Source organism: Bacillus sp. FSL W7-1346 (assembly GCF_038593335.1).
GTDB lineage: Bacteria > Bacillota > Bacilli > Bacillales > Bacillaceae > Bacillus > Bacillus altitudinis.
This window is the reverse complement of the sequence record NZ_CP151988.1, coordinates 2,190,372-2,305,714: the sequence shown is the minus strand read 5'-3', so window position 1 is coordinate 2,305,714 and position 115,343 is coordinate 2,190,372. Positions and strand designations below refer to the sequence as shown.

The following is a 115,343-nucleotide window of genomic DNA, read 5'->3' as shown; positions in this document are numbered from 1 at the left end:
TCTTACGCTGAAGCTTATCTTGGCGAAGAAGTAACAAAAGCGGTTATTACAGTTCCTGCTTACTTCAACGACGCAGAGCGCCAAGCAACAAAAGATGCTGGTAAAATTGCTGGTCTTGAAGTAGAACGTATCATCAACGAACCAACAGCAGCTGCACTTGCTTATGGTTTAGATAAAACAGATGAAGATCAAACGATCCTTGTATATGACCTTGGCGGCGGTACATTTGACGTATCAGTCCTTGAGCTTGGAGACGGCGTCTTTGAAGTACGCTCAACTGCTGGGGACAACCGTCTAGGTGGAGACGATTTTGACCAAGTCATCATCGATCATCTAGTGGCTGAGTTCAAAAAAGAAAACGGCATTGATCTTTCTAAAGATAAAATGGCGCTTCAGCGTTTAAAAGATGCTGCTGAAAAAGCGAAAAAAGATCTTTCTGGTGTATCTTCTACACAAATCTCACTGCCATTTATCACAGCTGGAGATGCAGGTCCTCTTCACCTAGAATTAACGCTAACGCGTGCTAAATTCGAAGAGCTTTCTGCAGACCTTGTAGAGCGTACAATGACACCTGTACGTCAATCACTGAAAGATGCTGGTCTATCTGCTAGCGAGATTGATAAAGTCATCCTTGTTGGTGGTTCAACTCGTATTCCTGCAGTACAAGAAGCAATCAAAAAAGAAACAGGCAAAGAGCCTCATAAAGGCGTAAACCCTGATGAAGTAGTTGCACTTGGTGCGGCAATTCAAGGTGGAGTTATCACTGGAGATGTCAAAGACGTTGTTCTTCTTGACGTCACACCACTTTCTTTAGGAATTGAAACAATGGGCGGCGTATTCACAAAGCTGATTGAACGTAATACAACCATTCCAACAAGTAAATCTCAAGTATTCTCAACGGCTGCTGACAACCAAACTGCTGTAGACATTCACGTCTTACAAGGTGAGCGTCCAATGGCAGCAGACAACAAAACATTAGGTCGTTTCCAATTGACTGATATCCCGCCAGCACCACGCGGCGTACCACAAATCGAAGTATCTTTTGATATCGATAAAAACGGTATTGTCAACGTACGTGCGAAAGATATGGGTACAGGCAAAGAGCAAAACATCACAATCAAATCTTCTTCAGGTCTTTCTGATGATGAGATCGAAAAAATGGTCAAAGAAGCAGAAGAAAATGCTGAAGCAGATGCAAAGAAAAAAGAAGAAATCGAAGTGCGCAATGAAGCAGATCAATTAGTGTTTACAACAGAAAAAACATTAAACGATCTTGAAGGCAAAATCGATGAAGAGCAAGTGAAAAAAGCGAATGATGCAAAAGATGCGCTAAAAGCTGCGATCGAAAAAGGCGAGCTTGAAGACATCAAAGCGAAAAAAGATGAGCTACAAACAATCGTTCAAGAATTAACGACAAAGCTCTATGAAGAAGCTGCAAAACAAGCACAAGCTCAGCAAGAAGGCGCTGAAGGTGCTCAAAAAGCAGATGACAATGTAGTGGATGCAGAATACGAAGAAGTAAACGACGATCAAGAGAAAAAATAATCACCTTTACTTTTGAAAAAGACTGCTGAAACGTACTCGTCAGAAAGTCAAAGTCAGGATCTCTTGGCTTTGACTTTTTTCTTTTCAACGATGAAAAGGAATTGAAAAAGATCAATTTAAAATGATACAATCGTATTTATGTGAGAAAATCGGGAGTGTGAAGAGATGAGTAAGCGTGATTACTATGAAGTGCTTGGCGTGAGTAAGAGCGCCTCAAAGGACGAAATCAAAAAGGCATACCGCAAGCTTTCAAAAAAGTATCACCCTGATATTAATAAAGAAGCTGGCTCAGATGATAAATTCAAAGAAGTAAAAGAAGCCTATGAAACCCTTTCTGACGATCAAAAGCGTTCACATTATGACCAGTTCGGTCACACCGATCCAAACCAAGGATTTGGTGGCGGCGGATTTGGCGGTGGAGGAGACTTTGGCGGCTTCGGCGGCTTTGATGACATCTTCTCTAGTATTTTTGGCGGCGGAGCCAGAAGAAGAGATCCAAATGCACCGCGTCAAGGAGCGGACCTTCAATATACAATGACCCTTTCATTTGAAGAAGCGGCATTTGGGAAAGAAGCAACGATCGAGATTCCCCGCGAGGAATCATGTGAAACGTGTCATGGATCAGGTGCAAAACCTGGAACACAGGCGAAGACATGCTCACATTGCGGCGGATCAGGTCAACTAAATGTCGAGCAATCCACGCCATTTGGTAAAGTAGTCAACCGCAGAGTATGTAACTACTGTAGCGGAACTGGTAAACAAATTGAACATAAGTGTTCAACATGTGGTGGATCTGGTAAAGTGCGTAAGCGTAAGAAAATCAATGTGACGATCCCAGCAGGTGTGGACGATGGTCAGCAGCTTAGAGTATCTGGTCAAGGTGAACCAGGTGTAAATGGAGGACCTCCAGGCGATCTATTTGTTGTTTTCCATGTGAGGGCGCATGAATTCTTCGAACGAGATGGAGATGACATCTACTGCGAAATGCCGCTTACCTTTGCGCAGGCTGCACTAGGTGATGAAATTGAAGTGCCGACATTACATGGGAAAGTCAAATTAAAAGTTCCTGCGGGCACACAAACGGGTACGAAGTTTAGACTCAAAGGAAAAGGTGTAAAAAATGTACGCGGTTATGGTCAAGGCGATCAGCATATCGTTGTACGCGTCGTAACACCGACGAATTTAACTGAAAATCAAAAAGATATCATTAGAAAATTTGCTGAAGTGAGCGGAAATAAACCGGACGAACAAGAAATGAGCTTTTTCGATAAGGTGAAACGCGCATTTAAAGGCGAGTAAGACGGATAAGGAGTTGGTAGTATTGAAGTGGTCAGAAATTAGCGTCCATACAACAAATGAAGCGGTGGAACCGATCACCAATATTTTGCATGAAGCAGGTGCAAGTGGTGTCGTGATTGAGGACCCGCTTGATTTAGTCAAGGAACGTGAAAATGTATACGGTGAGATCTACCAGCTCGATCCGAATGATTATCCTGAGGAAGGGGTTATCGTCAAAGCCTACCTTCCGATGAATAGCTTTTTGATGGAAACGGTAGATGAGATCAAAGAAGCCATCAATAATCTTCTTCTATACGATATTGACCTTGGACGAAATACATTGTCAATTTGTGAAGTAAACGAAGAAGAATGGGCGACTGCATGGAAGAAATACTATCATCCTGTGAAAATCTCTGAGAAATTTACCATCGTCCCAACATGGGAAGAGTACACACCCGTTCATTCTGATGAATTGATCATCGAAATGGACCCTGGAATGGCATTTGGAACCGGTACACATCCAACAACGGTTCTTTGCATTCAGGCGCTTGAGCGCTATGTGAAGGAAAACGACACGGTGATTGACGTTGGAACAGGATCTGGCATTTTAAGTGTTGCTGCTGCAATGCTCGGTGCAAAAGACATTCATGCATTTGATCTCGACACCGTTGCAGTGGAAAGTGCAAAGCAGAACATCGAATTAAATGGTGTGAGCGAGCAAGTAACGGTAAAACAAAATAATTTACTTGATGGGATTTCAGGTGAACGCGATGTGATTGTGGCCAATATCCTTGCAGAGGTCATCATGCGCTTTACAGATCAAGCGTATGATCTATTGAAGAAAGACGGTTACTTTATTACATCAGGCATTATCGGACAAAAGAAATTACAAGTCAAAACGGCTTTAGAAGAAGCCGGTTTTGAGATTGTTGAAGTGCTGTCAATGGAAGATTGGGTCAGCATTATAGCGAAAAAATAAAGCGAGTAGGTGTCAGGACACGTATGCAACGATATTTTATCGACCTCACAAAAGAAGAAGTGACGGAAAAGGGACACATCGTCATAAAGGGTGAAGATGTTCATCACCTTGCAAACGTCATGCGGATGAAAGCAGGAGAAGACATCCTTTGCTTAACGACAGACGGCTTTGAAGCGCTCAGTAAAATTGATACAATAACAAAGGAAGAAGTGATTTGTCACTTGGAAGGCTGGACGAATCAGAATCGAGAACTTCCGATCAAGGTGACGATTGCAAGCGGTCTGCCAAAAGGGGATAAGCTTGAATGGATTATCCAAAAAGGCACCGAGCTTGGCGCAAGTGCTTTTATTCCGTTTCAAGCGGCTCGTTCGATTACAAAACTTGACCAAAAAAAGTCATTGAAAAAACGAGATCGCTGGGAAAAAATTGCGAAAGAAGCTGCCGAGCAGTCTTACCGGAATATCATTCCGCGCGTTCATCCAGTATCAACATTTAAAGAGCTGATTCAACTGGCCGGTGAATTCGATAAATGTGTCGTTGCATACGAAGAATCATCGAAAGAAGGCGAGCAAAGCCGGTTTCAAACGGTGCTCCAACAGATGAAGGGCGGACAAACCTTATTAGTGGTTTTTGGTCCAGAAGGCGGTTTAGCAGAAAAGGAAATTGAAGAACTTGAAGCGCATGGTGCAGTCATTTGCGGGCTTGGACCACGCATTTTAAGAACAGAAACAGCTCCTCTTTACGCGCTTTCTGCTATATCTTATCAAACAGAGTTATTAAGAGGTGAATCATGATGGGAACAGTAGCGTTCCATACACTTGGCTGTAAGGTCAATCACTACGAAACAGAAGCCATCTGGCAGCTGTTTAAAGAAGCTGGCTATGAAAGAAAAGATTATGAATCAAAAGCAGACGTATATGTCATCAATACATGTACCGTCACCAATACAGGCGATAAAAAAAGCCGCCAAGTCATTAGAAGAGCCATTCGTCATAATCCGGATGGTGTCATTTGTGTAACAGGCTGTTACGCACAAACATCTCCGGCAGAAATCATGGCGATTCCTGGCGTTGATATTGTGGTTGGCACACAAGACAGACATAAACTGCTTGGTTATATTGAAGAATACAGAAGAGAAAGACAGCCGATCAATGGAGTTGGCAATATCATGAAAGCACGGGTCTTTGAAGAACTAGATGTTCCTGCGTTTACTGACAGAACACGTGCTTCGTTAAAAATCCAAGAAGGCTGTAACAATTTCTGTACATTCTGCATTATCCCTTGGGCTCGCGGATTACTGCGTTCTCGCGATCCAGAAGAAGTCATCAATCAAGCGCAGCAGCTTGTCGATGCTGGCTACAAAGAAATTGTATTAACAGGTATTCATACAGGTGGATATGGTGAAGATTTAAAGGATTATAACTTTGCTAAGCTTCTGAAAGAATTAGATGAACGTGTGGCGGGATTAAAACGAATCCGCATTTCATCCATTGAAGCAAGTCAAATTACAGACGAAGTGATTGAAGTGCTCGATCAGTCAGATAAAATTGTGAGACACTTGCACATTCCGCTTCAATCTGGCTCTAATACTGTACTGAAAAGAATGCGCCGTAAATACACAATGGAATTCTTTGCAGAGCGTTTAACGAAGCTCAAAAAAGCATTGCCAGGTCTTGCTGTCACTTCAGATGTGATCGTTGGATTCCCAGGAGAAACAGAAGAAGAATTTATGGAAACATACAATTTTGTCAAAGACCATCAATTCTCTGAGCTCCATGTGTTCCCTTACAGCAAACGGACAGGTACGCCTGCTGCAAGAATGGAAGATCAAGTAGATGAGAATGTGAAAAACGAACGCGTTCACCGCCTCATTGCTCTTTCTGATCAGCTTGCGAAAGAATATGCATCGGCATATGAAGGCGATGTCTTAGAGATTATTCCAGAAGAATCCTTCAAAGAACAAGACGGAACGCACAATCTGTATGTAGGATATACTGATAACTACATGAAGGTCGTATTTGAAGGAACAGAGGACATGATCGGCCGTTTGGTGAAAGTGAAGATTACGAAAGCAGGTTATCCTTATAACGAAGGACAATTCGTCCGTATAAGTGATGGCGTGCAGACGGATCAAGTGAGAATGACCTCATAATGAATGAAAAACCGGCAGCCATTAGGCAAGCCGGTTTCTTTTATGTTGACCGATTCGGAAGAAGGAACAAAATCAAGGCGTGAAAAGGGCGGATGAACGGGAAAAAGAGGAGAGAACTTGCAACATTAAACAGCAGACTAAAGTGCGCAATCTGCTGGGCAGGAGAGCTTGCTAAAAGCGCAACAAACTCTGTGATAAAGGCGAGAAAAGGAAGACATAAAAGAACACCTAGAACATTAAACACGACGTGTGCATACGCGGTTTGGCGGGCTGCATAACCGCCAGAGATAGCAGCCATCACGGCAGTAATACATGTTCCGATATTGGATCCTAAAACAAAGCTGATGCCTTCTTTTAGAGCGACAGTCCCTTCATTCATAAATCCCATCAAAATACCGATACATACAGAGCTTGAATGAACAATCGCGGTGAGAACTGTACCAGAGAGAAGAGCTGTCCAATCGGAATGCTGCATCATTTCAAGGAAACGCAGCGTCTCTGGCTGACTGGTCATCATCCCTGCAATTTTTGAAAAACCTTGAATGCAAAAAAAGATCATGCCAAGCCCAAATAAACTTTTTCCTGCATATCGAAAAGACTTCCTGCCCAAAATGATACATAAAAGACCGGCTGCAATCAGAACCCACATAAACACGTCCATCTTAATGGCAATAAATTCTGTCGTAAATGTTGAGCCGATATTCGTTCCAAGAATCATGGGTATGGATTTTTTAAACGTGAGAATGCCTGTACTCACAAAGCCGATAACGATGACCATAAACGCCGAACTGCTTTGAAGAACCCCTGTAAACACAATACTGACCAAGAATGCTTTGACTGGATGATCTGTAAAGAGAAGAAGAGATTTCTCAATACGAGACGACGTGAGCGTCATTAATCCTTTCCTAAGCAAACCCATTGCCCATAAAAAAATGAAAATAAGTGCACAAAAATAAATGATCGCCATCATAGAAAAGTCCTCCTCTTACCAATGAATATATGGACTTGTCTACCTGCTCATGACGAAAATATATTTCCAAATCACTTAGTTGACCTCAACCTAGGCTTATATTATAATGTCTAGGTACATGTTTTGCATGTATATCTTTTTTTAATGCAGTCGATTGGTGTATTCGGAGGGAGGGAAAGAGAATGTCAAAAACGGTCGTTAGAAAAAACGAATCGCTTGAAGATGCTCTTCGTCGCTTTAAACGCAGTGTATCCAAAACTGGAACATTGCAAGAAGCAAGAAAGCGTGAATTTTATGAAAAGCCTAGCGTAAAGCGTAAGAAAAAGTCTGAAGCTGCTAGAAAACGTAAATTCTAAAGAGGGTGGATTTTATGAGTCTTCTTGAGCAATTAAATTCTGATATGAAGCTTTTTATGAAAAACCGAGAGAAAGACAAGCTTCTTGTCATTCGTATGGTAAAGGCTTCACTGCAAAATGAAGCAATAAAGCTTAAGAAAGACAGTTTGACCGGAGATGAGGAACTAACCGTCCTTTCCCGCGAGATTAAGCAACGTAAAGACTCCCTCCATGAATTTTCGAAAGCTAATCGCTTAGATTTAGTAGATAAAGTTCAAAAAGAGATTGACATTTTAGACGTTTATTTACCTGAACAGCTTTCTGAAGAAGAACTGCAGGCGGTTGTGAAAGAAACAATCGCCGAAACCGGTGCTTCATCGAAAGCTGATATGGGTAAAGTGATGAGCGCTATTATGCCAAAAGTAAAAGGTAAAGCTGATGGTGCTGTGATTAACAGACTTGTCAGCGAGCAACTGTCTCAATAAAAAAGTATCCTTCTCATGTTAGAAGGGTACTTTTTTTATGCCTCCATAAACCTGTCATATAAAAATGAAACCTATGATACATTTGTAACGTATGTAAAGGAACGGTAAAATGAAAGAAAGAGAGGGGGGATCACCAAATAGATGAAAAAAATGAAAATTTCTATTGCTCTCTTCAGTTGTTTTATAATATGCTTGTTATTAGGGGTTCAATTGACCGCGAAATCAGCAGATCAGAAAGTTCATGTTATCCCAATTGAAGATACAGTAGAAAAAGGACTTTCTAAATTCATTGAACGATCATTTGAGCAGGCAAAGTCGGAACGGGCGAAGCACATCATTCTCGACATCAATACACCAGGTGGTGCAGTCGATGCGGCGCTTGAAATAGCCGATACCATTCGTGCATCCGATATCCCAGTGACAGCGTTTGTGAATCATAGAGCGCTTTCAGCCGGGGCATTCATTGCCTTAAATGCCGATCAAATTTATATGACCCCAAACGGAAAGATGGGGGCTGCTGCGATTATTGATGGTGAAGGCAACGCTGCCGATCAAAAATCTGAATCTCTATGGCTTGCTGAAATGAGTGACGCTGCTGAAAAGCAGGGGCGTGATCCAAAATATGCTCTTGCGATGGCAGATGTAGATATAGACGCAAAAGAAGCTGGTGCACCAAAAGGAGAATTGCTGACCTTTAACACAGATCGGGCACTTCAGTTCGGTTATGCAGAAGGAGAAGCGAAAAATATGGATGACTTGCTTCAGAAGCTGAACTTAGCAGATGCTTCTGTTCAATACGATGAAGTGAGCTTTGCTGAAAAGGTTGCGCGTTTTCTCACGCATCCGATCGTCATTCCTATCCTTTTATCCATCGCGAGCTTAGGGTTAATTGTTGAATTATATTCTCCCGGCTTTGGGGTCCCAGGCACCATGGGAGTCACAGCGCTTCTTCTATTCTTTTATGGTCATCTCGTGGCAGGTTTTGCAGGATATGAGACATTGTTCCTGTTTTTGGCAGGGATTGTGTTGATCATTCTGGAATTATTTTTGCCAGGGGGAATCGTGGGTGTCATTGGACTAATCTGTGTCGTTGTCAGCTTATTTTTAGCAGCTGGAAGCTTTACAGAAATGGCGATTTCCATCTTGATTGCCACTGCTGTTTCAATCATAGCAGTTATTTTATTGACAAAGGTGTTGGGGAAACGTATGAAATTTTTTAAAAAGTTCATTTTAACCGATTCAACCAATAAAGAAAGTGGTTATGTCTCAAATGAAACAAGAGATGATCTTGTAGGACAAATCGCAGTGACAGCAACAGCACTTCGTCCATCTGGTACGATTGTATTCGGAGACGAGCGCATTGATGTTGTGTCAGAAGGTGCTTTTATCGATAAGGATGAACAAGTAAAAATTGTGAAAGCGGAAGGCTCACGCATTGTCGTGAGGAAAGTATAGATATACTGATTTTATAGGAGGAATAAAATGGATCCATCTACTTTACTATTATTTGTGATTATCGCAGCAGGTTTGATCGTTCTATCGATCTTCTTCACCTTTGTACCGGTGATGCTGTGGATTTCTGCCCTAGCGGCTGGCGTAAGAGTGAGCATTTTTACACTTGTAGGAATGAGGCTTCGCCGAGTGATTCCAAACCGAGTGGTCAACCCGCTCATCAAAGCGCATAAAGCAGGTCTTGATGCGACGATTAACCAATTAGAAAGCCACTATCTTGCAGGTGGTAACGTAGACCGAGTTGTCAACGCACTGATCGCAGCTCAGCGTGCGAATATCGAATTGAACTTTGCTCGCTGTGCGGCAATCGACCTAGCAGGCCGTGACGTACTTGAAGCTGTCCAAATGAGTGTAAACCCTAAAGTCATTGAAACACCATTTATCTCAGGTGTTGCGATGGACGGGATTGAAGTAAAAGCAAAAGCACGTATTACAGTTCGTGCAAACATTGACAGACTTGTCGGTGGTGCAGGGGAAGAAACGATCATTGCTCGTGTAGGTGAAGGGATTGTTTCGACAATCGGTTCATCAGATAATCATAAAAAGGTTCTTGAAAATCCTGATATGATTTCTCAAACGGTTCTTGGTAAAGGATTAGATTCAGGTACAGCATTTGAAATTCTCTCGATTGATATCGCAGATGTTGATATCGGTAAGAATATCGGGGCGATCCTGCAGACAGACCAAGCAGAAGCCGACAAAAACATTGCACAGGCGAAAGCAGAAGAACGCCGCGCGATGGCTGTTGCACAAGAACAAGAAATGCGTGCGAGAGTTGAAGAAATGCGCGCGAAAGTAGTAGAAGCAGAGGCTGAAGTACCACTTGCAATGGCCGAAGCACTACGTGAAGGTAATATTGGAGTTATGGACTACATGAACATTAAGAATATCGATGCTGATACGGATATGAGAGATTCATTTGGCAAAATGACAAAAGGTCCATCTGATAATGAAAACAAATAAGCATCCTCTCACGCTTTAAGGAGGGAGCCCATTGGACATTCTATTTGAAAATCCGTTACTAATAGCGATTATCATCGGTATTATCTCTGCGGTCTTTGGGAAAATCGGCAAACAAGAGGAGAAGGAACAAAATAACCGGCAGCAAAAGCCGGCTCCTCAAAAGAAGGCAGAACAAACACGACCAGCCCCGGTCAAAACAGACCAGTTGGACGATTTTGGCGATGTACATGATCATGGCGGGATGAAGAAACAAGGTTCACAGTCCTTACAGGATCGTTATACAGCTACACTTGCCGAAATGGAAGAAAGAAAAAGCGAGCTGAATAAAGAGTTTCAATCGCTTGAAAGAGAACTTACAAGGCCAAAGGCAGCATCTGCTGGAATGAAGCCGAAAATGATTGAGAAACTCAACCAAGATACGGTCGTTCAAGGGATGATCCTTGGTGAAGTATTTGGAGAGCCTCGTGCGAAAAAGCCACATCGAACGATGAAACGGCCATATAAAAGATAAAGAAGTAAGCCCCCTCATCCTTAAGGGGGTTTTTTTGTTGCGTAATGGAGATTTTTCTTAGTCAAAATGATGAAACGGTTGTTTTACGGGATTCATTAGCATGATATGAACCGCTGAGGAATAGGATGATATAGAGGCTTTCTCATCAGTCTCACCATCTTTCAGTTTGATCTCATACACATGAGGTGGGAAGGGGTTCTTATTGAATGGGAAAAAGAAAAAATCAACTTAAAGCATGGCTGACAAGAACACTTGAAATCCCTCCGGACGTGATGATGGATCTTCCCCGTATTACGATGGTTGGCAGACTCCATATTTACATAGAGAACCATAAAGGGCTTTTACTTTTCAGTGATCAAGAGGTAAGGCTGATGCTCAAGCAAGGACAGTGCATTATTTCAGGAAAAGACTTTGTGATTAAAACGATTTTGCCAGAAGAGATCTTATTAGAGGGGAAAATCGATGAGGTCCGTTATATTGATTCTTAACTGACGGAGGGGAGAAACGTGAAGAACAAATGGTTTTCCTATTTTATTGGCAGAGTGGAAGTGGAGATAAGAGGAAGCGGTATTGAGCGGCTAATCAATGAGTGCACGAGACAGGGGATCACAATTTTTCAAGTGAGCCGCCGTCAAGACAGCGTGCGCTTATTTATTCGCCTCTCAGATGTACATGCCTTTAGAAAAGTGCGCAGACATCATGAGGTGAAATGTTCGTTTCATCAAAAGAAAGGGTTCCCGTTTCTTCTTCTATGGTCGAGAAGAAATATTGGCTTCACCCTCGGGATGGCTTTTTTCCTAGTGACGATATTGGCTCTTTCAAATATGGTGTGGAAAATTGAGATTAAAGGTGCGAATCCAGAAACAGAACACCAAATGAGAAAGCATCTGGACGAAATAGGGGTACAAAAAGGGCGTTTTCAGTTTCTCATGGGGACACCTGAAAAAATACAAAAGTCATTGACGACCAATATTCAGAGCATTACATGGGTCGGAGTTGAACTGAACGGAACGACGTTTCAAATGAAAGTGGTCGAAAAAAATGAACCTGAAAAGGAGAAATATACAAGTCCTCAGCACATCGTTGCCAAGAAAAAGGCGGTTATCACGAGAATGTATGTAGAAAAGGGAGAACCGCTTGCCCAGGTCGATGAGCATGTGAAAAAAGGGCAGATGCTCGTCTCAGGTTTAATTGGGAGTGAAGATCAGAAAAAAACGGTCGGAGCTAAAGCGAAAATCTATGGTGAAACATGGTACCGATCTGAAGTTTCTGTCCCTCTTCGAACATCTTTTGATGTCTTTACGGGTAAAATGAAGACAAAGCACAAGCTCTCCTTGTTTGGAGGCTCCATCCCATTTTGGGGATTTTCCTTTAAAAAAGATGATTTTCAGCAGCCGAAAATAGAAACAGAAGTTCATCCGCTTCATTTTTTGAATATGCAATTGCCGTTCTCCTATGAAAAGGAAATCACACGAGAAAGTGAAAAAATAAATCGAGAATACACAAATAAAGAAGCGGTTCAAGCAGGGATTAAAATGGGTAAAAAAGAAATAGAAGAAAAGCTAGGTCAAACAGGTGAGGTGAAAAGTGAAAAAGTTTTGCACGAGACAACAGGGAATGGTAAAGTTAAGTTAATCATCCTTTACCAAGTAATAGAAGATATTGTTCAACCAACACCTATTGTTCAGGGAGACTAGAGAATGACAGAACATTTACTTGAGATTCAACAAAAATTGGATAGCCCAAACGAAGCCATTGCTTTATTTGGCAATCAAGATGCTTATCTGAAACTGATGGAAAACGAGCTGAATGTCTCCATTATCACACGTGGAGAGAAAGTGTATGTTTCTGGTCAGGAAGCATCAAGAGATACTGTGAGCCGTTTGATTACATCTCTCTTACATCTCATTCGTAAAGGAATTGAGATTTCTGAGCGGGATGTCGTCTATGCCATTAAAATGGCGCAAAAAGACAAGCTCAATTATTTTGAAAATATGTATGAAGATGAAATTACGAAAAATGCCAAAGGCAAGTCGATCAGAGTCAAAACGATCGGCCAGCGTGAATATGCTGCGGCAATGAAAAAAGATGATCTGGTCTTTGGGATTGGACCTGCTGGTACAGGTAAAACGTATTTAGCAGTGGTCAACGCCGTACATGCCCTGAAAAATGGACATGTCAAACGGATTATCCTGACAAGGCCAGCTGTTGAAGCAGGAGAAAGTCTTGGCTTTTTGCCAGGAGATTTAAAAGAAAAAGTCGATCCTTATTTAAGACCGCTATATGATGCTCTGCACGATGTGCTTGGTAGTGATCATACGGAACGTTTAATTGAGCGCGGAGTGATTGAAATTGCCCCTCTTGCCTATATGAGAGGGCGGACGCTTGATGATGCATTTGTGATTTTAGATGAAGCGCAGAATACAACGCCAGCTCAAATGAAAATGTTTTTGACGAGACTAGGCTTTGGTTCTAAAATGGTCATTACAGGAGATATTACACAAATTGATTTGCCTAAAGGTATGCAGTCAGGCCTTGCAGCTGCAAAGGACATGCTTGCTGAGATCAAGGGTATCTCATTCATTGAATTAGATCAGACAGATGTGGTCAGACACCCGCTTGTGGCGAAGATCATTGGAGCATACGAAAAGCAAAAATGAACTGAGTGACCCGATCGCCTTAATCGGGTCATTTTGTTTCGATCGTGGTTTAAAGTAAAAAAGGAGGTACTTTCCTTGAGAAAGAATCAGAAAGGCAGTAAGCGCAAAAGGCTGCTGTCTAAAAAAGAACCTCAGAAAATGGAGCGCTCACGCTATTTAAACGTACTGCTATACGCTGGTTTAGCGGCCATCCTGTTTGTGGTGCTCTTCTTCCATGTAAAGCCTGAATCGCTCGACCTAGATTTGTTTTCAGTGAGCGAACAGACCATCTATTCTCCGTCTACCGTTGATGACCAAGAAGCAACAGAAGAAAAGAAACAAGAAGCAACGGATCAAGTGGAAGACCAATATACACTCAAAAAAGCGTATTCTGATAATCGTGTTGACCTCATTTCATCCCTCTTTGAAGCCATTAAAGAAGAGAAGAAAGCAGCAGCTGATGACAAAGAGAACCCGCCAACAGATCAAGAGATGGTGAAGCGTGTAAAAGAGAAACTCACAACCGATATGCAGGAAGCTGTTTCGGATCAATCGATTAAAGCACTGCTCCAAGCAAGTGACGAAAACCTTTCTTTTACAAAGGACTCCATCATCACAGTGGTCAATTCGCTCATGGGTAAAGAAATCACAGCTTCTAAGCTGCAAGATGAAAAGAAACAAGTGAAAGCAGAGCTTGAAAACAATTCGATTCCGTCAAAATATTTAAATGCAGCGAAAGAAATTGGTGAATTTGCGATTATTCCAAACTATGTATTTGACCCGGTGGCAACAGAGAAGAAAAGACAAGAAGCAGCTGATAATATCCAGCCGGTTCAAATCAAGCAAGGGCAAATTTTAGTGGAAGAAGGAGAGCTCATTGACCGTGAAGTGTATCGTAAATTAGAACTGACCGGTCTTTTAAACAGTTCCAATTTGTTTAAGCCTGTAAGCGGTCTTATCATCTTAATCGGTCTTTTCTTAGCGGCGATTGTCCACTCACTTGAATCGAGGAAAAAGTCGCTCGTCCATAAGAATAAATCGTTACTGCTGTACTCGCTTATTTTCACCATTATTTTAATCATCATGGAAGTATTCAGTCTCTTCCAGGAAACCAAATATACAACTATCGGCTACGTCGTGCCTGTGGCACTTGGCACGATGCTGATTAAGCTGCTGATCAATGAGCGGCTGGCGATCTTCTCCGGCCTTGTATTTGCCCTTTGCGGCAGTATGATGTTTAATCAAGGAGTAACAGGCGTCTTTAACTATGTCATCTGTGCTTATTATCTAATAAGCGGGATGGCAGGGATTTTATTTTTGAGAAAACATAATGCGAGATCAAAAATTTTGCAGGCGGGGCTTTGGGTAGCTTTGGTGAATGTACTTGTTGTGCTGTCAATTACGCTGATTCAAAATTCTTCTCCATCAGGGCTTGAAATAGGTGTGAACCTCATCATGGCGATTGTGTCAGGGTTTGCATCGGCTATTTTGGTTATTGGGTTAATGCCAGTCTTTGAGAGCATGTTTGGTATTCTTTCGACCATGAAGCTTATTGAATTATCGAACCCGAATCATCCGCTGCTGAAAAAGATCTTAACAGAGACGCCAGGTACATATCATCATAGTGTCATGGTGGCGAATTTAGCGGATGCTGCATGTGAAGCAGTCGGTGCAAATGGATTGTTAGCAAGGGTTGGAGCTTATTATCATGACATTGGAAAAACGAAAAGACCACAATACTTTATTGAAAACCAAATGAACATTGATAATCCGCACGACAAGCTTTCTCCTCAGCTGAGCAAGAATATTATTATTGCCCATACGACAGATGGTGCTGAAATGCTGAGAGAAAAGAAGTTTCCAGAGGAACTTGTGGACATTGCAGAACAGCATCACGGAAAGTCCTTGCTGAAGTTCTTTTACTATAAGGCAAAAGAACGGGATGATCAGGTGACAGAAGAAGAATTTCGTTATCCTGGTCCAAAACCGCAATCGAAAGAAGCGGCCATTATTTCTGTAGCTGACAGCGTGGAGGCGGCGGTTCGTTCGATGCATAATCCAAACCCTGAGCGGATTGAAAAGCTTGTGAAGGGCATCATTTCAGATAAGATGCAGGATGGACAATTTAGTGAATGTGATCTGACATTTAAAGAATTAAATATTATTAGCCAAACAATTTGTACAACATTAAAGGGGATTTTCCATTCTCGGATTGAATATCCAGATGCCCCGAAGCAGAAGGTGAAGTAAATGACATTGTTAATCGATTTAATAGATGAAACAGGACAAGTATCGAAAGAGCAGCTTGAAGAAGTGGAAAAGCTTCTTCAATTTGCTGCGGATGCTCTTGAAGTAAAAGATCAAGCAGAAGTATCAGTATCGATCGTTTCAAATGAAGAAATTCATCAAATTAATAAAGAATACCGAGGAAAAGATGCACCAACAGATGTGATTTCATTTGCCCTTGAGGAAGAAGGCGAAGGGGAAATTGAAATCATTGGAGCTGATGACATTCCGCCTGTACTTGGTGACATTATCATTAGTGTTGATCGTACGAAAGAGCAAGCAGAGGAATATGGACATTCCTTCATGAGAGAGCTAGGGTTTTTAACGATTCATGGTTTTCTTCATTTGCTTGGTTATGATCATAATACAGAAGAAGATGAAAAAGAAATGTTCGCCAAACAGACAAAAATCTTGGATGATTATGGCCTTTCGAGATCATCGTAAGAAGCGAACGCCGCTTGTCCGTTTTTTTCGGAGTTTTTATTATGCATTTAGAGGAATATGGCGAACTTTCTTGAATGAACGGAATTTTCGGTTTCACACAGTCGCAGCCATCATCGTGGTGATTTGCGGCTTTTGGTTTCACATTCATCCGGTTGAATGGATGATCATTCTGCTTTTATGCGGCGGGATGTTTGCGTTAGAACTTGTGAATACAGCGATTGAACATACAGTAGATCTTTTCACAGAAGAGAAGCATCCTCTTGCTGAGAGAGCGAAGGACGCGGCAGCAGGCGCTGTTTGCGTTTACGCCGCCATTTCGGTTATGATTGGGTTGATGATCTTCTTACCGAAGATCATGCAATAGAACAATATTACTATTTATTAACATTTTTAGAAATGGGCGTGAAAATGTCACGTGAATTATGTAAAATATAAATGTGACAGTGGTACCATTTCTTCTGAAAGTGGGAACTAGAATGAACAAACAAGAGTTGATTTCAGAAGCAGTCAAAGCAAGAGATTTTGCATATGTACCCTATTCTAAATTCAAAGTCGGTGCAGCATTATTATCGCATGACGGAAAAGTGTATGGCGGCTGCAATATTGAAAATGCAGCATATGGTATGTGTAATTGTGCGGAAAGAACAGCACTTTTTAAAGCGTACTCAGAGGGCATCACATCTTTTCAAATGCTTGCAGTAGTGGCTGATACAGATCGGCCTGTTTCACCATGCGGCGCATGCAGACAGGTCATTTCAGAGCTATGTGCACCTGATATGCCAGTGATTCTAACGAACTTAAAAGGTCATATATACGAAACGACAGTAAACGAACTATTGCCAGGCGCATTTTCACCGGAGGATTTAAATGACTAACGAAAGCTTCAAATCAGGATTTGTATCAATTATTGGAAGACCAAATGTAGGGAAATCGACCTTTCTTAATCGTGTAATTGGACAAAAGATTGCGATTATGAGTGATAAGCCTCAAACGACTCGAAACAAAGTGCAAGGTGTTCTGACAACGAACACGTCACAAACGATTTTTATCGATACACCAGGAATTCATAAACCGAAGCACAAACTTGGCGATTTTATGATGAGGGTGGCTCAAAATACACTCAAGGAAGTCGACCTGATCTTGTTTATGATCAACGCACAGGAAGGCTATGGAAAAGGTGATGAATTCATCATTGAACGACTAAAGCAAACATCGACACCGGTGTTCCTTGTCGTCAATAAAATTGACCAAATTCATCCGGATGAACTGTTCCTTTTAATTGATGAATACCGTACACGTTACCCATTTAAGGAAATTGTGCCAATTTCAGCACTTGAAGGCAACAACATTGATACGCTTCTTCAGCAAATTGAAGGTTATCTTCCAGAAGGCCCTCAATTTTATCCGGCAGATCAAGTAACAGATCACCCAGAGCGATTTATTATTTCTGAATTAATTCGTGAAAAAGTGCTGCATTTAACGAGAGAAGAGATCCCTCACAGTATTGCGGTTGCGATTGAATCGATCAAGCCAGATGAAAACGGCAAGATTCATGTTGCAGCGACCATCGTCGTAGAACGTGATTCACAAAAAGGGATTGTGATTGGTAAGCGCGGCAGCTTATTAAAAGAAGTGGGACAAAAAGCGCGCAGAGACATTGAATCACTTTTAGGCTCAAAGGTGTATTTAGAGCTTTGGGTAAAAGTGCAGAAGGACTGGCGTAATAAATCCACACATCTTCGTGATTTCGGATTTAGAGAAGACGAATATTAAAAACCGATACAGTTGTTAGTAGATCTGACAATGGTGCGGTTCGATTAGTAAAAATTGTTTATCATGAAATGGAGGTAGCCTGGTCAAGATAAAATTAATATGTTGGATGTAGCGTTGCTGCTTCTAATAAAGAAAGGTGGGGTTTTTATGTTGAATTTTACATGGAACGTATTTTCACAAACAGGAAGCGTTGACACGTATCTGCTTTTCAAAGAGTTAGAAAAGGAGAACCTGGAAAGACCCGATGTACTTGAAGAAGAAATAGCACGACTTGATTTTCCAATCTTATAATTCTTGACCCCCTCCAATGCTCGGAGTGTAGACAAATGCTCATTAAAAGTGAAGGAATCGTCCTTAGAACAACAGATTATGGCGAAACAAACAAAATTGTCACGCTGCTCACTAGAGAACATGGGAAAATTGGTGTGATGGCAAGAGGCGCTAAGAAATCGAACAGCCGCCTGTCAGCCATAAGCCAGCCGTTTTTATACGGAACCTTCCTGATCCAATCATCAACAGGACTTGGAACGCTCCAGCAAGGTGAAATGATGGAAAGCATGCGAACCATTCGGGAAGATTTATTTCTGACCGCATATGCCGCATATATGACAGAATTACTTGATAAAGGAACAGAAGAAAAGAAGCCAAACCCTTACTTGTTTGAACTTCTTCTTCAATCTTTACGCCATCTCAATGAAGGCACAGATGCTGATATTATTTTATTTATCGTAGAGGTCAAAATGCTGTCAGTGATGGGGTTGAAGCCTGAACTGGACCAATGTGTACACTGCGGTCAAAAAGAAGGGCAGTTCCATTTCTCAATTAGAGATAACGGATTCATCTGTAGGCAATGCTTTTCTAAAGATCCATATAAACTGCCCTTATCCCCAGCAGCAGCAAGACTGCTCCGTTTGTTTCATTATTTTGATTTATCAAGGCTTGGTCAGGTTGACGTGAAACCACAAACGAAACAAGAAATTCGTCAAGTGCTCGATCATTATTATGAAGAGTATTCAGGTCTTTATTTAAAATCAAAAAAATTCATGAATCAAATGGAATCCATGAAAAAGCTAATGGACGGTGAAAACAAAAGTTGACATCTCTCGTGACTTTTTGTAAGATCATCTAAGATCAAATATGTTGCATTGACAGAAAGAAGTACTTACGTATCAGCCATAAAAGCGACCTTAGGACGGTGTGAGCTAAGGATGGACACGTAACGAAAGGCATTCTTGAGCAACGTAAAACAAAGCGGCTGGGTGCTACGACACCAGCAAATAGGGTGGAACCGCGGGAAAAACTCTCGTCCCTATGTTTGCAAGGAACCTTGTGAGCATAGAGACGGGAGTTTTTGTGTTTTGCAAAAAGGTTCTAGGCCCCACCGCCATACATAGCGGATGGTGTAAAAAAGATGGAGGTGCGATCATTGAATATTCAAGACATGATTTTGACACTGCAAAAGCATTGGTCAAATGAAGGCTGCGTATTAATGCAGGCATATGACACAGAAAAAGGTGCTGGAACGATGAGTCCATACACGTTCCTCAGAAGCATTGGGCCAGAGCCATGGAAGGTAGCTTATGTAGAACCTTCAAGACGCCCGGCTGACGGCAGATATGGAGAAAACCCAAACAGATTGTATCAACATCATCAATTTCAAGTGATCATTAAGCCATCACCTGACAATATTCAAGAACTGTATCTAGAATCATTGAAGGCGCTTGGCATTGACCCGCTGAAACATGATATCCGTTTTGTTGAAGATAACTGGGAAAACCCATCTCTTGGCTGCGCAGGACTTGGCTGGGAAGTTTGGCTAGATGGAATGGAAATTACGCAATTTACGTATTTCCAGCAAGTCGGCGGTTTAGAATGTAAGCCAGTTTCTGTTGAAATCACATACGGAATTGAGCGTCTTGCTTCGTACATTCAGGACAAAGAAAATGTGTTTGACCTTGAATGGACAGATGGCTTTACTGTAAGAGATTTATTCTTAATGGCTGAATACGAGCATTCTGTGTATACGTTTGAAACATCTAATACGGATATGCTGTTCGATTTATTTACAACATATGAAAAAGAAGCACATAGCCAAATGGACAAAGGGCTTGTTCACCCGGCATATGATTATGTACTCAAATGTTCTCACACCTTTAACCTGCTTGATGCCAAAGGCGCGATTTCTGTGACTGAGCGAACAGGTTATATCGGAAGAGTACGTCAGTTAGCGAGAAAAGTAGCCAAAACATATTACGAAGAACGAGAAAAACTAGGATTCCCTATGCTAAAAGAGGAGGCGGCTTCTCATGAATAAACAAGATGTATTACTTGAAATCGGCTTAGAAGAGATGCCGGCTCGTTTCATGCCAGAAAGCACAAAGCAGCTAGGTGACAAAGTAAAAGCTTGGTTCACAGCACAAAATATTTCATTCGAAGACGTTGCTTTATTTAATTCACCAAGACGTCTAGCTGTACTCGTCAAAGGTGTTGCAGAAAAACAAGAGGACATCAAAGAAGAAGCAAAAGGGCCGGCTAAAAAGATTGCGCAAGACGCGGACGGTAATTGGACGAAAGCGGCCGAAGGTTTTGCCCGCGGACAAGGCGCTTCAACAGATGATCTGTATTTCAAAGACATCAAAGGTGTGGATTATGTCCATGTCCAAAAGTTTCAAGAAGGAAAACAAGTCAAAGACCTTCTTCCAGCATTGGGGGACATTGCCGCTTCATTGAGTTTTCCAAAGAACATGAGATGGGGAAGCGAGGATTTACGCTATATCCGTCCAATTAAATGGATTGTTTGTTTATTTGGTCAAGAGATCATTCCTGTCGAAATTGCAGGAGTGAAAAGCGGACGGGAGACTAGAGGACATCGTTTCCTAGGGACAACAGCCAGCATTGACACACCAGCTTCTTATGAGCAAACATTAAGAGATCAATTTGTCATTGTAGATTCAGACAAAAGAAAACAATTAATTACTGAGCAATTACATGCCCTTTCTTCCGAAAAAGGCTGGGTCATTCCAGTTGATCCTGAGCTTCTAGAAGAAGTGAACGATCTCGTTGAATATCCAACCGTTCTATTTGGTTCTTTTGAAGAAGAATTTCTTGCGCTGCCGGAAGAAGTGCTTGTCACGACAATGAAAGAGCATCAGCGTTATTTCCCTGTGAAAAATGAACAAGGGGAATTACTGCCGCACTTTATTACGGTCAGAAATGGAAACAGTGAGGCACTTGAAAATGTGGCAAGAGGGAACGAAAAGGTCCTTCGTGCACGTTTATCAGATGCGGCATTTTTCTATAAAGAAGACGAAAAACTCGTCATTGAAGACAACATTCAAAAGCTTGATAAAGTCGTATTCCATGAGAAACTTGGCACGATTGGCGACAAGCTGAAAAGAGTAACAGACATTGCCGTTCGCCTTGCTAGTCATGTGGGTGCAGATGAAGAAACGTCTAAACGCGCTGCAAGAGCAGCCAGTATTTCTAAATTTGACCTTGTGACTCAGATGGTCTATGAATTCCCAGAACTGCAAGGAATCATGGGTGAAAAATATGCTAGAGCACTTGGCGAGCATGAAGAAGTGGCAAAGAGTATCAACGAGCACTATATGCCGCGTTTTGCTGGTGACGATGCGCCGTCAACACTTATTGGGGCGATTGTTGCAGTGGCGGATAAGCTAGATTCTATTTGTTCATTCTTCTCAATTGATGTCATTCCAACGGGCTCTCAAGATCCTTATGGATTAAGAAGACAAGCGAGCGGTATCGTTCAAATCCTGCTAGACCGCCAATGGAATCTTTCATTTAAAGAGCTTTTAGCACTAGCTCAAGTAGAGACTAAACATGAAGTGGCTCTCATTGAATTTTTAACACACCGTTTGAAATATGTTCTCCAAGCAGAACATATCCGTCATGACGTGGTGGAAGCAGTCCTTGATGTTGAAAATATTGAACCATATGCGGTTGTGAAAAAAGCGGCTGTTCTTGAAGAGAGCGTGAAACAGGAGAGTTTCAAAGAAACGGCTGAGGCACTAGGCCGCGTCATTTCAATCAGTAAAAAAGGGGAAGACGCACAGATTCAGCCTGAACTGTTTGAAAATGAACACGAACAAAAGCTATTTGAAGCGTATCAGCAAGCGGAAAAAGCCGTCAACGAGTATATGGCAAAAGGTCAGTACCAATCAGCACTTGAAGCGCTAGATACATTAAAAGCACCAATTGTTCATTATTTCGACCATACCATGGTTCATGCCGATGATGAAAAACTGAAACAAAATCGTTTGGCACAAATGGTCAAACTTGCAAAAGTCATTCAATCATTTGCGAATATGAACAATTTAATTGTAAAATAAATACCTAAGAACGGTTGCCTTTTTCGAAGGGCAATCGTTTTTTACTCATTTAATTCACGGTTTTTGAGTGGATTTTTGTTTCATTCGGACAAAGATGCGCTATAATATGATGAGTTATGAAATTGATATACATAAAGTAAGGATTCGCTCTCTCTATTTAAAGGTGGTGAGTACAATCGAGTTAAATAAACGGCAAGAGCAGATTTTACAGATTGTCAAAGAGAATGGTCCGATCACTGGAGAGCATATCGCCGATCGGCTGAACTTAACAAGGGCTACCCTCAGACCGGATTTAGCCATTTTAACGATGTCTGGCTTTTTAGAAGCAAGACCAAGGGTCGGCTACTTTTTTACAGGCAAAACAGGCACGCAGCTTCTGGCAGATAAGCTGAAAAAACTTCAAGTGAAAGATTTTCAGTCCATTCCGGTCGTGATACACGAGAATGTTTCGGTTTATGATGCGATTTGTACGATGTTTTTAGAGGATGTGGGCACATTATTCGTTGTGGACGATCACTCTATTTTAACAGGCGTGTTATCAAGAAAAGACCTCCTTCGAGCAAGTATTGGGAAACAAGAGCTTCCATCTATACCTGTCCATATTATTATGACAAGAATGCCGAACATTACCGTTTGCCGCAAAGAAGATTTTATTATGGATGTGGCCAAGCACTTGATTGAAAAGCAAATAGATGCACTTCCTGTTATAAAAGATACGGATAAAGGCTTTGAAGTGGTCGGCAGAATTACGAAAACAAACATGACGAAAATACTTGTTAGCTTATCAGAGAACGAAATTATCTAATTACAGAAGACTGCGAGGGGATGTTATGAGTAATCGCGTAATTTTTGTTGTATCAGATTCAGTAGGAGAAACGGCAGAGCTCGTGGTCAAAGCGGCACTTAGCCAATTTGATGGCGGCTCATCCGACCATTCGAATATTAGAAGAATCCCATATGTAGAGGATGTCGGTACGATTAAAGAAGTGATTTCATTGGCGAAAGCAGATAATGGGATCGTTTGCTTTACTCTTGTTGTGCCAGAAATGCGCCAATTCTTAATAGAAGAAGCAGAAGCGAATGGCGTCGTGTACTATGACATTATCGGTCCACTTATTGATAAAATGGAGACGGCATATGGAAATGAAGCGAAACATGAGCCAGGTCGTGTACGTCAATTAGATGAGGACTATTTTAAAAAGGTAGAAGCCATTGAGTTCGCTGTGAAATATGATGATGGCCGGGACCCAAGAGGTATTCTAAAGGCTGATATTGTGCTGATTGGTGTATCGCGTACGTCTAAGACACCACTTTCTCAATACTTAGCACATAAACGCTTGAAGGTAGCAAACGTTCCGATTGTTCCTGAAGTTGATCCGCCAGAGGAGTTATTCTCAGTTGATCCAAAAAAATGCATCGGCCTGAAAATTAGTCCAGATAAACTAAATCATATCCGTAAAGAACGTTTAAAATCACTCGGTTTAAATGACCGTGCCATTTATGCGAATATTGAGCGGATTAAAGAGGAACTAGAATATTTTGAAAAAGTGGTTGACCGCATTAACTGTCAAGTTGTTGATGTATCGAATAAAGCAGTTGAGGAGACAGCAAATGTCATTCATCAAATGCTGACTAAAAGAGGTTCCGAATAAACTCAGGATGCTCCTCCTGGGTTTTTCCTATGGTGGGAAACGGGTAAACAAAAACAATAGCATATTTGCTGCATTTGTATTATAATAAAAAATTGTGATAAAATGATTGATTTTAGGTTTAAGTTAAGTCAAGAACGAATAAACTAATATTGGCAGAAGTCAAGTGATTCTGAACATAACTTTTCGACAAAATGAGTTTTACTGTTGATTGCTTTATGGGGGAAAAGTATGGTCTTTTTGCTTCTCTAAAGCAGGAATAAGGTGGAGGGATGGAGAATTAGTCACCTGAATGAACGTAAAAAAGAAAGGACGATTTATGTCGATGCAGATGCTTGTCCTGTAAAAGACGAAATCCTTTCTGTCGCATCTCAATTTCAAGTACCTGTGACTTTCATTGCTTCATATGAGCATTTTCAAACCAAACGATCACCACTTGAAGATTGGCGGTTTGTTGATACACATAAGGAAGCAGCAGATTTAGTCATTGCGAACTTAGCTGTCAAGCACGATATTGTTGTTACCCAGGATATTGGTCTGGCCTCCTTACTGCTTCCAAGACAAGTCATTGTTCTGTCTGAAAGAGGACGAATGTACACAAACGAAACAATTGATTTTGATTTGGAACGCAGGCATGTTTCCAGTAAACAGCGAAGAAAAGGTGTATACGGAAAAGGTCCCAAAAAGCTTTTAGAAGAGGATAAAAAGCGATTTATTGCCCAACTACAAAAAATCCTGTCGAATCATGAAGGATTTTTGAATTAAAAGGCGAATAATGTACGACGGAGTGTTATTAGGATGAGCAAACGTATACCAGATGAACTTTTGGAGCAAATCCAAAAAAACGCAGACATTGTCGAAGTGATTGGAGAATACGTACAGCTTAGAAAACAAGGTCGGAATTACTTCGGTCTTTGTCCATTCCATGGTGAAAATACTCCTTCATTCTCTGTTTCAGCAGATAAGCAAATCTTCCATTGTTTTGGCTGTGGTGCAGGAGGCAATGTATTTTCGTTCCTCAGACAAATGGAAGGCTACTCATTTATTGAAGCCGTTTCACATGTTGCTGATAAGTACCATATTGATTTGCCGGATCATGTAGCGAATGCGCAGATCAGTTCCTCACAGCAAGAGGATACAGCAGATCATAAAATGATTGAGGCGCATGAGCTTCTTAAGAAATTTTACCACCATTTGCTGGTAAATACAAAGGAAGGTCAAAACGCACTCGATTATTTAAGGTCCAGGGGCTTTACGGATGAAACAATTGCCAAGTTTGAGATCGGGTATGCTCTCGACTCGTGGGATTTCGTGACCAAGTTTTTAGAAAAACGAGGGTTTGATCCTGCGATGATGGAGAAGGCTGGTCTTTTGATTCAACGAGAAAACGGCACAGGTTTTTTTGACCGCTTTAGAGATCGTGTCATGTTTCCAATTCATGATCATCACGGGACGGTCGTCGCTTTTTCTGGAAGATCACTTGGTGATCAGCAGCCAAAGTATATGAATAGTCCTGAAACGCCACTTTTTCATAAAAGTAAGCTGCTTTATCACTTTCATGACGCGCGTATGCATATTAGAAAACGCGAACGTGCAGTCCTTTTCGAAGGATTTGCTGACGTCATCTCGGCTGTCACAAGTGGTGTTGGCGAAAGTGTTGCAACAATGGGTACGTCTTTAACAGAAGAGCACGTAAAGCTTCTTAGGCGGAACGTTGAAGAGATCATTTTATGTTATGACTCTGACACGGCCGGGTATGAAGCGACCATGAAAGCATCAGATTTGCTTGGAAAAAGAGGATGTAAAGTTCGCGTTGCCATGATACCAGATGGACTTGATCCAGATGATTACATTCGTAAATATGGCGGCGAGAAATTTAGGAATGACATCATAGATGCAAGTGTGACATTAATGACATTTAAGATGAATTTTTTCCGAAGAGGAAAGAATTTGTCTGACGAAGGAGACCGCCTGACTTACATGAAGCAGGTTCTCCGAGAAATTAGCCGATTAAACGGTTCCTTGGAACAAGAGATTTACATGAAGCAGCTGGCTGGGGAGTTCTCCATTTCACTTGACTCATTAAAGGAGCAATTGGAGCTTTTTGAAAAGCAGCAGAGACAAGAGGCCAAGAGCTCGCAAGAAGAAAATGGGCTTGAAAAGCGGCGTGCACATCTGTCAACACAGGTAAGACGAAAACGTCTAAGGCCGGCATATGAAAACGCAGAGCGAATGCTCCTTGCACATATGTTGAAAAATGATGACGTGATCCGAAAAGTGCTTGATAGGATAGGGTTTGAATTTAATATAGATTCGCACAGAGCGCTGGCAACATACATTTATGCATTGTATGAAGAAGGCAAGGAGCCGACCCCACAGCATCTGATGAACCGTATAGAAGATGATGTGATCAATCAGCTCCTGACGGATATTTTCATGATTCAAGTTGGAGACGAACTAAGTGAAGCTGAATTAAGTGATTATGTAAAAAAAGTGTTGAATCATCGGAATTTGTCAATGATAAAGGAAAAAGAACTAGAACGTGCAGAGGCGGAGAGGCAAAAAGATTTCTTCAAAGCGGCAACACTTGCAAAAGAAATTATTCAGTTGAACCGTTCGCTGAAGTAATACGTCTACTATTTATGACAAGACTTACGGCTGGCAATGAATCCTTTAATGGGAGGAGCATAAGACCGCAAGCATCTTGCCTTCATCATTATTTATTTTATTCCTATTTGCTCATTCTGTTTGATAGAGAGAGAAAGGCAGAGCAGAAGCAAATCGCAAGTTACTTTAGAATTCGTTGCAAGCTTTGGAAGGAGGGATCCATAATGGCTGATAAACAAGCCCACGAAACTGAAACTGAATTAACCTTTGAACAGGTGAGAGATAAGCTCACTGAAACGGGTAAAAAACGGGGCGTTTTAACATACGAAGAAATTGCAGAGCGTATGTCTAGCTTTGAAATTGAATCAGACCAGATGGATGAATACTATGAATACTTAGGCGAACAGGGTGTAGAACTCATCAGTGAAAACGAAGAGACTGAAGACCCAAATGTTCAGCAGCTGGCTAAGGCAGAAGAGGAATTTGACCTGAATGATTTAAGCGTACCACCAGGTGTCAAAATTAATGATCCTGTTCGTATGTACTTAAAAGAGATCGGGCGCGTCAATTTGCTATCTGCGAAAGAAGAGATTACGTATGCTCAAAAGATTGAAGAAGGCGATGAGGAATCAAAAAGAAGATTAGCGGAAGCGAACCTTCGTCTCGTTGTCAGTATTGCGAAACGTTATGTTGGTCGTGGTATGCTGTTCCTTGACTTGATTCAAGAAGGAAACATGGGGCTCATGAAGGCGGTTGAGAAGTTTGATTACCGCAAAGGATACAAATTCTCAACATATGCGACTTGGTGGATTAGACAGGCGATCACACGTGCGATTGCCGATCAGGCGAGAACAATCCGGATCCCGGTTCATATGGTGGAAACCATTAATAAATTAATCCGTGTTCAAAGACAGCTTCTACAAGATCTAGGTAGAGAACCAACGCCAGAAGAAATTGCGGAAGACATGGATTTAACACCAGAGAAAGTAAGAGAAATTCTTAAAATTGCGCAAGAGCCAGTATCTTTAGAAACACCTATTGGTGAGGAAGATGACTCGCATCTTGGTGATTTTATCGAAGACCAAGAGGCGACTTCTCCATCAGACCATGCTGCCTATGAGCTCTTAAAAGAGCAGCTTGAAGATGTATTAGATACGCTAACGGACCGTGAAGAAAATGTGCTGAGACTGCGTTTCGGACTAGATGACGGAAGAACACGCACATTAGAAGAGGTAGGAAAGGTGTTTGGCGTAACAAGAGAGCGTATTCGCCAAATTGAAGCGAAAGCTCTTCGTAAATTAAGACACCCAAGCAGAAGTAAACGATTAAAAGACTTCTTAGAATAGAAACCGGACGGATCTTGAGAGAGATCCGTTCTTTCTTCATCAAAATGAAAACGCTTTTTTGATCTGATTATATTTTACTGAATAACAAATGAATTTGCAACGTTCTTAGAGAAAAGATGTATAAAAAATACATCTAAATGTGCTGAAGGCTTCTTTTCTCATTTTGAATCATTTTTGTCTAATCTGTGAACTTGACCAAAGTTTTGTATCATAATTCGTTTACTTTTTGTAAAATTAAAGTAGAATTAGAATTGTTTGCATAGTCTCAAAGGGGTTTTTCACAAAGGGGAGGATGAAAGTAATGAAACGGAATCCACTTATACCATTCTTATTGATTGCCATTTTAGGTATTGGACTCACTTTTTTCTTATCAATGAAGGGGCTGAAAGATGAAGACAAAATTGCCTCTGGGGGCAAAGAGCAAAAGCAAGAAGAGACCGCAAATGCAACGCCGGAAGAATTGTATAAGCAGAACTGTATTAGCTGTCATGGGGAAAACTACGAAGGTGGCGCTGGTCCTGCATTAAAAGGTGTTGGCGACAAGCTTGAAGTAGCAGACATCAAGAAGAAAATTCAAGAAGGCGGAAATGGGATGCCGGGCGGGCTAATCCCGAATGAAAAGCTCGATGAAATGTCAGAATGGGTATCCAAAATTAAATAATAAAGCGCAAAAAGCTCTTTTTCATCAGAAGAGCTTTTTTCATTTGAAAACGACTTTTAAAAAGTCCATAATTTATATAAGATAGACAAGTATGAACATTAAAGAAAAGTAGTGATATGGATGAATGAAATGAATTTGTCAAAACGATTAAAAAGAGTCGCAGACTTTTTACCAAAAGAGGCGGTCTTTGCTGATATTGGCTCAGATCATGCCTATTTGCCATGTTATGCGATATTACATCATAAAGCATTGAAAGCCATTGCTGGTGAAATTACTGATGGACCACTTCAATCTGCGAAGCAGCAAGTACATAGGCTTGAATTAGATGAGCAAATTTCAGTCAGAAAAGGAAATGGCCTTGAAGTGATTGAAAAAGGCGAGGTAAATGCTGTCACGATTGCAGGGATGGGCGGAGCACTTATTGCAAGCATTCTAAATGAAGGTAAACACAAGCTTACAGGGCAGGAGCGGCTTATTCTTCAGCCTAATATTCATGCCCATCATATTCGTTTATGGCTCTATCAAGAGGGGTATGAATTGATGGATGAAGTGATTTTAGAAGAGGATGGCAAAATATACGAAATCATCATTGCCGAAACTGGCGACAAAGATAAAGCCTATGAAGGCATGTCGATTGAAAAAGGCATGCTCGTTGGTCCGTTTCTTGCCAAAGAGCAAAATGATGTCTTCCGGCGCAAATGGATGAATGAGCTTCAGCACATGGAGCATATAGAAGGCCAGATTCAACAAGCAGCGCCGACGGAAGAGAACAAAGAACGTCTGAAAGAGCTGAATGCGAAAATAAAAATGCTAAAGGAGGTTTTGACTGTTGGCTAAAACAGTGAACGGGCATGAAATCATCCAATTATTTGAGCAATTCTCACCAAAGGCATATGCGGTGGAAGGTGATAAAATTGGGCTCCAGATTGGAACGCTGAATAAAAAAGTGACCAATGTCATGATCACCTTAGATGTATTAGAAAATGTGGTAGATGAGGCAATTGAGCGGAAGGTGGATCTCATTATTGCCCACCATCCGCCAATTTTCCGTCCATTAAAACATGTGGCGACAGATCAGCCGGCAGGACGGATCATTGAGAAATGCATCAAACATGATATTGCGGTGTATGTAGCACATACAAACCTGGATGTGGCTGATGGAGGAGTCAATGACTTGCTTGCAGAGGCTTTAGAGCTCGGGGAAACAAAAGTGCTAGTTCCAACATACGAAGATCCAATTAAGCAGCTAGCCTTGTATGTTCCAGTGGAATTTGAAGAGGCCATCAGGACGGCTTTAGGAAATGCGGGAGCTGGCCATATTGGCAACTACAGTCATTGCGCTTTTTCAAATGAAGGGACAGGCAGTTTTCTGCCATCAGAAGAAGCTGTGCCATTTATTGGTGAGACGGGTAAATTGGAATTTGTGAAAGAAGTACGAATCGAAACCATTTTCCCAGCAAGTATTGAAAAACAAGTGATTCGTGAAATGATCAAAGCACATCCTTATGAAGAAGTGGCTTACAGTGTTCATACGACAGATCTTCCTCCTATTCAAAAAGGCCTTGGCCGTATTGGAGAATTAAAAGAACCTATGACACTTAAAGACTTCACTCAATTTGTGAAAACGAAGTTAGATGTGAATGGAGCGCGTTTTGTAGGAGATCAGGAAGCGGTCGTGAAAAAAGTAGCTGTGCTTGGAGGAGACGGAAATAAATATATCCATCAAGCGAAAAGAATGGGGGCAGATGTGTATGTGACTGGCGACCTTTATTTCCATGTCGCTCACGATGCCATGATGCTCGGACTGAATGTAGTGGACCCGGGTCATTACGCAGAAAAGATCATGAAAGAGGGCGTAAAGACAAAGTTAGAATCGCTATGTACAGATAAAAAATATGATGTGCAGTTCTTTGTATCAGAATCAAACACAAACCCGTTTCAATTTGTGTAAGCAAAAACGTCAGAGCATAGCAGCTCTGACGTTTTTTTATTTCTTTGTTTTCACGCGAGGTAATATCTTAGAAAGAGGAACCGTCCGTTCAATTTTCCATGTCGATTCATCATCAGGTTCGTAGTTTTCTAAGAAACGAATGACTTCTTTTGTAATAGGTGTTGGTGTGGAAGCACCTGCAGTAACGGCAACTGTTTTTACCCCTTGGAGCCATTCAAGCTTTAACTCACTGAGATCACCAATTCGGTAAGCCTGCGTTCCTGCAATCTCCATTGACACTTGCGCCAGACGATTTGAGTTATTGCTTTTTGGGTCGCCGACCACAATGGTCAGATCGGCTTGGCCTGCTTGCTGTGACACAGCTTCCTGACGTACCTGTGTCGCAAGGCAGATTTCTTGATGGTACTCGACGTGAGGATATTTTTCTTTAATGAGCTCCATCAGATCATGAACATCCCACTGAGACATTGTTGTCTGATTGGTGATGAGTAGTTTATCTGACGTTAAATCGAGCGCTTTAATATCAGCTTCTGTTTCGACAAGGTGGACTTTGTCAGGTGCAACACCGACGGCTCCTTCTGGCTCAGGGTGACCCTTTTTCCCGATATAAATAATGTCATATCCATCAGCTGTTTTTTCTGAAATGAGTTCATGTGTTTTCGTGACATCTGGACAGGTCGCATCAATGGCGACAAGGCCTTTTTCTTCTGCAATTTGACGGACTTCAGGAGATACGCCGTGAGCGGTGAAAATCACTGTGCCACTTTCAACCTGTTTTAAAATATCCAGACGGTTTGGTCCGTCCAGTGTGTAAATTCCATCTTCTTCGAAGGCATCTGTGACATGTTTGTTGTGCACAATCATACCTAATATATAAATTGGGCGTGGCAAGTTTTTATCAAGTGCGGCATTTTTAGCAATGACCATTGCATCTACAACGCCATAGCAATAGCCACGCGGCGAAATTTTAATTACATTCATTTATTCGTCCTCCTGTAGGGAAGTGCTGCTAGAGAAGAACAATATAAAAAGCCGTGAAAAACGGCTTTTGATCATTCTCTTCCTTCATTATAGCCAAAGTAAGCGCATATATCAAAGATTGTTATACATGGGAAACACTTCGCCTTTAAAAGATCACTAGACATATAGTTTCGGAATGGAACTACCCGATCTTTTTTTCGGTTTTACTTCAGGAGCAGTTGATGTGTGTACAGTCCCTTTTTTGACAAGGATGTCCTCTGGTTCTTCTTCTTTTCCTTCTTCTATTTCATCATCAACCGGTGCTGTTTGTTCGTGCGGAACGTCTGTTTCTGCAGTGATTTCTTTTGGTTCTTCGTCTGCATCATTCGTATTTGTTTCATCATCATCCGCACTGCCAAGCTGGCTATAGAGTTTAATCATGGCAGGCAAATTTCTGACTAAAGGACCGTATTGCTGAATCATAGGCGTGAATTGCTGCGCCATTCCGAGTACTTTTTGAACATTTCCTAACATGCTTGAAAGGTTCGCAGGGTTTGCGAAGCTCTGGATTCCTTGTAATCCCGCACCACCTCCAGCTCCAGAGATCCCTGCTCCTCCAGCTCCAGGAAGAAATTTTGCCAGCATGCCCTTAATTCCGGCGCCGCCTAGTGCTCGGCTTTCGCCTCCAGGAATGCCACCCATCCCGCGTAGACCGCCGCCTTGTACAGACGGAGAGCGAGGCATCATTTGTTGAAATTGGTTGCCTTGCCCTTGAAAAGGCTGTTCGATCGGAGCCTGCTGTCTCCGTTGAAAAATCCCGGGCTGACCGCCATTTCCAAGGTGCCGGCGTGAGGGACGATGCGGCTGAAAATCGCCCATAGGCCTTTGCCCTAACATACTTGTACCTCCCTTACTGCATTCTCTTTCTCTTCATAGGTTATGCAGGGAAGTATCATTTGGTTTCCTGTGAGAAAAGCGGACATGGTTTTTTTGCTGAAAATCAGCTATAATGAGGAGATGAGCAAAAAGGCATTGCCTTAAGGAGTGAAAACATGAAAGAAACGAAATTTACGACATATGAATTAAAGTCTTTTATTATAGATGCTATTCATGAACTGGGCTTTTATGAGCCGACTGATATTCAAAAAAGAATTATCCCTGCTGTTTTAAAAGGTGAAAGCGTGATTGGACAGTCACAAACAGGGACAGGGAAAACCCATGCGTATTTATTGCCGCTTATTCATTCAATTGATCCAAGCAAAGAGCAAGTACAAGTGGTCATTACTGCACCAACACGAGAATTAGCGAATCAAATTTTTAAAGAAGCACAAACGATCTTAAAAAATACGCCTCCAGAAGAAGAAATCAAGGCAAAGCTTTACATTGGCGGAACGGACAAGCAGAAATCCATTCAAAAGCTAAAGAATCAGCCGCACTTAGTGGTCGGCACTCCTGGACGTATTGCTGATCTTATTCATGAGCAAGCGCTGAATGTGTACAAAGCAACATCTCTTGTCATTGATGAAGCAGACCTTATGCTAGATATGGGCTTTTTAGAAGATGTGGATCGTATTGGTTCACAAATGCCAGAACAGTTGCAAATGCTCGTGTTCTCAGCAACTATTCCAGAAAAATTAAAACCTTTCCTCAAAAAATATATGGATAATCCGAAATATGCACATGTTGAACCGAAACGAATTACGGCTGAAAACATTCAGCATATTTTAGTTCCATCTAAACAACGTGATAAATTAAAATTACTTCATGAAATGGTGACGAATGTACAGCCTTATTTAGGGATCATCTTTGCCAATACAAAATCAACTGTTGATGAAATTGCCTCATTCCTACAGGAAAAAGGAATGAAAATTGGGGTACTTCATGGCGGTTTAACGCCTCGTGAACGTAAAAAAGTGATGAAACAAATTGAAGATTTGGAGTTCACATATATTGTGGCATCTGATCTTGCTGCCCGCGGGATTGATATTAAGGGCGTCAGCCACGTGATTAACTATGAGCTCCCATCCGATCTTGATTTTTATGTTCACCGTGTGGGAAGAACGGCTCGCGCTGGTTCATCTGGCATTGCAATGACCATTTATGATCTCGCTGATGAGGATGCACTCGTTCAAATTGAAAAAATGGGTGTTGTGTTTGAAAACAAAACAATTGTTCATGGCGAATGGCGAGATGCAGATGATCGTTTGAAGCGTCAAAGACGTAAAAAAGCACCAAATGAAATTGAAGAAAAAGCAAAACGTCTTGTCAGAAAACCGAAAGCCGTCAAACCTGGATATAAAAAGAAAATGACACGTGAGATGGATAAAATCAAAAGACAAGAACGTAGAAAGTCAAAGCGTAACGGAAAGTAGGGGGACACATTGTTGAAGATTGGATCACATGTATCCATGAGCGGAAAACATATGCTACTTGCAGCGAGTGAGGAAGCTGCCTCTTATGGTTCAAATACTTTTATGATTTATACAGGTGCACCGCAAAATACGCGCCGCAAAAAAATTGAAGATCTCAATATTGAAGCTGGACAAGCGCATATGAAAGAGCATGGTATGACAGATATCGTCGTTCATGCACCGTATATTATCAATATTGGGAACACAGTGAATCCAGCGACATTTGAGCTTGGAGTGGACTTCCTTCGCTCTGAGATAGAGCGTACAGAAGCGCTAGGTGCAAGACAAATTGTTCTTCATCCGGGTGCGCATGTTGGAGCAGGTGCAGATGCTGGAATTCAAAAAATCATTGAAGGTCTCAATGAAGTCATTGTGAAGGGGCAGGAGGTTCAAATTGCGCTGGAAACAATGGCAGGAAAAGGATCAGAGTGCGGAAGAAGCTTTGAAGAGCTTGCCCAAATTATTGACGGTGTGACACATAACGAAGCACTTTCTGTTTGCTTTGATACGTGTCACACGCACGATGCAGGTTATCCCATTGTGAGTGATTTTGATGGAGTATTAGAAGAATTTGATCGAATTGTCGGGATCGACCGAATCAAAGTTCTTCATATTAATGACAGTAAAAATGTACAAGGCGCAAGAAAAGACCGACATGAAAATATCGGTTTTGGAGAAATTGGTTTTGATGCCCTGAGCTATATCGTTCATCATCCACAGCTTCAAGATGTGCCGAAGATTCTAGAAACGCCTTATGTAGGTGAAGATAAAAAGAACAAGAAACCACCTTACAAATTCGAAATTGCGATGCTGAAAGAAAAGCAATTTGATGAAGGTTTACTAGATAAGATTACGGGTCAATAAAAAGTGCATGCAATGTGATGAGGTGCCGCTAAATGCGGCCCTTTTTTGCCTAATTTGTGAATTGATTAAACAGATCATTGACGGTCTGTGCTGTCTGTTTAGACGTAATCGCTTCCACTTGCTTAAGCAGCCGGTTGCGCTCTGCATCATTAAAAATATTGATGTTTTTCCCATTCATGAGTTTGGCGACCTCAGCAGCCTGATTGGATGTTAAGCTGACCCCATACTGTTTCGCATACTTTAACAAGTCATTTGCTGTGATCTGATTCAGACGCTGCAACACAATTTTTTGAATTAAAATCAATTCCATTCCTCCCCTCTGTATCAATGTATGGGCGAAAACGGAAAATGTGCAAAAAATTTTATTTTACTCTGTGAAATGATAAAATAGTAAAGTGAATAAAATGTTCATTGAAAACTAAACATGTGTAGAAGGGAGAACGTATGGCAAATAGTAAACAGCATAAAAAGGAATCAGTGCCTCATTTTATTTTGAGAATTTTTCTGATTCTAGTAGGAGCTGCATGTGCAGCAGTCAGCATTGAATTATTTTTAGTGCCAAACAATATTATTGATGGAGGCATCATCGGTATTTCGCTTATTTTGGATTATCTTTTTACGGATAACCCATTCATTAATTTCGCGACGATTGTTGTCATTTTAAATATTCCATTTATGATATCAGGATACAAACATATTGGGAAAACCTTTTTGGTTTCCACTGTGATTGGGATTGTCAGCTTGGCCGTGATTGAATCTTCACTTCATCATGTAGAGGCATTTACGACGCAGCCGATTTTAGCTACTGTATTTGGGGGGCTGTTACTCGGGTTTGGCGTTGGGCTTGTGATACGGAATGGAGGCTCAATGGACGGAACGGAAATCTTAGGAATTCTTCTGACGAAAAAAATTCCTTTCTCCGTCGGTGAGTTTGTCATGATCGTCAATGTGTTCATTTTTATTTGGGCGGGCTTTGTCTTCGGACCGGAGCAAGCTATGTATTCTGTCATGACATATTATTTGGCAATGAAAACAATTGATGCTGTCATTCAAGGACTAGATGAAACAAAAGCTGTCATTATCGTTTCGGATTATTATGATGAAATTTCAGATGCGATCCTTCATCGTCTCGGAAGGGGAACCACCAAACTTAGAGGAAAAGGCGGTTATACTGATGAAGAAAAAGATGTCATTTACGCCGTCGTGACAAGACTTGAAATTACGAAACTGAAATCTATCGTGTTTGAAATTGATGGTCAAGCCTTTATTACGATTATGGATACGCATGAAACAAAAGGCGGTAAATTCAAAACAGCCATTCATTAGCTTTTATTTTACTTTTTTATCTTTCTTTTATATAATGAAATGTATGTATGGACAAAGAAAATGGCTTTTGCCATTTTCTTTTTGTTGTATAAATCGTAATCATTCTTTTTATATTGGATTAAAGGTGGAAAGATTTATGGCAAAGCCAATTATTGAAATGAAGGACATTTCGTATTCATATGGACAGCGAAATGTCATCGATCACATTCATTTAACGGTAGAGGAAGGAAACTTTCTAGCACTTGTTGGACCGAATGGATCTGGTAAAACAACCTTATTAAAATGCCTGCTTGGCTTGATTAAACCCCAGCAGGGAGAATTGAAGCTCTTTGGCACACCTGCTCAAAAATTTAAAGACTGGGATCAAATTGGATTTGTTTCTCAAAAGGCGAATAGCTTTAATACAGGTTTTCCTGCTTCTGTATACGAGGTCGTGGCAAGTGGTTTAACGGCGAAGATTGGTTTATTCAAACGCATGAGTAAGCAGGATAAGCTTCAAGTAGATGAGGCCATCCGCTCAGTTGGCATACAGGACTTAAAACACCAAAACATTGGTGAGCTTTCAGGCGGGCAGCAGCAGCGTACATTTATTGCCCGTGCACTCGTCAGTCAGCCGAAGCTGCTTATTTTAGATGAGCCGACTGTGGGTGTAGACCAAAGAACAGTAGAAGGCTTTTATCAGCTGTTAGAAACATTGAACAAAGAAAAAGGAATGTCTTTAATTCTCGTTACACATGATGTAGGAACCGTTTCTGACAAAGTCACGCATGTGGCTTGTTTAAATCAGACACTTCATTTTCATGGAGATGCGGAAACGTTTGATTCGATGGATGATCAGGCGCTTTCTCAGTTTTACGGGCATGACATTCAAGTGATTCATCACGATCATCACCATCATGGGGGACATGAATAATGCTATTTCCATTTTTTCATTATGAATTTTTACAAAATGCGTTTATCGCAGGGATGCTGATCGGCTTTATTGCGCCCTTACTTGGTGTATTTATTGTCGTGAGAAGGCTCTCTCTCATCGCAGATGCGCTTAGTCACGTGTCACTTGCTGGGATAGCGGCAAGTTTATTCCTTGATAAAAAGTTTGGACTTTTGACAGGGGTTAGCCCGCTTTACTTAGGAATGGCTTTTTCTGTGGCTGGCTCATTGTTTATTGAACGTCTGCGCTCTGTGTATAAACATTATCAGGAGCTGGCGATTCCCATTATTTTATCGGGTGGTATTGGGATCTCTGTTATTTTCATTTCACTTGCAAATGGTTTTAATACAGATTTGTTCAGTTATTTGTTCGGAAGTGTCAGTGCGGTTTCAAGGCTCGATCTTTGGATTATTGTTGGGATCTCACTTGTTGTTGTATTAGTGGTTGTGCTCTTGTATAAAGAATTGTTTTTGCTTTCTTTTGATGAAGAACATGCGAAGGCTTCTGGTATTTCAGCGAAGTGGATTCATTTTATTTTTATTTTAGTTGTTGCACTTGTCATCGCAGCATCGATGCGTATTGTCGGTACACTCCTAGTGTCGGCACTCATGACACTGCCTGTTGCGGCAAGTATTCGGATTGCCAAAGGGTTTAAACAGGCGATTTTCCTTTCCATCTTATTTGGGGAATTGTCTGTCATGGTCGGCTTGATTTTAAGTTATTATCTTGATTTAGCGCCGGGTGGAACCATTGTGATGCTGTCTATTTTGATTTTAATCGGGTGTATTAGTATTGGGAAATTCAGAAGGGGGAATCATCATGAACGTACAAGAAGCGCTTGATTTATTAAAGGAAAAAGGCTATAAATATACAAGCAAACGTGAAGATATGCTTCAATTGTTTTCTGATTCTGATAAATACTTGACCGCTAAAAATGTATTAACAGCTTTAAGTGAAGATTACCCAGGGCTTAGTTTTGATACGATTTATCGAAACCTGTCTTTATATGAAGATCTTGGGATATTAGAGACAACGGAATTATCAGGGGAGAAACTGTTCCGTTTTAAATGTTCGTTTTCCCATCATCATCATCACTTTATTTGTTTGACGTGCGGTAAAACAAAGGAAATCGACGCTTGCCCTATGGACAAGCTTGATGCTGATCTAGAGGATTATCACATTAGCGGACATAAATTTGAGATTTACGGAACGTGTCCTTCTTGCGAACCGAAGGAAGTTCATTCATGAAAGAAGCCAGCCGATGGGCTGGCTTTTTGTTTTGTCATGTTGAAAACGTTTTACAAAGGATAACTGTTTCATTAAAATGAGAACAACAGATCATCTATAGAAGCAGATTTGAGTCTTTAGAAATAGGGGGAGGGGTCAAAAGTGGCGTATTATATCGTATTCGATGTAGGCGGGACAAAAACAAAGCATGGGGTCATGGATCGACATGGTGAGCTGATCACGAGCGGCGACTACGAAACAAACTGCCGGCAGCTTGAGCCGTTTTTAGAGGACATGGAGAACGTGGTGAAAGAGTATCAAAGGACTTGGGATATCAAAGGGATTGCGATGAGTCTTCCGGGTTTTGTTGACAGTCAAACGGGTTATACGGAATTTGCAGGAGCGATTATTGCTTTAAATGGCCAAAATGTCAAAACGCTTTTGGAAGAAAAAACATCACTTCGTGTAGAAGTAGAAAATGATGCGAACTGTGCAGCTCTGGCTGAAAAATTTAGTGGTCATGCGAAAGAGTGTGACAGCTTTATATGTATGACGCTTGGGACTGGTGTCGGCGGCGGTATTTTTGCTGGTGGCGAGCTTGTGCGCGGTGCCTCTTTTCGCGGCGGTGAATTTGGCATGATGCTGACAGAAACAGAAAACGGTCAGTTTACGACACTCAACAGCAGTGCTTCGACAGCTGGATTGATACGAAGCTACAAAGAGCAGCAGGGACTTCCACAAAGTCAGCAAATAGACGGTCAAGAGATCTTTGAAAAAGCCAAGCATGATCCGGCCATTGAGAAGATGATCGATCAGTGGTACAAGCGAATCGCAATTGGCATTTACAATGTGGCAACAGTTCTCAATCCAGAGAAAATTCTCATTGGCGGGGGCGTGAGTGCAAGGCCCGATTTGATTCCAAACATTGAGAAACATTTACATACTTTGCATGCATGGAAAAACATACAGGTGACACTGGAAACGTGCTATTACTTCAATCAGGCAGGTATGATGGGTGCACTTTATCATTTTTTAATAAAAGAAGGACATCATCGTACAATCAAAAAGCCGATACATTAAACGTATCGGCTTCAGCGTGTAGACAAACCCTCGCATTCTTTGTCAGTCCTGCGTTCCGGTGCTCACGAATGTCAAATTCGCTCCGCTCCAGTACTCGTCCTTCCTAGGGCTGCAAAGGTTTTCTATCACGCTGAAACGAAGACAAAGGGCTAAAATAAAGTTCATTTTAGCCCTTTGTCAACAATCTGAAGCCGATACATTAAAAACGTATCGGCTTTTGATCTGTTTTAGTAAGCAGTTTGCAGACGCTTTTCATACTGTTTGATCCAATGGGATGCTTCTTGCCAGTTATTCACGCGAATGATCCGTTCATCAATTGGCATTTGATTATACGGTGAGTTAAACAGAATCACTGGAATGTCAGCTTCTTTTGCAATCATTGTGGCATTGCCATGGTGATCTTCAAAAAACACATCGATCTTATGTTTTTGAACAGCTTCCACCTTATGATGTCCGCCAACAAGCTCGATATCGTCATAATAGACATGATTCTCCTCAAACCATTTGTAGGTGATGTCTGAGTGATGCTGCCTTCTGGCTGTGATATAAATCAATTGATGATGATGTTTCATTTGATTGAGGATTTCTTTTGCACCCTCGGCAGGCTTTGCCTGTTTATAAATAAGAGGCTCATACTCATTCATCCAGCCCCAAAATTCTTCATTTGAAATCTTTAAAAGCTTCGTCAAATCATATTCCGTCATATCATCTAGTGTGATGTCACATTGAAACGACTCATTTAAGTAGGGGACAAAGGTGTCCTGCGCCGTGACTGTGCCATCGATATCAATTCCTAAACGTAACATGCCCACACTCCTCATATTTATCCTCTTAAAGTGTAACATAATCAATTCACAATTCCAGCAAGTTTTAGCAAACATGAAACAGACATTTTTGCTCATACTAAAAAAGCTCCTTTCTATTAACCAAAAGGGGGAATTGATCATGGAAAGAGACGAAGATTTCAGAAGAAATGATCGTGAAATCGACACACACTTTAGTAATGATGATGGCTATTTAGAGGAAACAGCTGCTGAAATAGCAGAGCCATATCAAGCATCAAGAGATCGTGAAGACAGAAGAGAACGTGACCATGTAGGTGACGATTCAGGCAGTAAGGGGATAGGCTATACAGCACTCGCGATTGCGATTATCTCATTATTTGTCTTGCCGGTGCTATTAGGGGTAGCGGCAATTGTCGTTGGTTATATTGCAAGAAGAAAAGGAGCACATGCGCTTGGCGCGTGGTCAATCGGGATCGGAATCGTTTCCGTCATCCTCGGCATCTTTATCACCCCGTTCTTTTAACAGGACAGGAACAGAAAAACGCCTGACAGTGATGTCAGGCGTTCTTTGTTATGCGTTCGCTTGTTTTGCTTTTTCAGCTTCCATTTTTGCATAATGTTCTTCAGCGATTTTATCGATTTCTTTTTTCAGTTCTTCGACCATTGTTTCTTCTGGCACTTTCCGAACGATTTCACCTTTGCGGAATAAAAGGCCTTCACCTCTAGCGCCAGCGATGCCGATATCAGCTTCACGCGCTTCACCCGGACCGTTTACAGCACATCCGAGAACAGCTACTTTGATCGGTGCTTTAATTTTAGAAATATATTCTTCGACTTCATTTGCAATGCTAATGAGGTCAATTTCAATTCGTCCACAAGTTGGACAAGAGATGAGTGTTGCTGCATTTGATGCAAGGCCAAATGATTTTAATAATTCACGTGCCACTTTGACTTCTTCGACCGGGTCAGCACTTAATGAAATACGGAGTGTGTTACCAATCCCCATATTCAAGATTGCGCCAAGACCAGCTGCACTTTTGACCGTACCTGCAAATAACGTACCTGATTCTGTAATCCCAAGATGAAGAGGATAATCAAAGGCTTTTGCTGCTTTTTCGTATGCCTCAATCGCAAGGTTTACATCAGATGCTTTCATACTGACAATGATGTCATGAAAATCTAGGTCTTCTAAAATTTTAATGTGATGCAGTGCACTTTCAACCATACCATCTGCTGTTGGATAGCCGTATTTATCAAGAATCTTTTTCTCGAGTGAACCGGCGTTTACCCCAATACGAATTGGAATGCCTTTTTCTTTTGCCGCTTTCACAACAGCTTCGACTTTTTCTCGTCTTCCGATGTTTCCTGGGTTGATACGAATTTTGTCTGCACCTGCTTCAATCGCTTTCAGTGCAAGCTTGTAGTCAAAATGAATGTCGACAACAAGGGGAATGTTGATTTGTTTTTTAATGTCCGCAATCGCATTTGCTGCACGCTCATCTGGGCATGCGACACGCACGATTTGACAGCCAGCTTCTTCTAAACGTTTAATTTCAGCTACTGTCGCTTCGACATCATGTGTTTTGGTTGTCGCCATACTTTGAATGACGACTTCATTGTTTCCACCTATAGTTAAAGGTCCCACTTTGACGGGACGCGTTTTTGTACGATGTGTGACTTCACTCACTTGTCAATCGCTCCTTAGTGTACATGCAATTCGTTTGCAGTGTACGACGTGTTTTACATCTCATATTGTAACAGTCTCTTTATATGAATGACAAGGAATTAACGTTTTATCTCTTATAGACCGGAAACTTGTATGTGCTGCCTGCCCGAATTTCGTTCGCTTTGACGCCTTGATTCAGTGCTTCAAAGTCTTCGATCACTTCATCTAATGGCTTACTTGTATGTACGATAGAGACGACGGTTTGACCTTGTTTAACAGTGACAGTTTTATATGCCTGTTTTTCAGCTGTTTGAAAGGCGCTGGCGGGAACAGCAGGGCCTTCCTGAACGGGGATCGTTCCATTTTTCAAATCAAAAAAGATAATAAAGAGGACAAACAAACTGACTAGTAAAAAAATAATTCGCCGCATTTTACTCACCGCTTTTAAGAGTTTACTTCAGTGTATGTTTGTCCCTGAGTTGATAGAACCAAAAAGAGTGAAAAAGCTAGGGAAGGGCGGTTCTAGTGAGTTCTAGTATGACTTGTAATCGGAAAAATCTTTGATAAGCCGAAGCGCTTTCTTTATTATGATAAAATAAAAAAAGGGGGAGAGTATATGAAGAAAATCAGTCAGAATATATATGTAAGAACACTAACAGAAAGTGATGCAGAAGCTCTATTAACACTTGAACGAGAGAATCGCACCTATTTTCAGCAATTTACACCTTTGGTTCAGGATGATTTTTTTACTGTACCTCGTCAAAAGGAACGGATTAACCGTAGTATGCAAAGGCGTGCAAAAGATGAAGCCTATATGCACGGTATTTTCTTAAATGAAACAGATGCATTAATTGGAACGATCTCACTCCATTCTGTTGAAAGAGGACCGATTCAAGGGGCTTTGCTTGGATATGTACTTGATGAAAAGCAAGGCGGGAAGGGGTATATGACAGAGGCGATTCGTTTGATTATCGATTATGCCTTTTATGAACTGTACCTTCACCGTATTGAAGCTGGCGTAAAACCATCTAACATTGGTTCCATTCGTGTGCTTGAGAAGACAGGGTTTGAAAATGAGGGACTTCATCGTAAAAAAGTAAAGATCAATGATAAGTGGGAGGATCACTATATGTTTGCGATCATCCATCCAGATGAGTCATAGGGTCAAAACAAATAAAAAAGCTCCCCAAAATGAGGGAGCTTATTTTTTTGCAGGTATTTCTTTAACGACAAGATATAAGAAAATAAAGTTAATCACCCAATTTAATAAAAATGAGTTCGCAACCGGCGTGTTTAATGCACTCATGATGGCGAAAAAGACGGTTGTTAATGTGAGTGAATAGGCAGAGAGCTTCCAAAGCATTTGAAAGGACAGCTCTTTTTGCTGCATTCGTTTAATAAATGTGCCAAGCATGGCTAGGAATGTTGCGCTGATGAACATGAGAGCAGCAGTAGATAGGTACAGCAGGACACAAATGACAGGGATAATGATCGCTTGATTCTGGTTTGTGACGCTGGCAAGTTCATCTTTTGTGAGTGTTCCGCCAAGCAGCTGGTATGGAATATCTGTCATTTGTCCATCAATGGCAATCACTGCTTTTTCTTTTAATAACGCAATGGCTGTTTGTTTTGATTCAAGCTCACTTGATTTTATTTTTTCAGCGGGATCAAAGATAATCGTGATGCCGTTTTCTTCTTTTTCGATCGGCGTGCTTTGGTCCGCTTGAAGCGTTCCTTTTTCAATGGAAAAGTCGGGTAAATCTTTTTTAATCACATGCTGAAATCCTGACATCGCATTTGAAATCTCTTGGCTCATATGATAGCCCTGGGGGACAGCTGCGATGATCGAAAGGATAAAGATGAATAAAATGGCCTTTCCAATCCCAGTAAAACGTGCTCTGGCAATATCTTTTGGTGAATAAATTCCTTTTAACAATAAACTAAATACGTTCAACCGATTCACTTCCTACATTCTTTTCTATTTCTCACATTGTATCAATGTCTATCCATCCAGTACAAGTACGGCCTTCATTACTGGTTAAGATAGAAGGAATGAGGCATAATGTATACAGCATATAAAAAGGAGGCGGCAGCGGATTGGACGTGCTGTATTGGATTTTGATCGGCTGTGCATTTATCATTGCGTTTGTGGGACTTGTCTATCCAATCATTCCTAGTGTGGTTTTCATGGTTCTTGGGTTTATTTTATATGGGCTCTTTTTTAGCTTTGAGAAATTGACGCTCACCTTTTGGCTCATTCAAGCCATGTTTACAGCTGTGTTATTTGCCGCGGATTATGTCTCCAATCTGATTGGGGTGAAACGCTTTGGCGGCAGCCGGGCGGCCATTTGGGGAAGTACCATTGGGCTTTTAGCCGGTCCTTTTGTGATTCCGATTGCTGGAATTATCATTGGTCCATTTATCGGCAGTGTCATCGCAGAGCTGCTCGTTCATCAAAAAGATCTGAAGACAAGTGTGAAAGTGGGGCTTGGCTCATTAATTGGTTTTGTGTCAGGCGTATTTGTAAAAGGGTTGATTCAAGCACTGATGCTGGGAATCTTTTTGTTTTATGTGCTTCGCTAAATGGAAAATCGGTGTTTAACACTCTTTCTGAAGGGTTAAATACAAAATAAACACTGAAATGTTTCAGATCATGAGCAATAACGTTGAAACAAGCCGTTTCTTTTGATACTCTTTGATTAGGGTGAATTGCTTGCTTACTAAGGAAGCATTTCAGTACATACATTTCTAAGGAGGAATTTAACCATGGCTTTTAAACTTCCAGAATTACCATATGCTTACGATGCATTAGAACCACATATCGACAAGGAAACAATGACGATTCACCACACAAAACACCACAACACTTATGTAACAAACTTAAACAAAGCAATCGAAGGTGTATCAGCTCTTGAAGATCAATCAATTGAAGAGCTAGTGGCTAACTTGAACTCTGTGCCTGAAAACATTCGTACAGCTGTACGTAACAATGGCGGAGGACATGCGAACCACTCATTATTCTGGACGCTTCTTTCACCAAACGGTGGCGGCGCACCAACTGGTGAACTTGCAGATGCGATCGAAAAAGAATTAGGCGGATTTGAAAAATTCAAATCTGATTTCGCTGCAGCAGCTGCAGGACGCTTTGGTTCTGGTTGGGCATGGCTTGTTGTGAACAATGGCAAACTTGAAATTACAAGCACACCAAACCAAGATTCTCCTTTAACTGAAGGAAAAACACCAATTCTAGGACTAGACGTTTGGGAGCATGCTTACTACCTAAACTACCAAAACCGTCGTCCTGATTACATTTCAGCATTCTGGAATGTTGTGAACTGGGATGAAGTGGCTCGCCTTTACAGCGAAGCTAAATAAATGATTTGATTTGAAAAGACCTGCTTCTCTCTGAGAGCGGGTCTTTTTATATTTTCCCTCCTTTTTTTACATATCTGCCTTTTGATGAGACAGACTATTGTGTAGAAAAGGAGAATGAATGATATGAGCAGATTAAAGAAAATGTTCGGGGACATGGATGTCACAAGAGATTTATTGCTCCTCCTCACGATTGGCGGATTATACGCACTTGCGATTGCGCTTTCGAATACGTTTGTGAACGTGTATTTATGGAAACAGTCTGGGCGATTTACAGACCTTGCGATTTATAACTTGGCAATTGTTGTCCTTCAGCCCATTACCTTTTTATTTGCTGGACGGCTCGCTAAAAAAATAGATCGTGCATTTGTCCTTCGTTTCGGTGTCATCTTCTTAGCCGCTTTTTACTTAATTGTTCTCATGGCAGGAGAGCAAGCGGCAGCTCGGCTCGTGTTATTAGGCAGTGTGCTTGGAATCGGCTATGGTTTTTACTGGCTTGCCTTTAACGTGCTTACTTTTGAGATTACTGAACCTGAAACAAGGGATTTCTTTAATGGATTTTTAGGAGTGCTTACCTCTACAGCTGGTATGATTGGGCCGCTCATTGCAGGAATTGTGATTTCTCAATTAACGGATGATACAGGCTATACAGTGATTTTCACTTTATCGCTTTTTTTGTTTTCACTAGCGGTGGTGATGAGTTTTTTCCTCAAGAGGAGACAATCTAAAGGAAAATTTATCATTAAGCAAATTTGGAAAGAGCGCCATGCGGACGAGAATTGGCGTAAGATCACAACTGCTCACTTTTTTCAGGGGCTCCGTGAAGGCGTGTTTGTCTTTTTAATCAGTGTCTTTGTGTTTATTGCAACAAACAGTGAGCTTGCTTTAGGCACATTTGGTCTAGTCAATTCAGGTGTTGCCTTTTTTGCCTATTTTTTTGCTACCCGTTTGATTAAGAAAAAATGGCGTAAAAAAGCGATTATGTTTGGCGGGCTTATTTTATACGGCGCTTTATTTTTAATCGTCTTTCACTTGTCCTATGTATCACTGCTTATGTACGCAGTAGCCATTGCGATCGGCTACCCGCTTCTGCTAGTTCCGTATGTCTCTTTAACTTACGATGTCATCGGTCATGCCAGATATGCAAGAAAAGCCCGAATTGAATATATTGTCGTCAGAGAACTATTTTTAAATGCAGGGCGTATTTGTTCGATTGTCTTTTTTCTTTTATCTGTTACCTTACTGGGCGATCGGCTTGGGATTCCTGCTTCACTTGTCGTACTGGGAGCGGGGCACACCCTTATTTATTATTTTGTAAAGGACATTCATTTAAAAGAGAAAACAGCTGATATAGAAGAGGCTGACGGTCAAAAGCCTGTTTCTCAAACGAACCTTATGAAGGGAGAAAGGTAAAATTTCTTACCAATGGAACATCAAATTTCTAGATAAATGATAGAAAAACCGCTAAAATGATGATGGCACCTTTTATACACAAAAAGGGGTGCCATTTCTTTCTTGATAGAAAAGGTGATGTGATGAGAAACAAGAAAAACAAAAAAGACGCAAAGGAAGGGCGCAAAACACTTCCGATCCGGCTGAATTTATTATTTTTAGCTGCGTTCATTATTTTTACCGGTGTTGTGGTCAGACTCGGTTTTGTGCAGATTGTGAATGGAGAAGATTATAAAAAGCAGGCAGAAAAACAAGAAGACGTGAATGTCAGCTCGTCTGCTCCGCGAGGAAAAATTTATGATCGAAACTATAACACGATTGTCAGCAATAAAGCGCTAAATGCCATTACATATACGAGAACCTCGACGACTTCACAAGAAGAGCGGCTCAAAGTGGCAACAAAATTAGCGGATATGATTCACGTAAGTACGAAGAAAATCACAGATCGTGATAAAAAAGATTTCTGGATCTTAACCCATCCGAATGAAGCGAAAAAGCTTGTTCAAAAAGAAGCCGATTTAAAGGGTGACGATAAGGTCTCTGATGATAAACTATACGAGCTCCAGCTGAAACGCATCACAGACAAGGAATTAAATCAACTGACGAAAAAAGATTTGCAAGTGCTTGCGATTAAAAGACAAATGGATGCAGGCTATGCACTTACGCCTCAATTCATTAAAAATGAAGATGTAAAACCAAGTGAAATTGCTTACGTCTCTGAGCATTTGGACGAGCTGCCAGGTGTAGATGTCACAACAGACTGGTCACGCAGCTATCCTTATAAAGGACTTCTCCGCAGTATGCTCGGCAGTGTGTCTTCAAGTGATGAAGGTCTTCCGTCGTCACTGCTTGAACATTATCTATCACTCGGCTACAGCCGAAATGATCGTGTAGGAAAAAGCTATCTTGAATATCAATATGAAGATGTCCTGCAAGGTCAAAAAGAAAAAGAACAAAGTACAACAGATAAAGAAGGCAATGTCACAAGCTCTAAAGTGTTAACAGAAGGAAAGAGCGGGAAAGACCTTGTGCTGACGATTGATATTCAGCTGCAAAAAGCGGTGGAAAAAATCATCGAAAAGAACTTGAAAAGTGCGAAGCAAAGAGGCGGAACAGAACTTCTTGATCGTGCGTTTGTTGTCATGATGGACCCGAGAAATGGGGAAGTACTCTCGATTGCGGGTAAACAGATTACCAATAAGAATGGGTCATACAAATTTGATGACTATGCACTAGGAACGATGACATCATCATATGCGATGGGATCAGCAGTAAAAGGGGCAACTGTGCTCACAGGTTATAAAACAGGCGTCCTTCATATTGGAAGCACCCAATACGATGAACCGCTCTATATCGCTCAGTCACCGCCGAAAAAATCCTATCAAAATATGGGACTCATTAATGATTTAACCGCACTAGAGCGTTCATCAAACGTGTATATGTTTAAAACAGCGATTGCAATTGGGAAAGGGGAATATCGTAAGAATCAGCCGCTCCCAATTGATACAAAGGCGTTTGATACGTTCCGTTACAATTTTAGTAAATTTGGTCTTGGAGTAGAGACAGGTATTGACCTGCCAAACGAAGCAACTGGCTATCGTGGAACATCTACACAATCTGGTCTGTTACTTGACTATGCGATTGGACAATATGACACGTTTACACCGCTGCAAATGGCGCAATACGTTTCAACGATTGCCAATGGCGGCTATCGTTTACGTCCTCAGCTCGTAAAAGAAGTGAGAGAGCCAGATCCGCAAAGAGGCATTGGGGCTGTAACGGAGTCCGTCAAGCCGGATGTACTGAATAAGCTCGATATGACAAGTGATGAGATCAAACGCGTACAGCAAGGATTCAAGCTTGTGATGCAGAACCCAAGAGGGACAGCATATTCGAACTTTGGCAACAAAAAATACAATCCAGCTGGCAAAACAGGGACCGCTCAATCATTCTATGACGGCCCGATTAAAAGCAAACGCGGCACACCAACATATAACACAACACTTGTTGCGTATGCGCCTGCTGATAATCCAGAAGTAGCGATTTCAGTTGTCGTGCCTTGGGTGTATCAAGATTACAACCAGCGCTATCCGATTACAAATGATATTGGTGAACAAGTATTAGACAAGTACTTTGAACTGAAATCGAAACAGGAAAGCAATGATACACAAGCGAAGAACAAAAACAAAATTGAAAATGAAGCAGAAACAAATAACTAGACCTATTCTAGGTAAAAACGCTCACTTTTTGTGGGCGTTTTTTTATATTTTCTTCAAACTTTTCGATTTAAATTGACAAAAATCATAAAAAACCCCGCAATTTCTCTACAAATCTTCGACATTTACAAAACCTTAACATTCCATTTAAACGAAATTAATAAAGAACCTTTAATGTATTACTCGTAGGACAAATTATTCAGGGGGTATTCTTGAAATGAAAAAGAACAAATTATGGCTGCTTACTTTCCTTACTATCGCATTGTTAGCATTCGTCACAGCATGCGGAAACAGCAGCTCAAGCGGAGATTCAAAAGACAGTAAAGGAAATGCTTCAAACAAAGATGAGGCATCAGGTTCCATTACCATCTCAGGATCATCTGCGATGCAGCCTTTAGTTCTTGCGGCAGCAGAAAAATTCATGGATAAACATCCAAAAGCCGATATTCAAGTACAAGCCGGCGGTTCAGGAACAGGACTTTCTCAAGTATCAGAAGGATCTGTACAAATTGGGAACTCAGATGTATTCGCAGAAGAGAAAGACGGAATCGACGCAAAAGCTTTAAAAGACCACAAAGTAGCAGTTGTTGGAATGGCCGCAGCTGTTAACCCTGAAGTTGGTGTCAAAGACATCACAAAGGACGAATTGAAAAAAATCTTCACTGGTAAAATCAAAAACTGGAAAGAGCTTGGCGGGAAAGACCAAAAAATCACACTTGTGAACAGACCAGACTCATCAGGAACTCGTGCAACATTTGTGAAATATGCACTTGACGGCGCGACACCTGCAGAAGGAATCACAGAGGATTCTTCAAACACAGTGAAAAAGTTGATTGCAGAAACACCAGGTGCGATTGGGTACCTAGCATTCTCTTATTTAACAGATGACAAAATTACACCGCTTAGCATTGATGGTGTGAAACCAGAAGAAAGCAATGTAGAAAGCGGTAAATATACAATTTGGGCATACGAGCACTCTTATACAAAAGGTGAGCCAGACGGTTTAGCAAAACAATTTTTAGATTACTTGATGAGTGACGAAGTACAAAAACAAATCGTGAAAGACCAAGGCTACATCTCAGTCTCTAATATGAAAGTAGAAAGAGACGCAACAGGCAAACAAACAGATAAGTAAAAGGTCTTGAATTGATGATGAAGGAAAAGTGGAGCTTTTCACTTTTCCTTTTATGACATTCATAGGAGTGTAGAAAAAGATGAAACAGATAGAACATACAGAAGCGAGCGATCGACTGATCAGCTCGAAAAAAAATAGGCAAATGGATGAAGTAAGAGGAAGTATTTTGGTGAAATTTTGCGCATTCTTAATGATTGCTGTATCAATTGCCATCACAATCTTCCTTGGCATTAAGGGTTTACAATCTTTCATCGTAAATGGTGTAAGCCCAATTGAGTTCTTAACCAGTATCAATTGGAACCCTACAGCAGAAAATCCGCAATACGGCGCATTTCCGTTTATCTTTGGTTCAATCGCTGTCACGCTTCTATCAGCACTTATAGCAGCACCGCTAGGCATCGCAGGAGCGATCTTCATGACAGAAATTGCACCTGCATGGGGACGGAAAATTCTCCAGCCAGTGATTGAACTGCTTGTAGGGATTCCATCCGTTGTTTACGGATTCATAGGTCTTACAGTATTGGTGCCGTTTATTGGACACTTTAAGTCAAGCGGTTCAGGGCACAGTGTTTTAGCAGGAACGATTGTCCTTTCTATTATGATTCTGCCAACTGTTACATCCATTGCAACTGACGCAATGGCTTCACTTCCAAAAAGTTTACGTGAGGGATCGTATGCATTAGGCGCAACAAGATGGCAAACGATCAGACGTGTTCTTGTACCTGCAGCGCTTCCGACATTAATGACAGCAGTCGTGCTTGGAATGGCAAGAGCATTTGGAGAAGCCCTTGCCGTTCAGATGGTCATTGGAAACACGCGTAATCTACCAGAAAGTATTATGGACACAGCTGGTACATTAACAACCATTATTACGTTAAACATGGGACATACAACGTATGGAAGTGTTGAAAACAATACACTTTGGTCAATGGGACTTGTCCTTCTAGTTGTATCATTTATGTTCATACTCATTATCAGATACTTGTCATCTAGGAGGAAGATTTAATGAATAGCAAAATGACCGATCGTTTTGCCACAATCGTTTTTGGATTATGTGCCGCCATTATCACGGCGATACTTGTTGGCTTGTTTTCTTATATCATCTTCAACGGTGCCAAAGAATTAAATTTTGACTTTTTGACTACCCGCTCAAGTGCGATTGGTTCTGGTGGCGGTATTAGGGATCAGCTGTTTAACTCGTTTTACATTCTATTTATTACGATGCTGTTTACCGTGCCTCTTGGCGTGGGCGGCGGGGTGTACATGGCAGAATATGCACCTCAAAACAAAGTGACTGATTTTATTCGTACATGTATTGAAGTGTTATCGTCTCTGCCATCGATCGTCATCGGTATGTTTGGTTTGCTGATGTTTGTTAATTTAACAGGATGGGGCTATACGATCATCGGAGGAGCCCTTGCGCTGACTGTCTTTAACCTGCCAGTGATGGTCAGGGTGACTGAAGATGCACTTCGATCTGTACCGAAGGATCAAAAGGAAGCATCGCTTGCGCTCGGTGTGACAAAGTGGCATACAGTGAAGACGGTTCTGATCCCAGGTGCGATTCCATCCATTATTACCGGAGCGATTTTAGCATCGGGAAGAGTTTTCGGTGAGGCGGCTGCTCTTCTTTTCACAGCAGGTCTTTCAACACCGCGTCTTGATTTTACAAACTGGAGTCCTTTCTCCGATACGTCACCACTGAATATTTTTAGACCGGCAGAAACATTAGCCGTTCATATATGGAACGTCAATACACAGGGAATTATTCCAGATGCAGAGGCCATTGCAAATGGTGCATCAGCCGTACTTGTGCTCTCTGTATTAGTATTCAACTTAGCAGCTAGATGGCTTGGTTCATTTATTCATAAGAAGCTTACGTCAAAATAAATAGTGAGAGGTGTGAAGGGGATATGGTTCAAATGCTAGCAGAAAAAAAAGAGATTGCAGCAAAAAAGGCTCCACTTCAAGCGGAACAGATTCTACAGGTGCAGGATTTAAGTATTTATTATGGTGAAAAAAGAGCAGTCAATCAAATTTCATTTGAAATTGAAAAAAATGCAATCACTGCATTAATCGGCCCATCAGGGTGCGGAAAATCGACTTTTTTACGCAGCATTAACCGCATGAACGACCTAATTCCAGGTGCACGAAGTGAAGGGGCGATCATGTACGAAGGGCTAAATATTTTGGATGACCGTATTAATGTGGTGAATTTAAGAAGGGAAATCGGGATGGTCTTCCAAAAGCCAAATCCATTTCCTAAATCCATCTATAATAACATTACGCATGCACTAAAATATGCGGGTGAAAAAAGGAAATCAGTGCTTGATGATGCGGTAGAAGAAAGCTTAACAAAGGCAGCGCTATGGGATGAGGTCAAGGATCGCTTGCACCGCTCTGCCTTATCATTATCAGGCGGCCAGCAGCAGCGCCTCTGTATTGCACGTACCCTTGCGATGAAACCTAGCGTGCTTTTATTAGATGAACCGGCTTCTGCCTTAGACCCGATCTCAAATGCAAAAATCGAAGAATTATTATCGGAATTGAAACATGATTATTCGATTGTCATTGTCACACACAATATGCAGCAAGCGTTACGTGTATCTGATCATACAGCCTTTTTCCTGAACGGTGATCTAGTGGAATACGATGCGACTGAACGTATCTTTACACGTCCTGCGCAGCAAAAAACAGAAGACTATATTAATGGTCGATTCGGATAAGGCGGGTGGATTTTGATGAATGCAGTAGCAACTGAAACAGCCAAAAAAGAAGTGTTTCGTGTGAATGATATGAACCTTTGGTACGGACAGCATCACGCACTGAAGCATATTGATTTAGACATTAAAGAGCATGAGGTCACAGCGATTATCGGTCCGTCCGGCTGCGGAAAGTCAACTTTTATAAAGACCTTAAATCTCATGGTCAAAACAGTGCCAGGTGTGAAAATCACCGGGGATATGATGTATAACGGTGACAATATTTTAAAAGGCCGTGTCGATCTAGTGGAACTGCGTAAAAACGTCGGGATGGTCTTTCAAAAAGGAAACCCATTCCCTCAATCTATCTTTGATAATGTCGTCTACGGGCCAAGAATTCACGGGGTGAAGAGCAAGCAGCAATTGAAAGAAATCGCTGAAAAAGCGCTTCGTGATGTTGCCCTTTGGGATGAAGTGAAAGATCGATTAAGTGCGCCTGCATTAGGTCTTTCCGGCGGTCAGCAGCAGCGTCTTTGTATCGCAAGAGCCATTGCCACAAGCCCGGATATTCTATTAATGGATGAACCAACATCTGCGCTTGACCCTGTTTCAACATTAAAGATTGAAGAATTGATCATGAAACTGAAAGAGAAATATACGATTGCCATTGTGACGCATAATATGCAGCAAGCGGCAAGGGTATCAGACCGAACAGCGTTCTTCTTGATGGGCGAGCTTGTTGAGGTCAATGATACGAATGTGATGTTCTCAGAGCCAAATGATCAAAGAACAAATGATTATATATCAGGACGATTTGGATAATCAAAAACCCCCTGGAGGTCAATGCCGCCAGGGGGTTTTTGATGTTATTTTGTTAAGGCTTTGACGATTTGTTTGAATGTCATACCTGTTTTTAAATTGAATTTGCCGGCACGAATTTCTTTATGGTAGCCTGCGTCTATCACGTAATCATTAAAATCTTTAGACGAGTTGATGATTCCGTCCTTTTCAAGCATGTCTGAAACATCACTTGTGCTCATACCGTTTTTAATCACGAATTTAACCGTTTTGCCTTTTGGCTTGTCCGTTGTTTGTTTATCGTTCTGAGAATCGCCGTCTTCATTTGCTTTCAGCGCTTTTTCTTTATAATCAAGAAGTTGTTGATATGTTTCACGGCTGACGGAGACTTCTTTTTTAGAGTCTAAGTAATTTTTCACGTCAGTGTCTGTCACTTTCGCTGCGAGGGTTTCTTTTGTTGTAGAATCAGCTGCCGCTTCATCTTTTCCAGTAAGGAAAAAGACGATCGCCAGAACACCAGTTGCAAGAATCATACCTGCTGCAAACGTTTGGATGCTTTTTTTCGTCATACAAGCACCCTCTCGTTGTCTTTAATGATCATGTTCACATCTTCTACAGATACATGCTCAGCGCGCGCAATCGCCTCAGGAGACATGCCATTTTGATGCTTTGAAATGATTTGTCTTGCAATAGATGGATCAATTTCTGAATGCTTGCGGACAACGATGTTTGTTTCAAGCAATTCTTCTTCAAGAACCTTCATTTTCTTTTTCAGTTTATAGATTTCTTGCATTGCAGATAGTTGAAGTGTTTCAAGTTCCTGTTCGACTTCTTTAATCGGCTCTCTTTGAAAATATGAGAATGCAATCAGTACAATACTGACAACAAGCAATCCGATAATTGCAATTTCCATGTTTCATCACCTTTTATTCATATTTTAATGCTGAAAGCCAAAAAAGGCTCTCATGATTGTTTCAGACAGTTTTCGACCCTTCTTTTTTATACCATAAAAAAGCTAGTTTCAAAAGGAATTGCTGAAAAAATCACCTTTTTTTCATCATTTTTCTTTTTATAGGGAAACCAAGTATGAAAACCTTGCCCGCTGTTAAAATAAAAGAAGACGGATCAGATGAAAAAAAGCTGTGGAACAAAGAGGGGGTTCTCATGTATACAGTACGACAAAGAACGTGTTTTTATAGGGGAGAAGGCGATTTTTCATCACATGACCAGACAATATGGATCAGGATGCGGGGGGAATGCATTGAAAAATGAAATTGGTGAAAAAACATTCTAGCATTCCTTAGCTAGAAGTGGTATTATAGTTAGGTCTGAATGTGAATTGATTTTAGTTTGGAGGGAAAAACATGCGCGTAAATATTACTCTAGCTTGCACTGAATGCGGTGAGCGTAACTATATTACTAAAAAGAATAAGCGAAACAATCCAGATCGCGTTGAATTCAAAAAGTATTGCTCACGTGATAAAAAACAAACTTTACATCGTGAAACAAAGTAAGCAGCAGGGAATTTTCCTGCTGTTTTTTTATGATGGGAGATGAACCTGTATGAAAAAGGAGCTCCGCCTTCAAACATTGGCCATGCTTGAGCAGTTAAGCACTGAAGAGTTCAATCGCTATGCTTCTCTACTTCATGAACACGTGCTGCAGCTGTCAGAATGGAAACAGGCGAAAACGATTGCTTTGACTATGTCTAGGGGAAAAGAAATACCGACAATGCCTCTGATTGAAAAAGCGTGGGAAGAAGGAAAAACAGTTTGTATTCCCACCTGTTTTCCGAAAACAAAAGAGATGGTGTTTTATGAATATACACCTGAAACAAAGATGACATCCAGCTACTTTGGACTATTGGAGCCAGACCCTCTTGAGTCTACAGCTGTACATAAAGAAGCCATTGATTTGATCATTGTTCCTGGGGTGTGCTTCGATCAGAACGGCTACCGGATTGGGTTTGGTGGGGGCTATTATGATCGCTACTTAGCGGACTACCACGGCGTAACCATTGCCCTTTGTTTGTCTTTACAGCAGACGAGGCATATTCCGGCTGAAGCGCACGACATACCGGTATCTATGATTGTCAGTGAAAAAGGTACGTTATATCAAAAGTGAAAGCCCGCTCATTGTCCAAAAACGGGCTTTTTGTGTTGAGATCTTTTCATTAGCTCAGGGCATTTTATCTAGTAGGAGTCATATATTGAAAAAATTTCGAGGAAAGAAAAGATACTTCCGTAATTTGTGGGAGGAAGTGAATACTTTTGACTTACAACTCGAACATGATTCATGGGTTTATTTTTGGCATACACACCTTGATTTTTTTGGAGTCGGAAAAATAAGAAGAGAGTATATCAAAGCGTTCAAAGATTTAATCGACCTTCATCAATTTGGCGGTTCTTATGATCAATCAGAGTGTGAAGAGGTCTATTATATCCAATCAAAAGAACAAGGGATTAGAGTGTGAAAGTAGATCGCATGGTAAGAGATAAAAATGATGGTTCATGCATAAACAAATCCTATTTAAGCCACGATACGAACATAGGAGGGAATATGATGAATAAAATGATTTGGAGCATTGTGTTCACACTGTTTGCATTCGTTCTTGTGCAAAATCGTTATCGGCTCATGAATTTGATCTTAGGTCAAAACCAAGTGCGTCACTTTTTTATTAAATGGCTGATGAAAATCCCATATTTTCGGACGAAATTTATTCGCCAAGCATTCTAATCCCGCAAAAGCCGGGATTTTTTTGTTGAGAAATGCGTATAAGAGTAATTCTTGCTATAATAATGTAAAAAATGGAGCGCGAATGAATGAATGTCATAGATAGTCTATTTTGGCGAGTGATTGATGAACTCAGACAAAAAGGATACGAGATGATTCAAAGCCCGTACCCAGAAGATGAAATCTTTTTTGAAGCACCACGAAACTCAGGATATGATCTCATCCGTCTATATAGAAGAGATGTGAATTTTAGACAGGAGATCGTTCGAGATATGGAAGAGCAGGCTTTTCGGATGAATCAGTTGAGAGAAGCCATGCGTAAACGTTCTCTCCATCTCCTGCAGCTACAATTTACAGCTGATCATCCAGTAGATGATTGGGAAGACATAAACGGTCAACCGCAAAAACAGCAAAAGGTGACGGTGACACCTGTTTTACTGAATGAAGAAACCCTTCAAAACGATGGACACGAGCTGCAAAAATGGCTGAATACATCACTTTCGATTGATGTAGAAGAGGCGAAAGCAGATACAGCCGAAGATGTGATGCAGCTTAAAATGAACGTGCTTCAGGCATTTCAAGATCAGGAAAAGCAGCGTGAACGAGAACGGGCCGTTTTTCAAAATGGCAGACCGATTTTTACCTATATGTTAATCGCAGTCCAAGTGGTGATGTTTCTTTTACTTGAATTATCTGGTGGAAGTACCAATACAGCCACTTTAACAGCATTTGGTGCGAAAAATAATATGCTGATTTTAGAGGGTGAATGGTGGCGTTTTGTGACACCTATGTTTTTACACATTGGTTTGACGCATTTACTCTTTAATACATTTGCTCTTTGGTCCGTTGGAGCGGCTGTTGAGAGAATTTATGGTTCAGGAAGATTTTTGCTCATTTATTTAATTTCCGGCATCTTTGGCTCCATAGCGAGCTTTGTGTTTAATTCAGCCATCGCAGCAGGAGCATCAGGTGCGATCTTTGGCTGTTTAGGCGCATTGTTATATTTAGCGATTTCTAACCGGAAGCTCTTCTTTCGTACGATGGGGACAAATATTATCGTTATTATCCTCATCAATTTAGGGATAGGTTTCACTGTATCAGGGATTGATAATGCAGGGCATCTTGGGGGGCTTGCTGGCGGATTTTTAGCCGCTTTAGCGGTCCGTCTTCCTAAACAGTTTCAGCCTGTCAAAATGCTTCTTGCTAGTCTTCTTCTCCTCCTTATTGGCGGCTTTGGATTGTATACAGGGTTTCATTCAGACGATCAAAAAGAAGCGGCGGCAACTAGCGAGGCAGCGAGTTTATTTGATGAAAAGAACTATAGCGAAGCAAGTCAGCGTCTAGAGGAATATGTAAAGCAAAAGGATGCCTCAGCTGAAGCACTTCATATATATGCGCTTTCCGAAGCGCAGCTTGGACATCTTGACAAGGCCATTGAGTATTTGCAAAAGTCGCTTGAAAAAGATCCTAATGAGCCGAATAAATTGTATCACTTATCGTTGTTATATGTAGAAAAAGGCGAGACAGCGGAGGCAGACGACTTCATCAAAAAAGCATTAAAACAAGATCCGCAAAATGACCAATTTTTAAAGTTGAAACAATATATTGAAAACACTCAAACACGTTGAATGACTTGACTGAAAGCGTATTTATGAATACGCTTATCCTATCTGTTGATTTAGAGAAATGGTGAAAATAATGAAAACGTTATATGATGTACAGCAGCTGCTCATGAGATTTGGAAATTACGTGTATTTCGGAGATCGTGAAGTGGAATTAGAATTTATGGCAGATGAATTGAAGGAAATGTACACATCGGGCATCATCGATCGAACTGAATGGTCAAACGCAATGACCATCCTTCAAATGGAACTAGCCAAATTAAATCGAAAAACAATGTGAAGGTGGAGGACATATGACAGGGGATTGGTTTGTAGGAGTTGATCTTGGCGGTACGACAATTAAGCTTGCGTTTATTAATCTTTATGGTGAAATTCAGCATAAGTGGGAGATTCCTACGGATAAATCTGGGCAGACAATTACAGTCGACATTGCCAAGTCAATTGACCATAAACTAGTTGAGATCAGCATGCCGAAATCAGCCCTAATTGGGATTGGTATGGGGGCACCGGGACCAGTGGATAAAGTATCCGGAATTGTCTATAAAACAACGAATCTGGGCTGGACAAACTATCCCTTGAAAGACCATTTAGAGGCAGAGACAGGACTTCCATCTGTCATCGAAAATGATGCGAACATTGCTGCACTCGGTGAAATGTGGAAGGGTGCAGGTGATGGCGCCAAAAACATCCTGATGGTTACACTGGGCACAGGGGTTGGCGGCGGTATTATTGTCAATGGAGAAGTGGTTCAAGGCGAATCAGGTGCTGGTGGAGAAATTGGTCATATTTGTGCCGTTCCATTTCAAGGAGCACCATGTAACTGCGGGAGAACAGGCTGTATTGAAACCATTGCGTCTGCCACAGGTATCGTCCGAATCGCAAAGGATTCATTACAAACAAAGAGCCATACATCATCACTTGGCTCACTTACTTCGCTGTCTGCAAAGGATGTATTTGAGGCAGCAGAAAACGGAGACGAACTGGGGATGCGTGTCGTAGATGAAGTGACAACCCATCTTGGTCTTGTCCTTGCGAATCTGGCTAGTGCCTTAAACCCAACAAAAATCGTCATTGGCGGGGGTGTATCTAAAGCGGGCGAGCTTCTTCGCAGTAAAGTAGAGCGTGTCGTCAAACATCATGCCTTCCCGCCATGTGCTGAGGATGTTGAAGTGGTAATTGCCTCACTAGGAAACGATGCAGGCGTGATCGGCGGTGCATGGATGGCAAAAAACAAGTGGCTGTCTTGAACAAAAATGTCATAATGATGTCATTTTTATTAAAATCAGCGATAGATAGGCATGAAATTGAATGATTAGCATATTCATAAGTTTGTCATGGGGAAAAAGACATTGATTTTCCATCATAGACAGGATAAGATATACTTTAGTTATTTTTGAAGAAGCACCAATAATTGGGGATGTCCCTAACCTGAGTGCGTTTTTAGCATAAGGAGGTTACAATGCGAAAGAAAAGATTAAAGGCGATTTCATTTTTACTGATTGCGACTTTGTTAATGTGGGTGAAAACCTATGTTATCTATAAATCTAGCTTTAATATCAAAATTGAAAATTTCATGCAGGAATTTATCCTGTTTATTAATCCGCTTAGCTTTCTCTTGTTTATCTTCGGTATCGGTTTATTCTTTAAAGAAAAAAATCGCAATCGATATATCATTGTGACGAGTTTTGTTCTGACATTTATTTTGTTAGCTAACATTGTATTTTATCGATTCTACAGTGATTTTCTAACCATCCCCGTCCTATTTCAAACAAACAATATGGGTGACCTCGGGTCAAGTATTACCTCTTTAATTGAACCAGTTGATTTTCTGATGTTTGTTGATATCATCATTTTAATTTGGCTCTATAAAAAACAGCCTTCCTTTAGAACAGATGTAACGATTTCACGTAAGGGACGTGCAGCTTATTACTTATTTGTGGCAGCCACTTTCTTTTTTAACCTTGGTTTGGCTGAAACAGAAAGACCAGAGCTGTTAACTCGTTCATTTGACCGTGAGATGCTAGTGAAAAACATCAGCTTATATAACTTCCATATTTATGATGGGGTTCTGCAATCGAAGCAATCCGCTCAGCGAGCACTTGCCGACAGCAATAGCTTAACGGAAATTGAAAACTATGTAAGCGCAAATCAAACAGACCGTAATGAAAAGACGTTTGGTCAAGCAAAAGGACGAAATGTCATTCTAGTATCGCTTGAGTCTACCCAGAGCTTTGTGATCAATGAAAAATTGAATGGGAAAGAGATCACGCCGTTCTTAAACAAATTGATCAAGAAAAGCTATAATTTCAGTAATTTCTATCATCAAACGGGTCAAGGGAAAACATCCGACTCCGAGTTTATTGTTGATAATTCACTCTATCCGCTTGGAAGAGGAGCTGTATTTTTCACAAATCCAAGCAACGAGTTCAAAGCCGCACCTGAGTTGTTAAAAGAGGAAGGCTATCATTCTTCTGTTATTCATGCGAATAACAAAAGTTTCTGGAACCGTGACCTGATCTATGACAGCTTTGGCTACGACAAATTTTTTGATATTAAATCATTCGATGTAAATGAAGAAAATTCAGTTGGCTGGGGACTAAAAGATGGTCCGTTTTTTGAGCAGTCAGTGGATTTAATGAAAACGATCCCGCAGCCGTTCTATACGAGATTGATTACATTAACGAACCATTTTCCATTCGACTTAGATGAAGAAGATAAGCTCATTGATGAATATGACTCAAAGAGCAAAACGTTGAACAAATACTTCCCTACAGTGCGTTATCAAGATGAGGCACTCAAGCTTTTCTTTAAAAAAATGAAGGAAGCAGGGTTATACGATAACTCCATTTTTGTGTTATATGGGGATCACTACGGGATTTCTGAAAACCATAACGAAGCAATGGGACAATTCTTAAACAAAGACATTACACCTTTTGAAGAAGTTCAGCTTCAAAAAGTACCATTTGTTGTACACATTCCTGGTATCACGGATAAACATCCAAAAGAGATTGATACAGTTGGCGGCCAAGTGGATATCCGTCCAACAGTCATGAACCTTCTAGGAATCGATACAAGTAAGCAAATTCAATTTGGTCATGACCTATTATCAAAAGATACAAATGACTTCACAGTGCTTCGAGATGGAAGTTTTATTACGAAGGACAGTGTTTTCACAGCTGGTGTGTGCTACAACAAAGAAACGGGTGAGCCGAGAGAAGATGAGTCTGGTTGTCAGTCTTATGAAGAAAAGGCAAAGCAGGAGCTTCAATTCTCTGATCAAATTATCTATGGAGATCTCCTTAGATTTTATGACCGAAACAACTCGGACCATTCACCATCTAAAAAAGAAGATGACACTGAGCTAAAAAAGGCGTCTTAATTTAAAAGAAAACCTCTGCTATTTACATGCAGAGGTTTTCTTTTTTTACTTACTGGTTCATATAGTGTGAGAGGGGAGGGATGTAAATGAAAAAGTCGTTTGGCACAATTGAATGGCATCTGGGTGAAGCAAGGAAGGAGGATGTGGCAAAGCAGCTTGGTATAGGGAAAGAAGCTTTCCGTTTGTCCAATCAATCAAATACGGATCACCTCCTTTTACCGGGGTATAGACTTCCAGAAGGGACCCATTCATTTCAATCGGTAGGTGATGTGCAAAGCTTCATTGCGCCTTACCGGCTCCAGCAATCAGATGATTGGATCAGCGGAATATTTGAATATGATAGCGCTCACTTAGAAGGAGAGCTTCAATATTTGAAAGCTGTTTTTCCTTTTCTTCAGATGAGTGTGATTGGTCAATCAGTGCTTGATACGCCCATTTATGAAATCCGTACGGAGCCTGTACAACATTTACATTCCATACATGTTAATGCCTCTTTTCATGCAAATGAATGGATCACGACCTCCGTTTTATTAAAATGGCTTAAATCACTTTGTTTAGCGGCCTCTGACCCAGTGCAAGCAAGACATCATGAAGCGGTTCGTATATTGCAGACCACTGCTTTGTCTATTGTCCCCATGGTAAATCCAGACGGTGTTGATTTGGTTCGCAATGGCCCAGAATCTTTAGGTCTGTGTCGTGAGGAGTTCGCGCCGCTAAATGGTGGATTTTCCGATTATCGAGAATGGAAGGCGAATATTCGAGGAATTGATTTAAACAATCAATTTCCTGCTTATTGGGAAATCGAATATTATCGTAATAAGCCGAAGGCACCGTCTTATAGGGATTTCCCAGGGCATCAGCCGTTAACAGAACCAGAAGCGAAAGCAATGGCACATCTCGCCTTGCGAAAACGCTTTGACCGGCTAATTGCCCTTCATACACAAGGAGAAGAGATATACTGGGGGTTTCTTGGCCACGAACCAGCCATTTCAAAAGAGACGGTCGAACGGTTAGAACGGGTGAGCGGTTACAAAGCGATTCAATATCTTGATAGCTATGCAGGTTATCGAGATTGGTTTATTTATCAATGTAAAAGTGAGGGCTATACGGTGGAACTTGGGCGAGGTAAGAACCCGCTTTCTATGAGTCAATTTGATTCGATCTATGAAAAAACAAAGCGGTTATTGTGGGAAGCATGTAAGTATTAAAAGCACCTAATTGGTGCTTTCAGCGTGTAGACAAACCCTCGCATTCTTTGTCAGTCCTGCGTGCCGGTGCTCACGAATGTGAAATTCGCTCCGCACCAGTACTCGTCCTTCCTAGGGCTGCAAAGGTTTTCTATCACGCTGAAAAGAAGACAAAGGGCTAAAATCAAGTTCATTTTCGCCCTTTGTCAACAATCTTTTAATACGTTCAAACCAATCAATTTCTTATGGTCAATAAAAACCGTGCTGATGTGATTGACGAGAGCATCCCTGTAAGCTATTGTGAAAGAGTGGATGTAAAAAAAAGGATATGAATTAGGGAGATGTCGATGATTGAATGCTCAAAGCCTGTGGAAACGGAATTTTACTTATCTATTTGTTTCTAAAATGTGTAAAATTACTGCTGATAGTTTATCTTTTAACACCATTTTGTGGCTTTTAGTGCTAGGGGGAAAAGGAGCAATTGGAACAGCATTTTTTATTGCCGTTAGTTTTGTCCCTCAAGCCATTATTGGGCCGTTTATTACCCCAATGATGAAGCCGCATCAATTGAAATTTTGGATGTGCTTTGCTGATTTAACTCGGGCGGCGATTATACTTGTGATTGTGGTGAGTTACTTTTATGATTTTTCTCCTTTGGCACTCATCATTGGCGGTATGTTGCTGCATTCAGCGACTGGTGGTTCCTATGAACCAGCTTCGGTGTCCATTATTCCAAAGCTTGTGCATGAAGATGTGATACAAAAGGCGAATGCAACCATTCAATCAGCCAGTCATGTGGTCAGGCTTGTGACTGTGACGATTTGTGGTGTCATGATTGCATTTGTAGGGGTAGGATATACAATGCTTGTGATTATTCCTCTTTACCTCATGTCCGCTTTGCTGGTTTTGCTGATTACATATAAAACGGAAGCGATCATGGATAAAGGTAAAAAAGGATTATCATACGGAAAACGATTAATAAGAGGATTTTCACTTGTGAAAAGTCATCATATTTTGTTTCCATTAGCCATTTTTTGTGTCTGCTCCAATTTTGCTGCGGCACCGTGGGAGGCATTGTCGGTTATTTATTTAACAGAAGATTTACATAGTGGACCAGTAGTATATTCATTCATCAAAGTGACCACGGCATTAGGTGCATTTTTGATGGGATTCGTTTTAACAAAGGTGAAAGTGAATCGATACGGTCTGTTGTTTATCGGGGCAGGGATCGTTGATGGAATTGCATTTTTCATTACAGGGATGAATGCCTTATTACCACTTGTGTTTATATCTGCATTTGCCTTAGGTGCAGCCATCAGTGCAGTCAATGTACCTGAGCATACGATGATTCAATTGTCAGTAAAAGCGGAGGATCAGCCGCAAGTGTATGCGATTATTAACATGATCTCGTATTTAATGATACCGTTAGGCGCTCTCATTGGTGGCTATATGGCGACGTTATTCGGTTCAGGATATGTCATTGCAGCTGGTGGACTGATCGAAGCTATTTCAGGTATATGCTTGCTCCTTTTCACAAAGATTGGGAAGGTAGAGAGAGCAGATTTGACGATAGAACGGGACAAACCAAGCTTAAACGCCACATGATGATGGCATTTTTGAATCACGATGGGTTACAATGAGAACGAGAAAGAAATAGGATGTCATTGAAAGGAGCAAGAACCATGGCGATAGCAGATGTCACCATCATTCCAATAGGCACTGATACACCAAGCGTGAGTGCATATGTAGCAGACGTACAAAGACTGTTAGAGGGCTTTCAACAAGAAGGGAAAATCAAATATCAGCTCACACCAATGAATACTTTAATTGAAGGGGAGCTATCCGTTTTATTTGAGGTCATTCAGCGTATTCATGAAGCTCCATTTGAAAAGGGTTTACATCGAGTAGCAACCAATATCCGCATAGATGACAGAAGAGATCAAACGACCACCCTTTCAAGCAAATTAGAAAGCGTGAATAAACATTTGAATCAATAGAAAAAGCCTGCTGATTGCAGGCTTTTAGCGTGTAGACAAACCCTCGCATTCTTTGTCAGTCCTGCGTGCTGGTGCTCACGAATATCAAATTCGCTCCGCGCCAGTACTCGTCCTTCCTAGCTGCAAAGGTTTTCTATCACGCTAAAAAGAAGACAAAGGGCTAAAATCAAGTTCATTTTCGCCCTTTGTCAACAATCTGAAAGCCTGCTGATTGCAGGCTTTTAATGTGCAGTTGGATAACCGCTATAGATGATGGTCATGACGGTAAACCATCCAAAAACCAAAAATGTGGCGCCAGCGAAAGCAATGGCTAGTACGTTCACTTTTTTGAGTGAGCGATAGATGCCGAGAGCGGCTAAAATCGTGACTAGACCAAAAATAATGACGAGCATCATATGAAAGTCCCCCTTTGTCATCAATCCCCTTGATTTCCTTTCTTTTCATTTTAACCGTTTTCATAAAGCTTGTCGAGTACATTCAAGTTGACGATTGTTTGAATTTTTATTGAATAGCCTTCATAATAAAAAAGAATGAAAAAAGTAGTAGGTGATGAAAATGAATTGGAGAAGAATGCCACTAGGCTATGTGCAAGCGAACGCATATATTTGGAAAAATGAACAAGGAGAATGTTTAATTTTTGATCCAGGCGGCGAAGCGCAAAAGCTAATTTCTTATGTGAAAGAAAAACAGCTGAAACCTCTTGCTGTCTTATTGACACATGCCCATTTTGATCATATTGGTGCAGCAGATGAGGTGCGTCAAGAATGGGGAATTCCGCTTTATGTCCATGAAAAGGAAAAAGAATGGCTGACAAATGCTCAGCTAAACGGTTCAGCTCGACTAATTGGTAACGGAATTACGGTCAAAGAAGCTGAACAATTGATTACGTCAGAAGGACCTCTTCAAATTGGATCGTTTACATTAGAAATGTTCCACACACCAGGTCATTCACCTGGCAGTGTGTCTTACTATTCAGCGGAAGAGGGATTTGTGATTTCTGGTGATACTTTATTCCAAGGCGGTATCGGGAGAACTGATTTAACGGGTGGTAATCAAGACGTGCTACTTCAATCGATACATGACAAATTGTTGTCATTGCCAGAATCAACTCTTGTGTTAAGTGGACATGGCGAGGAAACAACTGTGCTTACAGAACAGGAGCAAAATCCGTTTATCAATGGGTTTTCTTTATAATAGCACGCACGAAAAAAGCATCTCTTTCAAAAGAGATGCTTTTTTCTATTAATGTCCGGTACCGGGAACCATGATGAAAATCGAATAATATGTAAATCCGGCAAAGAAAATCGTCAAGTACGCTCCGAAAATGTAAATATACATTCTTTCGGATAAATTCAAGTAGGATAAAAATACAAAAAGAACGGTTTGACCGAAGAACAGCAAGGATGCATCTTTCATATGTCCTAAATAGAACATGACAGCAAAAATACCCGTCCAAAAGCCAAGAACGCGGAACATGCGATTCATTTCTTTCCCTCCCCTTAAAAAACCCCTTTGATTCATATTATAGCTGATGATCACTTGTTATGTAAACATTTACATTTTTGACAACGTGTGAACATTCATTCTTTCGTTAGAAAAAATTTTTTTGAAAAAGTGATGAAAAAGTGTTTATGCCTAAATGCATGAGGGTACTTAGTCCATAAGAGAAAAGGTTAACGACCTAAGGAGGAAGACTAATGAGTGACATTACTTTTTATTCATACCCAAGCTGCACGTCTTGCCGCAAAACAAAACATTGGTTAAAGGCGAATCAAATTGATTTTAAAGAGCGTCACCTTTTCAGAGAAACGCCAACACTAGACGAATTAAAAAAAATCCTATCCTTAACAACAGAAGGAATGGATGAAATTTTAGCTACTCGAAGCCAAGCTTTTAAAAGCTTAAATTTAAATATTAATGATCTAAAAGTAAATGAGGTACTTCAGCTTCTCATTGAAAAGCCAAAGCTGCTTCGGAGACCTATTATCATTGATGGAAATAAATTAGTGGTCGGCTATAATCCAGGAGAACTCATGAAAATTTCAAAAAAGAAAGCGATTCATCAATCGGTTTCCTAATCAAAAACGAAGATCAGCTGAATGATGTTTCAGCCGTCTTCGTTTTTGTGCTGAACTGGGCTAGCTGGGTTCGAACCAACGATCACGGAGTCAAAGTCCATTGCCTTACCACTTGGCTATAGCCCAATATGAAACGTGTAATGCTATTGTTCACCATCTGCGGTCATTTATACATAAAAAGTTGGTTGTCACTAGTTGTAAGTGAAAAAGGAGCGAACGACAGAAATGAAAAATGAAAAATCTGAGCAATTATATGAATTTATTCTTAAAGAAGCCCCTGTCATGACCGAAGAATGGCTGAAAACAAGAACAGAAGAAGGCTCATTATATTCCAAACATGCTTCAGAGGAGACAGAAAAGAAGCTGAAAGAACAAAACACAGCATTTATTCAAACGATTGCAGCAACGTTAGTCACGCTATCAGATAAAGTAGAAGACCATCTAAAAAAGTGGTCAGTTGATATTGCCCGCGATCGAGCTGTTCATGAAGTACCTTTATATGAAATCATCGGACAATTTAAGGTGTTCCGCCACATTTTTTGTTCCAGAATTGAGACCTTTACACAACAAACGGAGCTTGAAGTGACACTCAAAGATGTGTGCGATTGGAATCAGCATTTTCACGCAACATTTGATGACATGATTGCACGTTTATCAGAAGAGTATGACCGCGTGACAATCAATCAGCTTAATGCACAAAGAGAAATGATTCAAGAGCTTAGTGCGCCTGTTATTCCAGTTTCAAAAGAGATCGGTATTTTGCCGCTGATTGGTGAAATTGATACGTACCGGGCGAAAATCATTTTGGAATCAGTACTAGAACAGGCATCTAGACTGCGTCTAACCCATTTATTTATTGATATATCTGGCGTTCCTGTTGTTGATACAATGGTTGCTTATCAGCTGTTTAAAGTGGTTGATAGTGCGAAGCTGCTAGGAATTGAGACGATTATATCAGGCATTCGCCCAGAAATCGCTCAAACTGTAGTGAAACTCGGCATTGATTTCTCAAAAGTAAATACTGAACACAGCCTTGCAAAAGCTTTAGAAAAAAGAGGATTTCGTATCTTTGAAGAGCAGCAGCAAGAAGCAACGTGAACCAAAAAATGTTAATAAAAGTAACGGGTCCGTTGACGAGGAGAAACAATATAATGAGCATATGAATGAGATGACCAATTCGCATACAGATTTGGTCTCTTTTTTTTATCCATAAATCAGACACGAAAGGATATTCTTTATCTTCAAATCAGTAATCTATTAAGGAGGATTAAATTTGGAGACACCTTGTAACAGATCATCCAGAATGAAAGAACCAAATGAAATAATCATCAAAAAGAGGTGCCAATAGCACTTCTTTTTTATTTTTTCCTCTGAACAGAACCCGTTGTTGTAAAAGTCAAATTTTTTGATAAGTCCTTCTGTTATTTATAGATGAAATACACCTCAAATTGAACATTTTTAACCCTTTTCAGTCATGAAAACCATGAAATACGCTTTTGTCAGGCACGTTACGCCATCATACAATATGGTCACTGAAAGGAGTGAACAACTTGTATGGTATTGAATATTTGGGGCAAGAGCTGTTAGAAGAGGCGTGCCGAATGAGAGCATCTGATGTGCATATTGTTCCGAGAGAAAAGGAAGCTTCAGTCTCTTTTCGTGTAGACGCTGACCTCATTCAGCAGCGGATCATTGACAAAAAGAGTGGAGAGCGGCTCATTGCTCATTTCAAATTTTTATCTTCTATGGATATTGGTGAAAGAAGGAGACCACAAAATGGGTCATTGGCTGTGATGCTAAGACGCGGTCAAGTGTTTGTTCGGCTTTCTACATTACCGACTGTAAATGATGAAAGTTTAGTGATTCGGATTTTACCGCAGGATCATGTGCCGAAAACAAAGTATTTGTCACTGTTCCCGAAGGCTTCAGCGAGATTATTATCGTTTCTGAATCATTCGCATGGGCTTATTTTATTTACTGGACCAACAAATTCAGGGAAAACGACAACACTTTATTCATTGATCCAGTTTGCCAAAAAACATTTTAATCGAAATATTATTACCCTTGAAGATCCTGTGGAAACAAGAAATGAAGAAGTGCTGCAGGTTCAAGTAAATGAAAAAGCTGGTATCACGTATGCGGCAGGTTTACGCGCTATTTTAAGACATGATCCAGATATGATTGTGCTTGGAGAAATAAGAGATGCGGAAACAGCCAGAACAGCTATTAGAGCAGCTTTGACAGGCCATTTAGTCATGAGCACACTGCATGCAAAAAATGCAAAAGGAGCTCTTTATCGAATGCTCGAATTTGGTGTGACGATGAATGAACTCGAACAAACAATGGTTGCCATTGCTGCTCAGCGGTTAATCGAACTCGCATGTCCATTTTGCGGCGAAACGTGTGAGCTTTATTGCAAACTAAATCGGCCAGTCAGACGAACAAATGTATTTGAATTGCTTTACGGAAAGGAGCTTGGTGAGTGTATCAAAGAGGCAAAAGGAGAATACGCTCATTCGTCATACGAAACACTGCAAAGATTAATTCGGAAAGGAGTGGCACTCGGCTATTTATCAAAAAGCACATATCATCGCTGGGTTTATGAAGAAGCGAACCTCTAAAGCCTGGTCTAAAAAAGAACAAGCTGAATTCTTATCGAAACTGGCTCAATTGATTCAAGCTGGATATACATTGGTTGAGGCATTAACGATGGTGAATATTCAATTATCAAAAAAACAGCAACAGCGATTAACGCCAGGTATTCAGTGGCTGCTTGAAGGGGAGCCTTTTTACGTTGTACTTGAGCGACTTCATTTTCAGCGGGAAGCCGTCGCTATTCTTTGTTTTTCAGAGAAACATGGCAGCCTAGCGCGAGCTCTTGAACAAAGCGCCCGTTTTTTAGAGAAAAAAATCATGCAGGTAGACACATTCAAGCGTATGTTACGATATCCGATTTTTCTTATGTTTACGGTTTTTGTTGTGCTCATCATTGTTCAGCAAATGATCGTCCCTCAATTTTCTTTATTATATTCATCTATGAATACAAGCATGTCATGGCTCATTCAAGGAATGTTTGGCCTCTTCCAATTCCTACACGCTTTTCTGCTCATGATCGGTTGTATATGTATCTGTCTTTTTGGATATTATGAGCTCTTTTTTAAGAAAAAATCGACCCTTGAGAAACTGAAAGTCATCAGCAGGCTGCCGGTGGTATTTAAAGGGGTGCAGCTGATGCATACGTATCTTTTTTCCCTTCAGCTAAGCGGACTTCTTCAAGCTGGGTTATCGATTTATGAAAGTTTGCAAGCTTTTAAACGGCAGACCTATTTACCCTTCCTTCAAGAAATGTCTGAACAAATGATAGGAGAGTTAAGAAAAGGTGAGAGTATGGAACATCAAATAAGCCGGTCTCCTTTTTTCGAAAGGCATTTTGCGGCTGTCATTAAGCATGGGGAAGCAAGTGGGATGCTAGCGAGAGAGATGTACACATATAGTCAATTTCTTTTAGAGAATGCAGAATTGAAAATTGAAAAATGGGTTTCATGGCTGCAGCCTGTCATCTATGGCTTAACAGCATTTCTTATACTCATTGTGTATTTATCTATTCTTTTACCAATGTATCAACTAATGGAACAAGTGTGAAAAGGAGGACTAAGGCATGAATGATAAAGGATTTACACTGTTAGAAATGTTAATTGTCATGCTTGTGATCTCCATTCTTTTATTGATCACCATTCCAAATATCACTCGGCATCATCAAAGCATTCAAGCAAAGGGCTGTGAAGGGCTGAAATCAATGGTGAGTACACAGGTAATGGCATATGAATTAGAGCATGACGGCAAGACGCCATCTTTAGCTGAATTAGAAAAAGAAGGCTATGTCAAAAAAGGATTAACTTGTCCAAATGGAAAAGCAATTTTCATTCAAAACGGCGATGTGAAAAATGAATAAATCGCTTTTCCAGGAGAAAGGATTTACACTCATTGAGCAGCTCTTGATCGTCATGATTTTCTCTATCTTATTATCGATAATAGGTGGAAAAGTGCCCAATGTATTAGAAAGTGCTGAAGCAAAAAAGCAAGTGAACTTGCTAAAACAAGATCTTCAATTGGCATCTTATACTGCATTTATTAAAAAAACACGAGTAACTGTTGAGTTTCACCCGCCCAATGTATCTTATCAAGTCATCGAGCAGAATAGTGAGCAGATCATTGCTTCTAATCCACATAAAAAAGGCACCATCAAGCAATCCACATTTCAAAAAGGCCTTCACTTTAATAAAAACGGACATCCAAATAGCGGCGGTTCTCTCATTGTTCAATTTGGCAGTCAAATATATAAACTCACGATTTACTTAGGGAGCGGGCGGATTCATGTTCAGCAACAATAAAGGATTTAGTACGTTTGAGATGCTCTTTTCTTGCCACCTCTTTCTATTTGCTGCTCTTGTGCTCGTGCCATCCTTTGAAAAACTGACAATAGGGAAAGAAGAATTAAGAGCCAAACTGGAAGCTTATCAAATTTTACATGAGTATATGAATAAAGCTTTTATAGAAGGTCAAAAGAAAACAAGTACAAAGAAACGAGGCGAGATCACATATGAATTTATTTGGGGTCAGGAGAAGGGATGTGTTTCATACAAAGTACAAAAAAAGAAGACGATTTGCTTTCGACATTTGGAGCGATGAACAAGGCTTTACACTCGCTCAAGCAATATGGCAATTGCAGCTATTTTTGCTGCTTTCTGTTGGCTGCATGCTGCTTTTATCAATTGTTGAAAAAACTCATCCGTTTGCAGAAATCAACAAATTTTCGCAAATGGAGTGGAAACAAACGGTCCTGCAATTAGAGGAGGATCTAAATTGTGCTGTCGCTGTAAGAGCGGTGAAAAATGGAACAGCTCTGGAGTATATTTCAAGTCAAGGGCGAGTGGTGACGATTGAGCCGTATCAAGAGATGCTTCGTAAACGAACGGATCAGGCAGGCCATCTCCCTTTATTACAAAAGGTGAAACAATTCCATGTAAGAACAAAAGAGCAAACCACCACTCTCCAAGTCACAGATGTATTTGGTCAAGTACATGAAGCTGTTTTTTTCACTTACAAAGGAGTGATTCCTAAAACGTGAAAAGAGAAGACGGGTTTATTTATCCTCACGTACTTGCTGTCATTCTTTTATTTTTATTGATTCTAGGCTCAATGACCATTGGGTTTCAAAAAGAGTTGAAAAGTGCAGAGCTCACAATTTCTTTTTATCAAAAACAGCAGTTATTTCGTTTAGGTCTAAGTGAAGCTGCAAACAAATTAAATCGTATTTGTAATCAGCCATTGAGCCCAATTGTCACAGAAGAAGGTCGAGTGACGTTGAAGCGAATTGGGTGCGATCACAGAAAAAAGCTAGTCCGCCTCTTGGTTAACATCGAGACAAAGGGTGGTGTAACTGACGAGCGGGAACTAGAGATGAATAAGGAGACAGGAGAAATCAATCAATGGATCAGCACTCATTAGCGAGTGTATAAAACGATACTCTTCTTGGTAACACTTTAAGGAAGAAGAGGTGAGTGTTCGATGAAGACAAATGATTATGTAAAATATATGACGCAGGAAATTATTAAATATATGAATACACCACGTGACGAGCGGAAAGAACATAAACAGGAAAAAATGGAGACGAAACCACCATTTTCTCAGCGTTTATTCGGTGTTCTGCCTTTTGGCTTCTCAATGATGCTAAAAAAACGTCAACGTCATCGACAAAAGTAAAAAGCCGCCAGCAGGCGGTTTTTTTAATGCCATTTTAGCTGTATTCTTCCACAACAATGACTTTATTGACCTTGTTCGAGTAAGGGTTATAGGAAATGGTGACATATACCCCAAATTCTTTGGCCTGATCTTTCAACGTAATATGATATTGCTTCACGGATTCTTTCTCCCGGTGCCGATCCCACACTTTTTGTTTGAATAAAACATGTGCTAACGGATACCGTTTTTTTGCTTCTTTGACTGCCCTTGTTTCCCATTGATCTGCGGCAGAAGTGATTCCTTTTGCCTCCGCTAGATGGGCGCTTTGGATCAAAGGGCTTAACAGTAAACTGAGCATGATCATGATTCTTCCATAATTCAACTAACATCACCTCACCAATTATTATCCTGACCAAATCCTGCACTTTTATGTAAATTTTTAAGAAGTACAAATGTCACAGAAAAAAATATTGAATATGGCGAAAGAATGAGAAAATGGAAGAATTTTCTCGGTAATGTTCTTGTTTAAGAACAAAATGGACTAATTTGACGTTTTGGATTTTATAGGTAATTCCTTATACTGAGTGTAGTCGTTCTTTTTAAAGAACAATTGTTCAAGGAGTTGAAAGATTCAATGAAACAGCCGCTCTTTGTACTATTTTGTGCTATTTGTTTGATTTTCACTTCTTTTTTTATTACGTCTACTAATGCTTCTTTTAACGATGTTGAGCATTCGAATTTTGTCATGAAAACATGTGAAAATTTCGAAGAGACAGATCAGCATTGCCAGCCAAAGAAATGGGATAGAAGCCATTTGAAACTGATCGATCAAACGATCATTGAGGGGACAGTCTGTGCGCCTCAAAAGCTGAGCATGTCACTAAAAAATATTGGACAACCCATCGCGCACTCTGAATGGAAGTGGGAACTACATAAAGTAGAGAGTGTTCAGATGCCATTACAAGATGGCCATGTTATTGAAAAAGGTGCTATACAGTCCCTCTCATCAGAAGAAACGACGACTGTCACGTCAGGTAAAGCAAAAACAAATGGAATCTATGTGTTTAAAATCTATTATCCTAAAGGGTTTGGTGGTTCTGAAAAGCCATTCTTTACGTCTCAACATATGCAGCTTTCGAATTGTCAAGAAAAGGTGTCCTAAAGGGGACTAGTCTTTTGAATGAAACATGATATGTAAAGGGGAGAAAGGTATGAAAAAGTGGATGAAAATGTCTGGGAGTATTCTTTATGCGCTGGTCTTCACGATGATGATTGTGTGTATTATTGTCGTGTTGTCATCAAGAACAACAGGAGGAGATCCTCAGATTTTTGGTTATGAGTTCAAGCAAGTATTATCTGGATCAATGGAACCTGAATTTTCGACTGGTTCATTGATTGTCGTGAAACATGTCACCTCACCTGAAACACTCAAAAAAGGGGATATTATTACGTTTCAAACGAAGCAAGACCAATCCTTTGTGACTCACCGCATTGTTGGGGTGAAAGGAAAAGGAGTAAATAAAGCCTTTGAGACAAAAGGAGACCACAATATGTATCAAGACGGCACGCTCGTCAAAGCGAATCAAGTGACTGCGCAGTATACGGGCGTGAACATTCCTTATGCAGGAAAGCTTCTTTCGTATGCAGGAACTTCTGCTGGGACCGCTCTTTTGCTCATTATTCCAGGGGTGATGCTGCTTGTTTATTCAACCATTCATTTTGTTGGTGCTGCCAAACATCGAAGACATACGGCTGAGTTACATATGTCAGAGGAACAAGCATAAATTTTCGTTTGTAACCTAAATCAGGTTTCAATAAAACAATTTATTAGGGGGTTCAATCATGGCAATGAAAAAATCAATTCGTTTAGGTGTTTTATCGGGAGCATTAGGTCTTGCTTTAATTGGAGGGGGAACGTGGGCTGCATTTAATGATGTTGAGACGGCAAACGCGGTCTACTCTACAGGAGAGCTGAACCTATCTGCAAAAGAGAATTCCGGCGCCATCAACCTTGCGAACATAAAACCCGGTGACCGTATAAAGAAGGAATTTAATTTTGAAAATAAAGGGTCTCTTGCAATTAATCAAGTGCTGATGAGTCTTGATTATAGCCAGTTTCAAGATGGAACATCAGCGAAAAATGGCGGGAAGAATACAGCTGAAGAATTCCTCAGCCAATTTCAGGTGAGTGTTCTAACGGTTGGAGCCGAAGGTGGGAATGGATACCCGAAAAATATTATTTTAGACCATGCAAACCTGCTTGACCTGCATCTATTAACGTCAAAGCAGGATCAGACCGCATTTGAAAAGCTTCGTCATGCCGTCGATGAGAAGTTTTTACATGAAAGTGGTAAAATTAATGTTGCCACCGTTGATGGATCAACAGCTCCAGAGTATGACGGCATTCCAAAGAATCCGTTTGATTACGATAAAATGGAAATGATCATTGAATTTGTCAATGACCAGACGAAGGATAAAGCGGGTCACTATATCCAAAATAAATACCAAGGCGATGCGATTCAAGTTGATCTTTCCTTCGAAGCGACTCAGTGGAATGGTTTAACGATCAATCCGAAAAAGCATACGGATGAAAAAGGCTACGTGAAAGAAAACGAAAAAGCACACAGCGAAGATAAAAAATAAAGTCAGTCTTTAGACTGATAACAAGATCTGCATAGCAATTGGAGGAGTATGCGCTAAAACATGCGCATTACTCCTCTTCTTGCTTTTTTTTCCAGATTTGATAATCTAAAAATTCACGAAATTGCTTTTTAGAAACCCCTGATGTCATTGCATCTCGAACTAGTTTTTCCCATTCACTATCTAATTGACCATCGTATTCGGTTTCATCATTTTCGTTTAACAGTGTATGAACCGAGACGTCCAGAACAGCGGAGACTTTTTCAAGAAATTGAATGGAGGGGTTTGTTTGCAAGTTTCTTTCTATTGAACTTAAATAAGACTTCGCTACCCCAGCCTTTTCGGCCAGTTCTGATAGTGAGTAGCCTTTTTCATTGCGGTATTGTTTAATACGCTGGCCAATCAATGTCATCACCTTCCTTTCGATATTATAGCACATTCAGAAAGGTTTGATAGAATGACTTCTTGCCATAGGGGGAGACTCAGAGGACTTTTTGCGTGATTTGAGAAAATGACGGACTTCTTCAACTGTTAGTCCTGCTTTGCGCGCTTCGCGTAATAATTGAACCCATTCACTGTCTAATAACTTCGTTTTCTTTTCCATACAAATACCCTCCTAAAATACTGAATCGTGTATTTCAGGCACTTAACGCATGAAATGGAAAAACACAGGTGATAAGACCTCATAGATTGCTTGCGTCATGTTTCCGCCCAATACAAACAGACAAACGTTGCTTTTGATTGATCGAAAATTTGATATCACATGAAAGGGAGGGAGACTCGCTAAGTCAGCCTCCTCTTTTTTGCTGTAAGTAAAAAAGTCCGCCATTTTCAATCGTAAGACTGATTTTTGGTTCGTATAAAGTTTTAAGTGCTTGTCTTTCTATTTCATATTCTACAGATGTGTCTGAAGTCCCTTCATAAAATTGGTTTAAAAGTTTCGAGTCTTCTTTCCACTTTTGAACAGCTCTTACCGCCCAATCATCCGGCTCTTCATTGGCATAACGTTCCATCAGGCTGTAAAGCCGTTTGACGCCGCTCTCTGGCTTAATCATCGTACTCATTGTGAAGCAATAATCAGGAATTTGAGACGATAGCTCACGTGCTTCTAGCTTCTCTTGAAATTGTTCGATGACTTCTCCGCGTATTAGATGAAGTCCAAGAGACAGCAGTTTATCTTTTTTACGGTCTGCCAGATAGGATATTTTGACATTGAGACCAAGCCACGGCTCCAGTGCGATCTGGCTGTTTGTGAGCGGTCTGACTTTTTCGTACAGCCGAATAAAACGGCCTTGCTGTTTTACAGCCTCGAATATTTGGAATAAACGAGGGGAGCCGAAGTGGACAAATTCTCCTTCGACCGAGTCATCAGCTTTTTTTTGATCGGTGATCAAAGTCAATTGCCGCGGCTCAGGTACGCCTCCCGTTTTTTCGAGCCAATGCCAATAAAAAGGGCGGTTCATGATCAATTTATCCATTTCGATTGTCAGTTGTACGGTCAGGTGCCCTGCACTTTCTTCAAGTATGTCGCATTGATTTGCCTGAAAGAAACGGAGAAGAAATGTGTGAATCTCGCGCTGCTCCATTGGTCAACTCTCCTTTATGAACCTTGCTGTCTTTCTTCTAAAAGCGGTGTTTGTGCTTCTGTTAAATAGGAAGCAAATTGGGTTAATTTCTTTTTCATGTCTACGTCAGACTCGTGCTGGAAGAGAATTTGATGCAATTCTGTTTCAGCATCTTGGATATCAATTCGGGTTAAAATATCATCTAGATCGCCAATGACGTTTTCAAACAGCTGAATTTTTTCATATAAAAGTTTTAAAATATGTTCTTCGACTGTCCCGCTAGTTGCCATATTGTAAATGTGGACATCCCGCTCTTGACCGAGCCGGTGAATACGTCCAATTCTTTGTTCCAAGCGCATTGGGTTCCACGGAAGGTCGTAGTTGATGATTTGGTTGCAAAATTGAAGGTTGATCCCCTCGCCGCCTGCTTCTGTTGCGATGAGCACTTGCGCCCGCTCTCTAAATAAATCTTTCATCCAGTCTTTTTTACTCCGTTTAAACCCGCCTCGAAAAGGAACCGAACTGATGCCGTTTTGCTGGAGAAACCATTGTAAATAAATTTGTGTCGCGCGGTATTCAGTGAAAATAATGACTTTTTCATTTAATTGCTGAATGAGTTTAACGACTTCAAGTGCTTTAGAATTTTGTTCTACCTGGTTGATTTTCTCCATGATTTGCATCATAGCAGAAGCGCCTAGAATGTGTTTTTCCTCTTCTTGCATTTTTTTGATGGTCATATAGACGGCCTCACGGCTCGAACAGCATTCTCGTTCTAAGGTCATAATTGAAAACATGTGCTTCGTATAGGAAGGGTTTTCTTTTAACTGACAAATTTCATCATATAATGCTTGTTCTGTTGGGGAGAAATCAATAGAAATTGTCTTCACATGACGCTTTGACCACTCGATGCCAGTGTCTTGTCTCCGGTTCCGAATCATGACTTTATTGACTAACTGTTTTAACCGGTCATGGTCTTCAAGTTGAAGATCTTTTTTGGCAAAGAGGTCTTTAAATTGTGTTTCATTACCTAAATGGCCTGGCTTCAACAGCGAGACGAGATTAAAAATTTCTCCTATCCGATTTTGGATAGGTGTGGCTGTGAGCAGTAGGCAGAACTTTTTATTCAAATTTCTCACAAACTCATAGTTTTTCGTTTTATTGTTTTTCAGTTTGTGTGCTTCATCAATAATGACCATATCGTAGGAGATGGATAAGATCGTGTCTCGATGCGGCTGTCTTTTGGCTGTATCAATTGAGGAAACCACAACATCGCACTGCTCCCACACATAGCTCTTCTTTTGCTCGACAGCATCTATGTAAAATTTCGTCCGCAGTTCTTGTACCCATTGGGACACAAGGGAGGCGGGTACGAGAATGAGAATCTTTTTGGCAAGTCCGCGAATCATGTATTCTTTGATAATCAGTCCTGCTTCAACGGTTTTTCCAAGACCCACTTCATCTGCTAAAATGGCTTTCCCATTCATCTCTTCTACGACTCTTCTAGCGACTTCGAGCTGGTGTTTTAAAGGAGTAAATGCAGGCAGGTGCGCAGGTGCTTGCAGTCCTTCAAATGAATCAATGGCTGTCACTTTTTGTACCTGTGCTGCTAAACGGTACATATCCCAATTCGCCCAGGGACCGTCTGCTGTAAGCCGCTTTTGAAATTCACTTGCCCATTTTTGATCAAATATCGTTTGAATATTCAATGTGACCGCCTGCCTTTCTGGTAGAGTGATGATAAAATCGTTCTGTTTTTAAACGCTTCATTTTTTGATAGCGATTTAAAAGATGTTATATATCAATAAAAGCGAACGATAATGAATGATTATTTTAAAAATGTTAATGATTTTTCTGTTGCTCTTCATCCATTTCTAATGGTAGGATGTTGGTAAGTGATCTAGAGAATAAGTCACCCATTTTGATAGTATGTCCAATAAAGGTGAAGAATATGAGCGGATGATGGTATGGGGAGAGACCTAGCGGTTATTTTGCACTGACAGGCGCCGAAGGAGCAAGCTGAATTGGTTCAGTGAATCTCTCAGGCAAAAGTACTCTTACCGGACGCAACTCTGGAGAGTGTTTGCGCAGCGATTTTTAGCAAACCACCAAAGGGGAAAACGCACAATGATGTTGTGCTGTAAACTTTCAGGTGCAAGGACAGAGACTTCTTTTTGATAAAAGGGAGCGCTCTGTCCTTTTTTGCTGTGATTTTTTTCTGAAAATTCAGCTTGTGATGTGCACTGTAAGAAAAAAGGGGGAAACGATTGATGTTGAAACGAACACCGCTTTTTCATGCGTATGAAACGTTTGGCGCAAAAACCATTGACTTCGGGGGCTGGGAATTACCTGTCCAATTTTCTTCCATTAAAGAAGAACATGAAGCTGTTCGAACAAAAGCAGGGCTGTTTGACGTGTCTCACATGGGTGAGGTGGAAGTCACAGGTCAGGGAGCCCTTCCTTTTTTACAAAGGTTATTAACCAATGATCTGTCAAAGCTGACAGACGGTAAGGCACTATATACAGCCATGTGTTATGAAGATGGCGGAACGGTGGATGATCTGCTCGTCTACCAAAAAGAAAAGAACAACTATTTACTTGTGATCAATGCTTCAAATATTGAAAAAGATGTGGATTGGCTGCTTAAACATCAAGGTGAGGAAGACGTTTCGATTAAAAATGTCTCTGATCAAACCGCCTTGTTAGCCCTTCAAGGACCTCTTGCTGATGACATCATCAAAGATGTTGCGGATGAAGAGGTAACGTCATTGAAGCCATTTACGTTTTTATCAAAAGCAATCATTGCGCAAAAAGAGGTGCTTGTATCAAGAACCGGCTACACAGGAGAAGATGGCTTTGAAATCTACTGCCAGTCAGAAGATGCTGTTCACCTTTGGACCGCTTTATTAGAAGCCGGACAGCCGAAAGGACTGATCCCATGTGGACTCGGTGCACGTGACACCTTAAGATTTGAAGCAAGACTCCCGCTTTATGGCCAAGAGCTCACGAAGGATATTTCTCCTTTAGAAGGCGGCATTGGTTTTGCTGTTAAAACGGATAAAGAAGCAGATTTTATCGGAAAAGATGCACTTAAAAAACAAAAAGAAGAAGGACCAAAGCGAAAGCTTGTCGGGATTGAAATGATAGATAAGGGGATTCCGCGGACAGACTATCCAGTCTTCTCAGGAGATAAGCAGATTGGTTTAGTCACAACCGGTACACAATCTCCAACATTAAAGAAAAATATTGGGCTTGCCTTGATTGAAACATCAGAGGCGCAGCTTGGGACAGAAGTGGAAGTGCAAGTTCGCAAAAAACGTCTAAAAGCCAAAATTGTCGCCACACCATTTTATAAAAGAGCCAAATAACGAGGAGGAATAGAGGATGAAGCACAGGTATTTGCCGCAAACAGAGCAAGATCAAAAAGAAATGCTGGATGTCATCGGTGTTCAGTCAATTGATGAGCTTTTCTCAGATATCCCAGAGAAAGTCAGATTCAAAGGTGCGTACAACATTAAAGAAGCCGCATCAGAAACAGAGCTAGTGCGGGAATTGTCTCGTCTTGCTGCAAAAAATAAAGATACAGTGGCCTATGCCTCGTTTTTAGGTGCTGGTGTGTATGATCATTACCAGCCTGTGATTGTCGACCATGTGATTTCACGTTCTGAATTTTATACAGCGTACACACCTTATCAGCCTGAAATTTCTCAAGGTGAATTGCAAGCAATCTTTGAATTTCAAACAATGATTGCTGAGCTGACCGGTATGGATCTTGCCAACTCCTCGATGTATGATGGCGGAACGGCATTAGCTGAAGCGGCGATGCTGGCTGCAGGACATACAAAGAAGAAAAAGGTTGTGGTCTCTGAAACGGTTCATCCTGAATCAAGAGCGGTGCTGAAAACATATGCGAAAGGACAGCATATTGAAGTCGTCGAGGTACCTGCGCGAAAAGGTCAGACCGATCTAGCTGCATTAGAAGAAGCTGTCTGCGAGGAAACAGCAGCGGTCCTTGTACAATACCCAAACTTCTTCGGTGTTGTTGAACCGTTAAAAGACATTGAACCGATTGCACATAAAGGGAAAAGTTTATTCATCGTCTCAAGCAACCCGCTTGCACTTGGTTTACTGACACCTCCAGGAAAGCTTGGGGCAGATATTGTCGTTGGTGATGCGCAGCCATTTGGCATTCCAGCTGCATTTGGCGGACCTCATTGTGGATATTTTGCTGTGACGAAAAAATTAATGCGGAAAGTGCCGGGGCGTTTAGTCGGGCAAACAGAAGACGAGAACGGTGTGCGAGGATTTGTGCTGACCCTTCAAGCGCGCGAGCAGCATATCCGAAGAGACAAAGCGACTTCAAATATTTGTTCGAACCAAGCATTAAATGCGTTAGCCGCTTCTGTTGCGATGACGGCGCTTGGGAAAACAGGTATCAAAGACATTGCCTATCAAAACGTACAAAAGGCCCATTATGCCAAGACGCAGGCAGAAAAACATGGGTTACAGGCTGAAATAGAGGGCGCTCATTTTAATGAATTTGTGTTGAAACTGAATGAACCTGTGAAAGAAGCGAATGAGCGATTGCTTGAAAAAGGAATCATCGGTGGATATGACTTGGGACGGGATTATCCAGAGCTTCAGCAGCATATGCTCGTCGCTGTGACAGAACTAAGAACAAAAGAAGAAATTGATACGTTCATCAAGGAATTGGGGGATCGTCATGAATAAACAAGATCAGCCGCTTATTTTTGAATTATCCAAAGAAGGAAGAATTGGTTACAGCCTGCCTGATTTAGACGTACCTGAGGAGAAGCTCCCAGATTTATTTGATGAAGCGTATATCCGCCATGAAGATGCGGAGCTGCCAGAGGTTTCTGAACTGGATATTATGCGTCACTACACAGCATTATCTAGGCGTAATCACGGTGTCGATTCTGGCTTTTATCCTCTAGGCTCTTGTACGATGAAATATAATCCAAAGATTAACGAAAAGGTGGCACGTCTTGCAGGTTTCTCGAACGTGCATCCACTTCAAGAGGCAGACACTGTGCAAGGTGCATTAGAGTTACTTTATGATTTAGGTGACCATTTAGAAGAAATTACAGGAATGGACGCCGTGACATTACAGCCTGCGGCAGGAGCACATGGCGAATGGACGGGGCTCATGATGATTCGTGCATACCATGAAGCAAGAGGAGATCATAAACGAACAAAAGTCATCGTGCCTGATTCTGCTCATGGAACAAATCCCGCATCTGCAACAGTGGCTGGATTTGAAACGATTACGGTGGCATCTAATGAACATGGGCTTGTCGATTTAGACGACCTGCGCCGTGTTGTCAATGAAGAAACGGCGGCTCTCATGCTCACAAATCCAAATACACTTGGCCTTTTTGAAGAAAATATTTTAGAAATGGCTGAAATCGTCCACGGAGCAGGCGGGAAGCTCTATTATGATGGAGCGAACTTAAATGCCGTATTAAGCAGAGCAAGACCGGGGGATATGGGATTTGATGTGGTTCACTTAAATCTTCATAAAACCTTTACAGGTCCACACGGAGGAGGAGGCCCTGGTTCAGGTCCAGTTGGCGTGAAAAAGGATTTGATTCCATATTTGCCAAAGCCAGTGCTTGTGAAGAAAGAAGGTCGTTATTTCTTTGATTACGATCGTCCAGAATCCATCGGCCGTGTGAAACCGTTCTATGGGAACTTTGGTATCAATGTCAGAGCGTATGCGTATATCCGCTCTATGGGACCAGACGGCTTAAAGGCTGTAACTGATCATGCGGTGTTGAATGCAAACTATATGATGCGCCGCTTATGTGCTCATTATGATTTGCCATTTGACCGCCACTGTAAGCATGAATTTGTCCTTTCAGGTAAACGTCAAAAGAAACTAGGTGTGCGGACACTGGATATTGCCAAACGATTACTTGATTTTGGCTATCATCCGCCAACGATTTACTTCCCGCTCAATGTAGAGGAATGTATCATGATTGAACCAACTGAAACAGAATCAAAAGAAACCCTTGATGCATTTATTGAAGCGATGATTCAAATTGCAAAAGAAGCGGAAGAGAACCCAGAAATCGTACAGGAAGCACCACATACAACCGTTGTGAAACGAATGGATGAAACAAAGGCTGCACGGAATCCAGTGCTGGTTTTTGAAAGAAAATAAAAAGACTCATGGGGGGCAATAGCTCCCAGAGTCTTTTTTGTTAGTTCTTTGTTTTAATGCGGCCGCCCCATTTTTTAAAGCCGCCCTTTAAATTATAAATCTCACGACAGCCATTTTTACGTAACGTTTGAGCAGCCTTTCCGCTTCTCAAATTATTTTGGCAATAGAGATAAACAGGCTTGTCAGGGCGTATTTCATTTTTGCGCTGCTTTAATTGTGAAAGGGGAATGTTTCTTGCGCCTAAAATATGTCCACCTTCAAACTCATTTGGTTCTCTCACATCAATGAGTTGGGCTTTGCGGTAACCTTTGATAAATTCTGCTTCCGTCAGCGTTTTCATAATGCGCTGCTGATAAATGTAACTGCCGATGGAATAAAGAACGAAAAGTCCACAAAGTGAGAGGACGATATAGTTGAATATTGGCAATACGACTCGACTCCTTCTTGAGCATCAGCACAGTCACCTGTCTGATGGTACGTTTTAGACAAATACTATTATAGTAAAGCAAAAGAAACTTGTCATCATAAATGGTAAGAATTATTTTCAATTCCTTCCCTATTTGATAGACTGATGAAGAGAGAAAATCGGTGGTCACCACCGTCATCTAACGTTGACTACGTAAAAGAGAAGGGATTTTATATGCAAAAAGAGAAATGGTGTTTCATTGATACAGGAAACCAAGACCCTGCCTTTAACATGGCAATGGACGAAGCCTTGCTTTATTGGCATAGCGAGAAGCTGATCCCGCCTGTGATCCGTTTTTATGGTTGGAATCCAGCGACATTATCTGTTGGATATTTTCAACATGTTGAAAAAGAAATCAACATGGAAGCGGTTGAGCGCTATGGTCTTGGATTTGTTCGCAGGCCTACAGGAGGCCGCGGCGTTCTTCATGATCAGGAATTGACCTACAGTGTCATCGTGTCAGAAGAGCACCCAGAGATGCCGGCGACGGTGACAGAGGCATACCGCGTCATTTCAGAAGGGATTTTAGAGGGCTTTAAAGAACTGGGACTCGATGCGTATTTTGCTATTCCTCGTACAGAAAAAGAAAAAGAAAGCTTAAAAAATCCAAGATCGTCTGTATGTTTTGATGCGCCTTCATGGTACGAGCTTGTTGTAGAAGGCAGAAAAGTAGCAGGCAGTGCGCAAACAAGACAAAAAGGTGTGATCCTCCAGCATGGCTCGATTTTAATTGATCTTGATGAGGATAAATTGTTTGATTTATTTCTTTATCCAAACGATCGGGTGAGAGAGCGGATGCAGCGCAGCTTTAAAAACAAAGCGGTGGCGATCAATGAAATTTCAGATCGAACATGTACGATAGACGATGCGCGTGTTGCATTTAAACGAGGGTTTGAAAAAGGATTAAATATCGAGCTTGTGCCTTATGAGCTGACAGATGAAGAGTTGGCATTTGTTCATCACCTCGCCAAAACGAAATACGCCACAGATGATTGGAATTACAAGCGTTAAGACGAAGGACTCTTCTTGTTTTTTAATGAGCGATGGTGTAGAATTGTTATGATTATTAAGTAAAGGTGCATTTTGGAGGGGTTTTATGACTACACCTAGTATGGAAGATTATATTGAACAAATTTATATGCTGATAGAAGAAAAAGGATATGCAAGAGTATCTGATATTGCAGAAGCCCTCGCTGTCCATCCCTCCTCTGTAACAAAAATGGTTCAGAAGCTAGATAAAGATGAATACCTCATTTATGAGAAATATCGTGGTCTAATTTTAACCCCGAAAGGCAAAAAAATTGGAAAACGTCTCGTATACAGACATGAACTGCTAGAGCAATTTTTAAGAATCATTGGTGTAGATGAAGAGAAAATTTATGATGATGTAGAAGGTATTGAGCATCATCTCAGCTGGAACAGCATTGACCGCATCGGCGATCTTGTCCAATTCTTTGAAGAAAACGATGAGCGATCCGTTCAGCTGAAAGCGATTCAAAAGAAAAACGAACAAACAAATCAAGAATCTTAAGAAAAAGGACACCTGTCGAAGGGTGTCCTTTTAAATTGTTGACAAAGGGCTAAAATGCACTTTGTTTTAGCTCTTTGTCTTCTTTCCAGCGTGAAAGAAAACCTTTGCAGCCCTAGGAAGGACGAGCATCGGAGCGGAGCGAATTTGACATTCGTGAGCACCGGAGCGCAGGACTGACACCGAATGCGAGGGTTTGTCTACACGCTGAAAGGACACCCTTAGCATGGGTGTCCTTTTTGAATATAGTTCTAATGAAAGGCAAATGCTCCTACACTATTAATAGTGTGACAGAAAAGGGGGCTCCTTGATGAAGATAGATGGTGTGTTCTCAGGTGGAGGCATTAAGGGTGCAGCACTTGCAGGCGCCTATGAAGCGCTTGAAGCAAGAGGGTTTCAATTTGTCCGTCTCGCTGGAACAAGTGCGGGAGCGATCATTGCTTCACTCATCGCAGCGGGTTTTACGAGTCAGGAGATTCGGGAGCTGTTAGACGAAATGGATGAGCATCAATTGCTTGATCGAAGGTGTCAATTCATCCCGTTTAAAATGCTCAGGTGGGTGTCTATTTATTGGCGTCTTGGCCTTTACAAAGGTGACCGTCTAGAAAAATGGCTGACAGACGTGTTAAAACGAAAAGGCGTCACCGTATTCGGGGATCTGAAAAAAGATACGCTCAAAATCGTCGCTTCTGATTTAACAAATGGCAAAATCCTTGTCCTTCCAGATGACCTTCCTTCCTATGGGTTAAATCCAGAACGGTTTTCTGTTGCCAGAGCCATTCGGATGAGCTGCAGTCTGCCGTATTTTTTCGAACCTGTCAAACTGAGGTCTTCAAAAGGAATTTGTACCATAGTGGATGGCGGCGTGCTCAGCAACTTTCCCATTTGGCTATTTGCAGAAGAGAAAAAAAGACCGTTTGTCGGTGTCACATTAACCCCAAACGAAAAAGAACGCCCTCAACATTCCATCCGCAATGCGTTTGAATTGTTTGGCGCTCTATTTGAAACGATGCGTGGTGCTCATGACGAAAGACATATTGCCACAAAACACGAACGTCATATTATTTTTATTCCTGTAGAACACGTCATTGCCACTGATTTTCAGCTGATGACAGAAAAGAAAAAGGCGCTCGTCGATCTAGGCAGACAGAAGGCCGAGCAATTTTTAAAGAGCTGGACATTTTAAAATAAGGCGCGATTTTTCTTTTTGTTTTTCTTACCTTCAATGACTGTCAAATGTGTTTGGCTTTTCTTTTTGAGAAGGACGGGCTTCGACTTGTGGTCAGTCGGCACGCTTCGCAAATGAGTGACCCGGTTTTTCATCTGGCTTTTCGTTTTTGGTTTAGGCTGCTGGTAGCGACGTTTTGATTGTTTGACTGCTTTACGATAAAGATTTCCTTCTGTTCCAGTTCTTCGATTCATCAGCCATCTAAATAAGAAAAATAGAACCGCTCCAACGATCACAACTGATAGCAGCATTGTAAAGAGTCTGCTTGGATTCGTTGTGAGTAAATACACAAATCCCAAAACACCTAAAGCGAAAATAATGGTAAAAGCAGGATGTACTCGGCGATTCATAACTGTCCACCTCCGAAAGAATTTACCGGATTTATAAACTAGATCACTTGATGAGCAGAATCTGATGCTTGTTTCGCAGATGCTTCCTCTAAACGAAGAAGTTCATTAAAACTTGCAATGGCTACCTCGACTTGATCATCAGAGGGTTCTTTTGTTGTGAGCAATTGCAGCCAAAGGCCAGGATAGCCAAGCACTTTAAGCACTGGCACGTCACGGAGTTTGTTTGTGAGCTGAAGCACTTCAAATGAAATGCCCAGAACAACCGGGATAAGCGCCAAGCGATTCAGAACTCTCACCCATAAAGGATCTGTCGGTACGAGTAAATAGACGAACATGCCGACAATGACAGTGAATAAAATAAAGCTGCTGCCGCATCGATAATGCAGGCGAGATTGGCTTTGGACATTTTCCACTGTGATGTCAAGATTCTGTTCATAGCAGTTTATGACTTTATGTTCTGCCCCATGATATTGAAATACCCTTTTAATTAAAGGGGTCATGGAAATAAAGTAAATATAGCCTAATAACAGGATCAATTTAAAGAATGTTTCCACTGCAATTTGTGCGAAGTTTCCAGAAAACACCGGACGCACAAGTTCAGCTAAAAAGACAGGCACTAAAGTAAAGACAAATTTACTAAAAAGAAGAGAGAGAACTCCGATCACAGCAATGCCGAAGATCATTGATAATTTCGAGCTTTTTTGTTCTTTTTCAAGAGAATGATCTTCAGAAGGATCTAAGTCATAGCGCTCGCTGGAGAAGTTTAAGTGCTTACTGCCGTTTGCGCTTGCTTCAACAAGTGCAGCAACACCCCTGACAAAAGGGATTTTCTTAAGAAAGGCGGTTCGTTTATTGGAGGTCCGGGGAAGCTTTAAAAACTCAATCGACTCATCCTTACGCCGAATCGCTGTCACATAGTTCATTTTACCTCCGAACATGACACCTTCCACAACTGCCTGCCCTCCATATGCTGGAGGTTTTGTTTGATTGGACATATTTCATCAACCTGCCTGTTTCCTGTAATTTACATGCATTTCCTTATACCTTTATTGTACAGGAAAAGAGGGGAAATCACTAGCTCACAGGTCGATTATCTACTAGAATTCTATCTACCTCTTTTTAGCCAGTATACCCTGTTATAAAAATTTTACACTCTCGCACGGAAATCCTTTTTTTTCATGACATTTTGGACATACTACTTGCTGGAGGTGTTCATATGAAACGTGATGAAAAGAAAAACCAAGAAGAAAAAAATCAATCAGTACAAACGTCTTCAATGGTGGCAAGGGCAGCAGCCACAGGTTTTGTCGGCGGAGTTTTTTGGGGCTTTATCGGATTTCTGACCCATGTGTTTCATTTTTCAGAGGTGAGTCCAAATATGCTGTTGCAGCCATTTGTGCTTGGTGAATGGAAAAAAGGCGGACTTGGTACATTTATGAGTATTGTACTTTTAGGGATTTTATCTATTGGGGCAGCCTTTATTTATTATGGACTGCTCAAACGGATCAAAGGTTTTTGGATGGGACTGATTTATGGAGGGGTTTTGTGGCTGCTTGTTTTTTATGTATTTAATCCTATATTCCCCGATGTGAAGCAAGTGCAAGATTTGCAGCAAAGCACCATTGTGACGACATTTTGCCTATATATTTTATATGGCATGTTTGTCGGATACAGTATTTCATTTGAATACAATGAATTAACGAGTCAGAAGCTTGCAAGGGCACTCGGGAAAAAGACAGAATAAAGTGTAAATCCACCATTCATATGATAAAATTATTTTTGGAAACGAAAGGTTTCTAAGGAAAAAGAAACAGACATCGATATAGAGTGAATTAGGGTGAAGGAGTGGTCATATGCCTCATTTTCTAGTGCTGAATGGGCCCAACTTAAATAGGCTCGGCAAGAGAGAGCCAGGAGTTTATGGAAGTAAAACATTAACAGATTTAGAAACAGATTTGTTTCAGTTTGCAGAAAGAGCAAATATTCAATTGACGTTCTTTCAATCGAATCACGAGGGAGATTTGGTCGATGCGCTCCATGAAGCAGAAGATCAGTACGATGGCGTCGTGTTTAACCCGGGTGCTTTTACCCACTATAGCTATGCACTGAGAGATGCCATTGCAAGTATTACGTTACCTGTCATCGAAGTACATATCACAAATGTTCATAAAAGAGAGGAATTCCGCCATCATTCGGTTCTTGCTCCAGTATGTCAAGGTCAAATCGTTGGACTTGGTTTAGAAGGATATAAATTGGCGATTCGTTATTTAGTCAGTGAAGGGGGAGCAGTATCATGAAACTTGAAAAACTAAGAAAACTTTTAGCCGAATTAGACATAGATGGTTTAGTGATTACGAGCAGCTTTAATTTACATTATATGACGAGTTTTACTGGATCAGCCGGTCTTGCCATCGTTTCAAAGGATCGAGCCGCCTTTATTACGGATTTTCGTTACACGGAGCAAGCAAAGGATCAAGTAAAGGGCTATGACATCATTGAACATAAAGGAAACATTGTGGAAACTGCTGTCCAAACGGCAAACGAATTTGGGGTGAAACGTCTTGGTTTTGAACAAAACCATATGACATTTGCCACCTACCAGCAGTACTCGGGGAAAGCAAGCGGTATCGAGCTTGTTCCAGTCTCAGAATCAGTTGAAAAGTTGCGCTTGATTAAGTCTAATGAAGAGATTAAGATATTAGAGGAAGCTGCGAAGATTGCAGATCATGCCTTTGATCATATTCTCACGTACATCAAGCCGGGCCTGACAGAAATTGCGGTCATGAACGAGCTTGAATTTTTCATGAGAAAAGAAGGGGCAGAAGGATCTTCATTCGATATGATTGTTGCCTCTGGCGTTCGTTCAAGCCTGCCACACGGGAGAGCGAGCGAAAAGGTGATTGAATCTGGCGACTTGGTGACACTGGATTTCGGTGCCTATTATAAAGGCTATTGTTCAGACATGACTAGAACCATTGCTGTAGGAACACCAAGCGACAAATTAAAGGAAATTTATCATATCGTATTAGAAGCAGAAAACGCTGGTGTGGATAAAATCAAGCCAGGCTTAACAGGAAAAGAAGCTGATCGCATCACACGAGACATCATTGAAAAGTATGGCTACGGTCAATACTTCGGGCATTCGACTGGACATGGTCTTGGTATGGAAGTACATGAAGCACCTGGCCTTTCCTCGCGCTCAGATGTCGTGTTAGAAGAGGGAATGGTTGTGACAGTTGAACCAGGCATTTACTTGCCGGATGTCGGCGGCGTGAGAATTGAGGATGATATTGTCCTGACAGCTGACGGCAATAAACGATTGACCCACTCACCGAAAGAACTTATCATATTATGATGGTGAAATGTAGGAGGATGACAAAATGATTTCAGTAAACGATTTTCGTACAGGCCTGACAATTGAAGTGGACGGCGGTATTTGGCGTGTAGTGGATTTCCAACACGTAAAACCAGGAAAAGGCGCAGCGTTTGTCCGTTCGAAACTGCGTAACCTGCGTACAGGTGCGATTCAAGAGAAAACATTCCGTGCAGGTGAAAAAGTAGCGAAAGCGCAAATTGAAACAAAAACAATGCAATATTTATATGCAAATGGCGATCAGCATGTATTCATGGATACAAGTTCATACGAACAACTTGAACTAAGCGAAGCGCAAATCAAAGATGAGCTGAAATATTTGCTTGAAAATATGTCGGTTCAAATCGTCATGTACGGTGATGAAACACTTGGAGTAGAACTTCCAAACACTGTAGAACTAGAAGTAGTAGAAACAGAGCCTGGTATTAAAGGCGATACAACATCAGGTGGATCAAAACCTGCAAAAACAGAAACTGGTTTAATCGTGAACGTTCCTTTCTTTGTGAACCAAGGTGATAAACTAGTGATCAATACATCTGACGGTTCATACGTTTCAAGAGCGTAATGAACAGAGAGACTGTAAACCTCGTGTTTACAGTCTCAGCGTGTAGGCAAACCCTCGCATTCTTTGTCAGTCCTGCGCGCTGGTGCTCACGAATGTCAAATTCGCTCCGCGCCAGTACTCGTCCTTCCTAGACTGCAAAGGTTTTCTATCACGCTGAAAAGAAGACAAAGGGCTAAAATCAAGTTCATTTTAGCCCTTTGTCAACTATCTGAGACTGTAAACCTCGTGTTTACAGTCTTTTTTTATTTGAAAAATAGGACGCCTCGTTATGACACCCCTTACTCTATTCTCTCATCCATCTCTCTTCCTTTTTAAAAACAAGACTACTTCTAGCTAGTGAAGCATATAGTGTAAAAAAAGCTGGAGGTTCTATATGAAACAATTTCTCCCGGGTATACACCCATCAGTTGCTGCCATGGCAGGGATGAGGTTTTTATCTGCCTCGATTGAACTGACGGCCGCCATCCTCATTTTAGTGACTAATGATGTGCGTAAAGCGGTTGTCATCAATAGTATATTAGCGATCATCGGGCCGCTCATTTTTATTATCACGATGACGATTGGAATCTACCAAATTGCAGGGCAGTTATCCTATGCGAAGCTTGTGTTTATTTTCATTGGTGTCGTATTTATTCTTGTTGGAATTTATAAGTGAAATGGCTTGGCATAATTAACGGCATGCATCATACATTTTAGAGAAGAAAAAAAGGAGGGGAATTCGTTGCGGAGTTTGTTGGATATTCTCCCGCACTCAATTGGACAAGAACTCAGCATGTTAAAAGAAGCAGAGTGGGCGCAAATAGAAGAAATCCGCATTCGCACCGATCGCCCAATTGAGCTGATGCAAGGAGGAAAACCCCGCTTTCTTTCCTATCATACAACAGGTGAAGATGCGGCTCAGCTATTAGGCAGGCTCAGTAATTACAGCATGTACACACTTGAGGAAGAGTTAAAACAGGGCTATATCACCATATCTGGCGGACATCGGGTTGGGCTTGCTGGAAAGGTCATCGTCGAAAATGGATTCGTCAAAGGCTTAAGAGATATTTCTTCATTTAATATTCGCATCGCAAAAGAGAAGATCGGAATTGCTCTGCCGTTTCTCCCTTATTTATATGAAAAACATTGGTGTAACACACTGATTATAGGTCCGCCGCAAACCGGGAAAACGACATTGCTGCGTGATCTAGCACGTCTTGTCAGTACAGGAACAACAACCATTTCTCCTAGAAAAACAGGGATTGTAGATGAACGATCTGAAATCGCAGGTTGTATAAGAGGAGTGCCGCAGCATTCTTTTGGGCACCGGATTGATGTACTTGATGCGTGCCCAAAGGCTGAAGGGTTAATGATGATGATCAGGTCCATGAGCCCAGAAGTCATCATTGTCGATGAAATCGGAAAAAGTGAAGATGTACAGGCACTGCTAGAAGCAATCCATGCTGGAGTCACCATTATCGTCTCAGCTCATGGGTATTCTCTTGAAGACTTATCTAAACGGCCATCATTTGAACCGTTATGGCAGCTTCGTGTGTTTGATCGATATGTGGAATTAAATAGAGAAAAAGGGCCTGGCACAATCGGACGGATATTTGACCAAGAGGGACAAGAGCTGAAGAGGAGGCGGGGAGTGGACGTATGTTAAAGCTTATTGGTGCTATTTTCATTGTTGCGGCTACGACATGGGGAGGATTCGAGTTTGCGAAGCGGTACAGTGATCGGCCAAAGCAAATCCGCCAGCTCCGGTTTGCACTCCAATCTCTTGAAGCTGAAATTATGTATGGTCAAACACCTTTAGCTAGAGCCGCTGACCAAATTGCGTCCCAAGTAGGACCGCCTGTGAATCGGCTATTTGAACAATTTGCAGAAAAACTCAACGTTGGAACCTTTTCTGCGAGGCATGCATGGAATGAAAGTCTAGAGGATGTATGGAAAAAAACCGTATTAAAAAAAGGCGAATATGAGGCGCTGAAGCACTTTGGAGAAACCCTTGGTCAGCATGATGTGACGGCTCAGCAAAAATATATCAAGCTAGCTTTAGGCCATTTGGAATCAGAGGAAAAAGAAGCTGAAGTTGCCCAAGCGAAAAATGAAAAAATGGTGAGAAGTCTTGGTTTTCTAAGTGGGTTACTACTGATTCTGTTATTGATGTGAGAAGAAGGGAGTCGAGAGCATGGGCGTTGATGTAAACGTCATTTTCCAAATTGCGGGAGTGGGTATCGTCGTGGCTTTTCTCCATACGATTTTAGATCAAATGGGGAAAAAAGAGTACGCACAGTGGGTGACACTGCTTGGATTTATCTACATTTTATTTATGGTTGCTACCATTGTGGATGATTTGTTTAAGAAGATTAAAGCCGTATTTCTATTTCAAGGATAGGGGAGGGCTTACAAATCGAAATTATTCAAATTGTTGGACTTGGTTTAATCGCTACTTTTCTAGCATTAATCGTCAAAGAACAAAAGCCAACCTTCGCCTTTATGCTTGTTGTGTTTACTGGGTGTGTCATTTTCCTTTATTTAATCGATCAAATCTATGCCATTATCTCCATGATTGAAAAAATTGCAGCAAGTGCAGGCGTCAATATGAAATACGTTGAAACCATTTTGAAAATCATTGGCATTGCCTATATTGCAGAATTTGGTGCCCAGCTCACAAAGGATGCTGGACAAGGCGCCATCGCTTCAAAAATAGAGCTTGGCGGCAAAATTCTTATTTTGGTCATGGCGGTACCGATTTTAACGGTCATCATTGAGACGATCCTAGGTATGATCCCGTCCATGACTTGATGGAAAAGAGGTGATGATGATGAAACGGGTGACAGCTGTGCTAGGGTTTATGATGTTCTTTTGGATGATCGTTCCGTATGCAGGTGCAGAAGAAAGTGTGCCTTTATCAAGTGAAGAACCGGTCGCAGAAGAAGTTGCGGGTGGACAGGCTGATGCCTTAGAGCTTCATTCTATCAGTGACTTTTGGGAAACGATATTGGACGAGTATGGCGGCTTTCTGCCTGAAAGCCAAAAAGGTACAGTGAAGGAAATGATCGATGGCGATAAAGAGCTGTCTCCCCAAACGTGGCTGAAGGCTTTTGTTCATTATCTGTTTCATGAGCTGATTGCCAATGGAAAGCTCTTAGGTACACTTATATTACTCACCATCTTTTGTTCGCTTTTGCAGCTTTTGCAAAATGCGTTTGAACAAAGCACTGTTAGTAAAGTTGCATACGCTCTTGTTTATATGGTGCTTATCATTATTGCATTAAACAGTTTTCATGTTGCGATCTCTTATGCAACAGAAGCCATTCAAACGATGACTAGTTTTATTCTTGCTCTTATTCCTCTTTTATTAGCACTTATTGCCTCATCAGGCGGGCTTGTCTCAGCCGGATTCTTTCATCCTGTGATTTTGTTTTTAATGAACACGAGCGGTGTTTTTATTCAATATGTCGTTCTTCCGCTCATCTTTTTATCAGCGATCTTGAGCATCGTCAGTACATTGACCGAACAATACAAAGTGACCCAGCTTGCCCAGCTGTTAAGAAATGTCGCCATTGGCGGGCTCGCTGTTTTTTTAACTGTATTCCTCGGCGTCATTTCAGTACAGGGGGCATCTGCTGCTATCACGGATGGCATCGCTCTTCGCACAGCCAAGTTTATTACCGGAAATTTCATCCCTGTCCTTGGCAGAATGTTTACTGATGCGACAGATACCGTTATCAGCGCCTCTGTGCTGCTGAAAAATACGGTTGGCCTTGTAGGCGTTGCCATTTTGATTTCAATTGCGGCTTTCCCAGCGATTAAAGTGCTGTCGCTCGCTCTGATTTATAAATTGGCCGCTGCGATTCTTCAGCCTTTAGGGGGCGGGCCGATTATTAGCTGCCTTGATGTCATTTCAAAAAGTGTTCTTTATATATTTGCTGCATTAGCTGTTGTATCGCTTATGTTCTTTTTAAGCATTACCGTTATCATCACAGCTGGCAACCTCACCATGATGATGAAGTAAGGAGGGGACACCATTTGAGTTTTCTCACAGAATGGATCACAAGTATTATCCTATTTATTTTATTTGCGATTGTGATTGATCTTTTGCTTCCCAATTCAAGCATGCAGAAGTATGCAAAAATGGTCGTCAGCTTACTGTTAATTGTGGTGATGCTCAATCCGATCTTTGCGTTATTCCGGGCAGATCCTGACCAAATTTTCTCAGAAATCATGAAAGGGAAGGACCAAGCGCAATCAGAAGAAATAAAAAATCAGATGAATTTAGAAAAAAAAGAAATACAAGCTTCACAGCGTGCATATATTTTAAAGCAAATGGCTGTCCAACTAGAAAAAAGCGCAAAGGAGCCACTGGAGAAGGAGAGCTATGAAATGAAACACGTAGAAGTGTTGGCAGATGAGGAGCACCTTGATCAGAATATGGAGGCAGATCAATTTCGCATCAAAGCAGTCCTTGTCCCGCTCACAGGTGATGCTGTAGAAATGGTGGCAAAGGTCGACATTGATCTCTCCAGGCAAAAGGAGGAAAGCGCCGAGACGTCAGCAAAAGAGATGGCGAGGGTGAAAGAGACGCTTGCAGATGTTTGGAATACAAGGCCTGAACACATTGCGCTCAACATTGAGGGAGGTGACGCAGCAGATCATGAATAACAAGGACTGGAGACAAAAACTGAAATCAATGTTCCAAGCACCTGAAAAAGGTGAAGGGAAACCAAAATTAACGAAGCACCATTACTTACTGCTTGTCTTCATCATCGGCGTGTCATTCATGTTAGTCAGTCAAATTTTGTCACCGCCATCAAGCAAACAAGAGGCTGCTGTTCCTGCGTCTAAAAAAACATCCTCAGAAGAGCAGGCGGTGTTCAAACCATCCTCTTCAGGTAAGTCAAACAACTCGATAGAGGATGTTGAACAAGAATACGAAAATCAGCTGAAAGAGATTTTAGAAACGATCATTGGTGTTGAGGATGTATCCATCGTGGTAAATGTAGACGCAACTTCTTTAAAAGTGTTTGAAAAAAACAAATCCAATAAAAGCACTACGACCGAGGAAACAGACAAAGAAGGCGGCGTGCGAAGTGTCACGGATCAAACAAAAGAAGAAGAGGTTGTCATTATTAAAAATGGCAATGAAGAAACACCTGTTGTTGTCCAAACGAAAAAGCCAGACATTCGAGGTGTCCTCGTTGTTGCTCAAGGAGTAGACAACGTTCAAATAAAGAAAACCATCATTGAAGCGGTTACACGAGTGCTTGATGTACCGAGCCATAGAGTGGCTGTTGCCCCTAAAAAAATCAAGGAGGATTCGGAATGATGTTAAAAAAACAAACGGTTTGGCTATTAACGATGCTAAGTTTAGTTGTCGTATTAAGTGTGTACTATATCATGTCCCCACAAGGTGAGAATGCTGTGACAGTAGAAGATACAAAATCAAAAGGAATGGAAGAGAAAAAGGCTGAGCCAGAAAAAGGGACTGATAAAGGAACCGAAAAGAATGCAGAAGAGAAATCAACTGACAAAGAAACCAATGCGAAACAAGAAGATGTTGAAACAAGTGGAGAAGAAGGAAAGGCTGTTTCAGAGCAGACCGACGATGAACTTTTCACAACCTACAGACTTGAACTGGAAGATAAGCGCAGCAAGCAGCGTGAAGAGTATAACGAAATCGTGTCTAGCGATGATGCAACAGCGCAAGAAAAAAGTGAAGCTTATGATCAAATGACAGCGCTTAGTGAGGCAGAAGGAACAGAGCGTCAGCTGGAGACATTAATCAAAACAAAAGGATATAAAGATGCGCTCGTCAGTGCAGAAGGAGATAAAGTGAACATCACGGTTCGTTCTGATAAAAAATCAAAGTCCCAAGCAGCAGATATTATTGATTTGGTCACAAAAGAAATGAGAGGGCTTGATAACGTAGCCGTCACTTTTGAGCCATCGAATCAATAAAAAATGCACAAGCGCCCTTTTCTGAAAAGGGCGTTTTTTCATGCGGGTTGACGCCCTTTTTCAGGTGCTTGCGCGAGGTGTCTCATCACATTAATAGTTGAATTCAACGAAATCCTCCTGTAAGATGGTTATAGTATGTACTTTTAGTACTAGCCTATAAAAAAAGATAAATCCATACATAGGGGTGCAAATCCATGTTAAAAATTGAAGAGATTCATGAACTAATTAAATTAATTGACGAATCAACAATTGATGAATTTACGTACGAAAACGAAGGTGCAAAAATCAAGTTAAAGAAAAATAAAGAAGTCGTTCAGCAAGTTGCGGCACAAGCACCAGTGGCTCCTGTCCAAGCAGCTCCAGCTCAACAAGCTCCTAAAGCACAAGCTCCAGCTCAGACCGAAGCCCCTGCACAAGAGAAAGCCGCGTCTGAAAACCTGCATAAAATCACATCCCCAATGGTTGGCACATTTTACGCTTCTTCTTCACCAGAAGCAGATCCATATGTGACAACAGGTTCTAAAGTGAAGGAAAACTCAGTTGTATGTATCGTTGAAGCGATGAAACTGTTTAATGAAATCGAAGCAGAAGTAAAAGGCGAAATCGTCGAAGTATTAGCTGAAAACGGTCAGCTTGTAGAATTCGGACAACCCCTCTTTCTAGTGAAAGCAGAGTAAGGAGTACGATCATGATTAAAAAGCTATTAATTGCAAACAGAGGAGAAATCGCAGTTAGAATCATCCGTGCTTGTAAAGAGCTTGGAATTGAAACAGTTGCGGTATTTTCTGAAGCGGATCGTGATGCGCTGCATGTTCAAATGGCTGATGAAGCATATTGCATCGGACCGACTGCTTCAAAAGATAGTTATTTAAATGTGACAAATATTGTCAGTGTGGCAAAACTAACAGGTACAGATGCCATCCATCCAGGATATGGTTTCCTTGCTGAAAATGCAGACTTTGCAGAGCTTTGCGAGGAATGTAATGTCATCTTTGTTGGACCAACTGCGTCAGCAATTTCCAAAATGGGAACGAAAGATGTGGCAAGAGAAACAATGAAGCAAGCTGGTGTTCCAATTGTCCCTGGTTCTCAAGGAATTGTAAAAGATCTTGATGATGCTGTTTCAACAGCAGCTGGTATTGGGTATCCTGTCATTATTAAAGCAACTGCAGGCGGCGGTGGTAAAGGTATCCGTGTGGCTCGCACAGAAGAAGAGCTCATTAACGGTGTCACCATCACGCAGCAGGAAGCAGCACAAAACTTCGGGAACCCAGGTGTCTATTTGGAGAAATTCATTGAAGACTTTAGACACGTTGAAATTCAAGTCCTTGCTGATCAACATGGAAATACTATTCACTTAGGTGAACGTGATTGTTCTATCCAAAGAAGAATGCAAAAGCTTCTGGAAGAAACGCCATCACCTGCACTAAATGCAGATATTCGTGAGCAAATGGGTGAAGCTGCCGTAAAAGCAGCCGAAGCTGTTGAATACACAGGTGCCGGAACGGTTGAATTCATTTACGATTATAATGAAGAGAAGTTTTACTTCATGGAAATGAATACACGTATCCAAGTAGAGCATCCTGTAACGGAAATGGTCACTGGTGTTGATTTGATCAAAGAACAGATCAAAGTAGCTTCTGGTGAAAAGCTTTCCCTTACTCAAGAGGATGTTGTATACGAAGGATGGGCGATTGAATGTCGTATTAATGCAGAGAACCCTGAGAAAAATTTCATGCCTTCTGCTGGTGAAATTAAAATGTACCTTCCGCCAGGCGGTTTAGGAGTACGTGTTGATTCTGCCGCTTATCCTGGTTATGTGATTCCGCCATATTACGATAGTATGATTGCGAAAGTGATCACATATGGTAAAACGAGAGAAGAAGCAATTGCAAGAATGAAACGTGCGCTTCAAGAATTCGTCATTGAAGGAGTCTACACAACGATTCCATTCCACCTCAGATTACTAGAGCACGAAACATTTGTGAGCGGTAATTTTAATACGAAGTTTTTAGAAACATATCAAATTATGAAATAATAACAGCTTTCGGAGGTGAATGATCGTGTCAGAAAACAATTTGCTTGAAATGAACCTTGATGAAGATCAATTGGGAAAAGTGCAAATTGCGCCAGAAGTGATTGAAGTCATTGCTGGGATCGCTGCATCAGAGGTCGAAGGAATTGCGGAAATGCGCGGCAACTTCGCTGCTGATGTGGCAGAACGCTTTGGGAAGAAAAATCACCGTAAAGGTGTGAAAGTAGATGTCTCTGATGAAGGCATCACAATTGATGTGTATTGTGTGGTTGAATTTGGCCTATCCATTCCAAAGGTATCCACTGCTGTTCAAGAAAATATCCGTCAAACCCTTTTAAACATGACGGCCTTAACAATTAATGAAATCAACATTCATGTCGTCGGCATTCAATTTGATACAAAAACAGCTGAAGCCGAAGTTGATCAAGAAATGTAAAAAGGGTTGAAGTGAAACCAAGGAGGCATTGCCTCTTTGGTTTTTTAAAGCCTATTTTTGGGAAAATTCAACATGATGATTACGTCACGCATGGAGTGATTCGTTTTTCGTCACAGCTCGCATGGATCTTGGTGCGACTGCGGTCAAAATATGTTATGATCTCTGTATGGCTTAACGACAAGCGGATAAAGTGGTTAAAGGAGTAAATAATGAAAAGAAGAACTGCAAGAGAAAAGGCGCTACAAACATTATTTCAAATTGATGTCAGCAATATTGATCCGAAAGAGGCCATTACACATGCGCTGGATGAACAAGAATCAGATCCTTTTTTCGAGGAACTGGTTTTCGGTGTGCTCGAACAAAAGGACAAGCTCGATGACATGATTTCACAGCATCTTGTGAATTGGAAACTTGATCGTATTGCGAACGTAGACAGAGCCATTTTAAGGCTGTCTGTGTACGAAATGGTATATCAAGAAGATATCCCGGTGAGTGTTTCAATGAATGAAGCCATTGAACTGGCTAAATTGTTCGGTGACGATAAGGCGCCGAAATTTGTAAATGGTGTACTTTCAAACATTAAAAACGACCTAAAGCAGTAATAGGAGGATTCGACATGACAGCAACAATCATCGATGGGAAAGAAACAGCAAAAGAAAAGCGTGAACAATTAGCAAAAGAAGTAGAAGAGCTAAAACAAAAAGGAGTCACACCTGGTCTTGCCGTTATTCTAATCGGTGATGATCCGGCTTCACTTTCTTACGTACGCGGGAAGAAAAAAGCAGCAGAAGCCATGGGCATGCATTTCCAGCTTGATCATTTAGATGCTTCTTTAGCAGAAGAGGAATTGCTAAAGATGATTGATCAGTACAATGCAAATGATCAATTCCACGGAATTCTTGTTCAGCTTCCACTGCCAAAACATATTTCTGAAAAAGCCGTCATTGAACGAATTTCACCAGAGAAAGACGTAGATGGTTTTCATCCGCTAAATATCGGGAAAATGCTACTTGGGGAAGACACATTCCTCCCTTGCACACCAGCAGGTATTGTTGAATTATTGAACAAAACAGGTGTGGATCTCTCTGGCAAAGAAGTGGTCGTTGTAGGACGAAGCAATATCGTCGGCAAACCAGTTGGACAATTGCTACTAAACGAAAATGCAACCGTCACCTACTGTCATTCAAGAACGGCGAACATTTCAGAACATACGTTAAAAGCGGACATTTTAGTTGTTGCCGTCGGTCGAGCAAACTTTATTAAAGCTGACCAAATTAAAGAAGGCGCTATTGTCATTGATGTAGGAGTCAATCGTCTAGAAACAGGGAAACTTGTAGGGGACGTTGACTTTGAAGCAGCAAAAGAAAAAGCTTCATACATCACACCAGTCCCTGGCGGAGTGGGTCCAATGACAATTACGATGCTTGCACACAATACGGTTAAATCAGCAAAACGTACATTATCATAAGCTTGATCCATTCATCCACCTGCGTGCTGCCGGTGGATGAATGTGCGTTTTTGAAGAGGAGGAATACGTCATGAGTGAAAAAGCCTTTGTGACGGTCACAGCCCTTACAAAATACATAAAAAGAAAATTTGATGTTGACCCTCATTTAGAAGATATTTGGATCAAAGGTGAGTTATCAAATGTGAAGATTCATTCAAGAGGGCATGTTTATTTCACCTTAAAGGACGAAAATGCACGTATGCAAGCCGTCATGTTCCAGCGCTCCGCGTCCAAGCTGCCTTTTTCACCAAAGAGCGGGATGAAAGTGTTCGTACGAGGCGGAATTCAAGTCTACGAACCGAGCGGAAGCTATCAATTATATGCAAAAGAAATGCAGCCTGATGGTGTTGGTGCTCTTCATCTTGCCTATGAAGAGCTGAAGAAGAAACTAGCAAGTGAAGGCTTATTTGATGAGCGCTATAAAAAAACAATTCCTGAATTTCCAGAGGTTGTTGGTGTTATTACATCCCCAACAGGAGCAGCTGTTCGAGATGTCATTACCACGATCAATCGGCGCTATCAGCAGGCCAAGATCATTGTGCTTCCGGCATTAGTCCAAGGAGAAAATGCTCCGCGTTCGATTGTGGAACGGATTAAAGAAGCCAATGAAAAACAGCTTTGTGATGTCTTGATTGTCGGGAGAGGCGGAGGATCGATTGAAGAACTTTGGGCCTTTAATGAAGAAGCAGTCGCAAGAGCGATCTTCGCATCAGACATTCCAATCATTTCTGCGGTTGGGCACGAAACAGACTTTACCATTAGTGATTTCACTGCAGACATGAGAGCACCCACACCAACAGGAGCAGCAGAACTAGCTGTTCCAAGCACCGCCGACTTAATCGAACGAATCAAATCAATCGACATTCGGTTAACAAGAGCGGTAAAAAATCGAACGTCACAAGCAAAAGACCGTCTTGTGGCACTTCAATCCTCCTATGCTTTCCGTTTTCCAAAACGATTACAAGAGCAAAAAGAGCAGCAATTCGATATGGTATTTGATCGTTTTCAAAAACAGCTGACAAGACAAATGGAACAAAAACGCAGTCAACTTGACCGCCAAACATATAGACTGAAGCCGCTTCATCCAAAAGAGCAGCTGCTTCAGGCGAAAAAACGTCACGCCAATGAAACAGAACAGCTCGTTCGGAGCATGAATGTGCAAATGAAAACAATTCATTCGCAGTTCCAATCGGTTCTTGGTAAACTAAATGCATTAAATCCGCTTCAAGTCATGGAAAGAGGCTATAGTTTAGCCTATAAAGAAGATGAGCTCATTAAAAGTGTGAATCAAGTAGAAACGAAGGATCAACTGACGATTACAATGAAGGATGGACGTCTGATTTGTGAGGTTATTGAGAAGGAGGGCAATCATCATGACAGAATCAAATAAACAAAAAGAAGAACAAATGACATTTGAAGAGGCCATGAAAGGACTTGAAGAGATTGTGGGAAAGCTCGAAGAAGGCGATGTACCGCTAGAACAAGCTATCCACTATTTCCAAGAGGGTATGACGCTCTCAAAACTTTGCCATGAAAAATTACAGCATGTTGAAAAGCAAATGGATTTCATTTTAAAAGAGGACGGTGAACTGGCTCCTTTTTCAGTGAAGGAGGCAGATGCTGGTGACAAGTAACTTAAACGATTTTTTAACAACACGAAAACAAGCAATTGAAGACTATTTATTTACATATGTGCAAGAATTGTCTATTCCAGAAGAGCTGAAATCTTCTATGCTTTATTCTCTGAAGGCTGGCGGAAAAAGACTGCGTCCTGTGCTTGTTCTTGCTCTTTTAAATGCGTATGGGAAAAAGGAAGAAGACGGTATACCAGTAGGTTGTGCAGTGGAAATGATTCATACGTATTCCTTGATACATGATGATCTTCCTTGTATGGACGATGATGATCTGCGCAGAGGAAAGCCGACCAACCATAAAGTATACGGCGAGGCAACAGCCGTTCTTGCAGGTGATGCGCTGCTCACTGAAAGCTTCCGTCTGATCACATCGCAATTATCTGACGATGTACCTGCTGATCAAAAGCTTCGAATCATCGATGAACTTGTTACATCAGCAGGTGCACTCGGAATGGTTGGCGGGCAATTTGATGATATGGAAGCAGAACAGAAACAAATCCCTCTTTCTGAATTAGAATCGATTCATGCCCGCAAAACAGGAAAGCTACTCACCTTTAGTGTGGTTGCTGGTGCGATACTGGCAGGTGCACCTGATGATGAGATCGGAAAGCTGAGAGAATTCAGCTATCATATTGGCATTGCTTTTCAAATCCGTGATGATATTTTAGATCTTGAAGGCAGCGAAGAGAAAATAGGAAAGCGGATCGGCTCCGATACAGCAAATGAAAAGTCGACATATCCTTCTTTATTAACGCTTTCAGGAGCAAAAGAAAAGCTGGATGAACATATCACTCGTGCGAAAGAAATTGTCTCAAATCTTGAGTTGGAGCAAAACTTGCTGCATGATTTATGCGATCTGATTGCCTCACGAGATCACTAAAAACAGCCTAGATTTGAGGGTCCTCGAGCAATTGTGGTAAACTGTAAACAGTTTATCATGATGAGACAACTCTTATTCCTGAATTGGTTTTCATAGGAATAAGGCATTATATATGTAGATAGAAATTTTGTTGAAAGCGAGTTGATCCTGATTGGATCTTTTATCAATAAAAAATCCAACGTTTCTAAAAGGAATGTCAAATGCAGAATTAGAGGAGCTGAGTGCGGGCATTCGCACGTTTTTAATTGAGTCGTTAGCGAACTCTGGTGGGCACATTGGTCCAAACCTTGGTGTCGTTGAACTTACTGTTGCACTTCACAAAGTATTTGACAGCCCGAAAGACAAATTTCTTTGGGATGTTGGACATCAGTCTTACGTTCACAAGCTGTTAACTGGAAGAGGCGCCGAGTTTGATACACTTCGTCAGTATAAAGGGCTCTGCGGGTTCCCTAAACGAAATGAAAGTGAACATGATGTTTGGGAAACTGGACACAGTTCAACCTCATTATCTGGTGCAATGGGAATGGCGGCAGCGCGTGACATTAAAGGAACAGATGAATACATTCTCCCGATTATCGGCGATGGTGCACTAACCGGCGGTATGGCGTTAGAAGCACTGAACCATATCGGGGATGAAAAAAAAGACATGATTGTGATCTTAAACGACAATGAAATGAGTATTGCGCCAAACGTTGGGGCGATCCATACAATGCTTGGCAGACTACGTACAGCTGGTAAATACCAATGGGTAAAGGACGAGCTTGAATACTTATTCAAGCGTATCCCAGCAGTAGGAGGGAAGCTTGCTGCAACAGCAGAACGTATCAAGGACAGTCTGAAATATTTGCTTGTCTCTGGTATGTTCTTTGAGGAAATGGGTTTTACTTACTTAGGACCAGTAGATGGACATTCCTATGAAGATTTGTTTGAGAATCTTGAGTACGCAAAGAAAACAAAAGGCCCGGTTCTCCTTCATGTCATCACGAAAAAAGGAAAGGGCTATAAGCCGGCCGAATCTGATAAGATCGGCACATGGCACGGAACAGGACCATACAAAATCGACACAGGTGACTTTGTAAAACCGACAGCAGCCGCACCGTCATGGAGTGGTCTCGTCAGTGAAACCGTCAGAAAGCTGGCACGGGAAGATGAGCGGATTGTCGTGATTACACCTGCAATGCCTGTTGGCTCAAAGCTTGAAGGGTTTGCAAAAGAATTCCCAGAGCGAATGTTTGATGTTGGAATTGCAGAGCAGCACGCTGCAACAATGGCAGCTGGACTTGCTACACAGGACATGAAGCCATTTTTAGCGATTTATTCAACGTTCCTCCAAAGAGCCTATGACCAAGTTCTGCATGATATTTGCCGTCAAAATCTCAATGTGTTCATTGGAATTGACCGTGCAGGTCTTGTCGGTGCAGATGGAGAAACACATCAAGGTGTGTTTGACATTGCTTTCATGCGTCATATGCCGAATATGGTTCTCATGATGCCAAAGGATGAAAATGAAGGACAGCATATGGTCAACACAGCCATTCAATATGATAATGGCCCAATCGCCATGCGCTTCCCGCGTGGAAATGGACTAGGCGTCAAAATGGATGAACAGCTGAAAACTATCCCAATTGGTTCTTGGGAAGTTCTTCGTCCCGGGAAAGATGCTGTCATTTTAACATTCGGTACAACCATTAAAATGGCGCTGCAGGCAGCAGAAGAACTGCAAAAAGAAGGTAAATCAATCCGTGTTGTCAATGCACGTTTCATTAAGCCTCTTGATGAAGGCATGTTAAATGAGATACTGTCTGAAGGTTTGCCAATTTTAACAATAGAAGAAGCGGTGCTTCAAGGTGGATTTGGCAGCAGCGTATTAGAATATATTCACGACAAAAAAGCGTCTCATATAAAAGTAGAACGTATGGGCATTCCAGATGAATTTATTGAGCATGGAAGTGTTGATGCGCTACTTGAGGAAATTGGACTGACGAAAACGCAGGTTGCTGAAACGTTACGTGACCTGTTTCCCGCAGCACCAAGAAAAGGAATTGGATCATGACATCAAAGAAAGAACGACTTGACGTTTTATTAGTCGAACAAGGACTAATGGAAACGAGAGAGAAAGCAAAACGCGCCATTATGGCAGGGATCGTTTATTCAAATGAAAACCGTTTGGATAAGCCAGGAGAAAAAATCGCTCGTGATACCCCGCTGACTGTGAAGGGGAATCCGCTGAAATATGTCAGCCGAGGTGGGCTAAAGCTCGAAAAGGCACTTCAAGAATTTGATTTAACCGTTGAAGGAAAGCTTTTAATTGATATCGGCTCATCAACAGGGGGATTTACAGATTGCGCACTCCAAAATGGAGCAGTCAAATCCTATGCTGTGGATGTTGGCTACAATCAGCTTGCGTGGAAATTACGACAGGATGATCGGGTGATCGTCATGGAACGCACCAACTTCCGCCATTCTGTTCCGGCAGATTTCACCGAAGGATTGCCAGAGGTTGCATCTATTGATGTATCATTTATCTCGCTCAAACTCATTCTTCCCGCATTAAAGCATATTCTTATCCCAGGCGGCGACTGTATTGCGCTAGTAAAGCCGCAGTTTGAAGCGGGCAGAGAGCTTGTTGGAAAAAAAGGCATTGTGCGAGAACCTTCTGTACACCTTGGTGTGCTAGAAGAAATGAATCAATTTGCTGCAAAAGAAGGCTATGATGTAAAGGATGTTTCGTTTTCACCCATTACAGGCGGAGATGGAAATATCGAATTTCTCCTCCACTTGGTCCTGCATCCCGATCAAGAAGAGAATACGGCACTTCCAGTATCTGAACTTGAAAAAGTCGTCAAAGAAGCCCATGCCGTATTGAAAGAAAAGAAAAACAGTCCTGAGCCGGCTGACACATGAATTATTGAAACAAAAGGAATAATAGCTCGCTATTATTCCTTTTAGATTGTTGACAAAGGGCTAAAATGAACTTGATTTTAGCCCTTTGTCTTCTTTTCAGCGTGATAGAAAACCTTTGCAGTCTAGGAAGGACGAGTACTGGCGCGAAGCGAATTTGGCATTCGTGAGCACCAGAGCGCAGGACTGACAAAGAATGCGAGGGTTTGTCTACATGCTGAACGGAATAATCGCTCGCTATTATTCCTTTTTACATGGTCAAAAGATCAGAATTGACCGTTTCTCACGTAATGCTTGTTTTTTGAAGTGTGCATCATATAACATAGAACGTAAAGACAAACTGAGATTCTAACGCCTAGGGGGGTCAAAATGAACAAAGGTCAAAGACATATTAAGATTAGAGAAATTATCGCAAGCCAAGAAATCGAAACACAAGACGAATTAGTCGATATTTTGAAAGCGGATGGATATAACATCACACAGGCGACCGTATCAAGAGATATCAAAGAACTGCATTTAGTCAAAGTGCCAACAAATAATGGAACATATAAATACAGCCTTCCTGCAGATCAGCGGTTTAACCCGCTATCGAAATTAAAGCGTTCCTTAATGGACGCATTTATTAAAATGGATGCTGCCAGTCATTTAATCGTTCTAAAAACAATGCCTGGGAACGCTCAAGCCATCGGTGCTTTAATGGATAATTTAGATTGGGAAGAAATTATGGGAACCATTTGTGGGGATGATACCATCTTAATCATTTGCCGCACGCCAGAGGATACGGATACCGTTTCGTCTAAAATTTTAGAACTTCTATAAAGAGATCAGGTTTACAAAAAGAGGTGTCAAATGAGTGTTAGCAGAACTAACCATTAAAAACTTTGCAATCATTGAGGAGTTAACGGTTTCGTTTGAAAAAGGACTCACAGTTCTAACAGGGGAAACAGGTGCCGGAAAATCAATCATGATTGACGCTGTCTCACTTCTCGTAGGGGGAAGAGGATCATCCGAATTTGTCCGTTATGGCGAAAAAAAAGCAGAGCTGGAAGGTCTTTTTCTTGTACCAGCAGATCATCCTGTATTTGCCCTTTGCGAGGAGCAAGGAATTGATGCATCTGATGAAATGATGATTCTTCGCCGTGATATCAATCAAAGCGGGAAAAGCATTTGCCGCATTAATGGTAAGCTTGTCACCATCTCGATTTTAAGAGAAGTTGGCCGGCTTTTGCTTGATATACATGGACAGCACGATAATCAGCTGTTAATGGAGGATGAAAATCATTTGCATTTGCTTGATCAATTTGGAGCAGATGAAATTGCACCTGCTCTCTCGCAGTATCAAGAAGCGTATGATCAATATATGAAGACGGCGCAAAAACTCAAACAGCTGTCTGAAAATGAACAAGAAATGGTTCATCGGTTAGACTTATTGCAATTTCAGCTGGAAGAGATTGAAGCGGCACAATTAGAGCCTGGGGAAGATGAGAAGCTTCAAGAGGAACGTCATCAAATCAGCAATTTTGAAAAAATCTTTTCCTCGCTTCAAAATGCATATAATGCTCTGCGTAATGAGCAGGGAGGACTTGATTGGGTTGGGATGGCTTCAAGCGAGCTTGAGCAAGTTTCTGAAATCAACGACGATCTGAAAAAGCTCTCTGAGCAAGTGTCAAACTCCTATTATTTATTAGAAGATTCTACTTTTCAAATGCGCAGCATGCTTGATCAATTAGAATTTGACCCAGCCCGTCTTGATTTTATTGAGTCTAGACTAAATGAGATGAAGCAGCTGAAGCGAAAATACGGCACAACCGTTGAGGAAATTTTAGAATATGCGGCTAAGATTGAAGAGGAGATAGACCAAATCCAAAATCGAGACAGCCATTTGCAGACACTTAAAAACAAACTTGATGCGATAAGCCGGGATGCATTGCTTGAAGCGCTCAACGTGTCAGAGCTCCGTAAAAAATGGGCGAAAAAACTGGCGAAGCACATTCAAGCTGAATTGAAGGATTTATATATGGAGAAGTCTTCTTTTGATACCGCTTTTACGATTCGATATGCACCTTTTGGCAGTACGGACTGCCCGCTTTTAGATGGAAAACCCGTACAGCTCGGGAAAAATGGCATAGATCAAGCGCAATTTGTCATTTCTACAAATCCGGGTGAACCGATGAAATCTTTGTCAAAAGTAGCATCTGGAGGAGAAATTTCACGTGTCATGCTGGCAGTGAAAAGTATTTTCTCAGCGAAACAAGAAGTGACGTCCATTATATTTGATGAAGTGGATACGGGCGTTAGCGGCAGAGTCGCACAAGCCATTGCTGAAAAAATTTATAAAGTAGCAGCAGGCTCACAAGTACTCTGTATTACCCATCTTCCGCAAGTCGCAGCAATGGCTGATACACATCTTTTTATTTCTAAACGCGCTAAAGCTGGTAGAACAATGACGAACGTCAAACCACTAAGTGATGATGAAAAAGTGAGTGAAATCGGCCGAATGATTGCTGGTGTAGAAGTCACTGAGCTCACAAAACAGCATGCAAAAGAATTACTGCACCAAGCAAATGATGTCAAAACGACAGGGTAGCTGAAACAACAGCTGCCTTTTTTATATTGTCTCATATTCGCCGTATATACGCATGAAATCGTCTTTTTCTTTTATCAATTTATCCAATCATTTTCTAAAGGTGCCGGTTATAAATCCTCGCTAAGAAGGCAAAAGTAAAGATGTAGCCAAAACATTAATGTTCTGGTGTGGGTAAGGAGCGAGGAGAGTGAAAAATGAATGCCCGAAAAGATGAGAAAAGCCATTGGTGTGATTCTCCTTGTTTCTTTAATAAGTACAGGGTTTATGAGCATAGTGAAGGAATATATCAGCATTCCAACAACTGTCGCAGTATTTGAACACGAGAAGCATTCGATTGATACATCAATTGAAGCGTCAGCCAATGCTTCTTCACCAGCCTTTAGTCTTTCAGAGAAAAAGAATCAACTTGAAGTAACGGGACAAAAGGCGGGAAAAGCCGAAATTGTTTATGATTTTAAAGGATTTCCTATTAAGAAAACAAAAGTCGATGTTCTTCCCGAATTAAAAGTCATTCCTGGAGGACAATCCATTGGCGTCAAACTCCACTCTGTCGGAGTTCTCGTTGTTGGTTTTCATCAAATCACAACAGCAGACGGCAAAAAATCACCAGGTGAAGCTGCAGGCATTCAATCAGGGGATATGATCATTGAGATCAATGGTCAGAAAATGGAGAAGATGAATGACCTCACCCCATTTATTCAGAAAGCCGGAAAAACGGGGGAAACCCTTCATTTACTCATAAAAAGAGACCATAAAACCTTTCAAACGACATTAACACCCGCGAAAGATGCAAGTGAAGGTACTTATCGAATCGGTCTTTATATTCGTGATTCCGCAGCAGGAATCGGGACGATGACCTTCTTTGAACCATCTTCTAAAAAATATGGCGCCCTTGGGCATGTGATTTCTGACATGGATACAAAAAAACCAATCGTAGTCGACAATGGTGAAATTGTCAGATCAACCGTCACATCCATTGAAAAAGGGACAGGAGGCAACCCTGGAGAAAAATTGGCCAGGTTTTCTTCCGAAAGAAAAACGATAGGTGATATTTCACGTAACAGTCCATTCGGTATATTTGGTACGTTAACCGAAAAACTTGAAAATCATGTAGCAGACAAACCACTTCCAGTCGCATTATCAAATGAAGTAAAAGAAGGTCCAGCCGAAATATTAACGGTTGTGGACCATGATAAAGTAGAGAAATTTGATATTAAAATCGTCAGCACAACACCACAAAAATTCCCGGCAACAAAAGGAATGGTGCTTAAAGTAACAGATGAACGCTTATTAAGCAAAACGGGCGGGATCGTTCAAGGAATGAGCGGTAGTCCGATCATCCAAAATGGCAAAGTCATTGGAGCGGTCACTCACGTGTTCGTCAATGACCCGACAAGCGGATACGGCGTACACATTGAATGGATGCTGTCAGAAGCAGGAATTGACCTTTATCAAAAAAACAAAAAAGCAAGCTGATGAAAAACTGCCGCGAATCTTCCGGCAGTTTTTTTCTACCCTTTCTTTCTCTTCCATCATGTTATAAAATAAGGAAAAAGAGATTTTTCGACAAAATGGAAAACAGTGTGTTGTCAAATTGCAATAATCGTCGATTCATTAAGAAAAACGTAGAAAAAGCTAGATAATGCTCTATTATTCGGAAAATTAAACTTTTTTAAAGGGGATAGCATGGTTTTGTCGAATTGAACACTCAGAAGAGAAATGCAAAAGACTAAGGAATCGACATTGGGGAGGAAAGAACGTGGAGAAAATTAAAGTGTGTGTAGCTGATGACAATCGAGAACTTGTTGGCCTTTTGACAGAGTATATTGAGGGACAGGAAGATATGGAAGTACTTGGCGTGGCGTATAATGGTCAGGAATGTCTGACATTATTTAAAGATAAAGAGCCCGACGTTCTCCTCTTAGATATTATCATGCCTCATTTAGACGGTCTTGCTGTACTGGAACGCCTCCGTGAAAACAATGAAATGACTAAACAGCCAAGTGTCATTATGCTGACGGCTTTCGGACAAGAAGACGTAACGAAAAAAGCAGTCGATTTGGGCGCATCCTATTTCATTTTGAAACCATTCGATATGGAAAACCTCGTAGGTCATATTCGTCAAGTCAGTGGAAACGGCACACAAGTCAGCCATCGATCTTCATCTATCCAAAACAGTGTCCTTCGCAGCAAACCTGAACCGAAACGTAAGAACTTAGATGCGAGCATTACGACGATTATTCATGAGATTGGCGTGCCAGCTCATATTAAAGGTTATTTATACTTAAGAGAAGCCATTTCGATGGTGTACAATGATATTGAACTACTCGGCAGTATTACAAAAGTATTGTACCCAGACATTGCAAAGAAATTTAACACGACAGCCAGCAGGGTAGAACGAGCGATTCGTCATGCCATTGAAGTGGCTTGGAGCAGAGGGAATATTGACTCCATTTCGTCACTCTTTGGCTACACAGTCAGCATGTCAAAAGCCAAACCGACCAATTCCGAATTTATTGCCATGGTAGCTGATCGTCTGCGTTTAGAGCATAGAGCAAGCTAAGTCAACGTCCATAAAAAAACGTTTCTTCAATGAGGCGTTTTTTTATTTTCGTAAAATATTGCTAAAAAATGGTTATGTTGATAAAATCATCTTTAATGTTTAAATTGGACAAACGGGCTGCTTTATTTTCAGAATAAAATGAAAAATAAAGCATGAAAGAAATGAATAGGACATAAAATAGTGGTAATCAGCTACGCTAATCAATTGGCTTATAGAAGAAGAAAACGCTCATTCGTAAGAAAAAGGATGAGAGGAAAAGGTCTTATGTAATTAGTAAATAAAGTAAATGAGATCGAAAGTTCTATTTCTATTGACCCGATTGGTTGGCGTTTTAAAGTCACTGGCTTCTTAGAGATTGTGCCATTTGAACTGAATATTCCCATTGTCGAATTTAATAATTTTCACATTCTTTTACTATGCTATAATAATGAAAAGAAGAGGGTGAGGTTATGGGAAAGCTGAAAATCCACTCTGCTGAGGTTGCGAACGAAATTAGCAAGTGGACGAGGGTCATTTCTCAGAATGACCTAGAAAAATCTGCTGTCTATAAAGAGAAAATTCAGAATTTGCTAAAAAATACAGATGAGGATCGAGAAGTTCTTCTTTATTATCAGCTAGTCGACGGCAGACATGAAATGTTACTTGGAAATATTGAAAAAGCCAATCAGATTATGAAAAGTGTCGGAACGCTGGATGAAAAAGCAGATGACATTATTAATTTTTATTTTTACTTTTATAAAGGCCAATATGCTGCCTATGTCAAAAAATATGATGAGGCGATTAGTTTTTATAAGATTGCTGAGCAGCGGCTAAAACGTGTGAATGAAGATCTTGAAGTAGGAACTTTTCATCATAAAGTCGCTTCCATTTATTACGAACTGAAGCAAAATTTCATTTCCATTAATCATATTAAAAAAGCCATTGATACGTTTAAAGCGCATGAAGAATATACCGCACAGGCGATTGACAGCTTAATTTTACATGCAAGCAACTGTATTGATTTACTACAGTTTGATGAAGCTGAGGAAAAGTACCAAGAGGCACTTGAGAAAAGTAAGCGCATTAACAATGAAGTGCTGATTGGGAAGTGCTATCACAATTTAGCGGTTCTTTATTACGCAAAACCTGATTATGAAAAAAGTGCGCAATACGCCAAAAAAGGGATGAGCATTCAAATTCATCGCGACAATAGCCATTATTTCATCCAATCTTTATATGTTCTCGCAAATGCCTTAGTTCATTTAGGAGATCATGAGGCGAAAGAATATATTAAAGAGGGGATTCAATATAGCTGTGATATCCAAAATAATGAATATATAGTAAAATTTGAAATTTTGGATTTGATGTGCGAAAATAGTGGAGCAGCAGACGTATTCTCTGAAAAATTAGACTACATAGAAAAAAATAGATTATATGTGGAGCTTGAGGATTTGTCTGAACAAATATCGAAATACTTCAAGGAACGAAATGATTATCAAAATGCCATTCGTTTTCTTGAAAAGAAATTCGATGCACAAATACTTCAAAAGAAAGTGGAGGTTATCTTATGAAAAAGTTGTTGTTAGGTGTAACAATCGTTACAGCAGTCGCAGTTGTTTCTTCCCTTTTTGCTCTTGACGCAGAGACGACAGAGCAAGCCATCAGAGCGATTACGTGATCGAATTTACCTGTCAACCTCTTCTCTCTTATTAGAAGAGGTTTTTTTATGTGCTCAAACTGGCAAAACGAAAACAGACACGTCATAATATAGGTAATCATCATATTTAGAGGTGGCATATGACGAAAATTTTTGCACATAGAGGCTTTAAAGGAAACTATCCAGAGAACACCATGATTGCCTTTGAGCACGCACTCCATTCTGGAGCGGATGGGATTGAGCTTGATGTTCAGCTCACCAAAGACGGCAGACTAGCTGTCATTCACGATGAAAAGCTGAACCGAACGACCAATATGAAAGGGTTAGTGAAAGACTATACATATGAAGAGTTAAAAAGAGGAGATGCCAGTCATTCTTTCTATGAAGAAACGGGTGCGGTCTCCATTCCTCTATTAGAAGAAGTATTAGAGCTAGTGACGCAGAGACCATCCTTTATGATCAACATTGAATTAAAAAACTCTATTTATCGATATCCAGGGATTGAAGAAAAAGTAAAAGAGCAAATTGAGCACTTTCAAATAGAGGATCGAGTGCTTGTCTCATCATTTCATCACGGCAGCTTAGCTCTTTTTCACAAGCTGATGCCGCACATTGAACTGGCGGTCCTCACGATGGATGTGATTCATCAACCGGACATGTATTTAAAAACAATCCCGGCAAAGGGCTACCATCCGAATATAAAGGGCGCTGGGGTGACAAAAGAAGTAGTATGCGCTCTCCATGCGGACCAACAAGTGATCAGACCGTTTACTGTAAACAGTGAGAAGCAAATAAAAAATATGTTGACCTTGGGTGTTGATGGAATCTTTACTGATTTTCCTGATCGAGCCGTCAAAATAAGAGAAGAAATGAAATAAAGACCTGCTATCAACAGCGGGTCTTTTTCATGATTACCTTTGCTTAAAACGAGTTGTTACTTTATTTCGTTTACGGTCTCTATATAAAATAAATCCTGCAACAACATAAAGACCTCCCCCTAAAAATAACAACCCTGCAATTCCTTGCAGCCATAAATATGGAAATGGTGCAATGATGATGCCGAAAACAGTGTCACGCAGCAGCTTAATGCCAAGTGCTGCAAAGGCTCCAGGTATTAAAATAATCACTAATGCCAGTATTCTCCCCATCAAATGTCCCCTTAAACGTCATTTACTTCCATTGTCTAATTCAAAAAATATTTTGTCAAGAAAGGAAAACGTGGTAATATAGGTGTTGTGCAATTTTTTGCAACGGAAAAATATGGTGTGCAAAATTTTTCATATAAAGGGGTAACGGGATGCAGAGAGTCTTGATTGTCGGTGCAGGACAAGGTGGATCAGCACTGCTTGAAACATTGCTGAAAACAAATACGGTTCAAATCATTGCGATCGCCGACCTTGATCTCGAGGCACCGGGGATGGATGAAGCGAAAAAGAATGGAATTGAGACGACGACGGATTGGAAAGAATACATAAAAGATGACATTGATATCATCATTGAAACCACAGGCAGTTCTGCTGTACTGAAGGAACTAATTGAACAAAAACCAGAGCATGCTGTGATTGTGCCAAGCTCGATGGCATATGTCATGTCAGAATTAATGGCAGAGAAACAACAGCTTATTCAAATATTGAAGGAACAAACCTATAAACATGACCGCATTTTTAATGCAACGAATGATGGCATGATTTTTATTAATATGGATGAAGAAGTGGTCCTGTTTAATCGATCGGCTGCCAAAATGGTGGGGTGTTCGCAAAAGGATGCGATTGGCCGTCACATTCGAGAAGTGATTCCGAACACGAAACTTCCCGATATATTAAGGTCAAGGGAGCCGGAATTTAACCAAAAGCAATTTTTGAATCAGCAAATTCAAATTGTGACCACCCGTCTGCCGATTATTGATGACGCGGGGAGAATGTTAGGTGCTTTATCCATCTTTAAAGACATTACAGATGCGGTGGAGCTTGCGGAAGAAGTGACAAACCTCAAAGAAGTAAGAACGATGCTTGAGGCGATTATTCAATCATCAGATGAAGCCATATCGGTTGTCGATGAGCAGGGGAAAGGTATTTTGATCAACCGTGCTTATACGAAAATGACCGGTTTAACGGATAAAGAGGTCGTAGGTAAACCAGCTGGTGCTGATATTTCCGAAGGGGAAAGCATGCACTTAAAGGTGCTTGAAACAAGAAGACCTGTTCGTGGCGTCAGAATGAAGGTTGGTCCAAATAAAAAAGATGTCATCGTCAATGTAGCACCTGTTATTGTTGACGGCATTCTAAAAGGCAGTGTCGGGGTCATTCACGATGTATCCGAAATCCAATCATTGACGAATGAATTAAATAAAGCAAGACAGCTCATCCGAACACTTGAAGCAAAGTACACATTTGAAGAAATTATTGGAGAAAGTGAACAAATGCTTGTCGCACTTGAGCAGGCAAAACTGGGCGCAAAAACGCCGGCAACCATTTTACTCCGCGGAGAATCAGGTACTGGGAAAGAGCTGTTTGCGCATGCCATTCACAATGAAAGTGATCGCAAGTACAACCGCTTTGTCCGTGTCAACTGTGCTGCCTTATCAGAAACTCTTTTAGAGTCAGAACTGTTTGGCTACGAGGAAGGAGCGTTTTCTGGTGCAAGGCGAGGCGGGAAAAAAGGGCTGTTTGAAGAAGCCAATCAAGGCAGCATCTTTTTAGATGAAATCGGTGAAATGACGCCAAGTACACAAGCGAAATTGCTGCGTGTCATGCAAGAAAAAGAAATTGTTCGGGTAGGCGGAACGAAAGCGATACCGGTCGATGTGCGTGTGATCACAGCGACAAATGTCAATATTGAAAAGGCGATGGCAGAAGGGAAGTTCAGAGAGGATTTATATTATCGAATGAATAGATACCCGATATCGATCCCACCGCTCAGACAGCGTCTCGAAGATATTGAATCATTAAGTAAACGCCTCATCCAGAAGATCAATTTAGACTATGGGCGAAACGTCAGCGGCTTAACAGATCGTGCGCTTCATAGACTTCGATCATATAGCTGGCCAGGCAACGTGAGAGAGCTTGAAAATGTGCTTGGACGAGCGATGATCTTTTTGAATCCGCAAGAAGAATGGATCGATGAAGCGCATATCGCCTTCATGGAGTCAGACGAGCATGAGGAAAAAGAGCAGCAGGAACTGGCTGTTAGTCAATTTGAGGGGGAGACGCTCTCAGATGCTG

The 115,343-nt window shown here is 41.1% G+C and carries 130 protein-coding genes, 1 tRNA gene and 1 riboswitch (2 of these 132 cut by a window edge); of the genes, 109 read left to right on the top strand and 22 right to left on the bottom strand.

Going from position 1 to position 115,343, the window contains the following annotated elements:
• From dnaK to mtaB, 5 genes are all read left to right on the top strand, one after another.
• Positions 1-1,545, top strand: partial view of a molecular chaperone DnaK gene (gene dnaK / locus NST09_RS11885; RefSeq protein WP_342493026.1) — the 3' portion only. It extends 294 nt beyond the left edge of the window; the window shows 1,545 of its 1,839 coding nt (coding positions 295-1,839); its start codon lies off the left edge, out of view; the stop codon is at positions 1,543-1,545.
• A 165-nt stretch (positions 1,546-1,710) separates the two neighbouring features.
• Positions 1,711-2,844 carry a molecular chaperone DnaJ gene (dnaJ, locus tag NST09_RS11880; protein ID WP_008342467.1) on the top strand — a complete coding sequence of 378 codons (1,134 nt, stop codon included), beginning with the start codon at positions 1,711-1,713 and terminating at the stop codon, positions 2,842-2,844.
• A 22-nt stretch (positions 2,845-2,866) separates the two neighbouring features.
• Positions 2,867-3,802: a 50S ribosomal protein L11 methyltransferase gene (prmA, locus tag NST09_RS11875; RefSeq protein WP_017358022.1), complete on the top strand. Its 936-nt coding sequence runs from the start codon at positions 2,867-2,869 to the stop codon at positions 3,800-3,802.
• A gap of 23 nt (positions 3,803-3,825) precedes the next feature.
• Positions 3,826-4,596, top strand: a complete 771-nt coding sequence (locus NST09_RS11870) for a 16S rRNA (uracil(1498)-N(3))-methyltransferase (RefSeq protein ID WP_060832439.1) — start codon at positions 3,826-3,828, stop codon at positions 4,594-4,596.
• On the top strand, positions 4,596-5,954 hold the full coding sequence (mtaB, locus tag NST09_RS11865; RefSeq protein WP_342493551.1) for a tRNA (N(6)-L-threonylcarbamoyladenosine(37)-C(2))-methylthiotransferase MtaB: 1,359 nt from the start codon (positions 4,596-4,598) through the stop codon (positions 5,952-5,954). Before NST09_RS11870 ends, mtaB begins: the two co-directional genes overlap by 1 nt.
• Before the next feature lie 40 nt (positions 5,955-5,994).
• On the opposite strand, the gene NST09_RS11860 is transcribed toward mtaB, so the two are convergent.
• A complete protein-coding gene (locus tag NST09_RS11860) occupies positions 5,995-6,924 on the bottom strand; it encodes a Na/Pi symporter (protein WP_060832438.1) in 930 nt (309 codons plus the stop codon).
• Positions 6,925-7,106: 182 nt separating this feature from the next.
• Here NST09_RS11860 and rpsU point away from each other — a divergent pair, with 182 nt between their 5' ends.
• From rpsU to NST09_RS11735, 25 genes are all read left to right on the top strand, one after another.
• Positions 7,107-7,280 (top strand): 30S ribosomal protein S21, encoded by a 174-nt coding sequence (gene rpsU / locus NST09_RS11855; RefSeq protein WP_003152957.1) that lies wholly within the window; start codon positions 7,107-7,109, stop codon positions 7,278-7,280.
• A 14-nt stretch (positions 7,281-7,294) separates the two neighbouring features.
• A complete protein-coding gene (locus NST09_RS11850) occupies positions 7,295-7,744 on the top strand; it encodes a GatB/YqeY domain-containing protein (protein ID WP_017358018.1) in 450 nt (149 codons plus the stop codon).
• 141 nt (positions 7,745-7,885) lie between these two features.
• Positions 7,886-9,199, top strand: coding sequence for a nodulation protein NfeD (locus NST09_RS11845; RefSeq protein ID WP_007501318.1), 1,314 nt, complete (start codon positions 7,886-7,888; stop codon positions 9,197-9,199).
• 27 nt (positions 9,200-9,226) lie between these two features.
• Positions 9,227-10,219 (top strand): flotillin-like protein FloA, encoded by a 993-nt coding sequence (floA, locus tag NST09_RS11840; protein ID WP_007501317.1) that lies wholly within the window; start codon positions 9,227-9,229, stop codon positions 10,217-10,219.
• A gap of 31 nt (positions 10,220-10,250) precedes the next feature.
• Positions 10,251-10,730 (top strand): hypothetical protein, encoded by a 480-nt coding sequence (locus NST09_RS11835; RefSeq protein WP_046527147.1) that lies wholly within the window; start codon positions 10,251-10,253, stop codon positions 10,728-10,730.
• Between the two features lie 206 nt (positions 10,731-10,936).
• A complete protein-coding gene (gene yqfC, locus NST09_RS11830; RefSeq protein WP_003217398.1) occupies positions 10,937-11,218 on the top strand; it encodes a sporulation protein YqfC in 282 nt (93 codons plus the stop codon).
• A gap of 18 nt (positions 11,219-11,236) precedes the next feature.
• A complete protein-coding gene (gene yqfD / locus NST09_RS11825) occupies positions 11,237-12,427 on the top strand; it encodes a sporulation protein YqfD (protein WP_342493025.1) in 1,191 nt (396 codons plus the stop codon).
• Between the two features lie 3 nt (positions 12,428-12,430).
• The gene (locus NST09_RS11820; RefSeq protein ID WP_008342419.1) at positions 12,431-13,390 is read left to right on the top strand and encodes a PhoH family protein; all 960 of its coding nucleotides are present in this window, start codon (positions 12,431-12,433) and stop codon (positions 13,388-13,390) included.
• A 138-nt stretch (positions 13,391-13,528) separates the two neighbouring features.
• Positions 13,529-15,619, top strand: a complete 2,091-nt coding sequence (locus NST09_RS11815) for an HD family phosphohydrolase (RefSeq protein WP_173408463.1) — start codon at positions 13,529-13,531, stop codon at positions 15,617-15,619.
• Positions 15,620-16,099: an rRNA maturation RNase YbeY gene (gene ybeY / locus NST09_RS11810; RefSeq protein WP_255233983.1), complete on the top strand. Its 480-nt coding sequence runs from the start codon at positions 15,620-15,622 to the stop codon at positions 16,097-16,099.
• Entirely contained in the window at positions 16,077-16,463 is a 387-nt protein-coding gene (locus tag NST09_RS11805) for a diacylglycerol kinase family protein (protein WP_024718818.1), read from the top strand. The genes ybeY and NST09_RS11805 overlap by 23 nt, the downstream gene beginning before the upstream one ends.
• Before the next feature lie 112 nt (positions 16,464-16,575).
• Complete coding sequence (locus NST09_RS11800; RefSeq protein WP_008342410.1) at positions 16,576-16,974, top strand: cytidine deaminase; 399 nt, start codon at positions 16,576-16,578, stop codon at positions 16,972-16,974.
• Complete coding sequence (gene era / locus NST09_RS11795) at positions 16,967-17,872, top strand: GTPase Era (RefSeq protein WP_224563787.1); 906 nt, start codon at positions 16,967-16,969, stop codon at positions 17,870-17,872. Before NST09_RS11800 ends, era begins: the two co-directional genes overlap by 8 nt.
• A 147-nt stretch (positions 17,873-18,019) precedes the next feature.
• Positions 18,020-18,163 (top strand): YqzL family protein, encoded by a 144-nt coding sequence (locus NST09_RS11790; protein WP_008342408.1) that lies wholly within the window; start codon positions 18,020-18,022, stop codon positions 18,161-18,163.
• 35 nt (positions 18,164-18,198) lie between these two features.
• Entirely contained in the window at positions 18,199-18,969 is a 771-nt protein-coding gene (gene recO / locus NST09_RS11785; RefSeq protein ID WP_007501304.1) for a DNA repair protein RecO, read from the top strand.
• Between the two features lie 329 nt (positions 18,970-19,298).
• Positions 19,299-20,186, top strand: a complete 888-nt coding sequence (gene glyQ, locus NST09_RS11780; RefSeq protein ID WP_003217487.1) for a glycine--tRNA ligase subunit alpha — start codon at positions 19,299-19,301, stop codon at positions 20,184-20,186.
• On the top strand, positions 20,179-22,224 hold the full coding sequence (glyS, locus tag NST09_RS11775) for a glycine--tRNA ligase subunit beta (RefSeq protein WP_342493024.1): 2,046 nt from the start codon (positions 20,179-20,181) through the stop codon (positions 22,222-22,224). The genes glyQ and glyS overlap by 8 nt, the downstream gene beginning before the upstream one ends.
• A 166-nt stretch (positions 22,225-22,390) precedes the next feature.
• Entirely contained in the window at positions 22,391-23,029 is a 639-nt protein-coding gene (locus NST09_RS11770; RefSeq protein ID WP_024423017.1) for a helix-turn-helix transcriptional regulator, read from the top strand.
• 25 nt (positions 23,030-23,054) lie between these two features.
• Positions 23,055-23,876 carry a pyruvate, water dikinase regulatory protein gene (locus tag NST09_RS11765; RefSeq protein ID WP_008342399.1) on the top strand — a complete coding sequence of 274 codons (822 nt, stop codon included), beginning with the start codon at positions 23,055-23,057 and terminating at the stop codon, positions 23,874-23,876.
• A gap of 261 nt (positions 23,877-24,137) precedes the next feature.
• The gene (locus tag NST09_RS11760) at positions 24,138-24,638 is read left to right on the top strand and encodes a YaiI/YqxD family protein (RefSeq protein WP_008342395.1); all 501 of its coding nucleotides are present in this window, start codon (positions 24,138-24,140) and stop codon (positions 24,636-24,638) included.
• A 33-nt stretch (positions 24,639-24,671) separates the two neighbouring features.
• The gene (gene dnaG, locus NST09_RS11755) at positions 24,672-26,501 is read left to right on the top strand and encodes a DNA primase (protein ID WP_008342393.1); all 1,830 of its coding nucleotides are present in this window, start codon (positions 24,672-24,674) and stop codon (positions 26,499-26,501) included.
• 203 nt (positions 26,502-26,704) lie between these two features.
• On the top strand, positions 26,705-27,826 hold the full coding sequence (gene rpoD, locus NST09_RS11750) for an RNA polymerase sigma factor RpoD (RefSeq protein WP_008342392.1): 1,122 nt from the start codon (positions 26,705-26,707) through the stop codon (positions 27,824-27,826).
• A 301-nt stretch (positions 27,827-28,127) separates the two neighbouring features.
• Positions 28,128-28,487 carry a cytochrome c550 gene (cccA, locus tag NST09_RS11745; protein ID WP_008342390.1) on the top strand — a complete coding sequence of 120 codons (360 nt, stop codon included), beginning with the start codon at positions 28,128-28,130 and terminating at the stop codon, positions 28,485-28,487.
• Positions 28,488-28,607: 120 nt separating this feature from the next.
• Entirely contained in the window at positions 28,608-29,324 is a 717-nt protein-coding gene (locus NST09_RS11740; RefSeq protein WP_046344003.1) for a tRNA (adenine(22)-N(1))-methyltransferase TrmK, read from the top strand.
• The gene (locus NST09_RS11735) at positions 29,317-30,438 is read left to right on the top strand and encodes a Nif3-like dinuclear metal center hexameric protein (protein WP_048001530.1); all 1,122 of its coding nucleotides are present in this window, start codon (positions 29,317-29,319) and stop codon (positions 30,436-30,438) included. Before NST09_RS11740 ends, NST09_RS11735 begins: the two co-directional genes overlap by 8 nt.
• 36 nt (positions 30,439-30,474) lie before the next feature.
• Here the strand turns inward: NST09_RS11735 and NST09_RS11730 are convergent, their stop codons facing one another.
• Positions 30,475-31,419, bottom strand: a complete 945-nt coding sequence (locus NST09_RS11730; protein WP_007501283.1) for a 4-hydroxy-3-methylbut-2-enyl diphosphate reductase — start codon at positions 31,417-31,419, stop codon at positions 30,475-30,477.
• A 156-nt stretch (positions 31,420-31,575) separates the two neighbouring features.
• Positions 31,576-32,295: a VrrA/YqfQ family protein gene (vrrA, locus tag NST09_RS11725; RefSeq protein ID WP_342493023.1), complete on the bottom strand. Its 720-nt coding sequence runs from the start codon at positions 32,293-32,295 to the stop codon at positions 31,576-31,578.
• A gap of 155 nt (positions 32,296-32,450) precedes the next feature.
• On the opposite strand from vrrA, the gene NST09_RS11720 reads away from it, so the two are divergent.
• Both NST09_RS11720 and NST09_RS11715 read left to right on the top strand, forming a co-directional pair.
• Positions 32,451-33,770 carry a DEAD/DEAH box helicase gene (locus NST09_RS11720; protein WP_024718822.1) on the top strand — a complete coding sequence of 440 codons (1,320 nt, stop codon included), beginning with the start codon at positions 32,451-32,453 and terminating at the stop codon, positions 33,768-33,770.
• Positions 33,771-33,779: 9 nt separating this feature from the next.
• Positions 33,780-34,673, top strand: coding sequence for a deoxyribonuclease IV (locus tag NST09_RS11715; protein ID WP_017358005.1), 894 nt, complete (start codon positions 33,780-33,782; stop codon positions 34,671-34,673).
• 49 nt (positions 34,674-34,722) lie between these two features.
• Here the strand turns inward: NST09_RS11715 and NST09_RS11710 are convergent, their stop codons facing one another.
• The gene (locus NST09_RS11710; protein WP_024718823.1) at positions 34,723-34,977 is read right to left on the bottom strand and encodes a DUF2624 domain-containing protein; all 255 of its coding nucleotides are present in this window, start codon (positions 34,975-34,977) and stop codon (positions 34,723-34,725) included.
• Between the two features lie 140 nt (positions 34,978-35,117).
• On the opposite strand from NST09_RS11710, the gene NST09_RS11705 reads away from it, so the two are divergent.
• The 5 genes from NST09_RS11705 to NST09_RS11685 all read left to right on the top strand — a co-directional run bounded on the left by NST09_RS11705 (position 35,118) and on the right by NST09_RS11685 (position 39,237).
• Positions 35,118-35,999, top strand: a complete 882-nt coding sequence (locus NST09_RS11705; protein WP_017367617.1) for a YitT family protein — start codon at positions 35,118-35,120, stop codon at positions 35,997-35,999.
• Between the two features lie 136 nt (positions 36,000-36,135).
• The gene (locus tag NST09_RS11700) at positions 36,136-36,912 is read left to right on the top strand and encodes an ABC transporter ATP-binding protein (protein ID WP_008342368.1); all 777 of its coding nucleotides are present in this window, start codon (positions 36,136-36,138) and stop codon (positions 36,910-36,912) included.
• Positions 36,912-37,772, top strand: a complete 861-nt coding sequence (locus tag NST09_RS11695; RefSeq protein ID WP_007501274.1) for a metal ABC transporter permease — start codon at positions 36,912-36,914, stop codon at positions 37,770-37,772. The genes NST09_RS11700 and NST09_RS11695 overlap by 1 nt, the downstream gene beginning before the upstream one ends.
• On the top strand, positions 37,750-38,178 hold the full coding sequence (locus tag NST09_RS11690; RefSeq protein ID WP_003217433.1) for a Fur family transcriptional regulator: 429 nt from the start codon (positions 37,750-37,752) through the stop codon (positions 38,176-38,178). Before NST09_RS11695 ends, NST09_RS11690 begins: the two co-directional genes overlap by 23 nt.
• Before the next feature lie 141 nt (positions 38,179-38,319).
• Positions 38,320-39,237, top strand: coding sequence for an ROK family protein (locus tag NST09_RS11685; protein ID WP_342493022.1), 918 nt, complete (start codon positions 38,320-38,322; stop codon positions 39,235-39,237).
• Positions 39,238-39,464: 227 nt separating this feature from the next.
• On the opposite strand, the gene NST09_RS11680 is transcribed toward NST09_RS11685, so the two are convergent.
• A complete protein-coding gene (locus NST09_RS11680) occupies positions 39,465-40,043 on the bottom strand; it encodes a hypothetical protein (protein ID WP_342493021.1) in 579 nt (192 codons plus the stop codon).
• Between the two features lie 139 nt (positions 40,044-40,182).
• On the opposite strand from NST09_RS11680, the gene NST09_RS11675 reads away from it, so the two are divergent.
• Positions 40,183-40,545 carry a DUF308 domain-containing protein gene (locus tag NST09_RS11675; protein ID WP_008342359.1) on the top strand — a complete coding sequence of 121 codons (363 nt, stop codon included), beginning with the start codon at positions 40,183-40,185 and terminating at the stop codon, positions 40,543-40,545.
• A 48-nt stretch (positions 40,546-40,593) separates the two neighbouring features.
• Here NST09_RS11675 and ispG read toward each other — a convergent pair whose 3' ends face one another.
• Positions 40,594-41,709 carry a flavodoxin-dependent (E)-4-hydroxy-3-methylbut-2-enyl-diphosphate synthase gene (ispG, locus tag NST09_RS11670; RefSeq protein WP_008342357.1) on the bottom strand — a complete coding sequence of 372 codons (1,116 nt, stop codon included), beginning with the start codon at positions 41,707-41,709 and terminating at the stop codon, positions 40,594-40,596.
• Positions 41,710-41,815: 106 nt separating this feature from the next.
• Positions 41,816-42,118 (bottom strand): hypothetical protein, encoded by a 303-nt coding sequence (locus NST09_RS11665; protein ID WP_007501268.1) that lies wholly within the window; start codon positions 42,116-42,118, stop codon positions 41,816-41,818.
• 186 nt (positions 42,119-42,304) lie between these two features.
• Between NST09_RS11665 and NST09_RS11660 the strand changes: the two genes are divergently transcribed.
• Positions 42,305-42,850 carry a GNAT family protein gene (locus NST09_RS11660; RefSeq protein ID WP_156060768.1) on the top strand — a complete coding sequence of 182 codons (546 nt, stop codon included), beginning with the start codon at positions 42,305-42,307 and terminating at the stop codon, positions 42,848-42,850.
• A gap of 39 nt (positions 42,851-42,889) precedes the next feature.
• On the opposite strand, the gene NST09_RS11655 is transcribed toward NST09_RS11660, so the two are convergent.
• Positions 42,890-43,642 (bottom strand): DUF1189 domain-containing protein, encoded by a 753-nt coding sequence (locus NST09_RS11655; RefSeq protein ID WP_007501266.1) that lies wholly within the window; start codon positions 43,640-43,642, stop codon positions 42,890-42,892.
• Between the two features lie 143 nt (positions 43,643-43,785).
• Here NST09_RS11655 and NST09_RS11650 point away from each other — a divergent pair, with 143 nt between their 5' ends.
• From NST09_RS11650 to pstB (NST09_RS11610), 9 genes are all read left to right on the top strand, one after another.
• Positions 43,786-44,271, top strand: a complete 486-nt coding sequence (locus tag NST09_RS11650) for a DUF456 domain-containing protein (RefSeq protein ID WP_342493020.1) — start codon at positions 43,786-43,788, stop codon at positions 44,269-44,271.
• 183 nt (positions 44,272-44,454) lie between these two features.
• Positions 44,455-45,063: a superoxide dismutase SodA gene (sodA, locus tag NST09_RS11645; RefSeq protein WP_007501264.1), complete on the top strand. Its 609-nt coding sequence runs from the start codon at positions 44,455-44,457 to the stop codon at positions 45,061-45,063.
• Between the two features lie 123 nt (positions 45,064-45,186).
• A complete protein-coding gene (locus NST09_RS11640; RefSeq protein ID WP_008342348.1) occupies positions 45,187-46,473 on the top strand; it encodes an MFS transporter in 1,287 nt (428 codons plus the stop codon).
• Between the two features lie 122 nt (positions 46,474-46,595).
• On the top strand, positions 46,596-48,731 hold the full coding sequence (locus tag NST09_RS11635; RefSeq protein ID WP_039964027.1) for a penicillin-binding protein 2: 2,136 nt from the start codon (positions 46,596-46,598) through the stop codon (positions 48,729-48,731).
• Between the two features lie 214 nt (positions 48,732-48,945).
• Positions 48,946-49,863: a phosphate ABC transporter substrate-binding protein gene (locus NST09_RS11630; protein ID WP_342493019.1), complete on the top strand. Its 918-nt coding sequence runs from the start codon at positions 48,946-48,948 to the stop codon at positions 49,861-49,863.
• Between the two features lie 79 nt (positions 49,864-49,942).
• Positions 49,943-50,869 (top strand): phosphate ABC transporter permease subunit PstC, encoded by a 927-nt coding sequence (gene pstC, locus NST09_RS11625; protein WP_017357999.1) that lies wholly within the window; start codon positions 49,943-49,945, stop codon positions 50,867-50,869.
• Positions 50,869-51,753 (top strand): phosphate ABC transporter permease PstA, encoded by an 885-nt coding sequence (gene pstA, locus NST09_RS11620; protein WP_007501259.1) that lies wholly within the window; start codon positions 50,869-50,871, stop codon positions 51,751-51,753. Before pstC ends, pstA begins: the two co-directional genes overlap by 1 nt.
• A 32-nt stretch (positions 51,754-51,785) precedes the next feature.
• A complete protein-coding gene (gene pstB, locus NST09_RS11615; RefSeq protein WP_008342339.1) occupies positions 51,786-52,589 on the top strand; it encodes a phosphate ABC transporter ATP-binding protein PstB in 804 nt (267 codons plus the stop codon).
• 15 nt (positions 52,590-52,604) lie between these two features.
• Positions 52,605-53,387, top strand: a complete 783-nt coding sequence (gene pstB, locus NST09_RS11610; RefSeq protein ID WP_017367606.1) for a phosphate ABC transporter ATP-binding protein PstB — start codon at positions 52,605-52,607, stop codon at positions 53,385-53,387.
• 44 nt (positions 53,388-53,431) lie between these two features.
• Here pstB (NST09_RS11610) and NST09_RS11605 read toward each other — a convergent pair whose 3' ends face one another.
• Positions 53,432-53,932: an endolytic transglycosylase MltG gene (locus tag NST09_RS11605; RefSeq protein WP_008342335.1), complete on the bottom strand. Its 501-nt coding sequence runs from the start codon at positions 53,930-53,932 to the stop codon at positions 53,432-53,434.
• A complete protein-coding gene (locus NST09_RS11600) occupies positions 53,929-54,276 on the bottom strand; it encodes a hypothetical protein (protein ID WP_003217285.1) in 348 nt (115 codons plus the stop codon). The genes NST09_RS11605 and NST09_RS11600 overlap by 4 nt, the downstream gene beginning before the upstream one ends.
• Before the next feature lie 451 nt (positions 54,277-54,727).
• Between NST09_RS11600 and rpmG the strand changes: the two genes are divergently transcribed.
• The 11 genes from rpmG to NST09_RS11545 all read left to right on the top strand — a co-directional run bounded on the left by rpmG (position 54,728) and on the right by NST09_RS11545 (position 64,281).
• Complete coding sequence (rpmG, locus tag NST09_RS11595) at positions 54,728-54,877, top strand: 50S ribosomal protein L33 (protein ID WP_008360061.1); 150 nt, start codon at positions 54,728-54,730, stop codon at positions 54,875-54,877.
• Positions 54,878-54,926: 49 nt separating this feature from the next.
• Positions 54,927-55,487: a 5-formyltetrahydrofolate cyclo-ligase gene (locus NST09_RS11590; RefSeq protein ID WP_035390824.1), complete on the top strand. Its 561-nt coding sequence runs from the start codon at positions 54,927-54,929 to the stop codon at positions 55,485-55,487.
• Positions 55,488-55,572: 85 nt separating this feature from the next.
• Positions 55,573-55,836 carry a hypothetical protein gene (locus NST09_RS11585; protein WP_008342327.1) on the top strand — a complete coding sequence of 88 codons (264 nt, stop codon included), beginning with the start codon at positions 55,573-55,575 and terminating at the stop codon, positions 55,834-55,836.
• Between the two features lie 89 nt (positions 55,837-55,925).
• Positions 55,926-56,099, top strand: coding sequence for a hypothetical protein (locus NST09_RS11580; RefSeq protein WP_017367602.1), 174 nt, complete (start codon positions 55,926-55,928; stop codon positions 56,097-56,099).
• An 86-nt stretch (positions 56,100-56,185) separates the two neighbouring features.
• The gene (locus tag NST09_RS11575; protein WP_342493018.1) at positions 56,186-57,724 is read left to right on the top strand and encodes a rhomboid family intramembrane serine protease; all 1,539 of its coding nucleotides are present in this window, start codon (positions 56,186-56,188) and stop codon (positions 57,722-57,724) included.
• 70 nt (positions 57,725-57,794) lie between these two features.
• Positions 57,795-57,998: a YqgQ family protein gene (locus NST09_RS11570; protein ID WP_008342322.1), complete on the top strand. Its 204-nt coding sequence runs from the start codon at positions 57,795-57,797 to the stop codon at positions 57,996-57,998.
• Positions 57,999-58,011: 13 nt separating this feature from the next.
• Positions 58,012-58,965, top strand: a complete 954-nt coding sequence (locus tag NST09_RS11565) for an ROK family glucokinase (protein ID WP_048001751.1) — start codon at positions 58,012-58,014, stop codon at positions 58,963-58,965.
• Positions 58,966-59,177: 212 nt separating this feature from the next.
• Entirely contained in the window at positions 59,178-61,097 is a 1,920-nt protein-coding gene (locus NST09_RS11560; RefSeq protein WP_025207626.1) for an LTA synthase family protein, read from the top strand.
• A gap of 86 nt (positions 61,098-61,183) precedes the next feature.
• The gene (locus NST09_RS11555; RefSeq protein ID WP_048001752.1) at positions 61,184-62,305 is read left to right on the top strand and encodes a M14 family metallocarboxypeptidase; all 1,122 of its coding nucleotides are present in this window, start codon (positions 61,184-61,186) and stop codon (positions 62,303-62,305) included.
• Positions 62,306-62,635: 330 nt separating this feature from the next.
• Positions 62,636-63,889 (top strand): MFS transporter, encoded by a 1,254-nt coding sequence (locus tag NST09_RS11550; RefSeq protein ID WP_048001385.1) that lies wholly within the window; start codon positions 62,636-62,638, stop codon positions 63,887-63,889.
• A 77-nt stretch (positions 63,890-63,966) separates the two neighbouring features.
• Positions 63,967-64,281: an MTH1187 family thiamine-binding protein gene (locus NST09_RS11545; RefSeq protein ID WP_008342314.1), complete on the top strand. Its 315-nt coding sequence runs from the start codon at positions 63,967-63,969 to the stop codon at positions 64,279-64,281.
• Positions 64,282-64,502: 221 nt separating this feature from the next.
• On the opposite strand, the gene NST09_RS11540 is transcribed toward NST09_RS11545, so the two are convergent.
• Positions 64,503-64,676, bottom strand: a complete 174-nt coding sequence (locus NST09_RS11540) for a DUF2759 domain-containing protein (RefSeq protein WP_003217333.1) — start codon at positions 64,674-64,676, stop codon at positions 64,503-64,505.
• Between the two features lie 160 nt (positions 64,677-64,836).
• Between NST09_RS11540 and NST09_RS11535 the strand changes: the two genes are divergently transcribed.
• Positions 64,837-65,475, top strand: coding sequence for an MBL fold metallo-hydrolase (locus tag NST09_RS11535; RefSeq protein WP_017357989.1), 639 nt, complete (start codon positions 64,837-64,839; stop codon positions 65,473-65,475).
• Between the two features lie 48 nt (positions 65,476-65,523).
• Here NST09_RS11535 and NST09_RS11530 read toward each other — a convergent pair whose 3' ends face one another.
• Entirely contained in the window at positions 65,524-65,766 is a 243-nt protein-coding gene (locus NST09_RS11530; RefSeq protein ID WP_003217440.1) for a DUF2626 domain-containing protein, read from the bottom strand.
• A gap of 212 nt (positions 65,767-65,978) precedes the next feature.
• Between NST09_RS11530 and NST09_RS11525 the strand changes: the two genes are divergently transcribed.
• Positions 65,979-66,359 (top strand): Spx/MgsR family RNA polymerase-binding regulatory protein, encoded by a 381-nt coding sequence (locus NST09_RS11525; protein WP_007501232.1) that lies wholly within the window; start codon positions 65,979-65,981, stop codon positions 66,357-66,359.
• A gap of 55 nt (positions 66,360-66,414) precedes the next feature.
• Here the strand turns inward: NST09_RS11525 and NST09_RS11520 are convergent.
• Positions 66,415-66,485, bottom strand: a tRNA-Gln gene (locus tag NST09_RS11520).
• Positions 66,486-66,584: 99 nt separating this feature from the next.
• Here NST09_RS11520 and NST09_RS11515 point away from each other — a divergent pair.
• The 9 genes from NST09_RS11515 to NST09_RS11475 all read left to right on the top strand — a co-directional run bounded on the left by NST09_RS11515 (position 66,585) and on the right by NST09_RS11475 (position 72,122).
• Positions 66,585-67,457, top strand: coding sequence for an STAS domain-containing protein (locus NST09_RS11515; protein ID WP_035390819.1), 873 nt, complete (start codon positions 66,585-66,587; stop codon positions 67,455-67,457).
• Between the two features lie 452 nt (positions 67,458-67,909).
• Positions 67,910-68,980: a competence type IV pilus ATPase ComGA gene (comGA, locus tag NST09_RS11510; protein ID WP_024718839.1), complete on the top strand. Its 1,071-nt coding sequence runs from the start codon at positions 67,910-67,912 to the stop codon at positions 68,978-68,980.
• A complete protein-coding gene (comGB, locus tag NST09_RS11505) occupies positions 68,961-70,001 on the top strand; it encodes a competence type IV pilus assembly protein ComGB (RefSeq protein WP_048001386.1) in 1,041 nt (346 codons plus the stop codon). Before comGA ends, comGB begins: the two co-directional genes overlap by 20 nt.
• Positions 70,002-70,017: 16 nt before the next feature.
• Positions 70,018-70,311, top strand: coding sequence for a competence type IV pilus major pilin ComGC (gene comGC, locus NST09_RS11500; protein WP_008342186.1), 294 nt, complete (start codon positions 70,018-70,020; stop codon positions 70,309-70,311).
• A complete protein-coding gene (gene comGD / locus NST09_RS11495) occupies positions 70,304-70,750 on the top strand; it encodes a competence type IV pilus minor pilin ComGD (RefSeq protein ID WP_017357985.1) in 447 nt (148 codons plus the stop codon). Before comGC ends, comGD begins: the two co-directional genes overlap by 8 nt.
• Entirely contained in the window at positions 70,734-71,048 is a 315-nt protein-coding gene (gene comGE / locus NST09_RS11490; RefSeq protein WP_017357984.1) for a competence type IV pilus minor pilin ComGE, read from the top strand. Before comGD ends, comGE begins: the two co-directional genes overlap by 17 nt.
• Positions 70,990-71,487 carry a competence type IV pilus minor pilin ComGF gene (gene comGF / locus NST09_RS11485; RefSeq protein WP_041091745.1) on the top strand — a complete coding sequence of 166 codons (498 nt, stop codon included), beginning with the start codon at positions 70,990-70,992 and terminating at the stop codon, positions 71,485-71,487. The genes comGE and comGF overlap by 59 nt, the downstream gene beginning before the upstream one ends.
• Complete coding sequence (gene comGG, locus NST09_RS11480) at positions 71,484-71,867, top strand: competence type IV pilus minor pilin ComGG (RefSeq protein ID WP_041091746.1); 384 nt, start codon at positions 71,484-71,486, stop codon at positions 71,865-71,867. The genes comGF and comGG overlap by 4 nt, the downstream gene beginning before the upstream one ends.
• A gap of 60 nt (positions 71,868-71,927) precedes the next feature.
• Positions 71,928-72,122 (top strand): YqzE family protein, encoded by a 195-nt coding sequence (locus NST09_RS11475; protein WP_008342191.1) that lies wholly within the window; start codon positions 71,928-71,930, stop codon positions 72,120-72,122.
• Between the two features lie 34 nt (positions 72,123-72,156).
• Here NST09_RS11475 and NST09_RS11470 read toward each other — a convergent pair whose 3' ends face one another.
• Entirely contained in the window at positions 72,157-72,483 is a 327-nt protein-coding gene (locus tag NST09_RS11470; protein WP_007501224.1) for a DUF3889 domain-containing protein, read from the bottom strand.
• Between the two features lie 252 nt (positions 72,484-72,735).
• Here NST09_RS11470 and tapA point away from each other — a divergent pair, with 252 nt between their 5' ends.
• Genes tapA through NST09_RS11455 form a run of 3 tightly spaced genes read left to right on the top strand, consistent with a single transcriptional unit; the run spans position 72,736 to position 74,744 of the window.
• Positions 72,736-73,263 (top strand): amyloid fiber anchoring/assembly protein TapA, encoded by a 528-nt coding sequence (gene tapA, locus NST09_RS11465; protein ID WP_041091748.1) that lies wholly within the window; start codon positions 72,736-72,738, stop codon positions 73,261-73,263.
• Positions 73,264-73,312: 49 nt separating this feature from the next.
• The gene (locus tag NST09_RS11460) at positions 73,313-73,885 is read left to right on the top strand and encodes a signal peptidase I (protein ID WP_017357979.1); all 573 of its coding nucleotides are present in this window, start codon (positions 73,313-73,315) and stop codon (positions 73,883-73,885) included.
• A gap of 58 nt (positions 73,886-73,943) precedes the next feature.
• Positions 73,944-74,744, top strand: coding sequence for a TasA family protein (locus tag NST09_RS11455; protein ID WP_007501219.1), 801 nt, complete (start codon positions 73,944-73,946; stop codon positions 74,742-74,744).
• 67 nt (positions 74,745-74,811) lie between these two features.
• Here the strand turns inward: NST09_RS11455 and NST09_RS11450 are convergent, their stop codons facing one another.
• The 4 genes from NST09_RS11450 to NST09_RS11435 all read right to left on the bottom strand — a co-directional run bounded on the left by NST09_RS11450 (position 74,812) and on the right by NST09_RS11435 (position 78,012).
• The gene (locus NST09_RS11450; RefSeq protein WP_017357978.1) at positions 74,812-75,147 is read right to left on the bottom strand and encodes a helix-turn-helix domain-containing protein; all 336 of its coding nucleotides are present in this window, start codon (positions 75,145-75,147) and stop codon (positions 74,812-74,814) included.
• Positions 75,148-75,180: 33 nt separating this feature from the next.
• The gene (locus tag NST09_RS11445) at positions 75,181-75,345 is read right to left on the bottom strand and encodes an anti-repressor SinI family protein (RefSeq protein WP_080934047.1); all 165 of its coding nucleotides are present in this window, start codon (positions 75,343-75,345) and stop codon (positions 75,181-75,183) included.
• A 184-nt stretch (positions 75,346-75,529) separates the two neighbouring features.
• On the bottom strand, positions 75,530-76,327 hold the full coding sequence (locus NST09_RS11440) for a YqhG family protein (RefSeq protein ID WP_035390802.1): 798 nt from the start codon (positions 76,325-76,327) through the stop codon (positions 75,530-75,532).
• Positions 76,328-76,341: 14 nt separating this feature from the next.
• Positions 76,342-78,012, bottom strand: coding sequence for an SNF2-related protein (locus tag NST09_RS11435; RefSeq protein ID WP_342493017.1), 1,671 nt, complete (start codon positions 78,010-78,012; stop codon positions 76,342-76,344).
• Positions 78,013-78,262: 250 nt separating this feature from the next.
• A riboswitch (glycine riboswitch) is annotated at positions 78,263-78,370 on the top strand.
• A 203-nt stretch (positions 78,371-78,573) separates the two neighbouring features.
• Here NST09_RS11435 and gcvT point away from each other — a divergent pair.
• The 3 genes from gcvT to gcvPB are packed head-to-tail and all read left to right on the top strand — an operon-like array spanning position 78,574 to position 82,487.
• Positions 78,574-79,671, top strand: a complete 1,098-nt coding sequence (gcvT, locus tag NST09_RS11430; protein WP_035390798.1) for a glycine cleavage system aminomethyltransferase GcvT — start codon at positions 78,574-78,576, stop codon at positions 79,669-79,671.
• Positions 79,672-79,687: 16 nt separating this feature from the next.
• Positions 79,688-81,034 carry an aminomethyl-transferring glycine dehydrogenase subunit GcvPA gene (gene gcvPA / locus NST09_RS11425; RefSeq protein ID WP_025207616.1) on the top strand — a complete coding sequence of 449 codons (1,347 nt, stop codon included), beginning with the start codon at positions 79,688-79,690 and terminating at the stop codon, positions 81,032-81,034.
• Positions 81,027-82,487 carry an aminomethyl-transferring glycine dehydrogenase subunit GcvPB gene (gene gcvPB / locus NST09_RS11420; RefSeq protein WP_025207615.1) on the top strand — a complete coding sequence of 487 codons (1,461 nt, stop codon included), beginning with the start codon at positions 81,027-81,029 and terminating at the stop codon, positions 82,485-82,487. The genes gcvPA and gcvPB overlap by 8 nt, the downstream gene beginning before the upstream one ends.
• A gap of 40 nt (positions 82,488-82,527) precedes the next feature.
• On the opposite strand, the gene NST09_RS11415 is transcribed toward gcvPB, so the two are convergent.
• Positions 82,528-82,908 (bottom strand): rhodanese-like domain-containing protein, encoded by a 381-nt coding sequence (locus NST09_RS11415; RefSeq protein ID WP_024718853.1) that lies wholly within the window; start codon positions 82,906-82,908, stop codon positions 82,528-82,530.
• Between the two features lie 219 nt (positions 82,909-83,127).
• Between NST09_RS11415 and NST09_RS11410 the strand changes: the two genes are divergently transcribed.
• The 3 genes from NST09_RS11410 (at position 83,128) to NST09_RS11400 (ending at position 85,667) form a co-directional block, all read left to right on the top strand.
• The gene (locus tag NST09_RS11410) at positions 83,128-83,964 is read left to right on the top strand and encodes a biotin/lipoate A/B protein ligase family protein (protein WP_017357972.1); all 837 of its coding nucleotides are present in this window, start codon (positions 83,128-83,130) and stop codon (positions 83,962-83,964) included.
• Between the two features lie 85 nt (positions 83,965-84,049).
• Positions 84,050-84,484, top strand: coding sequence for a transcriptional regulator MntR (mntR, locus tag NST09_RS11405; protein WP_003215946.1), 435 nt, complete (start codon positions 84,050-84,052; stop codon positions 84,482-84,484).
• 307 nt (positions 84,485-84,791) lie between these two features.
• The gene (locus NST09_RS11400; protein WP_008342205.1) at positions 84,792-85,667 is read left to right on the top strand and encodes a patatin-like phospholipase family protein; all 876 of its coding nucleotides are present in this window, start codon (positions 84,792-84,794) and stop codon (positions 85,665-85,667) included.
• Here NST09_RS11400 and NST09_RS11395 read toward each other — a convergent pair.
• Positions 85,664-86,059, bottom strand: coding sequence for an SA1362 family protein (locus tag NST09_RS11395; RefSeq protein WP_007501201.1), 396 nt, complete (start codon positions 86,057-86,059; stop codon positions 85,664-85,666). The genes NST09_RS11400 and NST09_RS11395 overlap by 4 nt on opposite strands.
• 38 nt (positions 86,060-86,097) lie before the next feature.
• Positions 86,098-87,054, bottom strand: coding sequence for a DUF1385 domain-containing protein (locus NST09_RS11390; protein WP_017357970.1), 957 nt, complete (start codon positions 87,052-87,054; stop codon positions 86,098-86,100).
• Positions 87,055-87,275: 221 nt separating this feature from the next.
• Here NST09_RS11390 and NST09_RS11385 point away from each other — a divergent pair, with 221 nt between their 5' ends.
• The 29 genes from NST09_RS11385 to NST09_RS11245 all read left to right on the top strand — a co-directional run bounded on the left by NST09_RS11385 (position 87,276) and on the right by NST09_RS11245 (position 113,000).
• Complete coding sequence (locus NST09_RS11385; RefSeq protein WP_268449608.1) at positions 87,276-87,803, top strand: YqhR family membrane protein; 528 nt, start codon at positions 87,276-87,278, stop codon at positions 87,801-87,803.
• Between the two features lie 109 nt (positions 87,804-87,912).
• Positions 87,913-88,356 (top strand): type II 3-dehydroquinate dehydratase, encoded by a 444-nt coding sequence (gene aroQ / locus NST09_RS11380; RefSeq protein ID WP_007501195.1) that lies wholly within the window; start codon positions 87,913-87,915, stop codon positions 88,354-88,356.
• The gene (locus NST09_RS11375; protein ID WP_007501193.1) at positions 88,353-89,414 is read left to right on the top strand and encodes a Xaa-Pro peptidase family protein; all 1,062 of its coding nucleotides are present in this window, start codon (positions 88,353-88,355) and stop codon (positions 89,412-89,414) included. The genes aroQ and NST09_RS11375 overlap by 4 nt, the downstream gene beginning before the upstream one ends.
• 25 nt (positions 89,415-89,439) lie before the next feature.
• Complete coding sequence (gene efp / locus NST09_RS11370) at positions 89,440-89,997, top strand: elongation factor P (protein ID WP_007501192.1); 558 nt, start codon at positions 89,440-89,442, stop codon at positions 89,995-89,997.
• A 373-nt stretch (positions 89,998-90,370) separates the two neighbouring features.
• A complete protein-coding gene (locus NST09_RS11365; RefSeq protein WP_008342211.1) occupies positions 90,371-90,652 on the top strand; it encodes a YqhV family protein in 282 nt (93 codons plus the stop codon).
• 66 nt (positions 90,653-90,718) lie between these two features.
• Positions 90,719-91,642 carry a stage III sporulation protein AA gene (gene spoIIIAA, locus NST09_RS11360; RefSeq protein ID WP_083693024.1) on the top strand — a complete coding sequence of 308 codons (924 nt, stop codon included), beginning with the start codon at positions 90,719-90,721 and terminating at the stop codon, positions 91,640-91,642.
• Positions 91,636-92,151, top strand: a complete 516-nt coding sequence (spoIIIAB, locus tag NST09_RS11355; RefSeq protein ID WP_007501189.1) for a stage III sporulation protein SpoIIIAB — start codon at positions 91,636-91,638, stop codon at positions 92,149-92,151. The genes spoIIIAA and spoIIIAB overlap by 7 nt, the downstream gene beginning before the upstream one ends.
• Positions 92,152-92,170: 19 nt before the next feature.
• Entirely contained in the window at positions 92,171-92,377 is a 207-nt protein-coding gene (spoIIIAC, locus tag NST09_RS11350; RefSeq protein ID WP_003153142.1) for a stage III sporulation protein AC, read from the top strand.
• A complete protein-coding gene (gene spoIIIAD, locus NST09_RS11345) occupies positions 92,374-92,787 on the top strand; it encodes a stage III sporulation protein AD (RefSeq protein ID WP_087978339.1) in 414 nt (137 codons plus the stop codon). Before spoIIIAC ends, spoIIIAD begins: the two co-directional genes overlap by 4 nt.
• A gap of 64 nt (positions 92,788-92,851) precedes the next feature.
• Complete coding sequence (gene spoIIIAE, locus NST09_RS11340; RefSeq protein WP_230677075.1) at positions 92,852-94,000, top strand: stage III sporulation protein AE; 1,149 nt, start codon at positions 92,852-92,854, stop codon at positions 93,998-94,000.
• Between the two features lie 14 nt (positions 94,001-94,014).
• Positions 94,015-94,647, top strand: a complete 633-nt coding sequence (gene spoIIIAF / locus NST09_RS11335) for a stage III sporulation protein AF (RefSeq protein ID WP_236809962.1) — start codon at positions 94,015-94,017, stop codon at positions 94,645-94,647.
• Positions 94,640-95,311, top strand: coding sequence for a stage III sporulation protein AG (gene spoIIIAG / locus NST09_RS11330; protein ID WP_008342214.1), 672 nt, complete (start codon positions 94,640-94,642; stop codon positions 95,309-95,311). Before spoIIIAF ends, spoIIIAG begins: the two co-directional genes overlap by 8 nt.
• Complete coding sequence (locus tag NST09_RS11325; RefSeq protein ID WP_024718861.1) at positions 95,311-95,943, top strand: SpoIIIAH-like family protein; 633 nt, start codon at positions 95,311-95,313, stop codon at positions 95,941-95,943. The genes spoIIIAG and NST09_RS11325 overlap by 1 nt, the downstream gene beginning before the upstream one ends.
• A gap of 194 nt (positions 95,944-96,137) precedes the next feature.
• Positions 96,138-96,620 carry an acetyl-CoA carboxylase biotin carboxyl carrier protein gene (gene accB / locus NST09_RS11320; RefSeq protein WP_008342216.1) on the top strand — a complete coding sequence of 161 codons (483 nt, stop codon included), beginning with the start codon at positions 96,138-96,140 and terminating at the stop codon, positions 96,618-96,620.
• A gap of 11 nt (positions 96,621-96,631) precedes the next feature.
• A complete protein-coding gene (gene accC, locus NST09_RS11315; protein ID WP_007501177.1) occupies positions 96,632-97,981 on the top strand; it encodes an acetyl-CoA carboxylase biotin carboxylase subunit in 1,350 nt (449 codons plus the stop codon).
• Between the two features lie 25 nt (positions 97,982-98,006).
• Positions 98,007-98,414, top strand: a complete 408-nt coding sequence (locus tag NST09_RS11310; protein ID WP_017357965.1) for an Asp23/Gls24 family envelope stress response protein — start codon at positions 98,007-98,009, stop codon at positions 98,412-98,414.
• A 209-nt stretch (positions 98,415-98,623) separates the two neighbouring features.
• Positions 98,624-99,016, top strand: a complete 393-nt coding sequence (nusB, locus tag NST09_RS11305) for a transcription antitermination factor NusB (protein WP_008342218.1) — start codon at positions 98,624-98,626, stop codon at positions 99,014-99,016.
• A gap of 14 nt (positions 99,017-99,030) precedes the next feature.
• Positions 99,031-99,882: a bifunctional methylenetetrahydrofolate dehydrogenase/methenyltetrahydrofolate cyclohydrolase FolD gene (folD, locus tag NST09_RS11300; RefSeq protein WP_342493016.1), complete on the top strand. Its 852-nt coding sequence runs from the start codon at positions 99,031-99,033 to the stop codon at positions 99,880-99,882.
• 70 nt (positions 99,883-99,952) lie between these two features.
• Positions 99,953-101,311, top strand: a complete 1,359-nt coding sequence (xseA, locus tag NST09_RS11295) for an exodeoxyribonuclease VII large subunit (protein ID WP_017357964.1) — start codon at positions 99,953-99,955, stop codon at positions 101,309-101,311.
• Entirely contained in the window at positions 101,295-101,555 is a 261-nt protein-coding gene (locus NST09_RS11290; RefSeq protein ID WP_003215880.1) for an exodeoxyribonuclease VII small subunit, read from the top strand. The genes xseA and NST09_RS11290 overlap by 17 nt, the downstream gene beginning before the upstream one ends.
• Complete coding sequence (locus NST09_RS11285) at positions 101,545-102,435, top strand: polyprenyl synthetase family protein (RefSeq protein ID WP_342493015.1); 891 nt, start codon at positions 101,545-101,547, stop codon at positions 102,433-102,435. Before NST09_RS11290 ends, NST09_RS11285 begins: the two co-directional genes overlap by 11 nt.
• A 151-nt stretch (positions 102,436-102,586) precedes the next feature.
• The gene (gene dxs, locus NST09_RS11280) at positions 102,587-104,488 is read left to right on the top strand and encodes a 1-deoxy-D-xylulose-5-phosphate synthase (protein ID WP_342493014.1); all 1,902 of its coding nucleotides are present in this window, start codon (positions 102,587-102,589) and stop codon (positions 104,486-104,488) included.
• The gene (locus tag NST09_RS11275; RefSeq protein ID WP_007501164.1) at positions 104,485-105,339 is read left to right on the top strand and encodes a TlyA family RNA methyltransferase; all 855 of its coding nucleotides are present in this window, start codon (positions 104,485-104,487) and stop codon (positions 105,337-105,339) included. Before dxs ends, NST09_RS11275 begins: the two co-directional genes overlap by 4 nt.
• 366 nt (positions 105,340-105,705) lie before the next feature.
• Positions 105,706-106,155, top strand: a complete 450-nt coding sequence (gene argR, locus NST09_RS11270; RefSeq protein WP_217815928.1) for a transcriptional regulator ArgR — start codon at positions 105,706-105,708, stop codon at positions 106,153-106,155.
• 34 nt (positions 106,156-106,189) lie between these two features.
• The gene (gene recN, locus NST09_RS11265) at positions 106,190-107,923 is read left to right on the top strand and encodes a DNA repair protein RecN (RefSeq protein WP_249668910.1); all 1,734 of its coding nucleotides are present in this window, start codon (positions 106,190-106,192) and stop codon (positions 107,921-107,923) included.
• A 198-nt stretch (positions 107,924-108,121) separates the two neighbouring features.
• Entirely contained in the window at positions 108,122-109,399 is a 1,278-nt protein-coding gene (spoIVB, locus tag NST09_RS11260) for a SpoIVB peptidase (RefSeq protein WP_007501161.1), read from the top strand.
• A gap of 283 nt (positions 109,400-109,682) precedes the next feature.
• Complete coding sequence (spo0A, locus tag NST09_RS11255) at positions 109,683-110,486, top strand: sporulation transcription factor Spo0A (protein WP_008342226.1); 804 nt, start codon at positions 109,683-109,685, stop codon at positions 110,484-110,486.
• Positions 110,487-110,935: 449 nt separating this feature from the next.
• Positions 110,936-112,036, top strand: a complete 1,101-nt coding sequence (locus tag NST09_RS11250) for a Rap family tetratricopeptide repeat protein (RefSeq protein WP_019743381.1) — start codon at positions 110,936-110,938, stop codon at positions 112,034-112,036.
• A 226-nt stretch (positions 112,037-112,262) separates the two neighbouring features.
• On the top strand, positions 112,263-113,000 hold the full coding sequence (locus tag NST09_RS11245; protein ID WP_342493013.1) for a glycerophosphodiester phosphodiesterase: 738 nt from the start codon (positions 112,263-112,265) through the stop codon (positions 112,998-113,000).
• Between the two features lie 33 nt (positions 113,001-113,033).
• Here the strand turns inward: NST09_RS11245 and NST09_RS11240 are convergent, their stop codons facing one another.
• Positions 113,034-113,270, bottom strand: a complete 237-nt coding sequence (locus NST09_RS11240; protein WP_017357960.1) for a DUF2627 domain-containing protein — start codon at positions 113,268-113,270, stop codon at positions 113,034-113,036.
• A gap of 149 nt (positions 113,271-113,419) precedes the next feature.
• On the opposite strand from NST09_RS11240, the gene NST09_RS11235 reads away from it, so the two are divergent.
• On the top strand, positions 113,420-115,343 hold the 5' portion of the coding sequence (locus tag NST09_RS11235) for a sigma-54-dependent Fis family transcriptional regulator (protein ID WP_342493012.1). Its footprint extends 149 nt past the window's final position; the window shows 1,924 of its 2,073 coding nt (coding positions 1-1,924); it begins with the start codon at positions 113,420-113,422; its stop codon lies off the right edge, out of view.

Coding starts and splice junctions, on each gene's coding strand:
- dnaJ (WP_008342467.1), top strand. CDS start 1,711: ATGAGTAAGCGTGATTACTATGAAGTGCTTGGCGTGAGTAAGAGCGCC.
- NST09_RS11870 (WP_060832439.1), top strand. CDS start 3,826: ATGCAACGATATTTTATCGACCTCACAAAAGAAGAAGTGACGGAAAAG.
- mtaB (WP_342493551.1), top strand. CDS start 4,596: ATGGGAACAGTAGCGTTCCATACACTTGGCTGTAAGGTCAATCACTAC.
- NST09_RS11860 (WP_060832438.1), bottom strand. CDS start 6,924: ATGATGGCGATCATTTATTTTTGTGCACTTATTTTCATTTTTTTATGG.
- rpsU (WP_003152957.1), top strand. CDS start 7,107: ATGTCAAAAACGGTCGTTAGAAAAAACGAATCGCTTGAAGATGCTCTT.
- NST09_RS11850 (WP_017358018.1), top strand. CDS start 7,295: ATGAGTCTTCTTGAGCAATTAAATTCTGATATGAAGCTTTTTATGAAA.
- NST09_RS11845 (WP_007501318.1), top strand. CDS start 7,886: ATGAAAAAAATGAAAATTTCTATTGCTCTCTTCAGTTGTTTTATAATA.
- floA (WP_007501317.1), top strand. CDS start 9,227: ATGGATCCATCTACTTTACTATTATTTGTGATTATCGCAGCAGGTTTG.
- yqfC (WP_003217398.1), top strand. CDS start 10,937: ATGGGAAAAAGAAAAAATCAACTTAAAGCATGGCTGACAAGAACACTT.
- NST09_RS11820 (WP_008342419.1), top strand. CDS start 12,431: ATGACAGAACATTTACTTGAGATTCAACAAAAATTGGATAGCCCAAAC.
- NST09_RS11815 (WP_173408463.1), top strand. CDS start 13,529: ATGGAGCGCTCACGCTATTTAAACGTACTGCTATACGCTGGTTTAGCG.
- ybeY (WP_255233983.1), top strand. CDS start 15,620: ATGACATTGTTAATCGATTTAATAGATGAAACAGGACAAGTATCGAAA.
- NST09_RS11805 (WP_024718818.1), top strand. CDS start 16,077: ATGGCCTTTCGAGATCATCGTAAGAAGCGAACGCCGCTTGTCCGTTTT.
- NST09_RS11800 (WP_008342410.1), top strand. CDS start 16,576: ATGAACAAACAAGAGTTGATTTCAGAAGCAGTCAAAGCAAGAGATTTT.
- era (WP_224563787.1), top strand. CDS start 16,967: ATGACTAACGAAAGCTTCAAATCAGGATTTGTATCAATTATTGGAAGA.
- NST09_RS11790 (WP_008342408.1), top strand. CDS start 18,020: ATGTTGAATTTTACATGGAACGTATTTTCACAAACAGGAAGCGTTGAC.
- recO (WP_007501304.1), top strand. CDS start 18,199: ATGCTCATTAAAAGTGAAGGAATCGTCCTTAGAACAACAGATTATGGC.
- glyS (WP_342493024.1), top strand. CDS start 20,179: ATGAATAAACAAGATGTATTACTTGAAATCGGCTTAGAAGAGATGCCG.
- NST09_RS11765 (WP_008342399.1), top strand. CDS start 23,055: ATGAGTAATCGCGTAATTTTTGTTGTATCAGATTCAGTAGGAGAAACG.
- dnaG (WP_008342393.1), top strand. CDS start 24,672: ATGAGCAAACGTATACCAGATGAACTTTTGGAGCAAATCCAAAAAAAC.
- rpoD (WP_008342392.1), top strand. CDS start 26,705: ATGGCTGATAAACAAGCCCACGAAACTGAAACTGAATTAACCTTTGAA.
- cccA (WP_008342390.1), top strand. CDS start 28,128: ATGAAACGGAATCCACTTATACCATTCTTATTGATTGCCATTTTAGGT.
- NST09_RS11740 (WP_046344003.1), top strand. CDS start 28,608: ATGAATGAAATGAATTTGTCAAAACGATTAAAAAGAGTCGCAGACTTT.
- NST09_RS11730 (WP_007501283.1), bottom strand. CDS start 31,419: ATGAATGTAATTAAAATTTCGCCGCGTGGCTATTGCTATGGCGTTGTA.
- vrrA (WP_342493023.1), bottom strand. CDS start 32,295: ATGTTAGGGCAAAGGCCTATGGGCGATTTTCAGCCGCATCGTCCCTCA.
- NST09_RS11720 (WP_024718822.1), top strand. CDS start 32,451: ATGAAAGAAACGAAATTTACGACATATGAATTAAAGTCTTTTATTATA.
- NST09_RS11705 (WP_017367617.1), top strand. CDS start 35,118: ATGGCAAATAGTAAACAGCATAAAAAGGAATCAGTGCCTCATTTTATT.
- NST09_RS11700 (WP_008342368.1), top strand. CDS start 36,136: ATGGCAAAGCCAATTATTGAAATGAAGGACATTTCGTATTCATATGGA.
- NST09_RS11695 (WP_007501274.1), top strand. CDS start 36,912: ATGCTATTTCCATTTTTTCATTATGAATTTTTACAAAATGCGTTTATC.
- NST09_RS11690 (WP_003217433.1), top strand. CDS start 37,750: ATGAACGTACAAGAAGCGCTTGATTTATTAAAGGAAAAAGGCTATAAA.
- NST09_RS11680 (WP_342493021.1), bottom strand. CDS start 40,043: ATGTTACGTTTAGGAATTGATATCGATGGCACAGTCACGGCGCAGGAC.
- NST09_RS11675 (WP_008342359.1), top strand. CDS start 40,183: ATGGAAAGAGACGAAGATTTCAGAAGAAATGATCGTGAAATCGACACA.
- NST09_RS11665 (WP_007501268.1), bottom strand. CDS start 42,118: ATGCGGCGAATTATTTTTTTACTAGTCAGTTTGTTTGTCCTCTTTATT.
- NST09_RS11660 (WP_156060768.1), top strand. CDS start 42,305: ATGAAGAAAATCAGTCAGAATATATATGTAAGAACACTAACAGAAAGT.
- sodA (WP_007501264.1), top strand. CDS start 44,455: ATGGCTTTTAAACTTCCAGAATTACCATATGCTTACGATGCATTAGAA.
- NST09_RS11640 (WP_008342348.1), top strand. CDS start 45,187: ATGAGCAGATTAAAGAAAATGTTCGGGGACATGGATGTCACAAGAGAT.
- NST09_RS11635 (WP_039964027.1), top strand. CDS start 46,596: ATGAGAAACAAGAAAAACAAAAAAGACGCAAAGGAAGGGCGCAAAACA.
- NST09_RS11630 (WP_342493019.1), top strand. CDS start 48,946: ATGAAAAAGAACAAATTATGGCTGCTTACTTTCCTTACTATCGCATTG.
- pstC (WP_017357999.1), top strand. CDS start 49,943: ATGAAACAGATAGAACATACAGAAGCGAGCGATCGACTGATCAGCTCG.
- pstA (WP_007501259.1), top strand. CDS start 50,869: ATGAATAGCAAAATGACCGATCGTTTTGCCACAATCGTTTTTGGATTA.
- pstB (WP_008342339.1), top strand. CDS start 51,786: ATGCTAGCAGAAAAAAAAGAGATTGCAGCAAAAAAGGCTCCACTTCAA.
- pstB (WP_017367606.1), top strand. CDS start 52,605: ATGAATGCAGTAGCAACTGAAACAGCCAAAAAAGAAGTGTTTCGTGTG.
- NST09_RS11605 (WP_008342335.1), bottom strand. CDS start 53,932: ATGACGAAAAAAAGCATCCAAACGTTTGCAGCAGGTATGATTCTTGCA.
- NST09_RS11600 (WP_003217285.1), bottom strand. CDS start 54,276: ATGGAAATTGCAATTATCGGATTGCTTGTTGTCAGTATTGTACTGATT.
- rpmG (WP_008360061.1), top strand. CDS start 54,728: ATGCGCGTAAATATTACTCTAGCTTGCACTGAATGCGGTGAGCGTAAC.
- NST09_RS11590 (WP_035390824.1), top strand. CDS start 54,927: ATGAAAAAGGAGCTCCGCCTTCAAACATTGGCCATGCTTGAGCAGTTA.
- NST09_RS11580 (WP_017367602.1), top strand. CDS start 55,926: ATGAATAAAATGATTTGGAGCATTGTGTTCACACTGTTTGCATTCGTT.
- NST09_RS11575 (WP_342493018.1), top strand. CDS start 56,186: ATGAATGTCATAGATAGTCTATTTTGGCGAGTGATTGATGAACTCAGA.
- NST09_RS11570 (WP_008342322.1), top strand. CDS start 57,795: ATGAAAACGTTATATGATGTACAGCAGCTGCTCATGAGATTTGGAAAT.
- NST09_RS11565 (WP_048001751.1), top strand. CDS start 58,012: ATGACAGGGGATTGGTTTGTAGGAGTTGATCTTGGCGGTACGACAATT.
- NST09_RS11560 (WP_025207626.1), top strand. CDS start 59,178: ATGCGAAAGAAAAGATTAAAGGCGATTTCATTTTTACTGATTGCGACT.
- NST09_RS11555 (WP_048001752.1), top strand. CDS start 61,184: ATGAAAAAGTCGTTTGGCACAATTGAATGGCATCTGGGTGAAGCAAGG.
- NST09_RS11545 (WP_008342314.1), top strand. CDS start 63,967: ATGGCGATAGCAGATGTCACCATCATTCCAATAGGCACTGATACACCA.
- NST09_RS11540 (WP_003217333.1), bottom strand. CDS start 64,676: ATGATGCTCGTCATTATTTTTGGTCTAGTCACGATTTTAGCCGCTCTC.
- NST09_RS11535 (WP_017357989.1), top strand. CDS start 64,837: ATGAATTGGAGAAGAATGCCACTAGGCTATGTGCAAGCGAACGCATAT.
- NST09_RS11530 (WP_003217440.1), bottom strand. CDS start 65,766: ATGAATCGCATGTTCCGCGTTCTTGGCTTTTGGACGGGTATTTTTGCT.
- NST09_RS11525 (WP_007501232.1), top strand. CDS start 65,979: ATGAGTGACATTACTTTTTATTCATACCCAAGCTGCACGTCTTGCCGC.
- NST09_RS11515 (WP_035390819.1), top strand. CDS start 66,585: ATGAAAAATGAAAAATCTGAGCAATTATATGAATTTATTCTTAAAGAA.
- comGB (WP_048001386.1), top strand. CDS start 68,961: ATGAAGAAGCGAACCTCTAAAGCCTGGTCTAAAAAAGAACAAGCTGAA.
- comGC (WP_008342186.1), top strand. CDS start 70,018: ATGAATGATAAAGGATTTACACTGTTAGAAATGTTAATTGTCATGCTT.
- comGD (WP_017357985.1), top strand. CDS start 70,304: ATGAATAAATCGCTTTTCCAGGAGAAAGGATTTACACTCATTGAGCAG.
- comGE (WP_017357984.1), top strand. CDS start 70,734: ATGTTCAGCAACAATAAAGGATTTAGTACGTTTGAGATGCTCTTTTCT.
- NST09_RS11475 (WP_008342191.1), top strand. CDS start 71,928: ATGAAGACAAATGATTATGTAAAATATATGACGCAGGAAATTATTAAA.
- tapA (WP_041091748.1), top strand. CDS start 72,736: ATGAAACAGCCGCTCTTTGTACTATTTTGTGCTATTTGTTTGATTTTC.
- NST09_RS11460 (WP_017357979.1), top strand. CDS start 73,313: ATGAAAAAGTGGATGAAAATGTCTGGGAGTATTCTTTATGCGCTGGTC.
- NST09_RS11455 (WP_007501219.1), top strand. CDS start 73,944: ATGGCAATGAAAAAATCAATTCGTTTAGGTGTTTTATCGGGAGCATTA.
- NST09_RS11445 (WP_080934047.1), bottom strand. CDS start 75,345: ATGGAAAAGAAAACGAAGTTATTAGACAGTGAATGGGTTCAATTATTA.
- NST09_RS11440 (WP_035390802.1), bottom strand. CDS start 76,327: ATGGAGCAGCGCGAGATTCACACATTTCTTCTCCGTTTCTTTCAGGCA.
- gcvT (WP_035390798.1), top strand. CDS start 78,574: ATGTTGAAACGAACACCGCTTTTTCATGCGTATGAAACGTTTGGCGCA.
- gcvPA (WP_025207616.1), top strand. CDS start 79,688: ATGAAGCACAGGTATTTGCCGCAAACAGAGCAAGATCAAAAAGAAATG.
- gcvPB (WP_025207615.1), top strand. CDS start 81,027: ATGAATAAACAAGATCAGCCGCTTATTTTTGAATTATCCAAAGAAGGA.
- NST09_RS11410 (WP_017357972.1), top strand. CDS start 83,128: ATGCAAAAAGAGAAATGGTGTTTCATTGATACAGGAAACCAAGACCCT.
- mntR (WP_003215946.1), top strand. CDS start 84,050: ATGACTACACCTAGTATGGAAGATTATATTGAACAAATTTATATGCTG.
- NST09_RS11400 (WP_008342205.1), top strand. CDS start 84,792: ATGAAGATAGATGGTGTGTTCTCAGGTGGAGGCATTAAGGGTGCAGCA.
- NST09_RS11395 (WP_007501201.1), bottom strand. CDS start 86,059: ATGAATCGCCGAGTACATCCTGCTTTTACCATTATTTTCGCTTTAGGT.
- NST09_RS11390 (WP_017357970.1), bottom strand. CDS start 87,054: ATGTCCAATCAAACAAAACCTCCAGCATATGGAGGGCAGGCAGTTGTG.
- NST09_RS11385 (WP_268449608.1), top strand. CDS start 87,276: ATGAAACGTGATGAAAAGAAAAACCAAGAAGAAAAAAATCAATCAGTA.
- aroQ (WP_007501195.1), top strand. CDS start 87,913: ATGCCTCATTTTCTAGTGCTGAATGGGCCCAACTTAAATAGGCTCGGC.
- NST09_RS11375 (WP_007501193.1), top strand. CDS start 88,353: ATGAAACTTGAAAAACTAAGAAAACTTTTAGCCGAATTAGACATAGAT.
- efp (WP_007501192.1), top strand. CDS start 89,440: ATGATTTCAGTAAACGATTTTCGTACAGGCCTGACAATTGAAGTGGAC.
- NST09_RS11365 (WP_008342211.1), top strand. CDS start 90,371: ATGAAACAATTTCTCCCGGGTATACACCCATCAGTTGCTGCCATGGCA.
- spoIIIAB (WP_007501189.1), top strand. CDS start 91,636: ATGTTAAAGCTTATTGGTGCTATTTTCATTGTTGCGGCTACGACATGG.
- spoIIIAC (WP_003153142.1), top strand. CDS start 92,171: ATGGGCGTTGATGTAAACGTCATTTTCCAAATTGCGGGAGTGGGTATC.
- spoIIIAE (WP_230677075.1), top strand. CDS start 92,852: ATGATCGTTCCGTATGCAGGTGCAGAAGAAAGTGTGCCTTTATCAAGT.
- spoIIIAG (WP_008342214.1), top strand. CDS start 94,640: ATGAATAACAAGGACTGGAGACAAAAACTGAAATCAATGTTCCAAGCA.
- NST09_RS11325 (WP_024718861.1), top strand. CDS start 95,311: ATGTTAAAAAAACAAACGGTTTGGCTATTAACGATGCTAAGTTTAGTT.
- accB (WP_008342216.1), top strand. CDS start 96,138: ATGTTAAAAATTGAAGAGATTCATGAACTAATTAAATTAATTGACGAA.
- accC (WP_007501177.1), top strand. CDS start 96,632: ATGATTAAAAAGCTATTAATTGCAAACAGAGGAGAAATCGCAGTTAGA.
- nusB (WP_008342218.1), top strand. CDS start 98,624: ATGAAAAGAAGAACTGCAAGAGAAAAGGCGCTACAAACATTATTTCAA.
- folD (WP_342493016.1), top strand. CDS start 99,031: ATGACAGCAACAATCATCGATGGGAAAGAAACAGCAAAAGAAAAGCGT.
- xseA (WP_017357964.1), top strand. CDS start 99,953: ATGAGTGAAAAAGCCTTTGTGACGGTCACAGCCCTTACAAAATACATA.
- NST09_RS11290 (WP_003215880.1), top strand. CDS start 101,295: ATGACAGAATCAAATAAACAAAAAGAAGAACAAATGACATTTGAAGAG.
- NST09_RS11275 (WP_007501164.1), top strand. CDS start 104,485: ATGACATCAAAGAAAGAACGACTTGACGTTTTATTAGTCGAACAAGGA.
- argR (WP_217815928.1), top strand. CDS start 105,706: ATGAACAAAGGTCAAAGACATATTAAGATTAGAGAAATTATCGCAAGC.
- spoIVB (WP_007501161.1), top strand. CDS start 108,122: ATGCCCGAAAAGATGAGAAAAGCCATTGGTGTGATTCTCCTTGTTTCT.
- NST09_RS11250 (WP_019743381.1), top strand. CDS start 110,936: ATGGGAAAGCTGAAAATCCACTCTGCTGAGGTTGCGAACGAAATTAGC.
- NST09_RS11245 (WP_342493013.1), top strand. CDS start 112,263: ATGACGAAAATTTTTGCACATAGAGGCTTTAAAGGAAACTATCCAGAG.
- NST09_RS11240 (WP_017357960.1), bottom strand. CDS start 113,270: ATGGGGAGAATACTGGCATTAGTGATTATTTTAATACCTGGAGCCTTT.